The sequence below is a fragment of the Streptomyces sp. CNT360 genome, from assembly GCF_000424785.1.
In genome coordinates this window covers 74606-177355 of sequence record NZ_KE384247.1, presented here as the reverse complement: position 1 = coordinate 177355, position 102750 = coordinate 74606, and the positions used below count along the sequence as shown (strand labels likewise).

The window sequence follows — 102750 nt, the reverse complement described above, 5'->3', positions numbered from 1 at the left end:
CCGAGGTATCAACATATCTGGCGTTGACTTTTGGCACGCTGTTGAGTTCTCAAGAAACGGACGCTTCCATCGAAACCATCTCACCGGCTTCTCCGGACGTTTGCCCTTTCGGTGTTCCCGACTCTATCAGATCCGTTTTCCGGTCCGTTTCCGTACCGTCTTCCGCATCGGAATCCCCTGTCGGCGGGGCGCCTTCCGGCTGACCGCTACTTTAGAGCCTTTCCCCGCCGACTTCCAAATTGAGCCGACCGCAGAAGAAATTCGGCATGCCGAATGGACCCCTGCGAAGGGGAGACAGTGCTCTCGTAGTGATGCAGCCGAACCGGCTGAAGGGTTACCAGGAACCGTGACGGCTCCATGGCAACCCGATGAACCTTACGGATCACTCGTCGTACTGTCAACCGGACCTCGGCCGGGGCCGGGGCCCCGGTCAGTCGAGGTCGGTGAGGCGGCCGCCGGCGTCGGGCTGGGCGTGCTCGACGCGGCGGAGGAGGCGGGTGAGCAGCTCGCCGAGCTGGGTGCGCTCGCCCATGGACAGGTCCTGGAGGAGGTCCTCCTCGAAGACGGATGCCTTGCGCATGACCTCCAGCCACTTCTCCCGGCCGGTGTCGGTGAGGCCGATGATGACGCGGACCCGGTTGTCGGGGTCGCGCTCGCGGGTGACGAGCTCCTGGATGAGCATGCGGTCGATGCGGTGGGTCATGGCCGCGGGAGTGAGGCCGAGGCGCTTGGCGATGGTGCCGGGCCACAGCTGGTAGGGGCTGCCGGCCATCACGAGTTCCTTGAGCACCTCCCACTCGGGGCTGCTCAGGCCGAGCGTGGCCAGCTGGCGGCCGTAGGCGACGTTCATCCGGCGGTCCAGCCGACTCAGCGCGTTGACCACCTTCTCCACCTGGGGGTCGAGGTCGTGGAACTCGCGCTGGTAGATCGCGATCTGCTCGTCGAGGGTCGGCTGTCGCTCCGGCATGTGGCCAGTATCCCATGACGGCTCGTTCGCCCTAAACGGTTGCCCTGTGTATTCTTTAGTGTCGAACTTTAGCTTCGAAGTCTTCGCCTTCGAGGCGTCTTCTCCCCCTCCAGCTTCTCGATCAAGGCAGGTGAGTGTGACCACGGCGATGGCCGCCGCGCTGCGGCGGATCCAGCTCGGTAACGCGCTGGCAGCTTTCGGCAACGGCTTCACGGTGCCGTTCCTCTTCGTGTACGTCGCGCGGGTGCGGGAGCTCGGTGACGGCACCGCGGGTGCGGTGCTCGCCGTGTTCGCCGCCGCCGCGCTGATCGTGCTGCCCTTCACGGGGCGCGTGATCGACCGGAGTGGACCGCTCGTGATGGTCGTCGGCGGCGGGGTGTCGGCCGCGCTCGGTGCGCTCGGGTTCGGGCTGTCGACCACGGCGCCCGCCGTGCTGGCCGCTTCCGCCGTGATGGGCGCCGGTATCGCCGTACTCCAGCCGGCGCTCGCGACGATGATCGTGTGGTGTTCGACGCCGGGGACGCGGTCCCGGGCGTTCGCGACCCAGTTCTTCCTGAACAACCTGGGGCTCGGTGTCGGCGGCCTGCTGGGCGGCGTGCTCGTCGACGAGCACGACCCGGCCAGCTTCACCCTGCTGTTCGCCGTCGAGGCGACGATGTTCCTCGTGCTGCTCGCCGTGCTGGTGACGGTGCGGGTGGCCCGGCCCGCCGAGGACGCTCGTGCGGACGGTACAGACGAGGCGTCCCGGGCGGGCACCGCGCGGGGTTCCGGGTGGGGCGTGCTGCTGCGGGACCGTCCCATGGTGCTGCTCGGTGTGCTCGGGTTCGTGATCTTCTTCGCGTGCTACGGGCAGTTCGAGTCGGGGCTGTCCGCGTACGCCGTCGAGGTCACCCGGATCTCCACCGCGACGCTGGGGACCGCTCTGGCGGCGAACACGGCGATGATCGTGGTGGCGCAGTTCGTGGTGCTGCGGCTCGTGGACGGGCGGCGGCGCAGCCGGGTGGTCGCGCTCGTGGGCGTCATCTGGACCGTCGCATGGCTGGCCGCGGGGGCGTCCGGCCTGGTGCAGGGGGCGCAGGCGGTGGCCACCGCGCTGCTGATCGCCACCTACGCGCTGTTCGGGGTCGGCGAGACGATGCTCTCGCCGACGGTGGCGCCGATGGTCGCGGACCTGGCGCCCGCGCGGCTCGTGGGGCAGTACAACTCGGCTTTCGCCCTGGTCAAACAGCTCGCTCTGGCGGTGGGCCCCGCAGTGGGCGGCGCCATCGCCGCGGCCGGCGCGTGGTCGGCGTACGTCGTACTGCTGGTGCTGTGCTGCCTGGGGGTGACCGGTCTGGCGCTGCTGCTGGGGCGCCGGCTGCCCGAGAGGGTGGACCGGCCCGGTTCGGTCGTCGTGGCGCGCGGGGGTTCCGCTGCGGGCAGCCCGGTCCCGGCGCAGCCGGTCGGCTCCGCCGGAGGGGAGGGGCCGTCGCAGACCTCCCGGGACGCCGAGCTCGTCGGGCAGCGGGCTCCCAGCGCCGGTTGAGGTGTTCGCCGGCCTCCGTACGGGCGGGGGCCGGTTACTCCTTCGGCAGTGCGAACTCGCACCAGACCGACTTGCCGCCTCCCGGTGTCCGCCGGCAGCCCCAGGCGGAGGCGATCGTCGCGACGATGGAGATGCCCCGGCCCGACTCGTCCGCCGGTTCCGCGCGACGGCGGCGGGGCAGGTGGTCGTCGCCGTCGGTGACCTCGACGATCAGGCGGCGGTCGGTCCGGCGCAGCCGCAGCCGCATGGGCGCGGCGCCGTGCTGGAGGGAGTTGGCCACGAGCTCGCTGGCGGCCAGGACCGCCAGGTCGCGCAGGTCTGCGGGGAAACGCCAGGAGGCCAGCACCCCGGAGGCGAAGGCGCGTGCGCGCGGGGCCGCCTCGGTGCCGCCCAGCAGGTCGAGCGCCGCGTTGTGGAACAACTCGGCGTCGGCGCCGGTGCGTTCCGGGTGCTGGCAGACGAGCAGCGCCACGTCGTCGTCGTGGTCCTCGGCGATGCCCAGGGCGCGCAGCAGGCGGTCGCACACGATGTCGGGTGAGCCGGTGGCACCGGCGAAGGCGGCCTCCAGCGCGGCCACCCCCTCGTCGATGTCGGCGTCGCGGCGTTCGATCAGGCCGTCGGTGTAGAGGACGGCGGTCGCGCCCTCCGGCAGCGGCAGGCTGCCGGAGGTGTGCAGCCAGCCGCCGGTGCCCAGTGGCGGCCCGGTGTGGTCGGTGGCGCAGCGCACGGTGCCGTCCGGATCGCGTACGAGGACGGGCACGTGCCCGGCGGAGGCGTAGCTCAGCCGTCCCTCGCTGGGGTCGTGGACGGCGTAGACGCAGGTGGCGATCTGGTTGGCGTCGATCTCGGCGGCGAGGCCGTCGAGGAGTTGCAGCACCTCGTGCGGCGGCAGGTCCAGCCGCGCATAGGCCCGCACGGCCGTGCGCAGCTGCCCCATGACGGCAGCGGCACGGACACCGCGTCCCATGACGTCGCCGATGACCAGGGCGGTACGCCCGGCGCCCAGCGTGATGACGTCGTACCAGTCGCCGCCGACGGCCGCGTCCGTGCCGCCGGGGAGGTACGTGGCCGCGACCCGCAGGTCGTCCGGCTGCTCCAACTCCTGGGGCAGCAGGCTGCGCTGGAGGGTGACGGCCGCCTCGCGCTGGCGGCGCTCGCTGGCGCGCAGCTTCTCGACCGCCTCGACCTGGTCGGTGACCTCCGCGGCGAAGATCAGGACACCGCTGTCGTCCGGCAGGGTGATGGGCGTGCAGGTGAACGTGTAGTAGTGACCGGTACGGCGGGGCGGCCCCGTGGTGCCGCGGCGGGCGGCCGACACGGTGCTCCCGTGCTGCGCTGCCGGAGCGCGGCGGGACTTGACCGTACGGGGCCTGCCGCTGCGGCGTACCTGGTCCATCAGCGGCAGCAGACCGAGCTCGACCAGTTCGGGCAGCGCCTCGCGGGCCGCGACGCCGGTGGGGCGCGGGCCGAACACCGTCGTGTAGGCGTCGTTGACGAACGCGATGCGGTGCTCGGGTCCCTGGACGATCGCGGCCAGCGCGGGGACCTGGCCGAGCAGGTCCTGGACGGGCAGCGGGTCGATGCCGTCGCGCTGGTGGGGCGGACGGGGGCGTGCGGCGCCGGAGCTCCGGGCATCGGAACCCCGGGCTCCGCCGCCCGGATTCTCGGCGCTCCGGGTGTCGGCACTCCGGCCCTCCAAAAGCCGGCTCTTGACGCCACGGGACTCGAAGACGCCGGTGGCGGCGCCCGCGGCCTCGGCGGCCGCCGTCCCGGGGGCGGTCGCGGGGCCGACGCCGAGGGGCCGGTCCGTCTCGGAGCGCGGACGACCGCGCGCCCCCGGGACGGTGGGTCCCTTCGCGTCCGGGGTGGCCGAGCCTGCGCCGTCCGCTCCACCGCCCGAGGCCGCCTCGTCGCCCGGGTGCGTGCCGTCGTGCGGGACCGTGTCGCCGTCGTTCGGGGGCGCCTGTTGTGTCGCGTCGCCGTCCCGGGGCGGGGTGTCGTGCGACGGGTCGCCGGGTACCGCGGCGGTTGGGAGGGGGTCCGCGCCGTCGGTCGTGCCGCTGGTGGCGTCCGCCTGCTCGTCGTCGGCTCGCCCGCTCCCGTCGGCGGGGGCGGACGACTGCGCTCGCGCCCTTATCGCGGCTTGGGCGGCTGCGGTCCGCCGCTGTGTGCCGGGCAGTCGGGCGCTCCAGCGCGTGAAGTTCACGTCGTCCGATTCCTCGTGTGGTTCGCTGTGTTCGCTCGGTCGCTCAGAGGCCGCGAAATGGCCGCTCAGGGCCGTTCGGGCGGCCGGTCGAAGGCCGTTCGAGGCCGGTCGGGCCGCTCTCAGAGATCACTCTTCGCAGACACGGGCCCACCCATGGTCACACGCCCAGTGTGGCGCACCGTGCCGACATTCGTCAGGCGTCGTCAGACACCGCTGTTCCAGGGCCACTTCCCTGCCTGCCGGTGTGGCCGTGTCACCGTGCCGCTGCTGCCTCGGTGCCGCACCCGCGGCCGTGGCCGCAGCACCGATCGCTCCTCCGCGTGCACCGGCCCGCCTACGGCAGTCCCCGCACGCGGCTGCGTGCACGTCAGTCCCTGTACGTCATTCCTTGTCGGGACGCCGCACGGTGCCTGCCGCCATCTCGAACTCCGCACGGGGGTGTTCGAGCGAGCCCAGCGAGACGATCTCCCGTTTGAACAGCCCGGAGAGCGCCCATTCGGCCAGCACCCGGGCCTTCCTGTTGAAGGTCGGCACCCGGCTGAGGTGGTAGACGCGGTGCATGAACCAGGCAGGGTAGCCCTTCAGCTTCCGTCCGTACACGTGCGCGACCCCCTTGTGGAGGCCGAGGGAGGCGACGGAGCCGGCGTAGGCGTGCCGGTAGGGGGCGGGTTCCTGTCCGTTCAGGACGGCCACGAGGTTGTCGGCCAGACAGCGTGCCTGCCGGACGGCGTGCTGTGCGTTGGGGGCACAGGTGGTGTTGCTGTCCGGCGTTCCCGTTGCCCCGCCCGCGCCGGTTTCCGTCGCCGTCAGGTCGGGAACGGCCGCCGCGTCGCCCGCCGCCCAGGCGTGCTCCCTGCCCGCGACGCGGAGGGTGGCGTCGCAGGAGAGCCGGCCGCGCGAGGTGAGGGGCAGATCCGTGTGGGCGAGGAGCGGGTGCGGTTTGACACCCGCCGTCCACACCAGGGTGCGGGTGGGGTGACGGGAGCCGTCGCTGAGGGCGGCGACCCGGTTCTCGCAGGAGTCGAGACGGGTGTCGAGACGGACGTCGATGTTGCGGGCCCGTAGCTCGCGCAGCGCGTACCCGCCCATCTCCTCACCGACCTCGGGCAGGATCCGGTTGCTCGCCTCGACGAGCAGGAACCGCAGGTCGTCGGCCTCGATGTTGTGGTAGTAGCGGCAGGCGTAGCGGGCCATGTCCTCCAGTTCGGCCAGCGCCTCCACCCCGGCGTATCCCCCGCCGACGAAGACGAAGGTCAGTGCGGCGTCCCGGACGGCCGGGTCGCGGGTGGAGGAGGCGATGTCGAGCTGTTCGAGCACGTGGTTGCGCAGCCCGATGGCCTCCTCGACGGTCTTGAATCCGATGCCGTGCTCGGCCAGTCCTGGGACCGGGAGGGTACGGGAGACCGACCCCGGGGCCAGCACCAGCTCGGTGTAGGGGAGTTCGAGGGTCTGCGGCTCGCCTGCCGGGCGGCCCGCTCCGGCCTTGGCGGCCCGCGTCGCGTCGGCCTCGGCGGTGGCGAGGGTGGTGATGTGTGCGACGCGGCGCTCGTGGTCGATGCTGCGGGCCTCGCCCACGACGACCTGGCAGTGCGGCAGCACGCGGCGCAGGGGGACGACGACGTGGCGCGGGGAGATCGAACCGGCGGCGGCCTCCGGGAGGAACGGCTGGTAGGTCATGTACGGATCGGGGTCGAGGATCGTGATGGTGACCCCGGGCGGGAGGGCGAGGGCGGGCGAGGACCGGGCCGCGGCCGGGGCGGAGGAGGACGACGCGGCGGCCGGGGCGGGGAAGGGGCGCGGGGCGCGGCTGAGTCGCTGCTTCAGCTTCCGCTGGAGCCGCAGCGCGGTGTACATGCCGACGTAGCCGCCACCGACGACGAGGATGCGTGTGGGGTCCGCGGAGTGCTCAGGGTCCTTCGTGGCCTTCGTCACCCGTCCATGACGCACCCTCAGCCCCTCGTTTGTCCACAGGCCACACGATTCGTATGACCGGTGTGCGCCGGGCGCCCCCCGCGCCTCCGACGGCACTCCCGCACAAGTCGGTGCAGGTCACTCCGGGGAAGAGGGGGGCGCTCGGACCGCACGGGCAGGGGTGGGAGAGGTCGCGACGGGGGCCCACCCTGTGCCGTGCGGAGACGCCCTCTTCTCTCACGTCGTGGGCTCAACTATGTTCGTAACCACAGCGGGTGCGACATGTGACCTATGCGTCGCGCCCCGTCCCGCAGACGCGGGAGTCTCCGGGGGGAGACAGAGATGTACCGGGGGAACAAAGATGCACATTCAGGGTATGCACGGGTCTCATGCCACGAAGGCGGCCGTTTCCGCCATGCCTGAGCGCCCGATCGCCGAGAACACCACCGCCGCGAACACCGCCGCCACCGCAGGCGCGGCCGCGGTCGGAGCGGCCGCCACGAGCGGTACGGCCAGGGGGAACGCCGTCGCCGCGGCCGCCGCCCCGCGGACCACTCCGCTGCGGGTGGACGCCCAGCGCAACCTCGAACACGTGCTGCGCGCGGCCCGCGAGGTCTTCGGGGAGCTCGGTTACGGGGCACCCATGGAGGACGTGGCCCGCCGCGCCCGGGTCGGGGTGGGGACGGTCTACCGCCGCTTCCCCAGCAAGGACGTGCTGGTGCGGCGGATCGCCGAGGAGGAGACGGCACGGCTGACGGAGCAGGCACGGGCCGCGCTCGGACAGGAGGAGGAGCCCTGGTCGGCGCTCTCCCGCTTCCTGCGCACCTCCGTGGCCTCCGGCGCCGGCCGGCTGCTGCCGCCGCGGATACTGCGGGCCGAAAGCTGGACGGACGGCCCGGCACGCGTACCGCAGCAGCGCGCGCCCGCACACGCCGGGCACGGCGACGCCGCACCGCCCGACGGGAGCACACCGCCGGATCTGCGCCTGGTGGAGCACACGCCCGCCGCCGACCCGGTCGAGGCCGTCTCGTACGACGGACTGGAGGAGAACCCGGGCGCTGTCGAACTGCTCCAGGTGGTCGGTAAGCTGGTCGAGCGCGCCCGCAACTCGGGGGAGCTGCGCGCGGACGTGACGGTCGGCGATGTTCTGCTGGTGATAGCGACAGCCGCTCCCTCGCTGCCCGATGCGGCGCAGCAGGCCGCGGCGTCCACACGGCTCCTCGACATCCTGCTGGAGGGATTGCGGTCCCGCGACGCTCAGTGAGGCCCTACGGCGCCGGGCCGCCCACCGAAGCCCCCGCGGCGCCCGCCGAGGCCGCACCGGTGCTGCCGGGCGGTCCCGGTGGCGGGGCGCGTCCGCCTCGGTGCGGCGCGCGTCCCGCGGGGCGCCGCCCTGCGTCGGTACCCCGGCAGATCTACCCAGTCGTGCACCCGTACGAGAGGACCCCGGTCGGAGTGATTGGTCAGGTTGTCGGGTTCTCGGCCGACGGCACTGTGCCACGCTGTCGCGATGTTCCGCAGGCAGGGTGTGCAGGGAAGTTGCGGCCATGACCGGTGACGGGCGGCAGGAGCCGAGGGAGCCGGACGAGCGGGGCCCGCAGGAGCAGGGCCCGCAGGCAGAGGCCGGGGCGGTTCCGCACGCGCGGACGCCCGAGAAGCGTGAGCCCGCGGGTCCGGACCGGGTCGGGCCGGACCGGGCGGAGCCGGACGAGGCGGGCCCGAACCCAGCCGGTGGGACGCAGGAGATGAAGCGGGAGACGAGGGAGAAGGGGGCGCAGCGGCAGGAGCGGCCGACAGGGACCGCGGAGGCGTCGGCTTCGCCCGCGGCTTCGACTCCGGCTCCCGCCCCGGCTGCTGCTTCCGCCGCCCTCTCCGCCGAGGAGGAGGCCGCCCAGGCGCCCTCGCACCAGGTTCCCGAGCAACGCGGGCCGCATGACGTGCGCGTGGACCCGGCGCCGCGGGACGGACAGGGCGGGGCCCCCGTGTCCGACACCGAGCTCCTGGAGCGCATGCGCGACGGGGACGACGCTGCGTACGAGGAGCTGTACCGACGGCACGTGGAGCCGGTGCGCCGCTACGCCCGTACCTGCTGCCGGGACGCGGACACCGCAGAGGACCTCGCCGGAGAGGTCTTCGCCCGTACCTTGCAGGCGGTCCGCGGCGGCAAGGGGCCCCGCACGGCGGTGCGGACGTACCTGCTGACCTCGGTGCGGCATGTGGCGGCGGCGTGGACGCGCTCGCAGCGCCGGGAGCGTCTGGTGGACGACTTCGCCGTCTTCGTGCAGTCGGCGGCGGCCGCGTCGGCCGCACCCGATGCGGACACCCTCGACCTCGCCGCCGAGGTGCGGGCGATGCGGGAAGCGGAGCAGACGCTGGTCGTCCGCGCCTTCCGGAGCCTGTCGGAGCACGATCGGATGCTGCTGTGGCACACGGCGGTGGAGGGCGGAAAGCCGCAGGACGTGGCGCTGCTGCTGGGCACCTCCCGCGGCGCGGCGGCGACAGCGGCGCACCGGGCGCGTGAGCACCTGAAGCAGGCGTACTTGCAGGCCCACGTCAGCCAGGCCCGCACGCGGGACGAGGAGTGCGCGCGGTACGCGGACCGGTTGGGCGCGTACGCACGGGGTGGGCTGCGGATGCGGGCCGAGCGAGGGCTGACGCAGCACCTGGCGGAGTGCGCGGAGTGCAGTCAGGCGGCGTCCGAGGTGAAGGACCTCAACGAGCACATCAGGCTGCTGCTCCCCGTCGCGCTGATCGGCTGGTTCGGTACGGCGGGCGGTGCCAAGGCGTTCGCCGCGCTGCTGGGCGGCGGCGCCGCGGCCGGTGGTGCGGCCGCCGGTGGCGCGGGCGGCAGTGGGGCCGGGGCGGGTGCCGCCTCGGAGGGGCTCGGCACCCCGGCCAAGGTCGGCATCGGTCTCGGTGTCGCCGCGGCGGCGGGTGCGGCGCTCGCCTACGCGCTGACCGGCGGCGACGAGCCGCCGAAGAAGCCCGAGGCCCGTCACTCCGCTCCGCCCGCGGCGCCCGCACCGCCACGCCACACGCCGGACCCGGCGCCGCGTCCACCGGAGCCGCACAAGCCCCGGCCCCCGGCTCCGAAGCCCCGGCCCGAGCCGCCCCGCGCGGCGCCGGCGCAGCACGCCCCGAAGCCCGCGCCGCCGCGCCGTCCCGCCCCCGAGCCGTCCGCGCCCGCTCCGCCGAGCAAGCCGGCTCCGAAGCCGCCCGAGCCCTCCCGCCCCGCTCCGCCGCCACCGTCGCCGAAGCCGCCGGAGCCTCCGGTGGTCGATCAGCACCTCGTGCAGGTGACGGACCATTCCGTCACCGTGAGCACGACTGTCGGTGGCCGGCCCGTGCGCCTGGTGGTGGAGCGTAAGCCGTCCGGGGCGCCCTCTGTGGAGCTACGGCTCTCCTCGACCAGGCGTACGGGAGAGGGCGCGTCCGGGACGCGACCGGGCCCGCGGACGCCGGGTGCGCAGACACCCGGTTCGCGGACACCCGGGGTGCAGACACCCGGTTCGCAGAGGCCGGGACCGCGGACGCCGGGGTCGGCTTCCGACGTGCTGCCCTAGCTCTGCTGCTGAGCCGCGAGGCGGGCGCACAGGTCGTCGAGGCGGGTCACCGCTTCGGTGGGTGTGAGCGGCGGATCGGCGGGGCCGAGCGGGTCCAGCGCCCCGTTCGTGGAGCCGGTGTGGGCGCGGACGGCACCGTCCAGCCGTAGTTCGGGGACGCTGGCGGGGAGTGCGCCGCGGATGCTCCGGGCGGAGTCGGCGAATTGGACGGCGAGGACGGGGTGGCCCGACCGCTGGAGGACGAGGCCGGCGACCAGCAGTGCGTGGCCGGTCAGCGTTTCGGGGACCCCGAGTTCGAGACCGGCGCGGAGGGCCGCCCGGATCCTGCGGAGGGCCTCGGGGAGCAGTGCGTCGCCCTCCTCCGCGGTGATGCGGGCATCGAGTACGCGCAGCAGGACGTCGAACATGGCGGGCGGGGTGCCGACGGACGCGTGCTTGCGGGTTTCGAGGTAGAGGCTGCGGGCGCGGCCGATCCGGTTCTCCTCCATGGCGGCCACGGCGCGGACGTAGACGGCGAGGGTCTGGGCGTCGCCGATACCGAGGCGGTCGGCGTCGGCGACGGCACGTCGGGCGAGCCGGTCCGCCTGCCTGCTGTCGCCCTGCCGCAGCCAGATCTCGGCGATACGGGCCAGCAGCACGGGCACCTCGGTGTGGGCGCCGAGCTGTTGGGCGTAGCGCAGGGCCGTCTCGCACTCCCCGCGGGCGTCCTCGTAGCGGCCTTCCTGGGTGGCGACCTCGGCGCGGAGTCCGCACAGTTGGCTGAGCAGCCAGCGGTCGCCGGTGCTCTCGGCGAGTGCGCTGATCTCGGCGAGGTCGTCCTGGACGAGGGAGAGGCCGAGCGGGGTGTCGATCCGCACGTGTGCCCGGAACAGCAGGGTGACGGCCAGCTCCCACGGGCCGCTGTGGCGTCGGCAGTTGGCGACAGCCCGGTCCATGAGGTCCGCGACGCCCTGGCTGCCGCCGACGAGGTAGCCGGTGAACGGCCACAGCATGCCGGGGAACCGGGCGGAGGCGGGGCCGGGCCTGCGGAAGGTGGCGAGCAGTTCGCGGGCGACGGCGCGGTGCCCGGGGTCGGTGAGCAGCTTCTGCGTGTCGTGCTCGGACACCAGGAAGTAGGCCAGGAGCTGGAGTTCCCGGTAGAGGAGCTCTTCGTCCTCGTCGCGGTCCCCGGCGGCGGCGGGCAGCAGGGCGAGGGCTTCCTCGACCCACCGCGCGCCCTCGTCACGGTAGTTGCGCAGCCACCAGAACCAGCCGACCGCACGGACGAGGGCCGAGACGGTCTCGCGGTCCCGGTGGCGCAGGGAACGGTGCAGGGCGGCGCGGACGTTGTCCAGGTCGGCCTCGATCCGGGACAGCCAGGAGAACTGTTCCGCCGAGTGGAGGCGGGGTTCCGCGGCGGTGACGAAGCGGAGGGTCTGCGCGGTGTGCCGGTCCTCCGCGGCCTCCCGTTCGCGGGGGTGTTCGGCGGCGCGTTCGCGGGCGTAGTCGTGGATCGTCTCCAGCATGCGGTAGCGCACGCCGGTGCCGGTCAGGGCGGGAGGCTGGTCGGGTACGAGGAGGGATTTGTCGACGAGGGCGGAGAGCAGATCCAGTACGTCGTCGGGGCGGACGTGCCCCGCATCCCTGTGGGCCTCGCCGAGCCCCGCTCCCCCGTCGACCGCATCGACCCCGTCGGCCCCGTCGGCCGCGCCGGCCGCGCCGACCTCGTCGACTCCGCCGACCTCTTCGGCCACCTCTCCCCCGCCACCCCCGTCGAGCCCATCGCCCTCCTCGGGCTCGTCGGCCCCGGGCCGCGGGTCCGCGCACACGTGCTCGGCGGCGGAGAGGGTGCAGCCGCCTGCGAAGACGGACAGCCGGCGCACGACGGTGCGCTCGCGCTCGTCCAGCAGGCCCCAGGACCAGTCGACGACGGCCCGCAGTGTCTGCTGACGGGGCAGCACGGTGCGGCTGCCGCTGGTCAGCAGGCGGAAGCGGTCGTCGAGGCGGTCGGCGATCTGGCGCGGGGTGAGCGACCGGAGCCGGGCGGCCGCCAGTTCGATCGCGAGGGGCAGTCCGTCCAGGCGGCGGCAGATCTCGGCCACGGCTTCGGGGTCCTCGCTCGGGAGGCAGCCGGGCCGCGCCGCGGCGGCACGGTCGACGAAGAGGCGGTGCGCGGGAGCGGGTGGCAGCGGTTCGACGGGGCGTACGGTCTCGCCAGGTACTCCGAGCGGTTCCCGGCTGGTGGCCAGCACGGTCAGCCCGGGGCAGTGCGCCAGGAGCGTCTCGGCGAGGGTGGCGGCGGCGTCGATGACGTGCTCGCAGTTGTCCAGCACCAGCAACGGACTGCGCTGCTCCAGGTGTTCGACCAGCAGCGCGGTGGCACTCTGTTCGCCGCCCAGCGGGCGGGCGGCGTCGGTGGCGGCCGTCGACAGTGCCGTCGCCCGGCGTCCGAGTGCGCTGAGGACGGCGCCCGGCACGGCGCCGGGGTGGTCGAGGGAGGCCAGCTCCACCAGCCAGGTGCCGTCGGGGTACGGCGTCGGGGTGGCGGCGCCCAGGGTGGCGGCCACCTGTTCGGCGAGCCGGGTCTTGCCGGATCCGCCCGGCCCGGTCAGCGTCACGAGCCGGGAGGCGGCCAGGTCCGCGCCGAGGGCGTCGATGTCGCCCTCGCGGCCGACGAAGCTGGTGAGCCGGGCGCGCAGGTTGCCCGGGGCGCGCTGCGGCTGCTCCGGGCCGGATGCCGGTGGGCCCGCATCCGCCCCGTGCCCGGCCGACTCCTCCTGCCCGGGGTTCGCCGTGTCCGGCGTCCCGGTGCCCCGCGGGCGGACCGCCTCCTGGGTGCTCGCGGCGAGGAGTTCGGCGTGGAGGGCGCGCAACTCCGCGCCGGGGTCGGCACCCAGGCGGTCGGCGATGCCTCTGCGGACCCCCTCGTAACCGGCCAGCGCCTCGGCCGTGCGGCCGCTGGCGTGCAGGGCACGGAGGTGAAGGGCCTGGAGCGGCTCGTCGAGCGGGTGTGCGCGGGCCAGCTCGCGCAGTTCGGGCAGCACCCGTGCGGCGTCCCCCGACGCGAGGTCCGCGGCGAGCCGCCGCTGGTGGGCGGCTCGCCGGAGCGCCTCCGCGCGGGCCGCCTCCGCGGTGCGGTCGGGCAGGTCGGCCAGCGCGGGGCCGCGCCAGAGGGCGAGGGCTTCACGGAGCAGCCGGGCGGCCCGTGCGGCGTCGCCCTCGTCCAGGGCGCGCTCACCGTCGGCGGAGAGGCGTTCGAAGCGGAGCAGGTCGACCTCGTCGCGCTCCGGGTCGAGGCGGAGCCGGTACCCGCCGGGCAGCGACTCGACGACGTCCTTCCCGACGGCCCGGCGCAGTCTGCCCACCAGCGCCTGGAGCGCGGCCGACGCGTTGCCCGGCAGTGCATCGGGGCCGGTGTCGGCCCATACCTCGTCGATCAGCGTCTGGAGGGGAGCGGGTCCGCGGCTGTGGGCGCGCAGCGCGAGCGCGGCGAGCAGCGCGCGCAGCCGCTGTCCGCCCAGCGGAACGGGGCGGCCCGCGTCGTCACGGACCTCGCTCGTCCCCAGGATCAGATAGCGCACGGGCCTATTGTCCCTGTCGGTGTCGGCATGTCCGCGTCCTTTTCTCTCATGGTCCCGCTGCCGGCGCCCGACGGGCGGGACAGCGCAGTCCGTCCGCCGCCGGGACGGACAGGGGTGACGGGCAGGAGTGACGGGCAGGGGCGGAAGCCGGGCGCGGTCAGGCGCTGGTGGGCGGCAGGATCCGCTCGTAGCGGGCGTCCGGGTGGACACCCGCTGCCGCCGCCCGGTGGCGGGGCGCCGCCGCACCGGTCCAGCAGGTACCGCGACGGGTGAGCAGGCGGCCCAGCCACAGCTCCATCGACACCAGGTCGGCCAGACCTTCCGGGGGAAGGGGCTCGCCCTTGGCCACCCGTTGGACGGCCTGGCGTACGACGCGGGCCTCGACGAGGCCGGCTTCGGCGAGCAGCGGCGCTTCGAAGAGCTGGAGCAGTTGGTCGGTGGCGCGCTGTATGCCCGTACGGAGGGCGGCGCGGTACGTGGCGTGGGTGGGGGCGCCCCAGCCGGGTGGGAGGTCGTGGACGCCGGCCCCGGCGAGCGCGGCGCGCAGTATCGAGGCACGCGCCCCTGGCCGTACGCGGAGGGCTTCGGGGAGTTCGCGGGCGGCGCGTACGACCTGGTTGTCGAAGTAGGGGGCGTGCAGCCGCTGATTGCGGATCTCGGCGGCCTGTTCGAGGACACGGTGGTCGGCGGCGGACCGGGCGAGGGCGGCGCGGGCCCGCCGCTCGCCGGGTCTCTCGACGGACGGGCGGGACCGGGCGGCCGCCTCCAGCCGCAGCGAGACCTCGGCCAGTGCCTCGCCGGTGAGCCACCGTGCCGCCGGGCCGGGCCGGCACCAGGTGAGCGCGGCGACCGAGGCGTCGACGGCGCTCTCCCCGCCTTCCGGGTACGGCGCGAACGCGGAGCCCGTGAACGAGCCGTCCCGCAGCAGCTCCGCCGTCCGCTGCACACCGTCCCGGTAGGGCGTGCGGGCCAGCCTGCGCGCCGCCCGGTAGATGGTGACGGGGACCAGCAACGAGCGCCCCGCCACCTGTCCTTCGCCGCCCTCCGCGCGGGCCAGCGCGGCGACCGGGCGGACGAGGTGGCGGCGGCGCCGGTCCAGCAACAGGTCGGCGAGGCGCGCGGGGTGGGCGTCGAGGACCTGACGGGCGCCGGCCCCGACGAAGTGGTCGGCGCTGCCCGCCGCGAGCCGGTACCGATGGCGTTCGGCGGTCACCAGGGAGGGCGCGGGTTCGTCGGTGAGGGGGCCGGTGGTCAGGTCGGCGTACGGCAGTGTCTCCGGGCCGCCGGTGACGACGAGATGACGCAGCCGCGGGTTCTCCGCCATGGCACGCGCTCGCTCCAGTTCGGCGGTCAGCTCGGCGTCGGGGCCGGGCGCGGCACCGGGATCGCGGCCGTCGGCGGAGCCGTCGAAGCCGGCGACGCCGGCCGGGGCGGCGGCGCCGCGCGGCCCGGCGTCCCGGGCCAGGTCGTTGAAGGTGACGGCCAGCAGCCGCTCGCCCGCGCCGGCCGCGCGGGTGCCGAAGACGGTACCGGGGGCGCCGGGCAGCCCGGCGGCGAGCAGCGCCAGGGCACCGGACGCGGGCCCGCCGGACAGGTCGGCACCGACGCCGGGTGCGGGACCGCCGCGGGCCCGCTGCCGGTCGGCGGGCCCCATGCCGGGTACGGGGCCCGGATCGCGTACGTCGAAGTCGTGTTCGGCGGCGTGCCGCGGGGCGGTGAGCCGGGCGCGTACGGCGTCCACGAGCGCGTCCCGCACGTGCGCGACCGCCGTCTCCGGGTCGACCGGCGGCGAGCCGACGACGAGGGAGCCGGGCGACTCGTAACCGGCGATCTCCCGGCTGCCGCCGTCCCGCACGATCAACGCGTGGCCGGGCGGCACCCGGCTGACCCCGCGGTACGGCGTGCCGTCCCCCAGCGCCTCGGGCGCCTCGGGGCAGGCGAGCAGCGCCGCCAGGTGACCGAAGTCGAGCTCGGCCTCGGTCAGATCGGCGAGCGGCAGCGCGGCCGTGGCGTAGGCGGTGCCGCCCGCCCAGGGCGCGTGGAAGACGGGCCGGGCACCGGCCAGGTCCGCGGCGACGGTGATCCGGCGCCCCACACAGGCCACCGCCGTGTAGCTGCCGGGCCAGGCCGTCAGGTGGCGAAACGCTCCTCCTCGCGCGGCGACCAGCCCCAGACGCAGTTCCTCGTCACTGGCACCGCAGCAGCCGAACACGGCCAGGCGGTTGCCCGGTTGGGCCTCCACGACCCGGATCTCGTCGGGCCGCCAGTCCCCGACCGCCCACAGCGGGTCGGGGTCACCCCACACCACCTGTGCGCCGACGGGCTGGAGAACGCCGTCGCTTCCGTCGGGCACGTGGGCGGTGTGCGGGGCGTGCCCGTAGCGGCCGTAGGAGTCGTACAGGTCGTAGGAGTCGTACGAGTCGTACGGGTCAGGGGAGCCGGTACCGGCGCCGGTACCGCCGTAGGAGCCGTTGCCGTCCACTCCGTACAGGGAGGAATTACGGGCGGCGCGCGCGCCGTTGGTGGCGGCTCCGGCAGCGCCACGGCGGCCGTCCGTCGCTGCCGCGGCGCTGCTCCACCCCACCAACCAACGCATCGCCGCCTGCCTTCGCTCTACTGCCGTATGGACCGCTGTCGTTGCGGCCATGGTGCCACGTAAGTGGCGCACGGGAGGCGTGCAAGGGGCGCATCCGTCGATGGGATGCGCCGCTCCTTTCCACCCGTTTCCACCCGACAGCGCCCCCCTGCGCCGCACCCGGGTCGCCCCTCCCGCCTCCTTGGGTCGTCCCCGCGCCGTACTGCTTCCACACCCCTGCCGAACCGGTGCGGTGCGACCCCGGCGGTGCGGCACCGAGCGGCATATTCCGCTGGCGCCGTCCATTGGCACCGCACACCCGACCGATGTCATTCGGCCAAATTCGGCCGTGCGACAGCACATCACAACCCTCGGCTTGACGCTCCGCGACGCCCTCGTGACGCAACAGCGAACCGGTGGCGCGCGGAGGACCGCGACGGCGCCTCGAACCGTCCATCGTGGCGCAAGGCGGGCGTGCACGCTGGGCGCGCGGAACCGTCGCACGCGCGGCGCACCGGCGGAACGGTCCCCCGGCACGAGCGCTCGCCCGCAGTCCCCGCACGGCCGACACAGCAGAAGAGAACCCGCGGTGGACGGCCGACGGCGCCCGGCCGTCCTATCGGGGACGCCGCACCGGCGGGCGGGGCCAGGCGTGGAAGGGCGGAACGGACAGGCACAGAAGGGCGCTGAAGGGCGCTGAAGGGCGCGGCAGGGCGCGGCAGGGCAGGGAAAGCCGCGGACAGAGGCGGGCCGAACAGCCGCCCTCCGCGAGGGCCCCGGGGAGGCCGACGCCCCCGGCAACGAGGCAGTTCCCCCGCCGCACGGCGCGCTTCAGACGCCGCGTTCCCCGCACGTCCAGCGGTCCGCGCCCCACTTCCCAGCGTTCCCGGCGTTCTCGGTGTTCCCGGCGACCTTGGCATTCCTGGCGCCCTCGGCGTCCCGCTTCCGGGGCCTCACGCACACGGCCGGGCCGGGAGGTGCCTTCGCTCCTCCCGGCCCGGACCGCCGCCCGCGGGGAATGAGGCGGCGGCGTCCCCCAGCCCGCTGATCCTGAGCAGCGGGCCGACCCACGCGGCTCCCATCGAAGCGCCCCCGATACGGGCACGGCAGGCGCATAGGCAGGCGCACGGCCACACGGGCGGGGCACGGGAAAGGGGCGCGAAGCCACTCGGACCGGGGACAGCTCCGCACGATTCCGGCCGCGTGACAGGGGGCACGATGAGGGTGGCACGTGACTCCTGCACGTACACGCGTACGGACATGGATCCCGCCATCCCCCCTGCCACCCCTTAACGGTGGGCATGCGGCGAACTACGCTGTGTTCGCAGTGCCTTCCGCGCCGTGCAGCACGCACGGAACGGAAGGGGGCCCCGCGTCAGCCGCGGGGCGGTCGTCGGTGTGGTCAGGGGTGCGCATGTCCAGGGAGTCACGCGGGCCGAATGAGAAACTCGGCACCGTCCTCGCCCTCGCAGGGATCAGCAACGCCGGACTCGCCCGACGGGTCAACGACCTCGGTGCCCAACGGGGCCTCACGCTCCGGTACGACAAGACGTCGGTGGCCCGCTGGGTATCGAAGGGAATGGTGCCGCAGGGAGCGGCCCCCCACTTGATCGCCGCTGCCATCGGCAGCAAGCTCGGCCGGCCCGTGCCGCTGCACGAGATCGGCCTCGCGGACGCCGACCCGACCCCGGAGGTCGGCCTGGCCTTCCCCCGGGACGTGGGGGCCGCCGTCAGGTCCGCCACCGACCTCTACCGGCTCGACCTGGCCGGACGGCGCGGTGGCGGCAGCATCTGGCAGTCCCTCGCGGGCTCGTTCTCGGTCAGCGCCTACGCGACTCCGGCCTCCCGGTGGCTCATAACACCGGCGGACAGCTCAGTCGCCCGGCACATCGAGCTCATCGAGGGAGTGGCCCTGTCCGCCGACGGGGCCAGAACGCCCGGCAGGGGCAGAGCGGCCGACGGCCGCGACCCCGCCGACCGCACCGAGGGCGCGGGCCGTCCCGAGGCGACAGGCCGCACCGAGCCGGCCGACCCCGGCGAACAGGCGGGCCGCCTCGAACCGGCGGGCCGTACCGAGGCGGCGGTCCGGGCCGAGGCAGTGGCCCGTACCGACCCGGCCGGGGCGGCAGCCGACCAGGACGGGGGCGGCAACGGCGCCGCCGTTCCGCTGCGCGTCGGTCACACCGACGTCTCCAAACTCCGCGAGGCCGCCGACGAGGCGCGCCGCTGGGACTCCAAGTACGGCGGCGGCGACTGGCGTTCCTCCATGGTGCCCGAGTGCCTGCGGGTGGACGCCGCACCGCTGCTGCTGGGCGCCTACACCGACGAGGTCGGCCGTTCCCTCTTCGGCGCCACCGCCGAACTGACCCGGCTGGCCGGGTGGATGGCCTTCGACACCGGCCAGCAGGAGGCCGCGCAGCGCTACTACATCCAGGCGCTGCGGCTCGCCCGCGCCGCCGCCGACGTGCCGCTGGGCGGCTACGTCCTGGCCTCCATGTCGCTCCAGGCCACCTACCGGGGCTTCGCCGACGAGGGCGTGGACCTCGCGCAGGCCGCCCTGGAACGCAACCGCGGGCTGGCGACGGCGCGCACGATGAGCTTCTTCCAACTCGTCGAGGCCCGCGCACACGCCAAGGCGAACGACGCACAGGCATGCGCCGCCGCGCTGTCCGCAGCCGAGAGCTGGCTGGAGCGCTCCCGCGAGGGCGACCCGGACCCCTCCTGGCTGGACTTCTACTCCTACGACCGGCTCGCCGCCGACGCCGCCGAGTGCTACCGCGATCTGAAGGCGCCGCGCCAGGTACGCCGCTTCACGGAGAAGGCGCTCTCGCAGCCGAAGGAGGAGTTCGTGCGCTCGCACGGGCTGCGCCTGGTCGTCTCGGCCGTCGCCGAACTGGAGTCGGGCAACCTGGACGCCGCCTGCGCCGCCGGTGCGCGCGCCGTGGAGGTCGCGGGCCGCATCTCCTCGGCCCGTACGACGGAGTACGTCCGCGATCTGCTGCACCGTCTGGAGCCGTACGGGGACGAACCGCGGGTCGCCGAGTTGCGGGAGCGGGCGCGTCCGCTGCTGATGGCGCCGGCATGACGCCGGTCCGCATGTCCCGCCTGCCGTCGTGACCCGGCCCCGCGCGGCCCCGGCCGGTGTGCGCCGGGACGGACGGGAGAGCGTGGCCGCCGGGCGCGTCCAGGGACTGCCGGACGGGCTGCCGGGGCCGGTGTCCAAGCGGGTGTCCAGGCGGGGGTTTTCTTGATCGTCTGCGTGACGGGTACCGCAGCGGTCCGTCAGCGGCGGGGTCCATGATGGGGTGCGTGACCTCGACGTCCAGAAGACACGACCGCCCGGCCGCCGACGGAGGCACCGACGGGCACGTCGCCGCACCCGCCGGTGCGCAGGACGGCGAACGCGCCGGCAGACGCGCCGCCGGGCGTACCGCCCCTCGCTCCGGCCGACCGGACTGCGACGTGCTGGTGATCGGCGCGGGGATCGTCGGGCTGTCGACCGCCTATGCGCTCACCCGCCGGGACCCCGGCCTCCGGGTCACCGTCCTGGAGAAGGAACCGGGCCCGGCCCGGCACCAGACGGGGCGGAACAGCGGGGTGATCCACAGCGGCATCTATTATCCGCCCGGCTCCCTCAAGGCACGCTTCGCGGTGGGCGGGGCGGCCGAGATGGTCACGTTCTGCGCGGAGCACGGCATCGCGCACGAGGTGACCGGGAAACTGATCGTCGCCACCGAGCACGAGGAGCTGCCCCGGCTGCACGCCCTCATCCAGCGCGGCCGGCAGCACGGCATCCCGGTACGGGAGCTGGGGCCCGCCCAGATCGCCGCGTACGAGCCGCACGTGCGGGGCCTGGCGGCCATCCATGTCGGCACCACGGGGGTGTGCGACTTCACCGCCGTCGCCCGGCAGCTCGCGCTGCTCGCGCAGGACGCGGGGGCGCAGGTGCGGTACGGCGCCGCGGGCCACGTCACGGTGGTGGACCGCCGCCCGGGCCGGGGCGTCGCCGTGCGGACCGCGGACGGCGCGGTCCTCCGGGCGCGGGCCCTGGTCAACTGCGCGGGGCTGCACTGCGACAGCGTCGCCCGGCTCGCCGGGGACACCCCACCGGCCCGGATCATCCCGTTCCGCGGGGAGTACGCGGAGCTGGCCCCCGAGCGCGAGCACCTGGTGCGCGGACTGGTCTACCCCGTACCCGATCCGGCCTTCCCCTTCCTCGGCGTCCACCTCACGCGCGGCGTCCACGGCGGGGTCCACGTGGGCCCCAACGCCGTGCCCGCCCTCGCCCGCGAGGGCTACACCTGGCCCGTCGTACGCCCCTTCGAGCTGGCCGGGCTGGCGGCCCACCCCGGTGCCTGGCGGCTCGCCCGCCGCCACTGGCGCTACGGTGCCGGCGAGATACGCCGCTCCCTGTCACGGCCCGCCTTCACCGCCGCCGTGCGCCGCATGCTGCCCGACGTCACGGAGGCGGACCTGCGCCCCTCCCCCGCCGGGGTGCGGGCCCAGGCGGTGCTGCGCGACGGCACACTCGTCGACGACTTCCTCCTCGCGGAGGGCCCCCACACCGTGCACGTCCTCAACGCCCCCTCACCGGCCGCGACGGCCTCCCTGCCCATCGGGAGGGAGATCGCCCGACGGACGGCGACGGTGCTGGGGGAGGGCTGAGGGACCCGGCACGGGCGCGGTCCCTCGCGAGGCGCGGACGTCCCGGCGGTCGACGCCTGCGGGGTGCGGCGGTGGCCGACACGGTCGGGATGCCGTGGGCCGTAAAATCGAAACATCGTGTCCGAAAGCAAGAACTTCTCCCCGAACGACGAGCTCACCCGCAGCGAGCCCGCGCATGGTGAGCCCTCGCACACCGAGCCCCCTCGCGAAGCGACCGGCACGGGCCGGACGCCGCGCCAGATGGCGCGGATGTTCCCGCCGGGTGCCGGGCCCTCGCCCGACCCCGCCGGCTCGCACCACGAACGCCGCATCCGCAGCTTCCAGCCCCGCCGCAGCCGGGTCACGAAGGGGCAGCGGATCGCACTGGAGCGGCTCTGGCCCCGCTGGGGCTTCGACGTGGACGGGCTGAGCCGGCTCGACCTCGCGGACCTGTTCGACGACCCGGACCTGCCCGTCGTCCTGGAGATCGGCTTCGGCATGGGCGAGGCCACGGCCACCATGGCGGCCGCCGACCCGGCCACCGGCATCCTCGCCGTGGACGTCCACACCCCGGGCCAGGGCAACCTGCTGCGGCTCGCCGACGAGAAGGGGCTGGACAACGTACGGGTCGGCAACGGCGACGCCGTCATCCTGCTGCGCGAGATGCTCGCCCCCGACTCCCTCTCCGGCCTGCGCCTCTACTTCCCCGACCCGTGGCCCAAGGCGCGCCACCACAAGCGGCGGCTGCTCCAGCCCGAGTTCCTCGACCTGGCGGCCGGCCCGCTGCGCCCCGGCGCCCTCGTGCACTGCGCCACCGACTGGGAGAACTACGCCGAGCAGATGCTGGAGGTCCTCACCGCGCACCCGGACTACGAGAACACCCAGCCGGACGGCGGCTACGCCCCCCGCCCCGCACACCGCCCGCTGACCCGCTTCGAGGGACAGGGCCTCACCAAGGGGCACGCCGTACGGGACCTGGTCTTCCGCCGCCGCTGAGCCGCGGCCGCCGTGTGCTGGGCCGCGGCCACCGGGGTCCCGGGCCGCGGCCGTGACGGTTGTGGACCGCCACACCGTGGTGGCCCGCTGCCACGAAGGTGGGCGGACCACCACCGCGACCGGCCACTGCCACAAAGGCGGGCCGCCGCACCGTGACGGGCCACTGCCACGAAGCTGGGCGGGCCACCACCGCGACGGGCCACTGCCACGGTGCGGCGACAGGTGCGGGCGGTGGTGGGGACGATCTCGCGCACGTTGGGGACGATCTCGCGCACGTAAGGCATGGCCCGCTGGGACTGCCACGTTGCGGCGGCGCGCGGGCGGTGGTGGGCCGCGGATGGCGGCACGGTGCGGCGCTGGGACGCGGCCGTCGGCGGTGAGGTGCGGATGGTGGCACGGTGCGGCAGCGGAACGCGGCCGTCGGCAGTGGGACGCGGATGGTGGCACGGCGCGGCAGCGGGACGCAGGTGGCGGCACGGTGCGGCGGTGGGGTGCGGGTGGCGGTGGCTGGTCGCCGTGGCTTCGCGGGAGTGATCCGGCTCGGTGAATTCGCGGGAGGTGCGGTGCGGGCGGCCGGTACCGTGCGGCAGTGGGACGCGGATGGCGGCAGTGGGACGCGGATGGCGGCACGGCGCGGCAGCGGGACGCAGGTGGCGGCACGGTGCGGCGGTGGGGTGCGGGTGGCGGTGGCTGGTCGCCGTGGCTTCGCGGGAGTGATCCGGCTCGGTGGATTCGCGGGTGGTGCAGTGCAGGCGGCCGGTACCGTGCGGCGGCTGCGCCCGCGCCGCAGCGCGTGTCACCCACACTGGTTACTGTCGTCGGGTGCATGACGAGGCATCCGGCGCCCCCGGCGCGCCGCCGAACCCGATGACGTCCGGGCAGCCCACGGGCGGCCGCGCGGGCGACCCCACGCCCGCCCCGTCGGCGCACCCCGGAAGCGCCCCGTACGACGCCGCACCGGCGGACCACACCGGCGCCCCGGCCCCCGCACCGGAACCGGCGCCCGCACCGCCGTCGGCTGCCCCCGCACCGGGAAACCCGCCCTTCCGTGGCGAGGACCGCCCCGCCCAGCACCATCCCTGGAGCGGCCGGCAGCTCCCGCAGGACGGCCACCAGCCGCCGTTCCCGCCTGCCCCCGCACCCGCACCCGCGTACTCCCCCACCCCGGGGCCCGTCCCCCACACCCCGGGGTCCCTCCCGTACTCGGCGGTGCCGACGCACCCGGTGCCGTCCTGGTGGCAACGGCACCGGCAAGCGCTGCGCACCACCGCCCTGATCGCCCTGCTGGCGCTGTGCGGCCTGATGATCCTGGCGCTGGTACGGGAGCAGACGGGCACGACAGGCCTGCTCGTCGGCTTCGGCCTCGCGCTCTTCCCCGTACCGCTGCTGCTGGCCGCCTTCCGCTGGCTGAGCGCGCCACTGCCCGCGCCGTGGCGCACGCATGTGTTCGCCTTCGCCTGGGGGGCGTGCGCGGCGACGCTGGTCGCCATCCTGGCGAACGGCTTCGCCACCGACTGGCTGGCCTCGTCCGTCGTCGTCGACTCCCCGCACGAGGCGGACACCCTGGGCGCCACCGTGATCGCGCCCGTCGTCGAGGAGACCAGCAAGGCCGCGGCGGTCCTGCTGCTCTTCCTCTTCCGCCGCCGCCACCTGGACAGCGTCGTCTCCGGCATCGCGGCCGCCGGCATCACCGCCGCCGGGTTCGCCTTCACCGAGAACATCCTCTACCTCGGTACCGCCTACGACCAGGACTCCGCGCTGAGCCCCGACGGCTTCTCCGGCTCGGCGACCGCCGGCACGTTCCTCATCCGCGTCATCTTCGCGCCGTTCGCCCACCCCCTGTTCACGGCGATGACCGGCATAGCCTTCGGCATGGTCGCGGCCCTCCCGCGCCGCCGCCGGGTGCTGCGCACGGTGCTGCCCCTGCTGGGCTGGTTCACGGCGGTGCTGCTGCACGCGATATGGAACGGCTCGGCATCCTTTGCCAACTACACCTTCCTCGCCGTGTACGGGCTCTTCATGCTCCCCGTGTTCGGTGCGCTGACGTGGCTGGCGGTCTGGTCACGGCTGCACGAACTGCGGGTCGTACGGGAGACGCTGCCCGCGTACGCGGCGGCGGGCTGGTTCAGCGAGCCGGAACCTTGGTCCCTCTCCTCGATGCGGGCCCGCTCCATGGCCCGCGCGATGGCCCGCCGCAGCCACGGGCCCGCCGCGGCCCGCACCCTGGCCGCCTACCAGCACGACGCCACGGCCCTCGCCCTCCTCCGCTCCCGCGCCGACAACGGCGCCACGGCCCCGGACTTCGCCGCCCGCGAGCACCAGCTCCTCCAGGCCCTCCGCGCCAACCACCCCCTCTCCGGCCCCCCGACCACCAGCGCCGCCCTCACCCTGAGCCACCCCTACCCACCCCCACGGACCTGGGCCCCTCCCCAGGGATGGGCGCCCCCGCAGGGGTGGGCGGGGCCTCAGGGGTGGGCGCCCCCGCAGGCGTGGGACCCTCACCAGAAGTCCTCGGGGCCGCCAGGGTGACGGCCACCGGGGCAGTGAAATGTCGGGGCGCATCCGCCCCACCCCCGCGCCGCGAGGGACCGGCGCTGCCTTGAAAGGACGAGCAACGTCGCCATCAGCCCGGGATACGGAAGTACTCGGAGAAGTTGCCCGTCCCGGTGACGCGAGGCCGTCGCACGGCCCCAGCAGTCAGTGATCCTTACGCTGCACGGTTCTCCGCACTTCGGCGGCGATCTCCGCAGGGTTCTCGTGCTCCCAGAACCTCAGGACCGTCCAGCCCAGCGCTTCCAGGTGAGCAGTGGTCTGCTCGTCCCGTGCGACGTTCTTGTCGAGCTTCGCCCGCCACCATTCCGCGTTCGCCTTCGGACTGGTGGCGTGACGGGGACAGACGTGCCAGAAGCAGCCGTCGATGAAGACCGCGACGTGCCGACCGGGGAACGCGATGTCGACGGTGCGTCGTGACATACCGGGAATGCGCCATTGCAGTCGGTAACGCAGGCCGACGGCGTACAGAAGTTTGCGTACCGCCAGCTCGGGTGTCGTGTCCCGCCTGCCCTGCCGACTCATGCGGCCCGAGACATCGGCGGACGACGGCAATGGACTCGTCCCGGTCATGTCTTTCAGTATGGTTCACCCACGAGTTCGAGAGTTCGGTCGGTGTCCGCACCGATTGCTGCGGGCGACGGAGGCGTCCACTTCTCCAACCTCTCGAGGGCGTCCTGCGCGGGGATGCCGAGGTCGAGCGCCGCGCACAGGATGTGCATGCCGAGACGGGGCGGGACGGCGTTGCCGATCTGCTGTGCGATGGCCTGACCCCTCCACGGGTAGGCGACCGGGAAGGTCTGAAGGACGCCCGCTTCCGACTCGGTGAAGCGGGGGAGCTCCCGCTCGACCTCCCCGTCGAGCACGATGCGGTTCCGAGAGATCTTGCCCGTCACCGTCGCGGCCGGCTCGCAGGAACGTCGCCTGCCGCGTGCTTTGGGGTCGCCGCCGGTCCCGTAGTTGGAAACGACACGGAAGGGAGGGCGCTTGCGGTGCGGGAGCACATCCTCCATCGCCACCCACGACTGCCGCACCAAGTCGCCGGAAGGGCGCCCCGTGCCCTTCCGGTAACGGTGATGGGTCGGCGCCGGAAGCGCCACGTGTCTCTTCTGCCACCGAGCGATCAGGACGGCGCGCCTACGGGTCTGGGGGACACCGAACTCCTCGGTGTGCAGAATGCCGTGAGCGACGGCATAGCCCTCGGCCTTCAACGCTTCCGCGTAGGCCTCCCACACAGGGAGGACTGCGGGTACCTGTTCCAGGACGATCGCCTCGTAAGGGTCCAACTCCGGGAGGTCGATCGCCTTGAGCGCCCACCGGAGGGGCTCCAGTACCAGGCCGGTGCGTTGATCGAAGGACTGGAGGTCCGCCCTGATCGCCGCCGGATCCTCCCGGTTCACCAGACGCTGGACGAACTTCAGCACATGCTCCAGCGCTCGCCGTCCGACGCCGTTACCGGCGACGGTGAACGTCTGGCAAGGTGGCCCTCCCGCCAGAATCTGCCTGCCCAGTAGACGCGGGTGCTCCGGATCGCGCTCCCGGACGTCCGCTGCCTCCGTCTCCAGGCCCGCGGCCTCTCGTGTCCGGCAGGCCGAGGCATCGATCTCGACCCCGACGGACTCGATGCCGAGCACCTCGGCCGCGAGATCCAGCCCTCCTGGTCCCGCGAAAAGGTCCACCATGCGGAAATCCGCAGAGGACGTCGGTCGAGGCGGCACGGAGATCATGAGGTGAGAGTCTATCGGGTGGTCCGCACGGGGACGGTGAGCATCTCATCCCTCCTTCAGTGCCGCTCGGACGGCCCGGCCGAGGGCCTCACCGACCTGAGGAGGGCAGGCGTTGCCCACCTGCCGATAGCGAGCCGTCTTGCCGCCCTCGAACCGCCAGTCACGAGGAAATCCCTGAAGCTGCGCTGCCTGGTCGACGGTGAGACGCACGAGACCGTCCTTGCCGAGTTCAGGACTCCAGTGGAAATCCGGGCCCGGGACGTTGTCGGCGATCGTCCCTCCGTTCACACCCATCCGTTCCCATGTGCGTTTGGTACCGGTCGGCCCTAGATCAGGGCCTCCTCGGTCCCAGGAACCACCTACCAACGTCGGCGCCGGCCGGTCGGCCTGCTCGGCCCAGCGAGCGGCTTCCGACCAGCCACGCCCGGCCATCGATTCCAGCAACGCCTCTCCCACTGTGGGCACCGGCAAGCCCGACGGACTCGGCGGGCGGAAGGCGACCGCGGGGACACCGCGCAGCGCCACGAGCACGCCTTGCTCACGGTCCTGCGGAACACCGTGTTCCAACGCGTTCGTCACGAACCAGTGCATCCGGTACCCGAGCGGCCTCAGCCGCTCCGCGACGTACTGCCGCACGGGCTCGTACGCTTCGCTCCTGCTCAGTTCCGGGACGTTCTCCAGCAGAAGGGCACGGGGCTCCAGCCGGCAGGCGAACTCGACGACGGCCCGCAGGACCCCCAACTCGTGATTGTTGCCGCGATCGCGGTTGACGGCAGCAGCAGCTTTCAGACGGGGCAACCCGGCGGACAGCAGATCGGCTCCTTGCGACGCTTCCAGGGCGGCGAGGACTTCTGGTGCCGGATCGAGCAGATCGTCCTCGCGTACGTCCCATTCCGGCCGGTTCGCCCTCAGCGTGCGGCAGGCCACCGGACGGTTGTCGACCGCGAGCACGGGTCGGAATCCCGCGTTCTCCAGTCCCAGTGCCAGCCCTCCGGCTCCGGCACACAGCTCCACGACAAGGAGTCGGGCGACCGAGGAAGTACTGCTGACAGCCGGAGCAGGACGCGGTGTCGTTCCGTGATGGAAGGTCCGGTTCACTGCGACAGCGGGCGCCTCGGGTGTGTCGGTGGTCGCCTTCAGGGCGGTGACCGACTCCGAGGCGACGACGCGCAACTCCCTGTCCAACTCGTCGCGGCTCAGAGCCTCGAAGACCACGAAGGGAGCCAGCCGGAGCAGCCGCTTGAGGAAGTCACGCAGGACATCGCGTTCCCGAACGCCCTCGAACGACAGCGAGTTCCACACCCGAAGAATGGCGCTGACCAGGTGCGGACTGCCACCCAACGCCTTCCTTCGAGCATAGATCTGGTCGAAGGCCGCCTCCCCCAGGATCTCGAGCGCCTCGTAGGGCCGCTTCGCGGCGAGGTCGTGCACCAGTTGCGCCCGCCACCACAGCCGGCCGAACACGTGCCGCGTCAGGTCGCTTGCCAGGACCCGGTCCCGCGGCGGACGAGGAAACCGCCAATGCGCCACGTCGGGCAGAAGCACCAGGGACAGGAACGCCCACACGTCCCCGGCAGCGGCTTCAGCGGGGGCCAGGTTCATCCCGGTGTGCAGCGCGGGAGCGAGAGCGAGGTCGAAGCGCGCAAGGGCGGACCGGGAAGGCAGCTGGGGGAATCCGGCTTCACGTGCCAGCGCGACGACGCGCTCGCGCAGGTCGGACAGCCCGGCTTCGCTGACGCGGTCGCCTCCGGTGGCCACGTAGACGGCCGCATTGTGACGGGTGGCGGCGTGCCGGGTCAGCTCGGCGATCGGGCAGTTCCTGTACTCGTCGTGAAGCACCTTGGCCCGGTCCGCGAGAAGACGGGGATACAGCAGGGCCATCACGTCACTCCTCCTGGAAGATCCGGACGGCAGCTTGAAGCTCCGAACCGAACAGACTCGGGGACATCTCCAGTCGCAGACGGCGATCGCGGATCGACGAGTCCGGGAAGAGTCGGTGGAAGAGATCGAGGAGAGTGGCGCCCAACGAGTCCTCCGGGAAGTCGACGTCATCGCTGAAGCTCTCCTGGCGGAGGGCGTGTTCGAGCATGACCCTGGCGCAGTCGGCGTACACCGTCTCCAGCACCGCACGGTCCTGGGCCCGAGGCCTGGCTGCGTTGGCGAACGCAGTGGCCACGGCCTCCCGACGTTCGTTGATCAGCAGCAGCAACGACCCCATCGCAGCGCTCTCCAGATCCGGAGCGATCTGAAGGTGCCATGCGGCGTCGTCCGGGAACGACGTATGGGCGAAATCGATGATGGTCATGGGGAACTGGGGCGCATCGCCCTGGAGGCGCAGCGACGCCTGGTCGCTCCACAGCACGGATCCGGCGCGCCTGGGGGCGAACGGGGCAGGACCGCTCCCGGCCGAGGTGAGCACGAGCACCGTCTCCAGCGTCAGAGTGCCCCCGAGATCCGCCCCTGGTAGGACTGCGTGCAGATCGACCGTCTGCCTTCCATCGCCTGAGAAGGTCGTACGCCGCATGGCGCCCCGCAGGTTGGAACCTGTGGCCGTCCACACGGCGGCGAGAGCGAGACCGGCGTCCTCCTGCAGACCGGCCCCTGTCCGAGCGCCGCGTACGTCGACCGCGACCGAACGGCGCAGTTCCACGTCCGTCCGGTAGTCCCAGTCGTCGAGAGCCTCCGGGAGCGGAATCTCCTCCCCCTCGACGATCAGCAGCCAGTTGCCCGCCTCCACGGTCGAGGCCGGGGGTGTCCGATAGGGGAGGGCGAGCCTGCTCATGCAGCGGACACCGCCTCGGATCTGACCATGATTTCTGTGATGGTGTCGGGAGCCGGGAGGACGACCGCTCGCCACACGGCGTCGTCGCCACCTTCGATGACGTACGTCGGGGAGGCGTGCAGGGTCCCGCTCGGATCCTCCCACCCGACCAGCTCGGGCTTCCGACTCCCCAGCGGCGGGTCGCTCTCCCGGTTACCGGTTCCCGGCAGGGCGACGGCAAGTTCCACGGAGACTCGCTGCGGCATCGGCGCGGGGAGTCGGAAGGACTGGACGAGCACCGGCTGCCCCGAGCGCAACTCGTACGCCGTCTCCTCGACGTACTGGACCCGGGCTCGGGGACGGGCGCGACCGTTCCACCCTACGGTAGGGCTTCCCGCCTTCGCTCCGGCGTCTGCACGCCCTCGGCGGGTGGACGAACCGGCCGCTGGACGAGCGGCTTCGCCGTCCCTTCCGTCCTCCTGGGGCAGGGCCCTGGCACGCCCCGCCACAGCGCCCTGGTCGGTCGCGCCGCCGGTGCCCCGGGCTCCTCCGACGAGGACCGAGAACCTGTTGCTGGCGGCGCCGAGGGCGACGTGGGCCGAACCGGTCCGTGCAGAGCCGCTCAGCTCCAGCAACCGCTCGACCGACTCCTTGATGCGGACGAAGGTGATCCGTACGAAGGTACTGTTCGGCGGGTCCAGGGTCTGCGGATGCCAGGCGTCGTGCGTCGGAGGCTCGGACCTGGCGTAGACCTCGTCCAGCTCCTCGTCCGCCCGGAAGACGCCGGCGTAGGACACGTGCTCCGTTCCGGGTTCACGCCCCGGCCAATAGGTGACCACGAGTTCCGCGGGCCGCATCAGGCAGACATGGTGCACCGTGCCGGCGATGCCGACCGTCTCCATCGCTCGACGTGCGGCCGAGGACGGATCGACAGGAGGCATCAGGCGTTTCACCAGTCCCAACCGACCGAGGTGCTGTTGCGGCCGACCGCAGGCCAGGCGCTGCCCGTCGGGGGCATACATCTGTCTGTACGCCTCGACAAAGAGGTTGAGCGGTCGGGTGGTCGTGGGGTCGGGAACGGCCACGTCGACCCCGTCGCACGACACGGAGAAGCTCATGTCCACCGAACCGTCCGTGCGCTCGAGCATCTTGGGCCAGAGCTGCCATGCCAAGGTCTGCGCCAGGTACTCGGCGGCGAACCGCGGCTCGAGACCGTCCAGGTGCGGGTCGAGAACGAAAACGCTGGTTCCGGTCTCCTCCGCCCCGAAAGGCCGCAGCCCCAGGTGCCGGACGACCTCCTCCGCGGCAGCACCGACCAGCGGTTCGACGACCTCTCCCGACACGTCGCCCCACCAGTGCCGTCCTGTGTAACGGCGTCCGCCGCCTGCAACGTGCGCCTCGTAACTGCGCCACAGCGCACTGCCCATCAGGCGCGTCTCAAGAGCGCCGTCGGGCCTCCGGCAGCGGGTGTGCACCAGGACCGTGCCCGAAGCGGCGAGCAGGTAGAAGATGCCCTTGCCGAATCCGTACGTACCGCCGCCCAACTCCACGTCACGCGGTTCGCCGACGTTCCGTACGAACGCCACGAAGTCCTGGTCGCCCGGTTTGCTTTCGTCCGCGCGCGTCGGACCACCAAGCCCCACCGTGCCGCGGTCCGACACCTCCAGCAGGCGAATGGTCGAGGACGCCAGTGCAGCACGCAGCGGCAGGTGTTCTCCCAGCGGGGCGTGCTCACCCAGAAGCCGACGCCAGTAGGGGGCGTGGGCGGGGCCGACGGTCCGCAGATCGAGTGAGAAGTCCACGGTGGTACCCCGTCGGCGGTCGCGGGCGTCCCAACTGTTCTGTGCCGCCTCCCTGACCATGATCGTCAAGAGGTCCAGTTCCGGTCGGCCGAGTTGGTTGCGAATCCCCTCCGCGGCGCCGGCGCCCTCGGGCGGAAAGGGTTGTGAGTACCACCCGACCCTGGATGCGTCGCCGCTCATGCCTCGCCACCCTCGACGAGCAGGGACTCGAGAATCGTTTCCAGCCTGGTCCGGGGCAGCGGCCGCGGGGGCTCGGCGGTCAGGTCCACGGTGTACTCGACCTCCGACACCGTGACCGGCACGCCGGCGGCCGCCAGATCGGTGCCCGTCAGCCGGGGAAACCCCTTGTCGACGGGATACCACCGCTCCTCCGCCTCGTGGAAGAGGACCGATCGGTACCGCTCGGCATCCATCGAGTGGTAGCCCGCCGACGCGAGCAGAGAGAGCAGGGCTCCTTCGTCGTCGCAGAGCGAAAGAGCCTGTTCCACCAGGTCGACGACGCTCCTCGCGGTAGACCCCGTTGCGGAACGCTCCAACCGGAAGCACACGAGGTGCAGCCGCCCCTCCTCGGGTTCCTCGAGCTGACGAAGACCGTGGACACGGACACGCAGAGCACCGTCACCGACGGAGGACTTCACCTCGATCGCTTCCGTTCCCGAGACGTAGTCGTGCCGGTGACCGAGGGGGCCGGCCCACAGACGGTGGGCGCTGGGGTCGGCCCGCAACAAACGTACGAGGACAGCCAACTCACCGTACAGACCTGCCAACTGCTCAGGCCCCAACGGGGTGCGGGAGGCCTTGAACAGCGCCCGCCATCGGTCCAGCACCCGATACAACGCCTTCATGGCGCCGGCAGCGGATGTCTCGGCGTTCGTCTGCGGACCGGTGATCTCCCCCAGCACGTCGCCGCACAGACCCGTGAAGACGTCCTCCAGGTCGGGGCGTAGGCAGCCCAGGTCGGCATAGGTCTGGTAGGTGTCGGCGCCCTCGAGCGGCCGCCGTCGGAGAGTCAATGCGGGCCCGTCGACGTCGTTGCGCACCCGCTGGTTCGAGGCTATCGGCACGAGAAGATGTCTCCGGCCCTCGTGGTCCAGGGCTGCCAGCACCGGTCCGCGGTGAGTGGGGACAGGAAGAGGCGTCGTCCGCAGTCTCCGCGCCGATGACGCCGGCCGGCCCGCCAACTCCTTCCAGCAGTGTTCGACCTCGTCCCGCATTCCCCGCTTCACGCAACGACCTCGGAATCCACGAGGCTCAGGTCGTCCTCCTCCAGTTGGACACCGGACAGGTCGGCGGAGACGTACCGGCTGTCCCAACCCACCTGGCTGTCCCGGTCGCTCGGCAGCGGGAACACGATGCCGACGCCTATCACGTGTTCCTCGGCCGCCAGCGGCTCACGTCGTTCCTTGCGGTGCTCGGGTGCGGTCGAGTCCTTGTCGATCGGGTACAGAGTGATCAGGCCGGTGTCCGGCAGCTGCCTGCGACGTTTCGCCATGATCTGGTTCTCGGTCATGCCCTTGCCACCTTCCAGGAGATCGACGGCCGCGTCCTGGCGGGACATCAGTGTTTTGATGTCGGCGAAATCCGGTTCCTGTGGCCCCTTGAGTCGGGCACGTGTCGCCAGGCCGACCGTGACGTCCGGCGTGAAGGTGTAGTCGTGCCGTGTGCCCGTCACCGGTGTGCCGATCACGGCGACGTTCCACCGCCGCAGACTCCGCGCCGCGACCCTGCGGCGGATGTACTCGGAGATGAGCCCCGCGTCGCCCTCGTGGGACTTCGGATGGAACCGGTACTCGTTCAGGAAGTCCAGTACGAGATCGTGCGGAACATCGCGGAGTACATGGCGGCCTCGCTCGGGACGTGCCTCCACCTTGACGGTAGCGGCCACAGCGTTCGCCACGAGTTTGCCGGCCGCCTGCTGGTTGTCGAGGAGCCACTGGGCGTTCGTCCGGAAGTAATGGGTCTGCACCCGCCGACCGCCGTACGAGGCGTGTGCAGTCACGGCGGAGCCCATCTTCGCCGCTGCCGTCACTCGCAGGCTGGGATGCGTGCGCAGCCGGACGGCGAACGTGAGAGGTGTCTCGTCCTCGTGCATGTAGACGTCGATGTCGCGTCGCATCTCGGCCTCGACCGTGGCCACGTGCCGGAACCAACCACGCAGTTCGTCTGTCATCCAGATGCGGGGGAGGTCCTCGTAACCGTGTCGGAAACCGAACCATCGACCCATCTGGAGCAGGGTGTCGTAGGCGGAGGCGGCACGGACGAAGTAGCTGACCGCCAGGCCCTCCAGCGTCAGCCCCCGGGACAACGTGTTGCCCCCCACGGCGATGGCGACCACGGCTCCGTTCTCGTAGTCGAGGCGATCGTCGCTGGTGGAGTTGTCCATGATGATCCGACACTCGTCGAGCACGCCGGGCAGATGCGGAAGCAACGCGTCGAAGGACACCCGCGTCGCGCCGAACTCACCAGCGCTCACACGCGCGGTCTCGCGATCCCAGAGCCTGCGCAACTCCTCGACGACAGCGGGTGTGTCGAGACGACCGCGCATGCTGTCGCGGTAAGCCTCCAGCGGACGACGGAAGCTGTTGTGGACCTGTGTCTTCACACTGGTGTGGATCAGCATCGTCGAGTGCGGGTTGCCGCCACCCCGTACACGGCGAGCGGCGGTTGTCAACCAGAACCAACGGACAGCCTGCTCCAGTGTCTCCGTGATCACCGGTGTGAATCCGTCGACATCTGCGCGGGAGGCGGGGCGGACATCGGGTACGTCTGCGTCCGGCACGGTACGAATCATGTCGTAACCGTCGTCGAGATCCGCCGGATCCTCCCCGTCCAGCGCATACCGACCGAAGAGGACCTCCGTTCCGAAGTGCCCCTCGGGCTTGGGCAGGCTGACGACGAAATCCTTGGGGTACAGATCGTCCGCCGCCGGGTCGATGAGGACGTTGGCGAAGGGCGTGGCGGTGTATCCCACGTACGCGGACTTCGGCAGAGCATCGAGGATCCGGCGGATCAGGGGATTGATCGTCGGAGAGTTGACCGTGGCCTGGTCCGCCTCGTCGTCGATGATCAAGGCAGGTGCATCCCTGAGGTGGTCGGAAGCCGTCTCCAACCACTGGGCGAACTTCCGAAGCACTGAGGCATTCTTCTTCATCACGCACAGCACTCGCGTCCGATTGCTCCCGCCGAAGAAGGACTTGGCGTTCGCGACGGGGACGAAATCGCTGTCCAAACCCGTCAACTGCGACCAGTGGGTCGGGTTCGGCTGCACAAGCTGTCGAGCGAGGCGGGCCTGGGTCTGGCGTCGCAGCCCGTTGTGGACGCCCGAGAGCACGATGAAGAGCTTGTAGCCCCGATCGGCGGCCTTGGCCATGACGGAGGTGAAGTTGGTCGTCTTGCCCGACTGAACGTGCCCGACGACCAGACCACGCGTGGAGAATTCGCGTTCCTTCGGGTGACTGAGCAGGGAGACGATGCGCGTCGAGGCGTCGTCGAGATCGTCGACGGCCTTCGACGGCCATCCCTCTTCCTGGAGCCGCTTGAGTGCCGGCCAGGCCTCGTCTCCGTCGCGCGGGCCGGTGTACCAGGTGTACCGGTTCCCCTGGACAACCGCACGGGGCTCCTCCAGCTCCTTGACGCGCAGCGTCCGCTGCTCATGCAGTTCACGAAGCGCTTCGATCCTGTCGTCGCTCAGCCCCAGGATCTCGAGCTTCTTGACCGCCCCCGAGGGCGTGTTGGAATCCAGGAGATCCCTGAAGACCTCGTACTGCTCCTCCAGTTCGTCACTCACCGAGCCACCTGCCCCCTCCACCGTCTGGTCCTCTTTTGCTCAGATTATCCCGCCCGGCGCATCACCCTGACGGCACCTCCCGCCACGATCGGTGAAGGCATGGCCAGCTTTCCGGCCATGCTCACCCACGATGCCCGGGCAGTCGAAGACGTGCACTTCACGGAGGTCGTCGGCGGTTCGATCGGATGTCTCGACATCCGTGGAGGCCCTCCCCCGGGCCTGGCGGGATCCCCTGGTCACCGGCGATCCGAAGGCTGCAGCCGGACCAGGCCGAGGAGCGGCGGGTCCGTCCGGGAGGGCACGAAGAAGGTGCCTACGAGTCAGGCTGAGGCGTCTGTCTGGAGGCGGAGTTCGTCGGTGGTGAGATGGAGGTCGGCCGTGGCCATGAGGGCAGGGAGGCGGTCGGGAGTGCGGGCGCCGGCGATGGCGAGGTGATGGCGGGGCGAGCCTCCAGCCAGGCGAGGGCGACGGTGGCCTCGGAGACCTGGTGGGCGCCGGCGACCGTGGAGAGGGCCGCCAGGACGCGCCGGCCACGTTCGGTGGCCGGCAGTTGGGCGGCCCTGCCGGACCGGGCGCTTGCGGGGGCCCCGGCTGGTATTTGCTGGTTAGGAACCCGGAGGTCAGCGCGTAGTAGGGCACTACGGCAAGGGATGCACGCCGTGCCAGGTCCTCCAGCTCTCCCTCGCAGGTGTCGCGGAAGACCAGGTTGTAGTGGGACTGGGGCGACATAGCGGGCGCCTCCCTCGCGGTCGCTGAACGCGAGGGAGGCGGACAGCCGCTCGGAGGGGGATGTTCGAGGCGGCGACCTCACGGACCCTGCCGGCCTTCATCAGGTCGTCCAGCGCCCCGATGATCTTGGAGACCTCGACCGACTCGTCGACGAAGTGGGTGTAATAGAGGTCGATGTGGTCGGTCTACAGACGGGGCAGCGAATCCTTGCATGCCGCTTCGATGTTCTCTGCGGCCAGCCCCATGCGTTCCGGGTGGCGGGCGACCTTCGTGGCGACGACGACCTTGTCCCGGACGGCGGGGCCCCGCGCGGACAGCCACTGGCCGATCACCCTCTCGGACTCGCCGCCCGAGTTGCCCTCCACCCAGGCCGAGCACGCGTCCGCCGTGTCGATGTGGTGCCACCGCCGTCGGTGCAGGCGTCCAGCACGCGAACGACGTGTCCTTCTCGGCGGTCCAGCCGACTACATTCCCGCCGAGCGCGAGCGGCGAGACGGAGAGCTGACCGGTCTTCTTACCGGCGTTCATCTGCGTGCTGCGACGTCGGCGCGTGTCCGACCCGGGAAGAGCTCCGCTTCGACGGCAGGGCAGTGAGCCGTCCCGTCGACGGTGAGTCACTTCGGCGGCAGCAGCCAGCAGCGGCTCCCATCGAGAGCGGCCTGCTTCCAGTGGACCACTCCGCCGACGGTCTGCCGCCCTGCCGGCGGTGTGGTCGGCGGTACGCCGCCCGTCGGAGCGGCCCGTCAGGAGTGCCGACCCGATTCGGGTGCCGAGCCCGTCGGGGGTACCGATCCGGTGGAGGGTGCCGACCCCGGCGGAGGTGCCGAGCTCCCCGGGAGCACCCACCCGGTTGAGGAGTGCCGACCCCGCCGGGGGTACCGGCCTCGTCGGAGGTACCAACCCCGTCGGAGATGCCGAGCCCCTCGGGAGGCACCAGCCCCATCGCAGGTGCCGAACCCCTCGGGGGTGCCGGTCCCGTCGGGGCGGGAGCGCCCCCGTCGGGATACCGGCCTCGTCGGTGGGCGCCTCCGACGAGGGCACGTGGGAAGCCGGTGACGTCGGTTCAGACGTGTACGCCCTTGTCGCGGAGCCACGGCAGCGGGTCGACGGGGGTGCTGCCGTCGGGGCGGACCTCGACGTGCAGGTGCGGGCCCGTGGAGTTGCCGGTGGAGCCGACGCGGCCGATGACGTCGCCGGTGCTCACCTTGTCGCCCGCGGACTTGGTCATGGACGACAGGTGGCAGAACCACAGTTGCGTACCGTCGTCCAGCTTCAGCACGACGCGGTAGCCGTAGGAGCCGGCCCAGCCGGCCTGCTGGACGGTGCCGGTGTGGATCGCCTTGACGGGGGTGCCGTTGGGGGCGGCGAAGTCCTGGCCGGTGTGGTCGCTCTGCCACCGGCCGCCGGACTGGCCGAAGCCCGCGCTGAGCTGGTACGAGGCGAGCGGTGCCGTGTAGCCGCGGGCGCGCTCGGCGCGGCGTTCGGCCGCCTTGCGCTTCTCCGCCTCCGCGGCCTCGGCGGCCTCGCGCTGGCGTTCGGCGTGCGCCTCGGCCCGGGCCCTTTCCTCGGCCGCCGCCCGCTTCGCGGCCTGCGCGGCTGCGCTGCTCGCGGCCTCGCGGGCCGCCTCCTCGCGGGCCTGCGCGTCCGCCGCGGAGCGGTGCCGGTCGGCCTGCGCGAGGATGCGGGCCCGCAACGCCTCCCCCGCGTCGGCCGATCCGTCGGCGGCCGGGGAGGCGTCGGTTGCGGATGTGCCGTCCACCGAGTCGGAGCCGTCGGCGGTGTCGGAGCTGTCGGAGCCGTCGGCGAAGAAGCCGCCGACGCCGGGGAGGTCCTCGGCGTCGAGGTCGGGAAGGTCCGAAAGCTGGTCGGCCAGGCCGCGGGCGGTGTCGGTGGCGGAGTCCAGGTCCGGGACGGAGACGGCGCCGGGATCCTTGTCGTGTGCCGTCGCCATGCCGCCCGCGCCGACGGCGGCGATCATGCCGACGCCCAGTACGGCACCGCCGCGCGCCACGCCGCCGGTCCGCTGCCGGGCGACCCGGTGCTTGCCCCGCAGCGGGCGGGTGGCCTCGTCCTCGGAGGGGTTCCACTCCTCCCAGGGCGCTCCCTCATGGGCCGGCTCGCCCCCGGGGATGCGGGGCGGCACGTCCGTACGGACCGTCGCCGCGTTCACGGGGGCCACCGCACGCGCCGGGGCGGCGGGCGTGTGCGAGGGGGCCGGAGCTGGAGCGGGGGCGCCGGCGCCGGGGTGCGGGGAACCGACACCGGGGTACTGCGGGGAGCCGACGCTGGGGAACTGCGGGTCGTACCCGACGACCTCGGGGGCAGTGCCCTGGGACCTGGACGCCACGGCGGGGCGCTCTCCTTTCCTTCCTTCTCGCCTACCGGGTTAGCTGACGGGTTCGGAGCAGGAAGGTCTCCTACGGGCACCCTCGTGCGGGGGCGCCCGATTCACCCCGTCCTCCCCGTCATGCTGACGAGAAGGGGTGGTTCCCCGGTTCCCACGGTGCTGGGCCAGTGAGTCGGTGGTCTCGGCTGGTGCTCCGTATGCGGGATTCGGCGACGGTGCACGGTGCCGCCTTCCGTGGCGGCAGTGACGACCGTGCCCATCGTGCTGTGTTATCGGACGGTAATAGAACAGCACCCGTGTTTCCAAGCCGTTCCGCACAATTGCCCTGCCCCGGAGTCAAGGACGTCGGGGCAGCGACGGTGGCCGGACGGACTCGTGGGCGACGGCCAGCAGCGCCATGTCGTCGACCTGCTCGCCCCCGGTGTGGTCGGCGACGTCGATGAGGACCGTCTCCAACAGCTCCTCGGGGTGTGCGAAGTAGCTGCGGGACAGGCGTGCGGCCGGGTCGTAGAAGACCCTGTCGGCGTTGCGGGCCTCGGAGAGCCCGTCGGTGTACAGGAGGAGCTGTGCGCCGGGTGGGAAGGGCACCTCGTCGGTCTCGTCGGGCCACACCCCCAGCTCCGTCATGCCGAGCGGGAGCGCCGGTTCGGTCGGCTCCAGGAGGGTCGTGCGGCCCCGGTGGAGCAGGACGGGGCCGGGGTGGCCGCGGTTGACGATCCGCACCACGCAGTGGTCCTGACGCAGGGGGATCTCGGCCAGCACCGCTGTCGTGAAGCCCTCGAAGCGTGCTGTACCGAGTTGGCGGCGGCCCTCGCGCTGGAGGGCCCGGTCGAGGCGCCCGGCGACGCCGGAGAGGCTCTCCTCCTGCTCCGCGGCCTCACGGAAGGCGCCCACCACGATGACGACGGCCTCGACGGCGCCGAGACCTTTGCCGCGTACGTCACCGATGAGCAGCCGTACGCCGTACGGGGTCTCCTCCACGGCGTAGAAGTCCCCGCCGACGCGGGTGCCGGCCTGTGCCGCGCGGTACCGGGTCGCGATGGCGAAGTCGGCCACCCGGGTGGGCGGGGTGGGAAGGACCGCGAGCTGCACCGCCTCGGCGACGACCCGCGCCGAGGCCAGCTGTTCGTCGCTGCGCCGCAGCACGTAGTTGACGCCGACGGCGAGCACGGCGACGGTGCCGATGGTGACGGAGCGGGCCTGCGGTTCGATGTCGGGGCCGGTCGCGTCGTGCAGCCAGGTGATCAGCACGACGGCGCCGAAGGAGGCGATACCGGTGGCGACGGTCCCGCGGAGCGACAGCAGGGCGGCGGCGGCCAGCGGTGCGGCCGCGAACGGGGCGGAGACGGTGACGTTCGGCGGGGTCGCCAGTTCCAGGACCAGGCCGAGGACGAGCAGCGCGCCGGGGAGCGCCCTGGCCAGGCTCCGCAGCCGCCCCACGCTGTCCTCGTACCCGTCGGCCGGCTCCGTCCCGGCCACGTCCTCCCAGCTCTTGCGCACGCTTTCAATCTGACCCGTTCCGCGCCGCCGGGCACCCGGGGGTGGTCGGTCCGGGTGGCGGCGGCAGGAGCGCGCGCGAGGACGGCGCGGAGCGCGGGCGCGCAGGAGGCGGCGTCCGGCACCCTCCCGCGGAGCCGGACGCCGCCGATCGGGCCCGGGAACCCGCCGCTCCCTCCTCTCGCTCCTGGCCCGGGGAGCACGCGCTGTGGTCAGCAAGGCGTGCCTCCGCGGAGCGGGGGTGGGGCGGCGCCGGGTTCCCGGCCGCCCGTCAGGGGCCGCTCAGCCGCCGGTGCCCGGGGCGAGCGGACCGATCTTGGGGACGGAGGCCGTGCCCGTCCTGGTCACCTTGCCGCCCGACCACGGGGCGGTGAGAGAAGCCTTCTCGTCGGGCGGGGTGACCTTCGCCGCGGACGGCGTCACCGTCGGCACGTCGGTCATCTCCGGGTTGGTGAACGAGAGCGGGGCCCAGGCGCTCTTGCCCGGAGCCAGTGTGACCGTGCGCACCTCGTCGCCGGTCCGGTGCGGGTCGAAGGAGACCTGCTCCCCCGCTCCGTCGACGAACTCCATCCCCGGGTAGCCCCGCACCGTGCAGGTGGAGCCCGACTTGTTGGTGAACACGAGAGCGAAGTTCTCCTGCCCCGCGCCCGGGTGGTTCTTGCCGAACGAGGCCCGCAGGTCCCCGGTGTGGCAGCGGCTGCCGGAACCCGGACCGGAGGCGCTGCCCGCGCCGTCGTCCCCGTCGGACGCGGAGCCGGACGAGGGGGCGGAGGATTTCTTGGAGCCGGAGTCGCCGCCCTGCGAACCGTCCCCGTCGCTCTTGCCCTCGTCCCCCTTGTCGCTGCCCTTGGACGAGTCCGAGCCGCCGGTCGCCGGTGCCGCCTCGCCGCTGACCTTGTGGGGTGCCGAAGCGTCCGAGTCCTTGTCGCCGCAGCCCGTCACCATCGCCCCCGCGGCCAGCACCGCCGTCGCGGCCGCGGCGACACGCGCCACCCTCGTGCGGCCCGGACGGCGCCCGGCGGACCCCCTCACAAGGCCCGCGCCCGCCGTCCACCCCCGCGTCCTCCCGGTCGTCTGACAGGTCTTCCCGGTTGTCGCATCCTGGCGCTGTGTCATGGCTGCGGTCACTCCCGTCTTCCTGTCGCAGTGCTCCGGCACGCCTGCGGGGTGTCGCGTCCGGCCCTCACCAGCCCGCACCCCGCGATTCTGCGCCGTCACAGGGTTGGATGGCCGTCCCCGCGAAAAGGTTCACGCTCGCGGGGAACTTTTTTCCGGCCTGTCCGCGACGGGGCGCCCCGCCCCCGTGCTGCCCCCGTGGCGCGACCGCCGTGAGGCGCCGGTCCGCCACCGCGATGCGGGAGAACGCCGCAGGTCAGTGGCCCGAGGCCGCCGCCACCCGCAGGCTGCCCACCACCTGGTCCGTCCGTGACTTGCAGTCCTCGTCGCACCGGATCTGGACGTACACCGGCGGCAGCCCCTTCTGCTGGGGGGTCAGGCTGATCTCCTCCAGCGAGTACCCGCGCTGCTCGCACGACGACCACGTGCGGACGCGCCCCTTCCAGTCCCCCTGCTCGACGGTGCGGGCTTCCCCCGCCTGGCAGCCGCCCCGGTGCTCGACGGCACCGACCTTCTCCTCCAGCACGGCGCCGCGGGTGTCCTCACCTGCGAGGCCGACGAAGACGCCGCTGATCCGCGAGGTGAGATCGGGCCAGCGCTTGATGTCCCCGGCGACCAGCAGGGCGGGGGCCTTGTCGGCCGGCAGGCCCATGGACGACGGTTTCCAGCCGTTTCCGGTCTTCTCCTTCGCCCAGGAAGCCGGCACCCGCACGCTGATCCGGCCGCTGGCGTCGGACACCTGCGCGGTGCTCCGCCTCGGCTGTTTGACGTCGTCGGGCAGCAGCCGCAGCGTCCCCGCGGCGGCGCCCACGAGCACGAGCCCGACGACGAGAGCCAGCAGGCCCCGCTTGCGCCGCCGCGGAGGCGTCCCCGCCGGTTCCCCGCCGGACGGGGGCCCGACGACACCGGAGAGCTGACCGGCCCCGGCCGTATCCGTGGGCCGACCGGCCCCGGCGAAGGACTGCCCGGCGTCCGCGGAGTGCTCCGCGAACGCGGCCCGGTCGGCTGCCGAGGCCTGAGCGGGCACCCCGGGCGGGTTCGCGACCGTGGACGCCTCGCTCCCGGCCCGCGAGGGCGCCTGGGTGGCGAACTGCCCGGCCACGGACGCGGGCGCGCCTGTCGCGGAGGCGGGCGCTGCCGCCGTGCCCCCTGACGAGGGCGTACGGCCCAACGGCAGCGTGCTGCCGGAAGGCGCCGTCCCCTCCGCGGACGCCGCCCCGCCAGAGGGCGCGCCGACGTCCGGGGGCACCCCGGTGCCGGGGGGCACCCCGAGCCCGGACGACGAGGCCGACGAGGCCAGGGAGGACGGCCCGGCGGGGGAGCTCTCGGCCTCCGGCGGCCCGGCGGCACCCGGAACCGCCGGGGGCGCCCCGCTCGACGGCACAGCCGCCGACGGGGTGGCTGCCTCCCCGGGGGACCCCGCGGCGGAGGCGTCCGGCTGCCCGGCCGCGGAGCCCCTGCTCCGCGCCCACGAGGGGCCCCCGGGCATCCACGAGGTGTTGTCGGGCCACGCGGAGCCGCCGGCCGGGGGCTCCCAGGGCGGGGCCTCGGCCTCGTACGCGGGGGCGCTCTCCGCGAGGCGGTCCAGCTCCTCCGCGAAGGAGACGGCCGTGGGCCAGCGGCGGTCGCGGTCGGGCTCCATGGCACGGGCGACGGCCTCTTCCAGGCCGGGCGGCAGCCCGGGGCGCAGCCTGCCCAGCGGCGGCACCCGCCCCGGAGACCCGGGAACGGTGCCCGTCACCAGGTGGTGGAGGACGGCTCCCAGGCTGTAGACGTCGGCGCGGGCGTCGATGCCCTCGAACGGCTCGGCCTGCTCGGGCGCCATGTATCCGACGGACCCCGCGACCACCGTCAGCCCCGACGCCTGCGCGAGGTTCTTGGCCAGGCCCAGGTCGGCGACCAGCACCCGCTCCCGGTGGCCCTGCGAGCCGCCGCTGGCCAGCAGGACGTTGGAGGGCTTGATGTCGCGGTGCGCGATGCCGACCTCGTGCAGGGACCGCACGCCGCGGGCGGCCTCGGCGGTCAGGCGCAGCGCCTCGGTCACCGCCAGCGGTCCGGCGGCCAGCCGGTCGGCGACCGTACCGCGGTCCGCGTACTCCATGACGAAGTACGGGCGTTCGTCGTCGAGCTCCCCCACGTCGAAGACCTGCACCACGCCGCCGGAGGACGCCTTGCGCAGCAGCCGCGCCTCCGCGAGGAAGCGGTCGCGGATGTCCATGCGGGTGGCCCAGTTCTCGGACATCACCTTGACCGCGACAGGGGCCTCCAACCGGTCGTCGTGCGCGAGCCAGACGACGGCGAAGGCTCCGGCTCCCAGGCGCTTGTCGACCCGGTAGCGGCCGAACTGATCAGGTGAGGGCATGCTCTTATGATGCCTGGCCTTATGATGCGTGGGTGTATCGACCGGCTTCTGCAGACGCCGTGAACCAGCCCGGCGACCCCCGCGAACCGGCCACTGGGGCCGATTCCTCGGGGCTCGTAGCGCCACAGACCGACGCCCTCCCCGCCGAAGGGCCCGATGCGGACGTGCCAGAAGGTCACACCTCTCTCACACAATCTTCCCGATTCCCGCAGAAGCCCGGAAACCGCACAGAACGCGCGCCTCACTGTCCCTCGCGCGTTCGTCCGTCCCCTTCCCCTCACTCGGCGGCACGCCCGGAAACCGTCCACATACGAACACGATCGGTGCGGAAGCCATCAATACCGAACCCCTCAATACCGAAGCCTCTGACCCGGAAGCCCTCGCCGTCCGCGCGGCGAACGGCGACAGCGCGGCCCTCGACGCGCTGCTTCGCGCCATCCGTCCCGACGTCGTCCGCCGCTGCGGCCGCTTCCTCCTCTACCGGGAGGACGCCGAGGAGGCGGCGCAGGACGTACTGCTTCAGGTCGCACGGAACATCCAGCGTTTCGAGGGCCGCAGCCGTTTCAGCACCTGGCTGCACACCGTGGTCGCCAACTGCTCGCGGCAGAAGTACCGGGAGCTGAAGCGGCGCGCGGTCGAGCAGCCCGCGCACGCGGACGAGGCAGGTGCCCCCGAGCGCCGCCCGGACCCGCGCACCACCAGCGTGATCGCGGGCTCCAAGGTGGACGTCCTCGAAGCGCTCGAACGCCTGGAGCAGGAGAGCCCCCACCTGGTGGCGCCGCTGGTCTACCGGGACCTGTGCCAGATGGACTACAACGAGATCGTCGACCGCCTCGGCATCCCGCTGGGCACCGTCAAGTCCCGGCTGTACCACGCCCGCCGCCACATCCGCCCCTGGCTCGCCTCCCAGGAGCTGTGACCGCCCGGGAGGCGAGGGGGCGGCGCCTGCCCCCGTGGTCCACTGCCTGCCATGGCTGATGCGGCAGCGGCGCGGTGCGAGGCGCACAGACAGCGGATGTCCGGGATCGCGTACCGCATGCTCGGCTCGACCGACGCCGAGGACGCCGAGGACGCCGACAGGAGGCGTACCTGTGCTGGGAGTGGGCCGCCCCGGCGTCCGTGGTGACCCCGGCGGCCCGGCTGTCGACGGTCGTCGCCCGGCTGTGCCTCAACACACTGATGTCGGCGCGCGCCCGCCGCGAACAGTACGTCGGGCAGTGGCTGCCCGAGCCCGTGCTGACGGGCGTGGGACGGGGCGCCGGAGGGCACGCGGCGGGCGGGCACGCGCACCCGGCGGGCGACCGCACACACGCGGCGAGCCGGGGCCCGCATGCGGCGGGCGGGGGCGGCGCCGGGCCGCTCGGGCCGTTGGAGACCGTCGAACAGCGCGAGTCCGTCCCGCTGGCGCTGCTCGTCCTGCTGGAGCGGCTGACCCCGCCCGAGCGCGCCGTGTTCGTCCTCCGTGAGGCGTTCGGCTGCCCGCACCGCGAGATCGCACAGGTGCGGGAGCTCTCCGAGGCCGACTCCCGCCAGCTCTACCGCCGGGCCGGCCGCACGTGGCACCGCGCCCGGGAGGCCGAGGCCGCCCGGGAGGCGCGAGGCGGGCGTACGGGCGGCGCCGCGGCGGACCACCCGCACAGGCTCGTCGAGACGTTCGTCACGGCCGCCCGCGGCGGCCCGCGGCGGCGACCTGGCACGGCTGGAGGAACGGTCGGCCCGAGACGTCGTCCCGTACGCGGACGGCGGCGTAAAGACCAACACCGCGCGGCGTCCGATCCGGGGCCGGGAGCGGGTCGCCAGGTGTCTGGCCCGGGCCTGGCGCGCCTCGCGGCCGGGGTGGACCTGGTGCCGTACGAGGTCGACGGCGGCCCCGCGCCGCCCGGTCTGGCCGGGGGGCGCTTGGTGGGGGTGGTGGCGCTGGAGAGCGCCTGTGGCCGGATCGCGGCGCTGCGTGTCACCGCAAACCCGGACAAACTGGGGTACGCGGCGCGGCAACTCGCAGCGCGGCACCCCGACGACGCGGACCGCCTCCGCCTCTGACGGCCCCACCATCCCGGTCCCGTCGCCCGGCCGCGGCGCCCGCACCACCAGGGACGGCCCCCGGGGTGACCCGCGCCACCCGGGTGCCGTCTGTCACGTTCCGGGCCGCTGTCCGGTCCTTCCAGCGACAGCACACACCGATCCGGGAGGCACCCCATGGCACCCTCGCCCGGCCCCACCGATCCCACCGATCCCACCGATCCCACCGATCCCACCGGCTCCGATGGTCGTGCCGGTCCCACCGGCTCCGCCGACCCCCTCGGCCGCTCCGACCAGAACCCCGCCCGAACTCCTGGACCGGAGACCCCGGACACAGGTCCCGGTCCGGGCCCGGGTCCGGTTCTGGTGACCGGCGGGACGGGCACGCTCGGCCGTCCCCTCGTCGACCGCCTGCTGGCGGACGGCGTGCCCGTCCGCGTCATGAGCAGGCGGCGGCGCAAGGCCGAGGACGAGCGCCCCTACGAGTGGGCGGTGTGCGACCTCACCAAGGGGGTGGGGCCGGCCGGAGCCGTCTCGGGCGTCCACACGATCGTGCACTGCGCCACCGACCCGTGGCGCGAGGCACGGATCCTCGGCCGCCTCACGGAGGCGGCACGCCAGGCGGGCGTGCGCCATCTGCTCTACATCTCGATCGTCGGCGTCGACGAGGTGCCGTTTCCCTACTACAAGGGAAAGCACGCCGCCGAGCGGCTGCTGGAGCGGTCTCACGTGCCGTGGACCGTGCTGCGGGCCACCCAGTTCCACGACCTGGTGACGCTGATGACGACCGCGCAGCGGAAACTGCCCCGGGTGGTGGTCCCGGCCGGGTTCCGCTTCCAGCCGGTCGAGGTCACCGAGGTGGCCGGCCGGCTCGCGCAGCTCGCCCAGGGGCGACCGGCCGGCCGGGTGCCGGACATGGGCGGCCCGCACGTGGCAACGGCACGGGAACTGGCCGAGCAGGTGCTGAGGGCGTCCGGGCGGCCCCGCCGTGTGGTGGAGCTGCCGCTGCCCGGCCGGACCGCCCGCGCGTTCCGCCGCGGCGGCAACCTCGCCCCCGGGCGCGCGGTGGGGAAGGTGACCTTCGAGGCGTACCTGTCGGAGCGGTTCGGCCGCTAGCGCAGTCCGGCAGGGACCGGAGGCGAACCGGTGGGGCCCGGGACGAAGCCACCGTCCCGGAGCGAAGCCGCGGTCCCGGGGCGAGGGCCGAGGGGGTGGGGCGGGCCCGCGTCACGGGCACGCCCTTGCGCCCGGCCGCTGCCCGGGGGGGTTCTTACGGTGCGGTGACACAGCGGCCGGATGTGCCAGAGAGGCGGCCCCGCAGACCTAACGTGGCGATATGCGCGTTCTCGTCACCGGCGGAGCCGGGTTCATCGGTACCCATATCGTCGACGCCCTGACGGCGGCGGGCCACGAGGCAGTCGTCCTCGACGCCCTGCTGCCGTCGGCGCACGAGGAGGGCAGCACGCTGCCCTCCTCGGCCGTGCCGGACGTGCGCTACCTGGTCGGTGACGTACGTGACGCGGACACCGTCACCGACGCGCTGCGCGGCGTGGACGCGGTGTGCCACCAGGCCGCCATGGTCGGGCTGGGCAAGGACTTCGCCGACGCGCCCGCGTACGTCAGTTGCAACGAGCTCGGCACCGCGGTGCTGCTGGCCGCCATGGAGCGGGCCGGGGTGCGCGCCCTGGTGCTGGCCGGCTCCATGGTGGTCTACGGAGAGGGCCGCTACGCCTGCGAGCAGCACGGAGTGGTACGCCCGGGGCCGCGCGCCGTGGACCGGCTGCGTGCGGGGCAGTTCGAGCCGCCGTGCCCCGAGTGCGGGGCACCGCTGCGCCCCGGGCTGGTGGACGAGGACGCGCCGGTGGACCCGCGCAACACCTACGCCACCACCAAGCTGGCCCAGGAGCACCTGGCCGCGGCCTGGGCGCGGTCCGCCGACGGGCGCGCCGTCTCGCTGCGTTACCACAACGTCTACGGCCCCGGCATGCCGCGCGACACCCCGTACGCGGGCGTCGCCTCCTTCTTCCGCTCCGCCCTCGCCCGCGGGCAGGCCCCCACCGTGTACGAGGACGGGGGCCAGCGCCGGGACTTCGTCCACGTACGCGATGTGGCCGCCGCCAACGTCGCGGCCCTGGGGGCCGTCACGGGAGGCGGGGCCCGCGCGGGCACGGAGGCGGGGGCGCGGGAGGCGTCCCGGTCGGCGGGGGAGGCGTTGTTCGACGCCTACAACGTCGGCAGCGGCGAGCCGCACACCGTCGGGGAGATGGCCGCCGCGCTGGCCGAGGCATACGGGGGCCCGGACCCCGTGGTGACCGGCGACTTCCGTCTCGGCGACGTGCGCCACATCACCGCGTCCTCCCGGCGCGCGGCCGACCGGCTGGGGTGGCGGGCGCAGATCGGATTCGCCGAAGGGATGAAGGAGTTCGCGTCGGACGAGATGCGCGCCCCCTCCAACGGCCGCTGACGCCCGGGACGGACGGCCTGGTTCCCCTGGCCCGGGGGCGCGAGGAGCCGAGCCGGGAGCAACCGGTGTGCTCAGGTGGCGTGGGCGGCGGGGAGCGTCAGCTCGAAGCAGCAGCCCCCGGTGACGTTGCGGACGGCCGCCGTTCCGTTGTGCGCCTCCACGATGCCGCGGACGATGGCCAGCCCCAGTCCCCCGCCCGGCGGGGTACGGGCATGGGTGCCGCGCCAGCCGGTGTCGAACACGCGGGGCAGATCCTCCTCCGGGATGCCCCCGCACCCGTCGGTGACCGACAGGACGACCGTCTCGTCACCGCCGCGGGCGTGCACGGCCACGGTGCCGTCGGCCGGTGTGCGGCGGATGGCGTTGACGAGCAGGTTCCCCAGCACCCTGGTCATCTCCGAGGCGTCGACCTCGACGGGGACGGCGACGGAGTCGCCGACCAGCCGGACCCCGCTCTGCCGGGCGAGCGGATCGGCACCGGCCAGGGCCCCGTCGACGAGTTCGGCCAGGGACACCCGGTGGGTGGTCAGCGCGAGCGTGCCCGCGTGGATGCGGGAGAGCTCGAACAGGTCGCCGACCATCGAGTTGAGCCGCTCCACCTCGGCGCGGATCTGGCGCAGACAGCGTCCGGTGTCCTCCACCATGCCGTCCTCCAGCGCCTCGGACATGGCGCGCAGTCCGGCCAGCGGGGTGCGCAGGTCGTGCGAGATCCAGGCGACCAGCTCGCGGCGCGAGCTCTCCAGGGCGCGCTCACGGTCCCGGGAGGCGGCCAGCTTCTCGCTGGTGGCGGCGAGTTCCCGGGTGAGGGCGGCCAGTTCGGCCGGATCGTCGTCGGCGCCCTCCCGGGGTGCGGGGAAGCGGCCGCCCTCCCCGAAGGAGCGGGCCGCGGCCGTGAGTGCCTGGCTGCGGGCGGCCACCCAGCGGCCCAGCAGCAGCGCGGTCGCCAGCGAGACGACGGCTGCCATGGCGACGACGGTGGTGATGACGAACAGGTCGTGCCGGGAGAGCAGCATGGCCCAGGCGACAGCGAGCGTCCCGGAGAGCATGGCGGTCACGGTGACGGTGGAGACGACCGTCAGCGACACGACCAGCGAACGGTGCCGCAGCACACGCAGCGCGACCCATCCCAGCAGCCCCGCTGCGGCGGCGCCGAGGAAGGCGAACAGGGCGATCCACAGCATGTCGTGCACGTCTCAGTCCCCCCGGACGGCGCCGCCGCCCCCACGGCCCGGACGGGCACCGGCCGCGCCCGTCCCGCCGTCGGCATTCGCACTCCCGGCGGCACCCGCGTCCGTGCGGACGCCCGTGCCGGCGGGGGCGCCCGTCCCGGTTCCGGTGCTGCTGCCGGTGTCGCTGTCGGCGTCGGTGCCCGGGTCGAGCCGGTAGCCCACGCCCCATACCGTCTGGATGAACCGCGGCCGGGCAGGGTCGTCCTCGATCTTGGCGCGGAGCCGCCGCACGTGGACGGTGACCGTCGACAGGTCGCCGAAGTCCCAGCCCCACACCTGCCGCATCAGCTCCTCGCGGGTGAAGGCCTGCGCCGGGTGGCGCAGCAGATGGGCGAGCAGGTCGAACTCCCGCACGGTCAGATTGAGCTCGGCACCGTCCTTGGCGGCCAGCCGGGCACGGGGGTCCACGGTCAGTCCGGCGGCACGCAGCGGCCCCGCGGCAGGGGCCTGCTCCGGCTCCCGTACCCCCGCGCCCCCGCTGCGGCGCAGCACCGACTCGACGCGCAGCACCAGTTCGCGCGGGCTGAACGGCTTGGTCACGTAGTCGTCGGCACCCACCTCCAGGCCGAGCACCCGGTCCCCCTCGTCGCCCAGCGCGGTCAGCATGATGACGGGCACGGGCGCCCGCTCGCGCAGGCGGCGGCAGACGTCGAGACCGTCCATGCCGGGCAGCATCAGGTCGAGCACGACCAGGTCGGGCCACCGGGCCGCGGCCTTCTCCAGCGCCTCGGGCCCGGTCTCGGCGCGGTCCACGGTGTACCCGGCGCGGTCGAGGTACCCGGCCACGACCTCGGCGACGGTCGGATCGTCGTCCACGACCAGGACGCGTCCGGAAGGTGGTGTCTGCATGAGGTCAGGGTGGCACCGCGGGGCGGGGCGGGGCAGGCGGGCCGGTGACGGAGACGAGCGATGTCCGTGTTTCGTAAGGACACGAAGACCGGAATGTCGCTTTTCGCTCCGTAGGGTGTCCCGCGTGACCGAACCCCAGCCCGTTCCCCCGCCCGGTCCGGCGCGCGAGGCCACACCGCCGGCCGTGGAGCCGCGGACCCCGCCCGGAAACGCCCCTGACTCCTCGTCGGGAGCCGCCTCGAAACCCTCGCCGACCGGTCGGCTGCCGGACACCCCGGCAGCGGACCCGCCCGAGCCCACCCGTGCGAAGGAGACCGTGCCCGTGTCCGCTTCCGTTCCCGTACCCGCCGTCGACGTCGTCCTGCCCTGCCTCGACGAGGAAGCGGCACTGCCCTGGGTGCTGGAGAGGATTCCGGCCGGCTGGCGGGCCATCGTCGTCGACAACGGCTCGACGGACGGGTCCGCCGCTCTCGCCCGCGCGCTGGGGGCCACCGTCGTACGGGAGGACCGGCGCGGCTTCGGCGCGGCCTGCCACGCGGGGCTGACGGCGGCCGAGGCGGACATCGTCTGCTTCTGCGACTGCGACGCCTCCCTCGACCCGTCCCTCCTGGTGCCGTTCGTGGCGGCCGTCCGCGACGGACGCAGCGACCTGGTACTGGGGCGCAGACGCCCCCAGCAGCGCGGCGCGTGGCCCGCGCACGCCCGCGCGGGCAACCTGGCGCTGTCCCGCATGATGCTGCGCCGCCGCACCGGCGTCCGGCTGCACGATGTGGGCCCCCTGCGTGCCGCCCGCCGCACCGGTCTGCTGGCCCTCGGCCTGACCGACCGACGCAGCGGCTACCCCCTCCAGATGGTGGTGCGGGCGGCGGACGCGGGATGGCGCATCGAGGAACGCGACGTGCCCTACCGCCCCCGCACAGGCAAGTCGAAGGTCACCGGCACCTGGCGGGGCACCTGGCACGCGGTACGGGACATGCGGGCCGTCCTCAACGCACCGCCCGAGCCGCGCCCGCACACCGCGGCGGACCCGGCCACCGGCGCACCGCGACCGTCCGGCACCCCCGACCCGGTCGCCGGCGCACCGCGACCGTCAGACAGCGCGCCCCGCCGGACGCGTGCCGCGAAGGAGGCTTCCCGATGAGCACCGAGCACTGTCCCGGCGGGGGGAGCACAGCGGGGGCGGCGGCGCAGGGGGACACCGCGCTGCTCGTCATCGCCAAGGAACCGGTCCCCGGGCGGGTCAAGACGCGGCTGTGCCCGCCGTGCACCCCCCAGCAGGCGGCCGGACTCGCCGCCGCCGCGCTGCACGACACGCTGACGGCTGTCGCCGCCATGCCCGCGCGGCGCCGGATCCTCGTGCTGGCGGGGCGGCCCGGGGAGTGGCTGCCGCCCGGATTCGACGTCGTCCCGCAGTGCGCGGGCGGGCTGGACGAGCGGCTGGCCGCAGCGTTTGCCGGGGTCGACGGTATTGCCGGGGTCGCCGGGAAGGGGCCCGCGCTGCTCGTCGGCATGGACACCCCCCAGGTGACGCCCGCACTGCTGGCGCCCGCGCTGGGGCCCGACGGCTGGCGTGACTGCGACGCCTGGTTCGGCCCGGCCGACGACGGCGGCTTCTGGGCACTGGGGCTGGCCCACCCCGATCCCGCGCTGTTGCGCGGCGTCCCGATGTCGGCCCCGACGACCGGGCAGGCACAGCTCGACCGGCTCACCGAGGCCGGGCTGCGGGTCCGTCACCTGCCGCCGCTGCGCGACGTGGACACCGCCGAGGACGCCGTACAGGTGGCCGCCGACGCTCCCGACGGGCGGTTCGCCGCCGCCGTCGCCCGGCTCGGCCACCTCACGACGTCCGGGGCCACCCCCACGGTCCCGGCCCCCGCCCGCCCGCGCAGCACCCCCGGGACGGCCGCCCGATGACGACGACCACCCGCACGACGCCCCAGCACACCCCGCCGACCCCGCCGGTTCCGGCAGCCCCGGCAGCCCCGTCAGCTCCGTCAGCTCCGGCAGCCCCGTCAACACTGTCGAACGCGCCGGAGCCGACCTCGCCTCCACCTGAGCCCGCTCCGACGCCGTCGTCGGCTCTGCCCTCCCCGCCGTCCGCGGCAACCCCGCAACCGGGCATCCCCGCACCGGCCGGGGCCGAGACGACAGGCCGGGCGCCCTGGAGCGCCGACCCCTACACCGACGCGCTGCGCAGCGGCCAGGGGCCGCTCTTCCTGCGGCGTACCGACGGCTGGCTGCTCCCCCTCGACGTGGAACGCTGGTGCGCGAGCGCGGACACCGCCGACATGTCGGCGCTGCGCCACTGCGAAGGTGCCGTGCTGGACGTGGGCTGCGGGCCGGGGCGGCTGGTGGCCGCCCTGGCCGAACTCGGCAACAGGGCGCTGGGCATCGACGTCAGCCGGGAGGCCGTCGAGCGCACCGTCTCCCTGGGCGGCGCGGCCCTGTGCCGTTCGGTGTTCGAACCGCTGCCCGGCGAGGGCCGCTGGGGAAGCGTCCTGCTGCTGGACGGCAACATCGGCATCGGCGGCCGGCCCGGAGCCCTGCTCGAACGGTGCGCCGAACTGCTCACCCCCGGCGGGCTGCTGCTGGCCGAGACCGCGCCCCTGGACGTGGACGAGCGCGTGGAGGTCCGCATCGACAACGGGAGCGGCGCCGGGCCGCGAGGCGGTCAGCCGTCCTTCCCCTGGGCACGCCTGGGCACCGACGCCCTGCTGCGGTACTCCGCTTGCGCCGGGTGGTCCGACGTGGCCCGGTGGGAGTCCGCGGGGCGCTCCTTCGTGGCCCTCCGCAACACCACCTGACGGAACGGCACATCCGGCGCGGACGGCACACCAGTCCGTTCCGGACCCCCGTTGCTGCGCACCGCCACGGTTGTCGTCTACTCGCCCCCGGACGCTGGTTCCTGCGCCTCCCCGGCGCCTTCGCCGCCATCGGGGGGGGGCTTCCACTGGTGCCCCCTCCCACGCCCCTACGGTCCGCCCCGGGCGGGCCCTTGGGGCGGTCCGTCAGGTGATCCGTCGCTCCGCTCCTGGGACGGCCCGCCGGGTGATCCATCGGGCGGCTCCTGGGACGGTCCGCCGGGTGACCCCTGGGGCGGCTTTGCAGGCGGCCCCTGGGACGGTCCGCCGGGTGATGCGTCAGGCGGCTCCTGGGACGGTCCGCCGGGTGACCCCTGGGACCGTCCCCGGGATGGCTCCTCGGGCGACCCTCGGGACGGTCCCGCAGGCGCCGCGTCGGACGGTCCCGCGGACGTCTCTTGCGACGGCCCCTCGGGTGGCCCGTCGACCGGCCCCGCGTACCGCCCCTCCGCAGAGGCATCCGGCTGCGCCCATGACCCACGGGTGCCAGGCGCGGCACGCCTGGCGCCCCGCACCGTGCGGAGGGCCAGCCACAGTGCGGAGAGGGCGAACAGTGCGACCGTCACCCACAGCCAGTGCAGCGCGTACCCGTTGTTGCCCTCCGGCCGCCCGGTGGTCTCCGCGTACCTGTCGGGCGGGCCCCAGATCAGCGGCAGCCACACCAGGAAGAGCAGCAGCGACAGCAGGGCCGGGACGCGCAGGTGGTTGACGTACCGTCCGGTGAGCCGGGGCACCCGGTCGGCCAGCGAGTACAGCGGTACCAGCACCAGGTCGTGCAGGAGTGCCGCACCGACGAACCACACGGCCACGCCCACCCAGTCGTCCGCCAGCAGCCGCGCCCCCGCGTACCCGGCGAGCACGAAGGACGCGGCCGTCAGGAGGAGTTGCAGGGGGCTGCCGAGGCGGCGCCGCCACCGTCCCGCGCCCGGCACCCGACCGGCCTCCAGCCGGCCTCCTCCGGCCCCTCCTCGCCGGCTCACCGGTCCGCTCCGAACGACAGGCGGGTGACCCATTTGGTGTTGTGCACCCCGGGGGCGGCCGGGACGATGACGCGGGCCGGGTAGCCGTGGTCGAGGGAGAGGTCCTCGCCGCCCACGCGCAGTGCCAGCAGGGAGCGCGGGTCGCGCACCTGGTTGTCGCGCAGGGCCGCCCGCCGGAACGCGCCGGAGCGCTGGAGCGAGTCGACGAACACCCCGGGCAGTCCCGCTCGCGGGTCGTATCCGGCCAGCTCCGCCAGGTCGCGCAGCCGCACGCCGCTCCAGTGCTGGTCGGAGGTGGACCAGCCCTCCACGCAGGCGATCGGCAGTGCGGCGCCGTGCTGCGGCATCGCGAGCAGTGCCGCCCGGGTGAGCTGCCGCTTGTGCCCGTCGGCGCCTTCCACGGTCAGCCGCCATCTGTCGCCGGTCTCCCCGGCGGTGACACCGACCGCCGCGGCCGTCTTGTTGATCTGGAAGACGTTGGCCCCCTTCCCTCGTTCACCCGCTTCACCCGGTTCCGGCCCGCCGTGCGGGGCGAGCAGCGCGGTGCGCCGCAGCGGGCCGTCCGCGTTCTGGCCGACGGTCACCCCCAGCAGCAGGACCGAGCCGCCGCCCACCACGCCGAGGGCGCCGCGCCGGGAGAGAGTGGGCGGGGCGGGGCGGGGCGCGACGAGCCCGGTGCCCAGGTCGGGCTCCCTGATGTCGGTACGGGCGTCGGCTTCGGCCGCCGTTGCGCTTCTGCGGCCACCGGCGGCGAGGTCGCGGGGCGCTCCGGCGCGCAGGATCCGGACAGCCTGTGGCAGCCGCAGCGCGACGTGCACCACGAAGGCGGAGGCGAACACCCACGCCCCGTAGAGGTGCAGCGCGTAGAACGAGCCGGGGAACAGGTAGTCGAGCTGGATGTTGAGCAGGCCCGTCACGAACTCGAACAGCACGCCCCCGACGAGCAGCAGCAGGGAGATCCGCTCCAGCGCGTGCGCGAGGGAGCGGGCGGGCGGCAGGGTGAACAGCTTCGGGACGACCGACCACAGCTTCGCCAGCAGTACCGGAACGAGCACCACGCCGACCGTGACGTGCAGCCCCTGGGTGAGCCGGTAGAGCCAGTGCGGTTCGGTGGGCCAGGAGAACAGGTAGAAGCCGAGCAGGCCGTGGTCCGGGGTCCGGTCGTTGGCGGGCGCGAGGTCCGGGTTGTACGCGGCGTACGAGAGCAGCCCCGTGACGAGCAGCACCGTGATGCCCGCCAGCAGGACGACACCCAGCACCGCGGTCAGCCACGGTCCGCGCAGCGGACTGCGCCAGAAGCCGGGGTCGGTCGGAAGCCGTCGTCCCGTCCCCCGCCGGGACGACGGCGAGGACGCGCCCGCGCCCGTGCTCGTGGAAGCGCCCGGCGCGGGCGGCGCCGACGGGGACGCCGACGGGGGCGGTGACGAGGACGGTGACGGGCGGTCAGGCGGGGGGCCGGGCTCGGGGCGGTGCTCTCCCATGCAGTGACCGTAAGCGCCGCCGTGGCCCGCAGGGGTGCGGTGACGGATGACGAAACGCTGACGTCCTCCCCCGGTGCACCACAGCCTCTCCCGAGCGGCCTAGCGTGCCTCCTGTGGCACCAGATCCCTCCCCCGGCCGGCCTCCCGCCCGGTCCCGCGGCTCCGCGTCCCCGCCGCGGGAACGGGCGCCCCGTCAGCGCGGTGCGGGGCCCGCCGACCCGGAATCCTCCGTTCCGGAGTCCGCCGACCCGGAGTCCGCCGCTGCGGGCCGCGATGCCGGGCGCGGCCGCCGCCCCTGGCGCGTACCGCGCGGTCTCGTGCCCGACCTGCTCACCGTGTCGGCCGCCGTGGCCCTGGTGACCGCCGCCGTCGTCGTCGGCTCGGCCATCGAACGGGAGAGCGGCACGCTGCGGGTGCACTGGCCGCCCTACTACGCCGAGCTCGAACCCCATACCGGCCCCGGCACGCCCGTGGCGCTGCTCGTCGCGGCGGCCGTCGTGCTGTACGGGCCGACCGTCGCGCGCCGCCTGCCGTGGCGGTGGCTGCCCGGCGCCGCCTGGGTGGCCTCCATGGCGTGGATCTGGTCGCTCGCCCTGGTGGACGGCTGGCACCGCGGGGTGGAGAACCAGCTCACCTCCGCCTACGAGTACCTCCAGGAGATCGACCGCTTCGACGACGTCGGCGCCGCGCTCCGCACCTTCACCGACCACATCCTGCTGCACTCGTCCGACAACTGGGTGCCGCACGTCGCCGGGCATCCGCCCGGTGCCGTCCTCACCTTCGTCGGACTCGACCGGCTGGGCCTGGGCGGCGGCCCCTGGGCGTCCACGTTCGTGATCACCCTCGGCGCGTCCGCCGCGGCGGCCCTCCTGGTGGCGCTGCGCGCGCTGACCGACGAGGAGGTGGCCCGCAGGGCCGCCCCCTTCCTGGTGCTCGCGCCGACCGCCGTGTGGGTCGGGGTCTCCGCGGACGGCTACTTCACGGCGGTCGCCGCCTGGGCACTGGCCCTGCTCGCCCTGGCGGCCACCCGGACGGTACGGGCCCCCTGGGCCGCCGCCCTGGGAGCCGGGCTCCTGTTCGGCCTCACCTGCTACCTGTCCTACGGGCTCACCCTGTGCGCCCTGCTCGGCTTCACCGTCCTGGCCCTGACCCGCACCCTGCGCCCCCTGCCCCTCGTCCTCGCCGGGGTCGCCGTGGTCGCCGCCGCCTTCACCCTGGCGGGCTTCGACTGGTGGGAGGGCTACCGGTTGCTGACCGAGCGCTACTACCAGGGCGCGGCCGGAATCCGCCCCTACAGCTACTGGGTGTGGGGCAACCTGGCCTGCGCGGTCACCGTCACCGGGCCCGCCGTGCTCGCCGGGGTACGACGCGCCCTGGTGCGGTGCGCGGTGGCAGGGCGGGGCGCCGTCGGGCAGTTGCGGGAGCGCCGGCCCGTATCCGCCGGAGCGCCGACCGGACCCGTCCGCCTCCGAGTCGATGGCGCTGATGGCGTCGGTGGCCTACGCGACGGCAGGGCCCGGCTCGACAGCAGGGGCCGGCTGGCCGTGCTCGTCCTGGCCGCGCTGCTGACCGTCCTCGCCGCCGATCTGTCCGGCATGAGCAAGGCGGAGACGGAACGCATCTGGCTGCCCTTCCTCACCTGGCTGCTCCCCGCCGCCGCACTGCTGCCCCGCAGAGCCGTCCGCTGGGGGCTCGCCGGCCAGGCCGCCGTCGCGCTGCTGGTCAACCATGTGCTGCTGACGGGCTGGTGAGGGCGGGCGGGCACAGCCGAGGGCGACGGGTTGTCGGACCCTGCGCCTACGGTGGAACCCGGTCGTGGCCGGGAACCGATCGCGGGTGACAGCCCGTCGCGGGTGGATGCACGTCGCGGGTGGCAGCGGGCCGCTTCGGGAGGGGGACGTCCCGGCACCGCCGTACGCACGTACGCGGGCGCCCGGACGCCCCGGACGCATTCACCAGGAGGGCCGGGCGGTCACACCGCCGTCCAGCACCAGGTCGTGCCCGTTGATCCAGCGGGCCGCGGGAGAGGCGAGGAACACGCAGGCGTCACCCACCTCTGCGGGTGTCCCCAACCGCCCGTCCGGCGCCGCCGCACGCCACCGCCGTACGCCCTCGGGCCACTGCTCCTCGATGCCGTCCCGCCACACCAGGCCGGGCGAGACGGTGTTGACCCGCACTCCGAGCGGCCCGTACTCCAGTGCGGCCGCCCGCGCGTGGGCGACGATCGCGGCCTTGGACGCGGCGTAGTGGGCGTGGCCGGGCGCGGGCTGTGCGGCCTCGATGGAGGCGAGGTGGACGACACAGCCGCCCCCGCCCTCGGACAGCAGCGGGGCGGCGGCCTGAGTGCAGCCGAAGACGCTCGTCAGGTTGGTGTCGACGACGGCCCGCCACTCCCGTTCGGTCATCCCCCGCAGTTCCTCGACCGGCTGGACGCCCGCGTTGTTGACGACGGCCCCGAGTCCCGCGCCGCGCCAGTCCGCCGCCCGCCCGACCACCGCGCGGCAGCCGGCCTCGGTGGACAGGTCGCCGTGCACGGCCCGCGCGGTGCCGCCGGCCGCGTCGATCAGCGCCACGGTGTCGCGGGCACCCGCCTCGTCACCGCGGTAGTGCACCGCGACCGGACGGCCCGCCGCGGCGAAACGCAGCGCGATCCCCCGGCCGATGCCGCCGGAGGCGCCGGTCACCAGCACGGTCCGCGGAGCACGTGGGAAAGCGCCGCCCGACGCCGTCCGGGAGGCTTCCTGCGCACCGGCACCGGCTCCGGGAGCCGCTGCACCGGGAACGGCTGAACCGGGAGCGGCTGGACCGGAAGCGGAAGCGGCCGTGCCGGGAGGCTCGTGCGGCGCCGTCGCGGAGGTGGCGGCGGGGGCTGTCCCAGGGATGTCCGGTGGCGTGGTGCGACGTGTCATCGGCTCAGCTTCCGGATGGTGGCGGCGTGCGCGGGGTACTGCCGGGCGAGGGCGTCGGCGTCCCCGTGTTCGTAGGCGGCGTCCGTCCAGCCCGGCGCCATGGTGCAGCCGAAGAGCGTCCAGGAGCCGCCGTCCGCGACCCGCGCGCCCATCCACGTGCCCGCGTCCACGGTGAGCTGCACGTGGTGTCCGGCGCCGAGCACGTCGGGGCCGAGCACCTCCGTGCGGGCCGTACCGTCCGGGGGCAGGAGCAGCAGTTCGAGGGGGTCGCCGAGGTAGTGGTGCCAGACCTCGTCGGTGGGCAGCCGGTGCAGCGCGCTGTAGTCGTCCGGCGCGGCGGTCAGCAGCATCACGATGGCGGAGCCCTCCGGCCGCCCGTCGTCACGCCGGGGGCCCGCCCACAGCCGTCGGAAGCGGCCGCCCTCGCGGGGCAGCGGTTCCAGCCCGTAGTGCGCGGCGAGGGCCTCGGCCACCTCATGCGGTTCCTCTCGCCCGTCGTGTCGCATCCCTCACCCTTTGCCCCCGGGCGGCGGGGGACATGCGCGGGGCAGCATCCCGGATCGCCGTCCCGGTGTCGCCCCGGAACCCACCCGATCACTCGAAAGAGTGGTACGGGGTCACCGAAGGGTTCGATATCCGCACTCACGCCCCAACCCCCACAGGACATGCCTAGAGTGCACACGTCCGGCCCTGGACCCCGGCCGAACGAGGGAACCGCCACACGGTCGTAACGACCGCACCGTCGTCCGGCCACCGCCGGTAAAACCGAGCTGCCGCACCACCGTGCCATCCGCAGCGGAAGGGGTCTTCCATGGTCGCCGTCCCCCGCCCCGACGCACCGGCGTCCGCCGCGTCCCGGCTCGTACGCGCGCGGGGCGAACTGGACATCTCGACACTGCCCGAGCTGGAGACCTCCCTCGTACGGGCGTTCACCGCGCCGGGCCCGCCACATGTCGTGCTGGACATGCGGGAGGTCACGTTCCTGGACTGCACCGTGGTGCGCCTCCTGCTGCGGGTCCGCAACCGGGCGCTGGCGCGGGAGGGCTCGCTGGCGCTGGTGTGCGGGCAGGTGCCGGTCGGCCGGCTGCTGGGGCAGTTGGGGCTGACGCACCGGCTGCCCGCCTACGCCTCGGTGACCGACGCCCGCAGCGCGGTACAGACCACCGGGTAAGGGGCAGCGGCGCCCATTCCACCGCCGTGACCACAACGACCACAACGACCAATACTTTTCTTGCCGCCCGGGGGCAGACACCGCCGCACCCGCGGGGCAGCATGTGGGCTTCCCCCGCCCCCGTCGGCCCGTTTCCCCCGCAACGCGCGGGCCGACGGGGCACCCCTGTCCCCCCAACCGGCTCCGGAACGCCCCGGGGCCGCCCCCGAAACGGCCCGGACACGTCCCGACTGCCCCGGAAAGGCGGTGTCCGCGTGCGCACGCGCGCCCTGCTCTCCCCCTTGGCGGCCGCGGTGGTCGTGCTGCTCGTACCGCCGCTGATCACGACCGGCAGCGGCGCCTCGGGCGGTACGAACATCCCCGGCCTGCGGTTCATGGTGCCCAACACCCCCGGCGGCGGCTACGACATCACCGCGCGGACGGCCGCCAAGAACGCCGAGGAGGCCGGTCTCAACCGCAACATCGAGGTGTTCAACCTGCCCGGCGCGGGCGGCACCGTCGGCCTCTCCCGCCTCGTGAACGAGCGGGGCAACGGCAAGCTGGCGATGTCCATGGGACTCGGCGTCGTCGGCGCCGTCCACACCAACCACGCCCCCTCCACGCTGGCCGACGCCACGCCGATCGCCCGCCTGACGGAGGAGCCGGACATCGTGGTGGTCTCCAAGAACTCCAAGTACAAGACGTTCGACCAACTGCTCGCCGACTGGAAGAAGAACCCCGGCGCCCTCCCCGTCGGCGGCGGCTCCTCCGCGGGCGGCCCCGACCACCTGGCGCCGATGCTGATGGCCCGCGCCGCCGGCATCGAGTCCAGGTCCGTCAACTACGTGCCGTTCGACGGCGGCGGCGAACTGCTCGCCTCCGTCCTCGGCGGCAAGGTCACGTTCGGCGTCTCCGGCCTCGGCGAGTACCGCGACCAGATCGAGTCGGGCGAACTGCGGCTGCTCGCCGTCACCGGCTCCGAGCGGGTCAAGGGCTTCGATGCGCCCACCCTCCAGGAGTCCGGCCTGGACGTGGAGTTCACCAACTGGCGCGGCATCATGGCGCCGCCCGGCCTGAGCGGCACCCAGCGCGACAAACTGATCCGCTTCATGCGCGAGTTGCGCCACTCGAAGGAGTGGAAGACGTCACTGCGCACCAACGGCTGGGACGACGCCTGGCTGCCCGGCGACAAGTACGGCCGCTTCCTCAAGAACGAGGACGCACGCGTCGACACGGTACTGAAGGAGCTGGGCCGGTGAGCACACCCGAGACCCCACGCCCCGCGGACGCCCCCGCCCCGCCCGCTCCCTCCGAGGAACGCCCCGCCGGACTGCGCGCCTACTCCGAACTCGGCGTCTGCACGCTGCTCCTGGCCGTCGGGGTGCTCGTCCTGACCGACGCGCTCACCATGGACACCGTCGCCTCCGTACGCGGCCCCGTCGGCCCCCGCACCGTGCCGCTGATCGTCGGCACCGCGCTGCTGGCCGTCGCCGTCCTGCTGGCCGTGGACGTGCTGCGAGGCGGACGCGGCGAGGCCGAGGGCGGCGAGGACATCGACCTCGCCGAGCCCGGCGACTGGCGTACGGTCGCGCTGCTCGCGGGCGTGTTCCTGGCCTTCGCCGCCCTCATCGACCCGCTCGGCTTCCCGGTGTCGGGCGCCCTGCTGTTCTGGGGCTCGGCGTACGCGCTGGGCAGCCGTACCCACGCCCTCACCCGCGACCCGCTGATCGCGGCCGGTCTCTCGGTCGTCACCTACGCCGTCTTCCACATCCTGCTCGGCGTGCAACTGCCGGGCGGGCCGCTGATGGGGGTGGTGTGACCCATGGACTCCCTCAACTCCCTGATCGACGGCTTCGGCACCGCCCTCACGCCGCTCAACCTGCTGTGGGCCGCCACCGGCGTCCTGCTGGGCACCGCCATCGGCGTGCTGCCCGGCATCGGCCCGGCCATGGCCGTCGCCCTGCTGCTGCCCGTCACCTACGGGCTCGACCCGACGGCGGCCTTCATCATGTTCGCCGGGATCTACTACGGCGGCATGTTCGGCGGCTCCACCACGTCCATCCTGCTCAACACCCCGGGTGAGAGCGCCGCCGTGATCGCCGCCATCGAGGGCAACCCGATGGCCAAGTCCGGGCGCGGCTCGCAGGCGTTGGCCGCTGCCGCCGTCGGCCACTTCGCGGGCGGCATGATCGGGACGGTCCTGCTGGTCGTCCTCGCGCCGACCGTCGCCCACCTGGCCGTGGACATCGGAGCACCCGACTACTTCGCCATCATGGTGCTGGCCTTCATCGCCGTCACCTCCGTCCTCGGCTCCTCCCGCGTGCGCGGCTTCGCCTCCCTGCTGATCGGCCTGACCATCGGGCTGGTCGGCCTCGACCAGATGACCGGCCAGCAGCGGCTCACCTTCGGCAGCCTCCAACTGTCCGACGGCATCGACGTGGTGATCGTCGCCGTCGGTCTCTTCGCCATCGGTGAGGCCCTGTGGGTGGCCGCCCACCTGCGGCGCGGCACCGGCGAGTCCCTCCCCGTCGGCCGCCCCTGGCTGGGTCGCGAGGAGTTGCGGCGCACCTGGAAGCCGTGGCTGCGCGGACCGGTCATCGGCTTCCCCTTCGGCGCGATCCCCGCCGGCGGCGCCGAGATCCCCACCTTCCTCTCGTACATCACCGAGAAGCGGCTCTCGAAGAACCGGAAGGAGTTCGGCAAGGGCGCCATCGAGGGCGTGGCCGGACCGGAGTCCGCCTCCTCCGCCTCGGCCGCGGGCACGCTCGTGTCCATGCTGACGCTCGGGCTGCCGACCACCGCGGTCGCCGCGGTAATGCTCGCCGCCTTCCAGCAGTACGGCATCCAGCCGGGTCCGCTGCTGTTCGAACGCGAACCGGAGTTGGTGTGGGGCCTGATCGCCTCGCTGTTCGTCGGCATGGTGATGCTGCTGGTCCTCAACCTGCCGCTGGCCCCCGTCTGGTCCAAGCTGCTGCGCATCCCGCGGCCCTACCTGTACGCGGGCATCCTCTTCTTCGCGGCCGTCGGTGCCTACGCGGTGGGCGGCGAGGCGATCGACCTCGTCATCCTGCTGATCATCGGCCTGATCGGCCTGATGATGCGGCGGTACGGGCTCCCCGTGCTGCCCGCCATCATCGGCGTGATCCTCGGCCCCAACGCGGAGCAGCAGCTCCGCAGGGCGCTGCAGATCAGCGACGGCAGCGTCGTCGGGCTCGTCGACACGCCCTTCGCGGTCACCGTCTACACGGTCATCGTCGTACTGCTGGCGTGGCCCTGGCTCAGGCGGCTGCTGCTGCAGCACCGGCGCGCCCGCGCGGAGGACGGTGACTGAGCCTCCGCGCGCCTGGCTGGAAGAGCCGCCCTGATGCTCGGGCGTGGGCCTCCGTTCGCGGAGGCCCACGCCCTTTTCGTGCTCTCCGGGGGCCTCCGAATTGGTTTGGTAAAGTAACTATTAACGTTTTCTTGACTCCCTCTTTGCTCACGCATGGGCGAGAGGCCGGACGCCAGGAGGAGCCATCAGCTTGCCGACGCCCGACCGCCACCACTGCCCGCACAGTTCGCACAGTTCGCACAGTTCGCACAGTTCGCACTGCCGGCACTGCATGACTGCCGCACCGCCGGGGGCGTGACCCATGGGCCATGCCGACACCCTGCTCGCCATGGGCGGTGCCTTCGTCGCCGCCGCCGTCCTCGCCCGCCTCGGCAACCGCATCGGACTGCCGACCATCCCCCTGTTCATCCTGGCCGGGATCCTCCTCGGCCCGCACACCCCCGGCTATGTGCTCGTCGAGGACCCGCACGAGCTGGAGATGCTCTCCGCACTCGGCCTCGTCCTGCTGCTGTTCTACCTCGGCCTCGAATTCCACATGGACGACCTCAAGGCCGGCGGGAGGAAGATGGCCCTCGCGGGCGGCCTCTACCTCGCCCTCAACGTCGGCGCGGGCCTCGGATTCGGCTTCGCCGTCGGCTGGGGCACCTCGGAGGCGCTCGTCCTCGCCGGAGTGCTGGGCATCTCCTCCTCGGCGATCGTCACCAAGACGCTCGTCGACCTCGGCCGGCTCGGCAACCCCGAGACCAAACCCATCCTCGGCATCATCGTCGTCGAGGACATCTTCCTCGCCCTCTACCTGGCGGCGCTCCAGCCCGTGCTGACCGGCGCGGACGAGGCCGGCACCGCCCTCGCCGAGATCGCCAAGGCCTTCGCCTTCCTGCTGGTGCTGGGACTCGCGGCCCGCTTCGGCACCCGCGTCGTCGGCAGACTGTTCGCCACCCGGGACAACGAACTCCTCGTCATCTCCTTCCTGGGCGCCGCCGTCCTGGTCGCGGGTATCGCGGAGGAGTTCGGTGTCGCCGACGCCATCGGCGCCTTCATGGTCGGCCTCATGCTGGGCAACACGGCCTCGGGGGACCGCATCCGCGAACTGGTGCACCCGCTCCGGGACGCCTTCGGTGCCCTCTTCTTCTTCGGCTTCGGCCTGTCCATCGATCCCGGCGACCTGCCGCGGGTGCTGGCCCCGGTGCTTGCGGCGGTCGCCCTCACCCTGGTGACGAACGTGCTGGCCGGCATGGGTGCCGCCCGCATCTACGGTTTCGGGCCACGCCCCACGGCCAATGTGGCCACCACCCTGCTGGCCCGGGGGGAGTTCGCCCTCATCCTCGCCACGATGGCCGCCGCGGCCGGTCTCGACGACCGCCTCGCCCCCTTCATCGCGGGCTACGTCCTCATCCTCGCCGTCCTCTCCCCCCTCGTCACCGGTCAGACCCACCGCCTGGCCCTGCGAGGGCGGGACGCCGACCCGGCGGAGCAGTCCCCGCAAGAGGAACGCGAGACGTCACCGACCGCCCACTGACCCCCGCCGGGTGCCCCGCGGCCGAGGATGCCGCGGGGCACCCGTGCCGGTCGTTCACCAGCGGAACGCCGGGGCCGCTCCGCAGCACCGAGGACACTGCGCAGCGCGCGTGCCCGGCCCGCCCCGGAGTGCCTCGGCCCGCCCTGGAAGTGCTCAGCGGCGGGCGTGGCGGCCCCGACCCGGACGGTTCTGCGGGTCGGACGGATCCGGGGCTCCGGTCGAGGCGTCCTGCCCCGTGGGCCGACCCTCTTCATCGCCGTACGGCTCCTGGGCCCTGCCACCGGGGCCACCGGGGCCACCGGGGCCACCGGGGCCACCGGGAAAGCCTTGCGGACCGTGCGCGGCCGCACCGTCGCCGTACGGTGCCTGCGGGGCCGCACCGCCGTGCGGGCCCGAGGGCATCACCGGGGCGCCGTCACCGTAGGGCGAGCCGACGCTCCCATGGCCTGCCCCGCCTCCGGAAACCTGCGGGCCTCCATGGGCTTGCGGGCCTCCATGAGCTTGCGGACCTCCAGGGGCCTGCGGGGCTCCATGGGCCTGCGGACCCCCATGAGCCTGCGGGCCTCCATGGGCTTGCGGACCTCCATGGGCCTGCGGACCCCCATGAGCCTGCGGGGCTCCAGGGGCCGGATGGTGGGTCGCGCCGTGGCCGGGCCTGCCGTACGCGCCCGACGTGCTCGGGAAGCCGTAGCCGCCCGGCCCGCCCTGGGCACCCGTGGCACCGTGGGGACCGTAAGCCTCCGGAGCGTTCGGGCCGCCCCCATGAGCGCCCTGTGTGCCCCGTGCACCCTGGTCGGCCGGTCCCCCGGGACCCCCCTGCGGGGCGCCGTACTGAGGTGAGCCGTACTGCGGAGCCCCGTACTGCCGGCCGTGCCCGGGCCCGTAGCCACCCTGCGGAGCACCAGGCCCCGGGGGGTAGGCGCCATGCGGCGCGCCCGGCTCCGGAGCGGGACCGTGGTTCTGATGGGGGCCCTGGCCCTGATCAAGGCCGTGGCCGCCTCCGGCGGCGCCCGGCGGGGTCGGGGGGTGGGTCTCGTCGTGGGAGGGGGCCGCCGAGGAGTCGGCGTCCTGCGCGGAGCCCTTACGGCGGCTGCGCAGATACTCGATCACGATGGGCACGACCGAGAGCAGCACGATGCCGACGAGGATCAACTCGATGTGCTCGTGGACGAAGTCGACCTGACCGAGCGCCGCGCCCAGCAGCGTGACCCCGGCGCCCCACAGCGTGCCGCCGATGACGTTGAAAAGGACGAAGGACCGGTACCGCATCCCACTGACGCCCGCGATGATCGGCGTGAACGTACGGACGATCGGCACGAACCGGGCGAGCACCAGCGACTTGGGGCCGTGCTTCTCGAAGAACTCGTGCGCCTTCTCGACGTTCTCCTGCTTGAAGAGGCGGGAGTCCGGCCTCTTGAACAGCGCGGGGCCGACCTTCTTGCCGAACAGGTACCCCGCCTGGTCGCCGAGCACGGCGGCGAGCACGATCAGCAGGCACATCAGCCACAGCGGCATGTCCAACTGGCCCGTGACGATCAGCAGCCCCGTCGTGAACAGCAGCGAGTCGCCCGGCAGGAAGAAGCCGATCAGCAGGCCGGACTCGGCGAAGACGATGGCCAGGAGGCCGATGGGTCCGAAGGTGTTGATCAGGAAGTCCGGATCCAGCCAACTGGGTCCTAGGGCGAGGTTGGTCACGGGGGCTCCTGATCAGGGGCGCGAGTCGGGCCGCCTCCCGGCCGGAGACCGACGGAGGGCGCTACGGACGGCACACGGGCCGTATCGGACGCTACACGCTACCAACGTGCCCCTCCCGCCCACCGTTCCCGAGCCCCCTCCCAGGGCCCTGGAGGACGCCTGCCGCATCCCGTGTGCCCGTGGCCCCACCCAAGTCCGCCAGCTTCCGCCAGGCACCCGCCACGCGGCCGGTCGAGACCCGAGGTGCCCCGGCCCCCGTCCGGCGCCCCGGAGGGCCCCTCCGCGCGGCGCCGCCACAGCCCCACCTTGTGGCCCCACCGTGCCCCCGCGCCCCCGTGCCTCCGCGTCGAGCCGCCCCGCGCGGGGGCGTTCCCTCCTGACGGAGCGCCCGGAAGTGCCGTGTCAGCCGACGTTCACCCTGTAGTGCCTCGGATCGCGGACGGCACATGCCTCGACGAACGCCACGCCTGCAATGCGCCAGCATGCACACACGCAGACGATGAGGTCCTGCACATCGGCTGGCGCCGCATCGACACTGCGGAACCACCCGTGGGAGCGCCGGGCCGGGAGCTGGAGAAGCGCCAAGTCCGAGCCGACCGAGCACGGCCTGCCGTTCCCGACCTGCATCCCGGCCGAGTCGGCCGACGTCCTGGCCGCCGAGGGGTGGTCGAGGGCATCCGCCACGGAGTCACCAGCACGCGTGAGCCGGGCGCGCTGCGGAGCCGGGCAGAACCACTGAGGCGTGTGGCCCGTACAAGGGCGCGCGGCTGGTCCGTCAGTGCTGCGGGGCGGCGTCCCGCCGGGCGCGTCCCGCTCGTCCACAGGGTGTGGACAAGAAAGGCGCACGGCAGGGTCACCGACCCCCTGCGCCCTACTTGTCCCCCCTTTACAGGGCAATCATCCGGATTGCACCACGGTCGCGAGGCTGCGCCCGGTACCGGTGGCCCGGTAGGCTTTCCGTGTGATCTTCAAGCGAATCGGAAACGGGCGGCCCTACCCCGACCATGGCCGGGAGAGCACCCGCCAGTGGGCGGACGTGGCCCCGCGCCCGGTGCGCCTTGACCAGCTCGTCACCACCAAGGGCCAGCTCGACCTGGAAACCCTCCTCGCCGAGGACTCGACGTTCTACGGCGACCTGTTCGCCCACGTCGTCAAGTGGCAGGGCGACCTCTACCTGGAGGACGGCCTGCACCGCGCCGTCCGCGCCGCTCTCCAGCAGCGGCAGGTGCTGCACGCGCGCGTCCTCGAACTCGACTGACGTACGCGCTTGTCCCTCGATCGGGTGTGCGTGACGACGAGGCGCTGATCATCTAGTAGGCAGGTCTTCCTTTGGCCATTACCCTGCGCACATGAGCATGCTCACTCCCCCCGGCCTGGGTGGGAAGTACCGCATCAGGGGTGACCGCTACCCGCGTATGCGCCGGCCGCGACGGCGGGGCAGGACGCTGGTCGCCTCGGCGGCAGCCGTGCTGGCCGTCGCCGTCCTGGGGTGGGGCACTCTCCAGCTCGTCGACATCTTCACCGCCGACGCCCCCGCCCGCGCCGCCGGTCACCACGCCGGGAAGAGCGACTGCGCCTCCCGGCAACCGGACGCCGCCCGAGGAGTCCAGGGCGGCGCCAAGAAGGCCGGAAGCCGGGACGAGCACGGCTCGGCGGTCGACAGCCGCGCCCACTCCGCCCGCCTGCCCGACCCCGGCAGCATCACCGTCAACGTCCTCAACGCCACCTCGCGCAGCGGCCTCGCCGGGGACACCGCCGACGCGCTGAAGCAGCGCGGCTTCACGATCGGCAAGGTGGCCAACGCGCCGGCCGAGCTCGACCGGAAGGTCGACAAACCGGCCCTCCTCCTCGGCGCTCCCGGCTCCACGGGCGTGGCCCGGCTGAAGGCGCTGGGCACCCAGGTGAAGGGCGAGGAGATCCGCTACGACGAGCGGGACGGCAAGGACGTCGATCTCGTCCTCGGCAAGGAGTTCACGAAGCTGACGGCGAAGAAGGCCGCGACCGCGGCGCTCGCCGGACCGGCAGCCCCCGGGACGTCCCCCTCGCCCCCGTCCGCCACCTGCCGCTGACCCTGCCGAAGGCGACCCGCCCTCAGCGGGCCGCCGGGGCGGTTCGCCGCCGGGGCGGTTCGCCGCGCGGGGTTCAGCCCACGGTTCCGTACATGCGGTCGCCCGCGTCGCCGAGCCCCGGGACGATGAAGCCGTGCTCGTTGAGGCGCTCGTCCACCGAGGCGGTCACCACGGTCACCGGCGTACCGGCCAGGTCACGTTCCATGACGGCCACGCCCTCCGGGGCCGCCAGCAGGCAGAGCGCCGTCACGTCGTCGGCGCCGCGCCGGATGAGTTCCTTGATCGCGGCCACCAGCGTGCCGCCGGTGGCCAGCATCGGGTCCAGGACGTAGACCTGGCGGCCGGAGAGGTCGTCGGGCATGCGGTTGGCGTACGTCGAGGCCTGGAGGGTCTCCTCGTCGCGGATCATGCCGAGGAAGCCGACCTCGGCCGTCGGCAGCAGCCGCACCATCCCCTCCAGCATCCCGAGACCCGCGCGGATGATCGGGACGACCAGGGGGCGCGGGCGGGAGAGCTGCACGCCGGTGGTCTCGGTCACCGGCGTGGTGATCGCGACCTCCTCGACGCGCACGTCGCGGGTGGCCTCGTACGCGAGCAGCGTCACCAGCTCGTCCGCCAGCCGGCGGAAGGTGGGTGAGTCGGTGCGCGCGTCGCGCAGGGTGGAGAGCTTGTGCGCGACCAAGGGATGGTCGACGACGTGGGTCCGCATGCGTCGACAGTATCCGAGGCCGGTGCGCCCCCACCCGGCCGGTACCAGGACCGGCCCGCCCGCGCCCGCCGTAGGCACCGGCATCCGCCGGGGCGCACTGGCGTACACCCGGCGCACCGGGGAAGGTGGGCAAGTACACCGGAGGTGTGCGTATGACAGAGGCAGAAACCCAGACACCGGGACACACGCCGAGCCAGACACCGGGACACGCGCCGAAGCGGGCGCCGCTCCCCACCCCGGCACCCGGCCGCACCGACGCGGAACGGCTCCGCCGTCGCGCCCGTTTTCTCCGAGAGCTGAACGAGGCGAAAGAGCTGCGCGAACGCGTCCACCCGCGCCGCTCCCGCGCCGCCCGCAGGCGCCGCCAGGCGCTGCGGATGCGTACGTTCCGCTGGTGAAGCACCGCGTCGCAGGGGCCGTGCCCGCGTCGCGAGGGACCGTTCCCGCGTCGCGAGGTGCACGAGGGGTCACAGTGAGTCGCCGCAGGCGAGGGCCCGGGGAAACGTTCGGGCAACGGTCGGGCAAACAGCACGGCGACGCACTGCCGAAGACCCTTCGCGGGGCGCGGGTTTCTGCCACGATGCCCGATGGGGCGGGGCACGGTCCTCGTCAGCACTCGGGCACCTCTTGAATCAGTGGGAGAGTCACGGTGTATTTCGCCGCGCTGCTCGCGCGCACCGAAGACGGGTGGGAAGCGAGCGACACAGAGCTTGACGACGTGGAGACCCTGGCCGACCTGGCCGACCTGGCCCGGGAGGCCACAACGGACGACGAGACAGTGCTGGTCTGCATCGAGCAGGAGGGGGAATGGTTCGGCGTCGTCCGCATCGACGGTGAGGACGACCCCCGCGTGTTCGTCTCGAACGCGGCTGCGGCGATGCGCAGCTCGTACGGCGAAATACTGCTCTCGGACGAACTGCTGGGCCGCCAGCCGGAGGACCCTTCGGCCCTCGACCAACTCGTCGACCTCGACGGCACGGAAGAGGGCGAACCGGAGGGTGCCGAACACGACGACGAGGAGGCCGAACGCGCGGCCGCCACGGACGCCGACACGGCTCCCGCCGGGCCACTGGGCGACGCCGGGCTGCTGAGCGACCTCGGCATGGGGGGCAAGGCGCTGCTCTCCCTCGTCCCCGAGGACGCGCTGGCCGAGGTCGCCGACGCCCTCGGCTGCACGGAAGTCCTGGAGTCCGTCCGCTGAGCCCGCCGCCGCACCCCGGCTCGCGTCCCGTCCCGGCGCCGAGTACGGCACGGACGTCGAACGCGACAGGGGCACGGCAGGGGCGCCGCACGCGCGCGAAACGGCACCAGCAGCACGCCGGACCCGCGACGGGGAGTCGTCGCGGGTCCGGGGAGACACTGACTCCATGAGCCCCGTGCACGACGAGGACGGAGAGCCGGCCGGCGCCGCGTCCTCCCCCGCCCCCTCCCACGCCGACCCGGCGCACGGCCCGGCCCACGCGCCGGTGGACGACCCGGTACGCGACCCCTGGCGCGAGCCCATGCGCCTGGCGCTCGCGGAGGCCGAGCGCGCTCCCGCGACGGGCGACGTACCGGTCGGCGCCGTCGTACTCGGCCCGGACGGCACCGTGCTCGGCACCGGCCGCAACGCCCGCGAGGCAGACGGGGATCCCACCGCTCACGCCGAGGTCCTGGCCCTCCGCGAGGCGGCCCGGCACCGGGGCGACAACTGGCGCCTGACGGGCTGCACCCTGGTCGTCACCCTGGAGCCCTGCACGATGTGCGCGGGCGCGGCGGTGCTGTCGCGGGTGGAGCGGGTCGTCTACGGCGCCCTCGACCCGAAGGCGGGGGCCGCCGGCTCCGTCTGGGACGCCCTCCGCGACCGCCGCCTCAACCACCGTCCGGAGGTCGTGGGCGGCGTCCTCCCCCGCGAGTGCGCCGCCCTCCTCACCACCTTCTTCCGCACCTGACCTCCCCTTGCCCACCCGCCCCTGAACCGATTTCGACCCCGGGCCCTCCGTGGGCTAGAGTTCCTCTCGGTAGCGTGTCCGAGCGGCCGAAGGAGCTCGCCTCGAAAGCGAGTGAGGGGGCAACTCCTCCGTGGGTTCAAATCCCACCGCTACCGCTCTGAGCAGGATGCATGAAGGGCCGGACCCCGGTGGGGTCCGGCCCTTCGTCGTGGTCCGTCTCAGTTTCCGTCTCAGTTGTTGCTGTTGTCGGCGCAGCTCCTGGCTTGAGCCCATATCGGGCTGGAGCCCGGACCCAACCGCAGAGTGCTGCTACCTTGGTAGCGCTGGCCTTCAGACACAACCGCATAGAGAGACACCACCCGGGTCGAGGTTGAGCGGTCACAGAGACCACGAGGCTCCCTCCAAGGCGGTGTGAAGCTCGGCGCAGGGGTCGATAGCACTACCAAATCCCTCTGCGATCTTGAAGGTCGGTGCGACTTCCGAGGGAGGAGTGTGTCTCCTCCCAATCCCTATGCACGTCTCTTAAGCCCTTCGGCTCTCGCCGGAGGGCTTCTTTCCATGCCTCCGGAGGTGTCATGACGGAACTCCTGTCTCTCCCACCACTCGCCGTGGTGTACGTCCTGCTTACAATCCTCGTAGTAGTCGTGACGTTACTAGTTGTTGTAACCGTGATCGCGCATACGGTCGTGCGGCGGGCCCGCCCCGAGGACTTGCCTCAGGTGCTTCCCGGCTTGGGCCAGGTGTTGGACGCCTTCGCTCAGTTCCTTCCCTGGCGACGCGGGCGAGGAAGAATCCGCTGACAGGAAAGCCGTGCAACGACGGTGAGCATCTGAGCCGATGGCGAGGGGCTGGCCACCTTTAGCCAGCCCCCTTGGCCACCGACTCACCCAACCGGTACGAGAGCTCCAGCAGTGCCGTCGTCATCGTCGTCCGGCCCGTTCGGATTCTGCTCCCAGATCAGCCCATCGACCTGGGCGGCGATGTTGTTGCGCACCGTGTCGACCATGTGCTGATAGCGCGCGGCCATGGAGGTAGACGACCAGCCCATGAGGCCCATGACGGCTCGCTCCGGTACGCCGAGGATCAGCAGCACTGTCGCCGCGGTATGGCGGGCGTCATGCAGGCGACCGTCTCGAACCTTCGCGTCTCGTAGCAGCTTCTTCCATTCGTCGTAATCGACTCGGGTGGATGTGCCCCGACCGGTCGGCGTGGCGAACAGCCATCCCTCGTCGTGCCAGTCAGCTCCTGCCGAAGCCCGTTCGGCGTCTTGCTTCACCCGGTGGGTGCGTAGCAGCTCCACAAGCTGTGGAGGCAGCCCTATGGCGCGTCGACCGGCGCGCGACTTGGTGTCGGCCGTCTCCGGGTTGGTCCGGCGACGCTGGGGGCAGTAGCCGGCCTTTCGGCCGCACGTGTCGCCGCAGCCGTGCGCGTAGCGGGGGCGTCGCCGACTGCGGCGGACCCACAGGACACCGTTAGACAGGTCCACGTCCGTCCACTGGAGGCCCAGGGCCTCCCCCTGCCGTAGCCCCAGCGCCAGGGCGACGGCCCAGCGCGCTGAGTTCCGGCGCTGCTCTGCCGCACGGAGGATGCGGCGGACCTCCTCCACCGTGTACGGCTCGATCTCCTCCTCGTTGACCCGAGGAGCCTTGGCGAGGCTCACCGGATTCTTGCCGAGGTGGCCGCGTCGAACGGCCTCGTTCAGCGCAGTACGGAACGTTCGGTGCACCTGGTGGGCCGTGGCGGGCTTGCTGCCGTTGGCCTGCATCTTGGCGTAGAAGCGCTCGATGTGCTCCGGGCTGAGCTTGTCCAGGCGGTGCGCTCCGAGACCGGGCACGAGGTGAACGCGTACCGCCACGCCGTACCCGACCATGGTGTTCTCACCGACACCCAGCGGAGCGATGTTCTCCACCCAGTGCATGAGCCAGCTCTCGACGGTCCAGGACCTACCGGGCTTGCGCACGGTGTGGGAGTCCCGCTGCTTCTCCAGCGCCCGGACAGCCTGGGTGACCTCCGCTCGTGTCTTCCGCTCCACATGGCGGCGATCCGGCTTGCCGTCGTCGCGTACGCCAACAGTGACGCGGCCGTGCCACTTCCCGTCTTTCCCCCGGTAGATGGAAGAGCGGCCGTTGGGCTGGCGGGTGCGGCGCTTCTTCTCGTCTCCCATGGTGTTCTCCCCCTTCAGGCAGCGGTACGGGTGGTCGTGCGGAGCCGTGCGACGTACTCGGGCACAGCGTCGGCGGGAATGCGGCGGAGGCGGCCGACCGTGACCGACTCCAGCTCTCCAGAGCTGATGAGCCGGTAGCAGACGGTTCGGCCGATGCCGAGCCGACGAGCAGCCTCCTCGACCGAGAGCAACGCGAGAGTGGGGTCGGTGTCGCCGTGATCGCGAGCGCTCAAGATGTGCCGCACGGTGCTCCCTTCAGCCTTGGCGGTACGACGGTCCGTCGCAGAAACCGCAGAATTCGCAAAAACCTGTGAGCTTGCCTCCTGACCTGGGGTGTCGTGGCTGACCGGGTAGGTGCCGCAGAAAGAGCCGGAAGCGCCGCAGAAATAGGCGTCGGACGAGCCGCGCATCCTGGTGCCAGCGGCACACGGGCATTTGTGCGGCAGCTCCGCTGCTTTCTGCGGCGGCTGGCCCAACGCGGTGCCGAGGGTGCTGCGCTGCTGGTCAGCGCGCATGGCGTGGGGTTTCTGTTGTTTCTGCGGTTTGTGCGGCCAAGCGGCGGCGCGCGTGGGCGTGCGTGTGGTCATGCCAGCCCCTCCCGAACCTGGGGGTGGATGAGGTAGCGCGGAGCTGGCGGACGGCCACGCTTCCCGTTCCGGGGCGGTGTGTGGGTACGCAGGTAGCCGTGTTCCTCCAGCAGGGCGACGGCCGGCTCCATGTCGGCGACCGTGGGGAACTCCGAGCGGGAGAGCTTGGCGAACAGGTCGCGGCGGCTGACCGTCTCCCAGCCGTTCGCGGCCAGCACCTCCAGTAGCGTCCTGGCCCGCGACTGAGCTGCGTCGGCTCCCATGAGGTCGAAGACGTTCAGGGCGTGGTCGGCGAAGTATTCGCCGATCTCGATGGCAGCCAGCATGGTGGCGTCATCGATCGGCTTGCCGTACCCGTCGTGCAGGTGCGCGGCCAGGTGCAGCAGTCCGGCGATGCGAGCAATGGCGCCCACCAGCTTGCCCGCCCACTTCTGGAGATGGCCCAGCTTGCCGCCCTTGGGGCGGAGCTGGATCTCCAACTCTTCCTGGTAGCTCTTCAGCGCCTTGTCGGCCGCCGGGGTGAGCTGGAGGACGACCGGGTCCATCCAGTCCGCCAGGGAGAGCGTCAGCGCGACGATGTTGCGCTCGTATCGAGCAGCGACAGTGTCCGGCACCGGGTCGGGGTCGCTGTCCCGGTAGCCGACCAGGGATTCCGGCATGGAGTAGAGGAAGCGGGCCAATAGTCCGCGCCCGTCGAATCCGCGGTGCTTGCCGATGTCCTCCAGGACGGTCGGCTGTACGGCCAAGCCCATGGTGAGGGCGGGCGCTTCGATGGATTCCTCGCGGGAGCGGCGGTCGACGCGCAGCCGGTCGCCAGCGTGCCCCTTGAGGAAGACTTCCATGTTGGGGGTGCCGGAGTAGCGGCCGGCGATGATGTCGAAGATGCCGCCCTCGGCGGACATGACGGCCAGGCGCCCGCCCTGCTCGGCCATGAGGGAGGTGACCGTTTCCGGAGTGGAGTCGTCGGCCAGCAGTCGGGGCCGTGCGGGCACGGTGAGCTCTTCGGCTTGCTGAGCCAGGCCAATTGCCTCGGCGACGAGCGAGTCACGCTCAGGGCCCTCGGCCGTCGCCGCGCGAGCAGCAGCCTTGTCGGCTGCTTCCTGCGCCATCTTCCGCGTCAGCTCTGCCTCAACGATGCGTCCGGCCATCTCCTCGGCGAGCGACTTTTCCGCTTCGTAGAGCGGTCCGGTCATCGCAGAGAAGACGGCGCTCTTGCGGTTGGCAGGGGGAAGCGCGACGACCACGTACAGGTTGGTCGGCTCGCGCCACCGGCCACGCACCTGCACGACACAGCGACCACCGGCAGCAGTCGCCAGGACGGACAGAGCCAGGGAGCCGGCCATATCGACGGGTGTCTGCGTCTCCTCGGCGATGCCGGCAGCGAACTCGCCTAGCCAGCCGGGGAATGTGTGCAGCGGGAAGGGTGGGAGCGTCGGGCGGGTGTTGAGTGGGATGGGTTCCTGCCAGGTGTCCGGCCGTTTCTCGTCACTGAGGGCGAGTGCTTCCCGTACTTCGGCCGCTGAGGCGTCCGGAGTGGATGCGGCTTGCACGAGGCGCGTACCGGCCTCGATGAGGCGGCGTCGCTCGGCCAGTTCGTGAACGATCTCGGCGTAGTATCCGGCGTTCGCGGCTGTGGGCACCGCTTGGACGAGGGACTGGACGTAGCCGGGGCCACCGACACGGCGCAGCTCGCCGAGGCGGTCCAGGTGGTGAGTGAGGGTGATCGGGTCGACCGGCCGTCCCTCGTCGTGCTGGACGAGGATGGCGCGGTGGATCGTCTCGTGAGCGGGCCTGTAGTAGTCCTCCGGGCTCAGGATTTCGATCACGTCGGTTATGACCTCGGCGCGGAGCATCATCGCGCCGAGCACTGCGGCCTCGGCTTCCACATCGCTCGGCGGACCACTGTTTTCGGACTGATCGAACAATGCGCGCACATTGCTGTACGGCACGTCCACGGGCTCAGATGGCATGCTGGTGCCCTCCTGTTTCCTGGTTGGGATAGGGAGACCGGAGGCGGCGGGCGACCTTGGTCGGGAGTGCCGCCGCCTCCGGGCGTAGCTAGGAGTCGGTACGGGCCTTGAGCCAGGCCAGGTACTCCTGGCGGACGTACGGCCGGTAGGACCGGCCGGGCGGGTTCAGCAGCGGCTTGATGGGGCCGCGCGTCGTGTAGTGGGTGTGGTCGAAGTCGGCGAGCCGTCCGGCAGCCTCTTCGGCCGTCTCGATTGCTGCGGCAGCGACTTCGGGCGTGTACGTCTCGGCCTCGCTGAGAGCGATGCGGTCGAGCAGGGCGGCCTTACGGAGCCAGAATTCGCGTCCCATGGGTACGCCGAATTCCTTGTCGGCTGCTGCGCCTGCCACCCACGAGAGTTCGCGGATCACCCGGGGCGCGCTCGCGTAGGCGACCTCGGGCGACGGGCATGCGGCGACGTTGGGATCGGGTGTCACTTCTCTTCTCCCTCGCTTGCTCGGGTAGGGCTCACGACTCGATTTCGAGGGCGCTGAGCAGGTCGGTGACGCTTCCGCCGAGGGTGGCCAGCCGCCGCTCGATGGCCTGCCAGGACTCGGTGTCGATGGCCATGAGGCTGGCGACGGCAGTGCCACGGTCGCCGCGTTCGAGGGCCGTGAATGCGTCGCGCAGCTCGCCGACGGCCATGAGTGAGATGCGCTGCGGGCGGGGTGCTATTGCGTTCAAAGCGTTCTCCGTTCTGGTCAGTTGCCGATGTCCGCGACGGTGTCGCTGAGGGCGCCGATGAACTGGGTGATGGTGGGGGCCGCGTCGGTCTCGGAGAGGCTGAAGCCGAAGAGCGCGACGAGGATGAAGGCGCCGACGCCGATGGCACGGAACTTCAGCGCGACGGCGACCAGGACGCCGAGGACGAGCACAACTGAAACGGTCAGGGTCATGGCATGGGCCTTTCTGCGGGTTATCGGGTGCCTTGGTCGTGGAGTCGGGCGGCGCGGTTGTAGAGCCAGCGGCCGAGGCGGATGCGCTTGCCGTAGCCGTCGCAGCGGCGGCAGTCCTTGCCGCGCCGGAGCTGTCCGCGCCGGTTGGTCTTGAGGTGGAAGCCGAAGCCTCGGCACTTGCGGCAGGTGCCGAACGGGGAGATCGCGCACAGCGCGATGTAACAGAGAGTGAGGAAGAGGAGGCCGGGTATAGCGGCCAGGATGTCGGTCATGAAGCCCTCCACGGGCCGGTTTCAGGGCGTGCTGGGGTGAGGCCGCTAGAAGCTAGTGGCCTGATAAGAGGGGGTTTGGTGCGCTAGCGGGGCCGCTAGACCTAGCGGGGTGGTTGCTAGGTCTAGCGGCGTGATGGGCTAGGCAGCGTCGCTGTTTCCGTCACGGTGAGCGACTGCATTGAGGATGTCGGCGCGCTTGATGCCTCGCCGGTTGGCGCCCTTGCCGTCGTCGGTCGTGCCCCAGATCTGGCCGGTGCGGATGCCGTAGGGCTTGAGCGCGGCGGTCAACTGCTCGGCTCCCCACTCGCCGTACGCGTCCGGGCGCAGCTCTGCCAGCCGAGAGGCGATGACCTCGTTCCATGCCTTCGGTTCCTCGGCAGGCATGACGGCCAGGATGTCGGCCAGCAGGTCGAAGGAGGCGGCCGAGTCGGTTTGCGGCTCCTCGCCGAGGGCGTAGCCGGTCAACAGGCCGGCGTCCTGGCGCAGCTTGCGGGCACGTGCGCCGATGGCTTCGGCGAGGACGGCGTCGACCTCGATGGAGCGGACGACGCGGGCGTCGGCTCCTTCGCCGAGGAAGTAGCAGATGCCCTTCTCTCCCCACGCGAACGTGGTGGCGCGCACCCCGCGCTTGTAGGCGCCGGTACCCAGCACCATGTCGTTCTCGGTGTGGGACATGACCTTGAGGCACCAACGGGCCGAGGCGTTCGCGGAGATGCCCTTCGGCAGGCTGTCATCGTCGGGCCGCTGGGTGGCCAGCAGCAGCACGATGCCCACGGCGGGGCCGCGCTTGACGATGTCGGTGCAGATCTCCTCCAGCTCCTTGCCGTGCTTGGAGTGCTCGAACCACTTTTGGCACTCGTCCACCCCGATCACGATCGGATGCAGCCCAAGCGACTTCTTCGAGGCCAGCTCTGAGGTGACCTTGGACTCGGGGCAGATGTCTCGCGGCAGCTCCCGGATGACCTTCGCTCGACGCCGCAGCTCCGCCTGCACCTCGCGCATGCTGTGCAGGCCGTAGAGGATGTCCTCTTCTTCATCCCCCGCCCGGTGCCGGTGGGAGACGGCCTCGCCGACCGGGTCCAGGTCGCCGGTCCCCTTCAGGTCGTAGCTGTGCACCTCGGCGCGCGGGTCGAGGGCCGCGATGAGCAGCAGCAGCCGCAACAGGAAGGTCTTGCCCATCCGGGGGATCGCGCCGATGACGCCGGCGATGAACATCAGCGTGATCTCGACCCATCGGCCGCGCTGGTCGGTGCCCCAGGCGACGGGCTTGAACAGGTCGACGCTGCCGGACTTGGCCAGCGGCCAGGCCGGTTGCTTGGCCCTGGACATGTCCTGATCGCCCACCCACAGCCGCAGCCGCCCAGTGTGTTCGTCCGGGACTGGTTCGGGCCACACACAGCCGAGCGGACGGCGCAGGCCGGAGGCCAGCCGTTCGCGGCGGTCCATCACGTCGGCGACGGTCACGCCGTAGGGCAGGTCCCCCTCGGCGAGCCAACCGGGGCCATCCCGGGTGATGGGCGCCGTGAACGCCAGCGGGTCGCCGCCCTTGGCGAGGGTCTGGTTGATCTGGGAGATGCTGAGCGCGGCCAGTGCCCGGAGCACGATGTCGCTGGTGAGCTTCTGCCTCTTCGGCAGCTCCACCGCACGGTGGATGACCGGGTCATCAGCAGGCTGCCCCAGCCAGCCCAGCGCGAGCGTGACCGCCGCGCCGGAGAGAGCCAGCAGCCAGCCCGGAGCCAGCACGTACGAGGCCAGCGCCGACGACAGACCGATCACGGAGGCGACGACGCCGACGACCGTGCGCCAACGCACGCGGCGGTCACGCTGGCGGGAAAGCTTCAGATACTCGCCAACGTCTTCACGGCGGGCCGCAGCCGCGCGCAACGGGTCACCCTCACGGTCGGCCATCCATCGCAGCGAACCGCTGACGAACTTCGCCGCTCCGCTCGGTGCCTGCAAGGTCAGCCGCAGCGCGTACCAGGGCGTACGGATCCCGTGATACGCAACCGTGTGCCCCGCATATCCGGCTGCCCAGCCAGCCGACGCCATGAAGTCCGGCTTCGACTTCACCCACTGCGGCAGGACCGGGCGCCGCTTCGCGTCCCGTACGCGGTCGATGAAGCCGGGAGCCGAGGAGGCACCGGGCGAGTCGACCATCACACGGGCCGACGGGTCCTCCGCTTCGGACGCGGACTCCGCCGAGGCGGAGGCGTGCGGCGACTCCTTGCGGAAGTCGAGCACTGTGCCCGACTCCCCCTCTGCCATCTCCGATTCGAGCCGTTGGAACAGCTCGTTCTCGTCCTCGTGGTTCACTGACATTTCCTTCCATGAGTGGGAGGGAGCGGGGCCAGGACGCTGCTGTGGAAGGTGGGCGCCCTGGCCCCTGCTGGTCGGATCTCCGACTGCCGGTTGCAGGCCGGACAGATGAGAGACCGACGTGCAACGGTGACCAGCGAACACCGTGCGGTCAGCGTTGGGAATGACTTTCAGGTGACGTTGCCCCGTCAGTAGCGGCGATGGAGCGAGGCGGGGCGAACATTTCGACCTGCTGGTGGCCGTGCGGCTCCGTGTCAGGCTCTAAGCGCGTTGCAGCTCACGCATGCGCGCGCTGATCCAGCCGACGGACCAGCCGGTGCGCTCGGCGAGCTGTCGCACGGTGTGATCCGGGTCGGCGGTACGGATGGCCTCCAGGGCCTCCTCTTCGCTCAGCTTTGCGGGCGCAGCGCCGGGCTTCGGCGATGGCTGCTTGTCCGCTGGGCGGGGCTGTGGCTGGCGTTCACGGGTGGCGTGCCCTGCGTGTTCATGAACGGAGCGCTGTTGCTTGGGCTGTTCACGGCGCTCGCGGTCGGCCCGTTCGCGCGCCTCGCGGGCCCGCTCGAACTCTCGCTGTTCACGCCGCTCGCGCTCTTCGCGCTCCGCTTCCAAGCGGCGAAGCCGCTCTTCGTGCTCACGCTGCTCGCGACGCTCGGCAGCTTCCCGCTCGGCGCGCTGCTGTTCCAACTGGGCGGCGTGCTCACGGGCCTCCTGCTCACGGCGCTCGGCAGCTTCGCGCTGCTGTTCACGCTCCTCACGCGCCAGACGCGCCTGTTCATCGCGCTCGGCTCTTGCGCGCTCGGCCTGTTCACGCTGCTCACGCTCGATGCGTTCAAGCGCCGCAGCGATCGCGCGCCGGTAGGCCAGCCCTGCCTCGGCGGTGACGATCAGCAGGGTTGGCGCGACCGCGTGAACAACCACGCCGACCAGGTCGCCGTGAAGCGCCGAGTCGCCGATGTTGAGGGCGAGGGTCATGACGCCGGTCAGCCAGCGCAGCACGGTCGGCCAGGGTCCGGCGGAGCCGCCGAGGCGGGCAACGGTGGAGTCGAGACGTACGACGATCACGACCGCCGCGTCGACCACCAACGGCAGTACCGGCGCCGTCGGCTCCCACCCCTCCGGGGTCACGCTGCGAACGAGCGGCGTGACGGTCAGAACGGAGTAGAGGATCGCGCCGAAGGTGATGCTCCACGTGCCGGCCGACAGCGTTCGCTCGGCGGAACGGATCTGGCTCGCGCTCATGGTGGAGAGCCGAGACCCCGCTCCCGCCCGGTCCGGTTCAGGAGACGGGCTCAAGCTGCCTCACCGCCCAGCAGCGCACCGACAGAGCGGACGGTCGACGGACCCGAGACCATCGATGCCAGTCCCTCGGCGATGAGCGCCGTGACTCGGTCGTACAGCTCAGGCTCTTCGGCAAGGATGTCGCGCGCCGCGTCCAGGCGAGCCGCGCGCTCCTCGGCGCTCTCGTCTGCGACGCCGAGCCACAGCTCCAGCGGCGTGCCGAGCGCCAGCTCCAAGGCGTCGTTCTCGGTGACGACCTCATGGCCGGCGATGAAGGACTTCATGGTCATGATCCGGACTCCTGCTTCCTGGTTGGGATAGGGAGACAGCGACGGCGGGCGCTACTTGGTCGGGAGTGCCGCCGTCAGCTGCTGCAGAGCGCGTGCAGGTCAGACGCGCATGCGCCGAGGGCGCAGAAAAAAGCCGGTCAGCCCGGAGATCACGGTCACGGTGGAGGTGAAGGTGACCGACGCGATGAGGAACGTGCCTCCGCCGAGCTGAGCGACTGCGGTGCCCATCAGGACGCCGATGACCAGCCCGACCGCGATGAAGCAGAGGTTGGCGACGTCCAGCGTCGGCGTCCGTGGCTTGACCGCACGCGCCACCATCTCGACGTTCGCCGAGGGCACCGGGCGAACCGTGTCGTTGAGCCGCAACAGCACAACCCCGGAGGCCATGCCGGCGACCGTGCCCAGAGCGTCGTCCTGGCGGTCGCGGACGACGTCTCCAATGGCGAGCAACATGATCGTTCTCCTTCCGAGTCGGGGAGCCAGGAACCCCCTGGCCGCGAGCCGCTCGTCTCAGACGAGTGGTCATGACCCGCGACGCCGCAGCTCAGGCGGCATCGCGGACCAAAATCACTCGGCTTGAACACACTGTTGAGTTCTCAAAGAACGGCCGCTTCCTCCGGGCCCCTTTCACCGAGCCCTCCGGGCGGTCCAACACGTGACATCTTGTGCTGTCACGTTTCATTACGCAAGCCCCTTGGGGCGGTTTCTGTGCTGGTACGTGTTAGCGGTGGGTAGGCTCGGGGTGTGACGAGAGCTGAGAACGACCCCAGAGCACCCTTCGAGCAACTAGCCGATGACCTGCGGGAACGGATCAAGAGCGGTGCGATCGCGCCCGGGGAAAAATTGCCTTCCGTGCGGAAGCTGGCCGAAGAGTCCGGCTTCGTTCCGGTGACGGTTCAGAAGTCCCTCAGCCTCCTCCGCAGTGAAGGGTGGATCTTCACAACGGGGCGCGGGAGCTTCGCCTACGACCCCGAGTCGCCGTACAGCCCCACTGCTTCGCCGGTCACTGCTGAACAGTTCGCCGAACTCAAGGCACAGGTCTCGGAGTTGTTCAAACGGCTCCAGACCCTCGAAGAGCAACAGGCCGACCGCGCCGACTCGTAGCATCCTCACCTCCCCTCCTCCCGTCCTTGTCGCTGCGGTGAGCACTCAGCGTCGATAGGCTGTGTGCTGCTTGTGCATCTGTTGTACGGCTGCTGGCGGGCCGTCAAAAGACTGTCCATGTGGCCTCGATGGAGCTGCCACGAAGGACACAAGGGGGAGTCGCTGTGGGACAGAAGCCCAAAGCGCTGACGCCGGAGGCAGGGCCTCAGCACGAGTTGGGCGCGGAGATGCGCGAGTGGCGCAACCATCGGGGCCGCTCGCTCGGCAAACTGAGCGCCCGGATCAACTACAGCCCCAGCTACATGGCCCGAGTCGAGCGCGGGGACCAAGCCGCCTCGGCCGACCTGGTGACGGCCTACGACCATGAACTTCGCGCCGAAGGCGCACTGATTCGCAAGTACAGGCGCATTCAAGCCGCAGCTTCACCAAGCCATGAGACACGTGACCAGCCCCGTGACCATGTGTCCTATCAGGGCCCTGATGTGTCCAACCGCTCTGTCCTTCTGGAGGACAGCTCAGCGGGCGAGGCAACGTCGTCGGAGGGGATTTCCGTCCCTGCCCGCACCGACGACGGAAGGATCATCTTCGTGTCGATCTCGCGCCGTGCGCTGCTCGGCACCCTGGGGACGGCGGCTGCGGCATCGGCGTTCTCAGACCTTCCCGCCGTCGCAGCCCCGCCAACACCGGGGAAGTTGTCGGGCGCGAATGCGATCGAGCATTTGGAAGCCACTCATCGTGTCCTCATCGACAGCGACAAGCTGTTCGGGCCGTACCAAAGCATCCCCATCGTTGAGCGCCAGCTCGCTGCGATGAAGTCCCTACGGCGAGAATTGCGCGGCGAGGACCGCAGCCGCCTCCTCCAGCTCAACGCTCGATACGCGGAGCTCGCCGGCTGGCTCCATCAAGACACACGCGACTTCCGTGCCGCCCAGCATTGGATGCGCGAAGCGCTGGAAATATCCCACCTGACCGGTGATGCCCAACTGACCACGTTCATCCTCGCTCGCCGCAGTCAGCTCGCCGGCGACATGCACGATCCGATTGACGCGTTGGACGTGGCTGAAGCCGCTGAGCGGCACGCAGCCCCGGGCAGCCGACTCGCGGCAGTGTCTGCAACCTACGGTGCTCACGCGCATGCGCTGCAAGGCGATGCAGATGCCTGTAAGCGCGCATACGACCACGCCCACGATCTACGCGAAGCCATGGACCCGGACCCGGAATCGCCGTTGGGGATCTGGCTGGACGCGACGTACATCGAGGCCCAGCGCGCCCGGAGCCTCAACACGCTCGGCCAGTTCCGGGCTGCCGCCGAGAGCTTCGGTCGTGCCCTTAGCAACCTGCCTGCCGACTACCACCGGGAACGAGGCGTACATCTCGCCCGCCAGGCCGTGGCCCTCGCCGGAGCCGGCGAAGCCGAAGAAGCTGGGCGAGCGGGTATGCAAGCCCTCCGCATCGGCATAGAGACCGGCTCCGGCCGCATCACTCGCGAGCTCGCGCGTCTGGATGCTGATCTGGGGAAGTGGCATACCGTGACCACCGTGAACGAGTTCCGAGACGCCATGAGGGACGCCGTGCTCAAGCAGGCGTGACCTACTGCCGTCCTTCACACCGCAAGGCTCTTAGGAGATGCCAGTGCCCCGCCCCTATGTCGTGCTCAAGGTCGCAACCTCGATAGACGGTTACATTGACGACACCAGCCCGTCGCGCCTGCTGCTGAGTAACGCCGAGGACTTCGACCGCGTCGACCAGGTCCGCGCCGACTCCGATGCCATTCTCATCGGGGCCAGCACGATGCGGGCGGACAACCCGCGGCTACTGGTGAACAGCGAAGAACGCCGAGCGGCCCGCGAGGCGGCCGGAAAGCCCGCGTATCCCCTCAAGGCGACGGTGACCAAGACCGGTGACCTCAGCGAAGACCTGAAATTCTGGCACCACGGCGGGGACAAGGTCGCCTACACGACGGACGCCGCAGCGGAAGGGCTCCGCGCACGCCTCGGCAAGCTCGCGGACGTGGTCTCAACAGGAGAGGAACTGGACTTCGGCGCGCTGCTTGACGATCTCGGCAACCGCGGAATCGGTCGGCTGCTGGTCGAAGGCGGCAGCCAGGTCCACACCGCCTTCCTCTCCCAACACCTCGCGGATGAAATCCACCTCGTCATAGCCCCTCTCATCGTCGGCCAGGCCGACGCCCCCCGTTTTCTCAACCCGGCGAACTACCCGTGGGCCACCACTCGGCGCATGTCGCTCGCCGAGGTTCGGCAGGTTGGCGACGTGGTTTTCATGCGCTACCTGCCGAAGCAGGAGAGCCAAGCATGACCGGTGAGTCGTAACACCTCTGAGTATCGGCTCCGCCAGGGCGTCGGTCGCGTACCGGCTCGTTTCCACCGGTTCACATCCGCTGACCTCGCTCGCTGGCTTAAATCGCATGATGGCCATCGCAGCCGCAGGAGGGAAGTTCGTGGAATTCGCGGTAGGAACCGTTCTCGCCCTAGCGGCGCTCGCCGTGTCCTGGGTTGCTCTGATATGGCAAAAACGAGGGGGTACGTTCAAGAGAATCCACTATACAGCTTACTATGAACTACTAACACTTGAGCGTGGCGAAGAAGCGATAGATAACCTGATCAGCGGGCCAATCAGCGTCAACTTAGAGCCAACCGGCCAGCGCCTGGTAATGCCTATGGTATTCGAACTCAGGCTTGCCAATACAGGCCGGGCTCCTATAGCCGAGAGCGACTTTTCGAGTCCTCTAACAATCCGCTTCGGGAGTCACTGCAACTTCATGGGCGGCTCGATGAAGGTCAACCGAGGGTCGATCTCTGAATTCTTTGGGGATAATCCTTTTGAACTCGGAGATGGCCGTTTGCGCATAAAGCCGTTTCTCATGAATCCGGGAGATGAAGTCACTCTTTCCGGGATTCTCAATGGGCCCGTCGACGAGCGTGGAATTGAGGTAAGCGGGCGCATTGCCGGGGTGGAAACCTTCGGTCGCTTGAAACCGAAGGGCGATGGAATCCGCCTGAATGCACACTTCCGATCGATGATCTTCGAGAGGGTCGAGGACTGGCCTACGCCGGGCCGCGTCGAGGCCCAAGTGTTGGTGATCAGGAAATTTCTGCCGCTAGATGACATCGCTCCTGGCGCCTCGGAGGGTCACATAACGACGAGGCTCAATGGCGTGCCCGTGCAAGAACCGCACCTCGTGGCCTTTGCATTTAATGCCCACTCCGAGATAGCGGATGATACTGGCGAGGGCTCAATAACATTCGAAACCGCCGATTCAACATTTCTCCATTGCGATGTGGAGCTAGATGGAGCGGAGCTTCCGCGGCAACGCGCTCGCCATCTGGCCACCTGGAGCGGAAAGAAAATCGCCGTCCGTTCGGGCAGAATCGGGGAGAATCAAAAATTGACCCTGCGATTCATCACCGAAGGAGGCGTAGAAGATCTGAGGGTGACAAGAATGCCCGCTTCCGTTACAGACGTTCAGATTATCAGAACCGAAGTCCTTGAGGACCCTCTAGGGAGAAATCTTCTCGACATGCAGCCGACATTTTTGCTGTTCAGTCAACGAGTCCATCGAAAATTCCACGTAAGCACGCCTCGACTGAAAAGGATTTCGGAGCGGAGTCGCGAAATATCTAGGAGAATTCTGCACGGCGACTAAAAACTGAGGGTGACAGCCCCGGATGCAAGTCCATATGCCGTCCCCCATCGGCGCTAGCCAGGTACGCCCGGGAAGACCCCATCGAGGGCGCGAGAGGCACGGTAGGAGCCGCACACCAGTTAGCAGGCGGGTAGGGCGGGAGCTGCTATGCAGCTGTTCGATTGGGTAAACTCTCGCACGGTAAGCTACCTACCCGGGCCAGCCGTAAGCCTTGGCCTTGCTCACCGCCGCATCACTCCTCAGAACTGATCTGCACCTCATAGACGATCTCGGCATGGGCCGCTGGGACGATGATGTCGGCGGTCTCGACCGGGCGGCCGTCGTCTTTGTAATAGGTGCGCTGAATACGGGTGACCAGTGATCCGCGCTGCAGGCCGAGGAGTTGAGCCTCTTCGGCTGTGGCGTGGCCGGGCTCGGGCTGTTCGACCGCGTGGCTGATCTGGACATCGATGGCGGCCATGCGCTCGACGACGCCACGACCGGCGTAAGGGCCTCCCTCAGGGAGGACGACGATCGTGCCACCCGTCAGGGCAAACGGCTCCCAACTGGTCGACAGCTGAACCGGCTTGCTGTCCGACAGGAACTCGTACCGCGTGCGGACACACAAGTCACCCACAGCGATGCCGAGTCGGGCTGCGATGTCCAGCGGAGCTGGCACCTTCGCATCCGTCTGGTGCTCCCACGTCCCGTTCCGGCCGAGAGCCGCCATGTCCGCGCGGAACGGTGAGCCGCCCCGACGTTCGCGGCTGAGGGAGCGGACCATACGCATACGCCGGCGAGGCTCCGCAACATACGTACCCGAGCCCGCACGGCCCTCCAGCAAGCCCTGGGAGATCAACAGTTCCTGAGCTCTGCGGATGACGTTCTCGCCGACGCCGTATTCAGCGCCCAAGGCGGAGCGGGAGGGAAGCCGGTCGCCGGATGTCCAGTCGCCGTCAGCGATGCGCTGCCGGAACAGGTCGGCGATGCGGAGGTAGGGCGGCTGCTCAGGCATGTGGAAAATCTAGTCCACTAGGTCTAATCTAGTTAACTAGCTTTACTCCACGTGACCGGCTCGTGGCGGAGGATCGCCATGCCTCAATCCATCGTTCGAGCGCGTTCGATCGCAGCGCGACTCTCCGCTCTCGGCCTGGAACCACACCTCAAGTGCGATCGCGAGTACGTCCGAGTCGAGGTGACGCCACCCAGCTCGCCAACGCCGACCGTCTGGCTGGCCCTGCTGGCTGCGCTGGAGCAAGGCGACCAGTTCGGGCTCCACACCGACGGTCAAGCCACCGTCGCGTGGACCCTCGTCTTCAACGAGGGTCCCCCTGCGCCTCCTGTGCAGAGAGCGGACCCGCAGCCATAGGGAGCTGCAACCATGCGCTACTACCTTCGCGAAGCGTTCGACCAGCTTCTGCGGTGGCTCATCAGCCCAGCGGGATTGTCCAGGCAGAAGGACAGTTCCGCAGCTTCTCCGATGCCGACCCGGAGCTGGTGCCCACCGTCCCGCTGGCGACCGCCAGCCGTCCCGATCGTCAACGACATCGCGCTCGTGCGTCCGTACTTCCTGGCGTACGAAGCCCGCTGTCAGCGGGCAACCGGGTGTCCGCTCGGCGGTGAGCGCTCATGAGCTACCGCTCCCCCGCATGCGGGCTCGGCCGGCACCTCGAATGCCGCCACGGGAACCCCACGCAGCCGTCACCGAGTCGGGGCGTGTTCTTCGAGCCCTGCGACTGCCCATGCCACCGGCCGCAGCTCAGCTCCCCACCGAAGGAGAGGACAGGGAATGGCGCGCAGTGAGCGACAGGTCGCCATCGAGGTCGGCGGTGGATCGCTCCGCCGAGGAGACGTCATCCAGGTAGGTGGTCAGTCGATGGCCGTGGTCGACATCCGCCATCTCACCGGCGGAGCGAAGCTCATCGCGTTCAGGACTGGCGACATCCTGACCATCACGCCCAGGACGACGCTGGTCGTTCTGCGCACCGTAGCGGGCTGGGAGGGCCCAGTATGTTGATCTACGACCGAGCCGAGACCCCTATGCCCGCTCCCGAGCTCCGGCTACTGCCATGGGCCTCGGACAGTGGGAACCCCTGCTACCTCAACGGCGACGCTGACTCCGCGATGGCCACGTACGCCGACGAGGTCGAAGAGGCCCAGTTGGAGGACGGCGACGATGCTCTCAAGCGGGCTGTGCAGGTCATCGACAAGGCAGCAGCAGAGACGAAGGGCGAGGACACCGAGCAGACGAAGGCCCTCAAGGTGGCCGCCGCCGCCTTGAGTAACTGTCTGCGGGTCGCCGACAGCAGGGGCGCGAGGCTGCCGGGCTACGAGCGCGCCGAGATCACGTGCGACGACCGAGGGCGCGACGATGACGACGGCAACGGCCCCCGACTCCCCGCGGAATCCTTTGGCTGAGCTGCACCGATGTCAGCCGAGTCCGTCTCAGTTTCCGTCTCATTCACCCCTGTCCAGGCTCGTTCATCAGCGACCGGCACCAACCCAGCAACGCCCCCGATCAGCACCAGCGAACGGCGCTGAACGACCCCGCACAACCCCCTCACCAGCCCGAACAGACCTCGAAAGCGAGTGAGGGGGCAACTCCTCCGTGGGTTCAAATCCCACCGCTACCGCTCGTGAGCAGGATGTACGAAGGGCCGGACCCGGCGAGGGTCCGGCCCTTCGTCGTGGGGGCGTGCCGTGCGCGGACTGCGGGGTGGGGCGGGCTGTCGTACGTTGAGAGGGCGACCGCTGGTCCCAAGGGGGGAGCAGGGAGGCGCGGGCGGATGCGAGCTGTCGGTGTGCGGGAGCGGAAGGGGCGGCCGGAGGTCCTGCAGGCGCGGCGACCGGATCCGGGCGGGGGCGAGGTGCTGGTGCGGATCGTGGCGGCCGGCCTCAACCCGCTGGACTGGAAGATCGCCGACGGCATGCTCGAGGACGCGGTGCCGTACGACTTCCCGCTCGTCATGGGTGTGGACTTCGCCGGTGTCGTCGAGGAGAGCGGCCCGCAGGCGCGGCGGTTCGCGACGGGTGAGCAGGTGTTCGGGCACGTGGTGAGCGAGCCCGTGGGGGGCGGCACGTACGCCGAGTACGTCGTCGTGAACGAGACGGGCAGCATCGCGCCGGCTCCCCTGACGGTGCCGCTGACCGCCGCCGCGGGCGCGCCCACCGCGGGGATGACGGCCCTCGGGATCATGGATGCGGCGGCGTTGCGCTCGTACGAGAGTCTGCTGATCATCGGTGCGGCGGGCGGCGTCGGCACCTTCCTCACGCAGCTCGCCGCGGCGGACGGGCTCCGCGTCGTGGCCGCCACGCACGGACACGACCAGGCGCGGATGGCCGGCTTCGGCGCGGCGCTGACCTCGGACCTCCGGGAGCGCCCGCCGGCGGAGGCGGTGCGCGAGGAGTACCCGGCGGGCGTGGACGCGCTCGTGGACCTGTGTTCCGTCGACCGCGCGGACTTCGCGGCGCACGCGGAAGCGGTACGGGACGCAGGCGTGGCCGTCTCGTCGCTGGACGCGGCGTCGCTCGACGCGCTGTACGGCCGCGGCATCGAGGGCATCAACTTCCACATCGACCCGTCGGCGGAGCTCCTGGAGCGGCTCGGCCACGAGATCGACAGCGGCCGGGTGGCCGTACCCGTCGAGGCGGAGGTGCCGCTGGAGGAGGCGCCGGGGGCGGTGGCCCGCAACCGGGCGGGCGGAGCTCGCGGAAAGACGGTCCTGCTGCCCTGAGACCACTCCGTCCGGCCCCTTCCGTCGCCCTCTTCCCGCTACACTCGCACCGCCGCACAGATGTACGGATCCACTGGCGGTGTACCGGCGTTGTACCGGCGCACGGAGTGCCGACGACCGCGGGCGCACACGGTGCCGGTGGGGGACCACCCGTGGGAGGGGCGCGCTCGATGGCGCAGACGAAGAAGCTCGTGGGCTACGTGCTGGTCGTCTTCGTGCTGTACACGATCATCACGTCTCCCGAACGCGCCGCGGACCTGGTCCTGGTCGGTTTCGAGGGGATCTCCAGCGCGGCGCAGGGCGTCGGCCGGTTCATGACCTCCCTGGTGAACTGAGCGTCGGCTCAGCACTGTCCCAGCGCTCTTTTTGCGCCTCCAGGCGCCCGTTCCGCCGCTCCACGCGCCCCCTCACACGGCCCCTGCCTGCGTTTTCGGTGTGCCGCTGACAAGCAACACGGAGTTGTACGGTGCTTGCACACGGTGCACCTGTCTTGTGATGCTATGACCGCTTTTTGGCGGAGAAATCGCGACCGAGCCCGGGGCGTGATCCGCAACGCGATCGATCACGACGGATCGGCACCGATCTGCACCGTAAAGGGGTGGTGGCTGAGTGGACGGGACCCGGACGCCCACCCAGACTCCCTCCGGCGACGCCCGGACGCCCGCCCAGGCTCCGCACGGCGAGACGCCCTCCGGGGACGCGGGGACGCCGCCGGAACCGCCCCCCGAGCCGCTCGGCGGGGTGTCACCGGAGCCGCAGTCCGCACCACAGCCCGAGCCCCGGCCCGAGACGGCCCGCGAGGCGCCGACGGGGTCTCCGTCCCCCGAGCCGTCCGGGGCGGCCTCCCAGGACGCCTCGAAGGCCTCGCACCGGGGCTCCTCCCGGACGACGTCAACCGGCACGACGTCACCTCGCACGACGCCACCCCGCACAGCGTCCCCCCGGAACGCGTCGCCCCGCACGACATCGCCGCGCACGTCGTCACCGGGCACGGGGTCCCCTCGCACGCCCTCGCAGACCTCGGCAGGGGCGCCGGCCCGCCACTCGTCCTCCGCGCCGTCCGGAACGGCGCCCCAGGCGCCCTCCGCGGCCTCGTCCGGGGGAGCGTCGGGGGGAGCGTCCGGGCAGCCCTCCAGGAGCCCTCTGGGAGCGTCCAAGTCGTCGTCGCCGGCTGCCGAGGCGCAGCGGGAGAGGGCCGCGCGGACGCGGGCGCTGACGCAGTCCCTGTTCGAGCAGCTCTCCCGGCAGGAGAACGGCTCGGCCGAGTACGAGCGCATCCGGGCCGCACTCATCGAGGCGAACCTGCCGCTCGTCCGGTACGTGGCGGCCCGCTTCCGCAGCCGGAACGAGCCGATGGAGGACGTCGTCCAGGTCGGCACGATCGGACTGATCAACGCCATCGACCGGTTCGACGCCGGCCGCGGCGTGCAGTTCCCGACCTTCGCGATGCCGACGATCGTCGGCGAGATCCGCCGCTACTTCCGCGACAACGTCCGCACCGTCCACGTCCCGCGCCGGCTGCACGAGATGTGGGTGCAGGTCAGCGGGGCCACCGAGGATCTGACGACGTTGCACGGCCGCTCCCCCACCACCGCGGAGATCGCCGAACGGCTGAAGATCTCCGAGGAGGAGGTACTGGCCTGCATCGAGGCCGGACGGGCCTACCGGGCCACGTCGTTGGAGGCCGCGCAGGAGCGGGAGGACGGGATGCCGGGGCTTTTGGACCGGCTCGGTTACGAGGACCCGGAGCTCGACGGGGTCGAACACCGCGACCTCGTCCGCCATCTCCTCGTACAACTGCCCGAGCGCGAGCAGCGGATCCTGTTGCTGCGGTACTACCGGAACCTGACGCAGTCCCAGATCAGCGCGGAGCTCGGCGTCTCGCAGATGCACGTCTCGCGCCTGCTCTCGCGCAGCTTCGCCCGGCTGCGGGCCGCAAATCGAATCGACGCGTAACCGGATCGAGCGACCCAACTCCCGCCCCACCGCTCTCAGCTCTGCAGTTTTGTCGACATGAGGCTACGTCGCGTTGCCTACTTGTGACATTCTGCAAGAGCTGCGTTTGCCGCAGCGGCGCGCCCGGTATGGAGGGGGAGGTGCTTCCCTCAGCCGAGGGCGCCGCAGCGACCCGTCCGCGACCTCAAGGGGGTGGCATGTCCGTAGAACTGGGCAGCTCCAAGGTGCTCACCGAGAACACGTCCCCGGCCCCGGGGGCACCTGACGGACCAGGGGGTTACCACCTGGCCCAGGCCCTCGTCGAGGAGCCCGTCCACGAGCCGGAAGCCGGGCTGGTGGACGGGGCCGAACTCGTCGGTGGGCCACCGTCGGCCGACGGTGAGACCGGCGACGCGTCGGTGCCGGCCGCCGACGGCGACACGGACGCCGCGGGGCTGTCGGACGTCGCCGCGTCCGCCGGTGGCGACTCGCTCGACACGCGCACCCTCTCCCGCTCCCTCTTCCTGCGGCTGGCCACGCTGGACAGGGCGGCGGCCGAGTCCCCCGGTTCGGACGCGACCGCCGAGCGGATGTACGTACGGGACACGCTCATCGAACTGAACCTGCCGCTCGTGCGCTACGCGGCAGCCCGCTTCCGCAGCCGGAACGAGCCGATGGAGGACATCGTCCAGGTCGGCACGATCGGGCTGATCAAGGCGATCGACCGGTTCGACTGCGAACGCGGCGTGGAATTCCCGACGTTCGCGATGCCGACCGTCGTCGGTGAGATCAAGCGGTTCTTCCGGGACACCTCCTGGTCGGTACGGGTGCCGCGCCGCCTCCAGGAGCTGCGCCTCGCGCTGACGAAGGCGAGCGACGAGCTGTCGCAGAGCCTGGACCGCTCCCCGACGGTCACCGAACTCGCCACGTGCCTGGGCGTGTCGGAGGAGGACGTGGTCGACGGGCTGGCCGTCGGCAACGCCTACACGGCCTCCTCGCTCGACACCCCCGCGCTGGAGGAGGACGGCGGCGAGGGCTCACTGGCGGACCGGCTCGGCTACGAGGACACCGCGCTGGAGGGCGTGGAGTACCGCGAGTCCCTCAAGCCGCTGCTGGCCAAACTCCCGCCGCGCGAGCGCCAGATCATCATGCTCCGCTTCTTCGCGAACATGACGCAGTCGCAGATCGGCGAGGAGGTCGGCATCTCCCAGATGCACGTCTCCCGGCTGCTGACCCGCACGCTCGCACAGTTGCGCGAAGGTCTGATCGCTGAGGACTGACGGCATCGAGGCGATCGGGGGGCCGAGTGCAGCGGGGGAAGCAGAAGCGAGCACGAGCCGGCATACGGAGACGGACAGGCATCCGGGAAGGAGCGGCCGAAGGCTTCACAACTGACGGGTCGTCAGTGACACTGGCGCCATGCGAAAGCAGGGGAGCCGGCGGAGCCAGGGACACCGGAGCAGCCGCGGAAGTCAGGGACGACTCGGAGGCGGCAGCAGGGTACGGAGCCGTCGGGGCGGTCGGATAGCCGCCTCGGCGGCTCTCGTCTGTCTGGGGGCACCACTGCTCGGCGGCTGCGGCGGCAGCGACGACGAGGGGTACGTGGCGGTCGGCGCCGACGACCCGTCCGGCAGGCCCGGCGACAGCTCCGCAACCGTACGGCCGGACGGCAAGGTGCGCATGGTGCCGCTGCCGGGCCAGGGGAGGGGCGACGGCGGCGAGCGCGGCTCCGGCGCGGACGGCGGGGCCCGCGAAGGCGGCGACGGGAGCGGTGACGGCGGCGGAGGCCGGGGCGGCGGCACCGGAGACGGCGACGACGGCCAGGGCGCGGCGGGCTCCGGCGACGCGAGCGCGGGAACCGGCGCGGAAAGCAGCAGTGACGGCGCAGGCGGCGAAGGCCCCGGTCAGGGCTCCTCCGGTTCCGCGTCGCCCGGCACGGGTACGGGCACGGACGGCGGGAGCGGCACCCCCTCCTCCGGTGCGCCGGGGAAGGGCGAGGGCACGGACGGGCCCGCGCTGCTCACCGTGAGCGAGCCGGAGCGGGCGAAGGCGGGGAAGAGGTGGTGCGAGAAGGTGACCGTCCACCTCGTCAACGCGGGCGGCCGACCGGTGACCGGCGGCAGTATCACCTTCGCCACCCACATCATCGGCGGCCTCGGCGTCGACTGGGCCACCCGCGAGAGCACACACGCGCTCCCCGTGCCGATCGACGCCGGGGAGAAGAAGGAGAAGAGCTGGACGGTGTGCGTGGATGCGTGGCGGGTGCCGCTGGGCATGCACGTCGAGACCCGCGAGGTGAAGCTCTCCGGCTGGAAGTGAGCAGCTTCCCCGGGCCTCCGTCAGAAAAACGGCTTTCGCGTCCCCACGCCTCCCGCCGGGAAACCGCTGGCGGCACCATCAAGATCCCGCCGGTTCCGGCCAGGTTCACCCCCCCCCCCCCCGTCAGGTCCGGCCCCAGGACAGGGGCGGCCCCACAGGAGAAACGGCTTCCTCCCGGGGAACCGGCCCCGACGGGGATCCGCTTACGAGAACGCCAGCCAGCCCACCGCGGCGAGGACCACGACGGCGACCACGACGCCGACGATCAGACCGACCCGCGGTCCGGCGGAGGCCGGTGCGGGGGCCGCCTGCCGCCGGCCCGGCTGCGGGCCGCCCTCGTCGACGAAGGCGCGGAACATCTGGGTGCTGCCTGCCGGGTCGGGGTGTCCCTGTGCGTCCGGACCCTGGGGCGCGTGCGGGTTGTGAGCCATGTCCCAGGACCCTAGCGAACCGCCGCTCGGATGGCACAGCCTGGTCCGTACCGTCGGTGTGCGGTCCCTCACATGCGGAGCGCGTGCCGAGTCCGCCCCTGGTCACCCCGGTCACCAGGGCTTTCGCCGGTACGCCGCTCCGCGCTTTATTGGGGAGACACCAAGATTTGAGGATGTGTTTGCCTCGCTTGACCGGAATCAACTTGCCTACAGCAACCAACCACTTCTATGGTTGCCCTAAGCAACAAGTTCATGGGGTGCAGATGGCCGAACGCAGTCAGTACGAGGAGCTGGCCCGGCAGATCAGCGCTATAGGTGCCGTCAAGCGCGAGATGGCCCGTCTTCTTCCACCGGAGTGTCCGCCCGCGTCAGCGGCCGTACTGATGCTCCTGAACAAGCACGGGGAGATGCGCATCAGTCAGTTGGCCGAACTGATGGCGATCGACATGTCGGTGACCAGCCGGCACGTCGCCCACGTCGCGGACCACGGCTGGATCGAACGTCACCCCGACCCGCAGGACGGCCGCTCCCGGCTGCTGCGGATCAGCGAGCGGGGCGAGCGGTTTCTGACGGACCTCTCGGCGCAGACGACCGAGTCGATCGCCGCTCACCTGCGCGACTGGAGCGACGAGGACGTCGCCCAGCTCAACGACCTGCTCAGCCGGCTCCGTACGAGCTTCGGGGACTGCCGCGCCCGCGGCGGGCTACCCCACGAGACGCAAACCACCGCAACACACTGAGTGAGAAGGACGCCGAATGGCAACAACCCGACCCCAGCCGCCGGTTGGGGGGCCCCGCGACGCCGTGCAAGGGGCCAGCGGCGGGGCCCGACACGCGGCTCACGGACACGCCGCCGGCGGCCAGGCCCAGAACCCGGCGCCGGGCGCAGGCGCTGCCGCTCCGGCACCCGGGGCGGCACCGAAGATGTCCCACCGGCAGATCATGGAGGCGCTCTCCGGGCTGCTGCTCGGCATGTTCGTCGCCATCCTGTCGTCGACGATCGTCTCCACGGCACTTCCCAAGATCATTGCCGATCTGAACGGCAGCCAGAGCTCCTACACCTGGGTCGTGACGGCGTCGCTGCTGGCGATGACCGCGTCCACCCCGCTGTGGGGCAAGCTGGCCGACCTCACCAGCAAGAAGCTGCTGGTGCAGATCGCCCTGATCGTCTTCGTCCTGGCCTCCGCGGGTGCCGGTCTCTCGCAGAACCCCGGCATGCTGATCACCTTCCGTGTGGTCCAGGGGATAGGCATGGGCGGTCTGTCCGCCCTGGCCCAGATCATCATGGCCGCCATGATCTCCCCGCGGGAGCGCGGGCGGTACAGCGGCTACCTCGGCGCCACGTTCGCCGTCGCCACCGTCGGTGGCCCGCTGCTCGGCGGTGTGATCACCGACACGAGCTGGCTCGGCTGGCGCTGGTGCTTCTACGTGGGCGTCCCGTTCGCGATCATCGCGCTGATCGTCCTCCAGAAGACGCTGAAGCTGCCGGTCGTCAAGCGGGACGACGTCAAGGTCGACTGGCTCGGCGCGTTCCTCGTCGCCGCCTCGGCCTGCACCCTGCTGCTGTGGGTCACCTTCGCGGGTGACAAGTACGACTGGCTCTCCTGGCAGACCTACGCCATGGTCGCCGGTGCGATCGTCCTGGCGCTGCTGTTCGTGCTCGTCGAGTCGAAGGCCAAGGAACCGATCATCCCGCTGCGGCTGTTCCGCAACGGCACGATCTCGCTGGCCGCGGTCGGCTCGCTGTTCGTCGGTATCGCGATGTTCGGCGCGACGGTCTTCCTCAGCCAGTACTTCCAGCTCGCCCGCGGCAAGTCGCCGACGATGGCCGGTGTCATGACGATCCCGATGATCGGCGGGCTCTTCGTCTCCACGACCGTCTCGGGCCAGGTCATCAGCCGCACCGGCAAGTGGAAGCGGTTCCTGGTCGCCGGCGGTGTGCTGATGACGGCGGGCATGGGCCTGCTGGGCACGCTGCGCTACGACACCGAGTACTGGCACATGGCCATCTTCATGGCCCTGCTCGGCCTCGGCGTCGGCATGATGATGCAGAACCTGGTCCTCGCCACGCAGAACCAGGTCAAGGCCAACGACCTGGGTGCGGCCAGCTCCACGGTGAACTTCTTCCGTTCGCTGGGCGGTGCGGTCGGTGTCTCGGCGCTCGGCGCCGTGCTCTCCACCCGGATCACCCACTACATGGAGGACGGCTTCGCCAAGCTGGGCATGAAGCCCGGCACGACCGGCGGCTCCACCGGTGGCGGAGGCAGCGCGCTGCCCGACGTGGACAAGCTGCCCGCACCGGTGCGCACCGTCGTGGAGAGCGCGTACGGGCACGGCATCGGCGACATCTACCTGTACGCCGCTCCGGTCGCGCTGCTGGCGCTGGTGTGCGTGCTGTTCATCCGCGAGGTCCCGCTCCGTACCACCTCGGCCAACGAGGCGAGCGAGGCCGACGAGCAGGCCGCCGCCATGGCGGCGGCACCGGCGGGGGAGAGCGCGTACGCGGCCGAGGCACCCGCTGTCGAGCGCACCGCGCCGCAGCCGCTGGTCGACCAGCAGTCCATGGCCTACCAGGGCGCTCCGTACCAGGGCGCGCCGATCGGCGGCGGACAGGCCGCCCAGGCGCAGCCCGCACAACCGGGGGGCGACACTCAGCAGTACAGGGAGTACGCATCCATGGCCACAGCCCAGTCCCCGGCTCCGATCCCGACCAGTGGTTACGGGGTCCACGGAACCGTCCGCAACGCCGACGGCATCGGTGTCGCCCGCGCGGCGGTCACCCTGATCTCGCTCAGCGGGCGGCAGCTCGGCCGCTCCGTGGCCCACGCGGACGGCTCCTACGGGCTCGATGCTCCCGGGCCGGGTTCGTACGTGCTGATCGCGGCCGCCGACGGTCACCAGCCGCAGGCGTCCACGATCGTGATCGGCGAGGGCCCCCTCAGCCACGACCTGCTGCTCTCGGGCACCAGCGGCCTCGCGGGCCAGGTCCGCGGGCGGGCCGACGGGACGCCGGTCAGCGGAGCGATGGTCGTCGTCACGGACGTGCGCGGCGAGGTGCTCGCCACCGGCGTCACCGGCGGCAACGGCGACTACAGCTTCGACGAGCTGGTCACCGGCACCTTCACTGTCGCCGTGAACGCCGCCGGCTACCGGCCCACCGCGGTCCCGGTCGAGGTGCAGGGCCAGGGCGTGACCCGGCTCGACGTCGACCTGGCCGCCGGAGCCCGGGTAACCGGCACCGTGCGGGCGGGAGCGGGGCGCGCCCCCCTGCCGGACGCGCGGGTCACGCTGGTGGACGCCGCCGGCAACGTCATCGCCACGTCCACCACCGGTGAGGACGGCGCCTACGCCTTCACCGACCTGGACGCCGGCGACTACTCGGTCATCGCCAGCGGGTACCCGCCCCAGGCGAACGCGCTGCGTGTGGCCGGGCCCGGAGTGGACGCGTACGACATCGAGCTGCACCACCCGGACGAGTGACCCCCCGGCCCGGGCGGCGTGCGAATCGAGCGGAGCGCGCGCCGTCCGGTCCGGCCCGGGGAAGGGCCCCGGCCGCCCGGTCGACCGCACCCCGTTGCGGGCGCGGGCAAGGGACGGCCCGCCACCGAGGCGCCGGGGCCCGTATGCGAGAAGGAGCAAGAAGGACATGACAGTCGGGGCAAGCGGAACAGACGGCGGCTACGGCGCCGGTGTTCCGGGGACGAGCGCCGGCGCCGCCGGCGCGACAGATGGAGCCGGACCCGCGGGTCCGGCAGGTCCGGCAGGTCCGGCAGGGGGTGCCGGTGTCGCTGCCGGAGCCGCAGCCGGCGGTGGCGCCCCGGCCAGGGGCGGGGTCCGGGCGCGGGTACGGACCCGGGACGGCTGGGCGGTGCAGCACGCCGTGCTGACCGTCACGGACATGACCGGCAACCAGGTCCTGCGCGCCGAGGCCGACGACGAGGGCATGGTGCGCAGCGCCGACCCGCTGCCCGCCGGCGCGTACACGGTGATCGCCACGGCCGTCGGTTACGCACCGGCCGCCTCCACGGCCATGGTCACCGCCTCCGGACGCGCCGACCTGGGCACCCTGGTGCTCGCCCGGCAGGGCGGCGTCGAACTGCCGCCGCCCGGCACCTGGACCATCGACCCGATGCACTCCACCGTCGCCGCCACCGCCCAGCACCTGGGCATGACCAGCGTGCACGGCCGGTTCACGGACTTCGGCGGCCGCATCGAGATCGCCCAGGACCCGGACAAGTCGTCGGTGGAGGCCGTCATCAAGGCGGAATCCATCAACACCGGCAACGACATGCGCGACCAGCACCTGCGCTCGGGCGACTTCCTCAACATCGAGACGTACCCGGATCTCACCTACCGGAGCACCGGCATCGACGTGGCGGGCCCCGACCGGTGGACGGTCCACGGTCAGCTCGGCATGCACGGTGTCGTCCGCGACGTGGACCTGGACCTCACCTACCTCGGTACGGGTCCCGACCCGTGGGGCGGCGTGCGCGCCTCCTTCCGGGCCACCGCCGAACTGCGGCGCTCGGACTTCGCGATGAACTACAACCAGGTCGTCCAGGCCGGTATCGCGGCCATCGGCACGACCCTCAGGGTCGACCTGGACATCCAGGCCGTCCAGGGGGAATCGCTCCCCTTCTGAGCCCCTCCCGCGTCCTGCCACGGCCGGTCCGCCGAACCGGGACGCGGGCCCGGCCCACGGCGGACCCTCCGCCCTCGGGCCCGGCTACCGGTCCTCGGGGGCCGGGGGCTGCGGCGGAATCACGGGCGCGGCCCGGTCCTGCGGGGCCGGACCGCGCCCGCCGCGTGCCATGGCCTCGATACCGGCGACGACGCAGTCCAGCGCGACGCCGAAGTCCCGCTCCGGCACCGGACGCACGGCATCCGCGCCCTCGGCGTACTCCGGACGCGTACCGATCGTGCTGCGCAGTGCGTCGAAACAGTCCTGCGAACTGACGCCCGCCTCGCTGCACCGCCGCGACCAGCTCGCCTCCACCGCTGCGTGCCCGTACACGAACGAGAACAGGGCGGCCAGCGCCCCGTCCGCCTGCTGCTCGGGCAGCCCGGAGCGCAGCAGGACACGGCGCACGCCCAATTGGAAGGACATCGCGCTGGGTCCGACGTTCAGAAAGCTGCCGAGCGTGCCCGACGCCCACGGGTGACGGCGCAGCAGCCCGCGCAGCGCGTACGCCGCCTGCCGCAACTGCCGCCGCCAGTCGGCACCTTCGGCGTCCGCGTCCGGCACCTCCAGCTCGCCCTCCACCGCGTCCAGGGCCAGTTCGAGCAGGTCGTCCTTGCGGTCCACGTACCAGTACACGGACATCGCCGTGACCCCCAGATCGGTGGCCAGCCGGCGCATGGAGAACTTCGCCAGGCCCTCGGTGTCCAGCAGCCGCACGGCCGCCGCCGTGATCTTCGCCCGGTCCAGCCCCTCCGTCTGCGACGCCCCCGCCGCCTTACGACGCGCCTCGGGCCTCTCCTCCAGCCACACGCTGGTCCTGCGCATCCGGCTCGTGCGGCTGCCGTCGCTCATGGCACGCGCTCCTTCTTCGGGCCGGCCCGGCTCGGATCAGCCGGTCTCCAGGGGCGGAACGAGGCGGCAACAGCCGGAGGAACTCCGCACCGCCACCCCACGATGCTAATCCGTTTCGGCCCCTTCATCCGCCTACGGCGACCCGAATACGCGTATTCCGGACTTCACGGCACCCGCGGGACGACTAACCCCGCTCGGCCGCCTTGAGGACGTAACCCGCCCCGCGCCGCGTGTGGATCATCCGCTCGCGCCCCGCGTCGATCTTGCGCCGCAGATACGAGATGTAGAGCTCGACCAGGTTGCCGCGGTCGGCGCCCGTGCCGATCCCGTGATCCCACACCCGGTCGAGGATCTGGGCCTTGCTCAGCACCCGGCGCGGATTGCGCATCAGGAACCGCAACAGTTCGAACTCCGTCGCGGTCAGCCGGATCGCGTCACCGCCGCGCCACACCTCGCGGCTGTCCTCGTCCAGCGACAGGTCGCCGACGACCAGCAACGCGTCGCGCCCGCCCGAGCGTTCCCACGTCGCACGCGCCCCCCGCACACGCCGCTCCGCCGCCGGCGCACCCCCACGCACGGCCCCGTGCCCCCCGGCTGTGTACTCGCCGTACTCGCCGTACCCGCCGTACTGACTGCACCCTCCGCGCTCGCGACCCTCGCCGTACTGGCTGAACTCGCTCCGCTGTACGCGCGGCGGCCCGGCCGCGCTGCTCCCGCTCCGGCTCATCTCACCAGCATCGGCCAGCACCGTGAGAGGACTCTTTGCGGAATATGTGATTCCGCTGAGAACCACCCACCGCGGCACACCTTCCGCCGTGACGAACCACTCTTCCCACTCGGCAGCCGCCCGATGCGGCGCGGAGTGACGCTATCGACAACTGCCGACAACTGCCGCTTTCGCCGTACCATCCCGCCCGACGACATGAAAAAGCCCCGCTCCGATGAACCGGAGCGGGGCTTTCCCTTTCTGCGCGCTCGGCAGGATTCGAACCTGCAACCTTCTGATCCGTAGTCAGATGCTCTATCCGTTAAGCTACGAGCGCTTGCTGTCCGGCGTTTTGTTGCCGGGCGGCGTTGCGGGAACAACATTACATGACCTGCGTCCGGAGGCGAAATCCGTTTCGGTTACCCCCTCTGACCTGGGGAAACGACGAAAGCCCCGGCCAGGGGCCGGGGCTTCGGTGATCCGGGGATCGGAAGCGGAGGCTCCGGGATTTGAACCCGGGATGGGGGATCACCCCAAACCGCATTAGCAGTGCGGCGCCATAGACCAGACTAGGCGAAGCCTCCAGACACGCGTTTCCGCCCGCGGGGGCGGACGACGTGTGTGCTGATGATGGCACAGCCTCGGGGGCTGTCTCCAATCGGCCCCTACCGTACTCGGTCCGCGGACCGCTGGGCAAAGCCTCAGCCCGCGGAGCCTACACCGGCCCCTGGAGCCGACACCGTCCGTACCGCCCCACGTACGGCGCGCACCCGGACGGGTCCCGGGCCGCAACGGGGCGGGGCTCGGCGGCGTTGAGCGAGAGGGGGCGTACTCGCGGCGCCCCCTTCCTTCTGGCCCCTTTCTCACCCTGAAGAAGGCGTACCCCCGTCAACAGGAGGGGTCGCCCCTCACTCGTCGGAGTCGCCCCATGCCGCGCCGTGTCTCAGCCTCCTCCCCTCTCTCCCCTTTTCCGTCCCTCCCTCCCTTCTCTCCTTTCTTCTCCCTCTCTGCCGTTGCCGCCGGGCCGGTTTCGACCGGTGCGACCCTGCTCCTTCTCGGCGGGCTCGTTCCTGCGGTTCTCGGAGGGATGACGGCGAGTGCCCCGGAGGCGTCCGCCGCCGTCTCCCGGCCGGCGGAGGGCTCCTCCCGCACGGCCGGGGCTCCCCGCCCGGCGGACGAGCTCACCTTCTCCGTGTCGGACAGCGGCGCGGGGCGCGACGGGACGTACACGCTGCGCTGCCACCCCGCGGGTGGTGAGCACGCGGCCCCGGGGAAGGCGTGTGCCGCGCTGGACCGGGCCACCTCCCAGGGCAGGGACCCGTTCGCGCCGGTGCCCTCCGGCGCGACGTGCACGATGGTCTACGGCGGCCCGGCAACCGCCCGCGTGACGGGGACCTGGCACGGCCGGAAGGTCGAGGCCCGGTTCGCGCGGTCCAACGGGTGCGAGGTCGAGCGCTGGAACAGTCTGGTGCCCGCTCTTCCCCGCACCGCCTGATCCGCGGCCAAGCAGCCCTCGACCCGGCGTCGGGTGGTGGGCCACCAGTGCCCGGTCCTCCCCCCCAGCCCCCCAGGCCCCCGAGGCCGCCAGGGGTGCCCGCGAGCGGCCGGGGGCGCCTGACAGGGAGGCCGGGGCGCCCGGGTGCGAGCGGGCGCCCCGCGAAGAGACGCGCGCGTTTCTCGTGGCTGCTGTGCGCCCGATTCCGCGGGATGCTCCTGGTGCGGCCTCCACCTGGCAGCCGTGGGCCGGGAGTTGTGCGGGACGCGGGTGGGTCCCGCACATCCGCCGCCGCGTCCGCCACCGCGGCCCGTAGACTCCCCTCTAGTGACATGCCCGAGGCGACCGGCAGACTGGCAGCCGGGACCTGACCGGACCAAAGGGGAAGAATCGGGCGGAAGGTCACGAGCACGTGAGGTCAGCAGGAGGGAATTGTCGCCGTGAGCAGCAGGCCATCCCGAGGCGCTGCTCGCCTCGCCGCCATACTCGACGCCCTGCCCGACGCGCTGCTCCTGGTGAACTGCAACGGCACGGTGGTGAACGCGAACGCCATCGCCCTGGAGGCCTTCGAGACGCCCGGTACGGCGCTCGTCGGACGCGGACTGCTCGACCTGCTTCCCGAGTTCGACTCGAAGCGCATCCCAGGGTCGATGCGGCGCCCCGAGGAGGCCGCCGCTGCCGCTCAGGGCCGCCAGAAGCCGACCCGGATGGTCGCGCGGCGCACGGACGGCACCGAGTTCCCGGTCGAGGTGACCAGCGCGAATCTTGAGGACGGGCGGACGCCCTACGCGTCCGCGATCGACGCGGCGTTCGCCGACCACCCGGGCGGCGCAGGGTACACGGGCGACGAGTTGCTCATGCTCGTCGTGCGCGACCTGACGGGGACCCTGGACACCGAGGCGGAACTGGCGCGCCAGCAGCGGCAGACCGAGATGATCCTGCGGGCCGCCTCCGAGGGCGTGGTCGGGGTGGACACCGAGGGCCGGGTGGTCCTCGTCAACCCGGCGGCCGCACACATACTCGGCTACCGCGCCAGCGACCTCGGCGGCCAGGAGTTGCACCCGCTGGTGCACCACTCCCGTCCGGACGGGGCGCCGCTGCCGTACGAGGAGACCCCGCTGGCCGACACCCTGCGTTCGGGCCGCAAGCACCGGGTGCGGGCAGGTCAGGTGCTGTGGGCCAAGAACGGCCGCGCGGTGCCCGTGGACATGACGACGGCCCCGGTACGGGACGGCGACCAGTTGGTGGGCGCCGTGCTGACGTTCGCCGACCGCCGCCCCTTCGACGCCGTGACCGCACGCCAGGACCAGCTCCGTGCCGTCCTGGAGGAGTCGCTGCGCGGCCCGCTGGAACGATTGCGCGAAGAGCTGTCCGCGCTGGCGTCCGACCCGGCGGGACAGCTGTGGCCCGAGGCGAACCAGATCCTGCACCACCTGTCCGCCGGCTACGCCCGGATGACCACGCTCGTCGACAACGTCCTCGGCTACCAGCGGCTGGACGCCGGCAAGGAGCGGCTGCGCACCGAGCCGGTCCCGATGGACGCCGTCGTGTCGGCCGGTGTCGAGGGCGCCGTCGAACTGATCGGCCCCGGGCGGGCCCAGTTCGCGGTGCACGCCCCGCCGATCGAGGCCGAGGTCGACCCGGAACGGCTGGCCGTGGCGCTGGCGCACCTGGTCGCCGACGTGGCCGGGGTGGACGCGACGGGCGCCGCGGCGTCGGCGCCGCCGCCGGGGGTCGACCCGACGATCGTGGTCGCGGCGGCCCAGCGCGGGGAGGTCGTGAGGATCGAGGTGCGCGGTCCGTACGGCGGCGGCAGCCCGGTCCACGAACCGCTGGTGCGCGGCATCGTCGACCAGCACGGCGGGGTGCTCCAGACGCACGAGGTCCCCGGTTCGGCGGGCGGCAGCGCGTACGTGCTCGAAGTCCCGGTCAAGGCCGTCGGCAACACGGCACGCCCCTCCGGCACCCGCGCCCGCCGCGCCGGTACGAACGGCACGGACGGGACGGGCGGCGCGAACAGTACGAGCGGTACGCACCGTACGGACGGGGCGAACGGCACGGACGGCACCGGCGGTTCCGGTTCGTCCGGCGGGGGCCGCAGCGGCAGCCACGCCGGGGGCCGCGGCCACGCCCGGCGTGCGGCCTCCGACACCGGTGGCGGCACCGGTGGCACCGGCGGCACCGGTGTCGGAGCCTTCGGGGTGCCGGGGGTCGTGCA

The 102750-nt window shown here is 72.1% G+C and carries 79 protein-coding genes, 3 tRNA genes, 2 pseudogenes and 1 riboswitch (1 of these 85 running past the window's edge); of the genes and pseudogenes, 42 read left to right on the top strand and 42 right to left on the bottom strand.

Annotated features, from left to right (window positions below; all coding sequences use genetic code 11):
• Nucleotides 1-430 precede the first annotated feature (430 nt).
• On the bottom strand, nucleotides 431-967 hold the full coding sequence (locus H297_RS0132595) for a MarR family transcriptional regulator (RefSeq protein ID WP_027740453.1): 537 nt from the start codon (nucleotides 965-967) through the stop codon (nucleotides 431-433).
• A gap of 148 nt (nucleotides 968-1115) precedes the next feature.
• On the opposite strand from H297_RS0132595, the gene H297_RS39825 reads away from it, so the two are divergent.
• A complete protein-coding gene (locus H297_RS39825) occupies nucleotides 1116-2492 on the top strand; it encodes an MFS transporter (protein ID WP_051352384.1) in 1377 nt (458 codons plus the stop codon).
• A 34-nt stretch (nucleotides 2493-2526) separates the two neighbouring features.
• Here H297_RS39825 and H297_RS39820 read toward each other — a convergent pair whose 3' ends face one another.
• Both H297_RS39820 and H297_RS0132580 read right to left on the bottom strand, forming a co-directional pair.
• Nucleotides 2527-4191, bottom strand: coding sequence for an ATP-binding SpoIIE family protein phosphatase (locus H297_RS39820; protein WP_078514991.1), 1665 nt, complete (start codon nucleotides 4189-4191; stop codon nucleotides 2527-2529).
• Nucleotides 4192-5079: 888 nt separating this feature from the next.
• A complete protein-coding gene (locus tag H297_RS0132580; protein WP_051352383.1) occupies nucleotides 5080-6552 on the bottom strand; it encodes an FAD-dependent oxidoreductase in 1473 nt (490 codons plus the stop codon).
• Between the two features lie 472 nt (nucleotides 6553-7024).
• Here H297_RS0132580 and H297_RS0132575 point away from each other — a divergent pair, with 472 nt between their 5' ends.
• Together H297_RS0132575 and H297_RS39815 are read left to right on the top strand one after the other, a co-directional pair.
• Nucleotides 7025-7873, top strand: a complete 849-nt coding sequence (locus H297_RS0132575) for a TetR/AcrR family transcriptional regulator (protein ID WP_051352373.1) — start codon at nucleotides 7025-7027, stop codon at nucleotides 7871-7873.
• Nucleotides 7874-8156: 283 nt separating this feature from the next.
• Nucleotides 8157-10172, top strand: coding sequence for a sigma-70 family RNA polymerase sigma factor (locus H297_RS39815; protein WP_051352372.1), 2016 nt, complete (start codon nucleotides 8157-8159; stop codon nucleotides 10170-10172).
• Here the strand turns inward: H297_RS39815 and H297_RS39810 are convergent.
• Both H297_RS39810 and H297_RS0132560 read right to left on the bottom strand, forming a co-directional pair.
• Nucleotides 10169-13732, bottom strand: a complete 3564-nt coding sequence (locus H297_RS39810) for a BTAD domain-containing putative transcriptional regulator (protein ID WP_037795874.1) — start codon at nucleotides 13730-13732, stop codon at nucleotides 10169-10171. The two genes, H297_RS39815 and H297_RS39810, sit on opposite strands and share 4 nt — an antisense overlap.
• 157 nt (nucleotides 13733-13889) lie before the next feature.
• Entirely contained in the window at nucleotides 13890-16328 is a 2439-nt protein-coding gene (locus tag H297_RS0132560) for a hypothetical protein (RefSeq protein ID WP_027740450.1), read from the bottom strand.
• Between the two features lie 1393 nt (nucleotides 16329-17721).
• Between H297_RS0132560 and H297_RS0132555 the strand changes: the two genes are divergently transcribed.
• From H297_RS0132555 to H297_RS39805, 4 genes are all read left to right on the top strand, one after another.
• Entirely contained in the window at nucleotides 17722-19392 is a 1671-nt protein-coding gene (locus H297_RS0132555) for an NsdA family TPR-like regulatory protein (protein ID WP_027740449.1), read from the top strand.
• Between the two features lie 215 nt (nucleotides 19393-19607).
• Nucleotides 19608-20972 carry an L-2-hydroxyglutarate oxidase gene (gene lhgO, locus H297_RS0132550; RefSeq protein ID WP_078514985.1) on the top strand — a complete coding sequence of 455 codons (1365 nt, stop codon included), beginning with the start codon at nucleotides 19608-19610 and terminating at the stop codon, nucleotides 20970-20972.
• Between the two features lie 117 nt (nucleotides 20973-21089).
• The gene (gene trmB / locus H297_RS0132545; protein WP_027740447.1) at nucleotides 21090-21947 is read left to right on the top strand and encodes a tRNA (guanosine(46)-N7)-methyltransferase TrmB; all 858 of its coding nucleotides are present in this window, start codon (nucleotides 21090-21092) and stop codon (nucleotides 21945-21947) included.
• Nucleotides 21948-22769: 822 nt separating this feature from the next.
• Nucleotides 22770-24476 (top strand): PrsW family intramembrane metalloprotease, encoded by a 1707-nt coding sequence (locus tag H297_RS39805; protein WP_486589770.1) that lies wholly within the window; start codon nucleotides 22770-22772, stop codon nucleotides 24474-24476.
• A 168-nt stretch (nucleotides 24477-24644) separates the two neighbouring features.
• On the opposite strand, the gene H297_RS0132535 is transcribed toward H297_RS39805, so the two are convergent.
• The 12 genes and pseudogenes from H297_RS0132535 to H297_RS44780 all read right to left on the bottom strand — a co-directional run bounded on the left by H297_RS0132535 (nucleotide 24645) and on the right by H297_RS44780 (nucleotide 42625).
• Nucleotides 24645-25070 carry a very short patch repair endonuclease gene (locus H297_RS0132535; protein WP_027740446.1) on the bottom strand — a complete coding sequence of 142 codons (426 nt, stop codon included), beginning with the start codon at nucleotides 25068-25070 and terminating at the stop codon, nucleotides 24645-24647.
• Nucleotides 25071-25075: 5 nt separating this feature from the next.
• A complete protein-coding gene (locus tag H297_RS39800) occupies nucleotides 25076-26179 on the bottom strand; it encodes a DNA cytosine methyltransferase (RefSeq protein WP_064744908.1) in 1104 nt (367 codons plus the stop codon).
• Nucleotides 26180-26269: 90 nt separating this feature from the next.
• Nucleotides 26270-28105 carry a DNA cytosine methyltransferase gene (locus H297_RS43090; protein WP_486589772.1) on the bottom strand — a complete coding sequence of 612 codons (1836 nt, stop codon included), beginning with the start codon at nucleotides 28103-28105 and terminating at the stop codon, nucleotides 26270-26272.
• A gap of 4 nt (nucleotides 28106-28109) precedes the next feature.
• A complete protein-coding gene (locus tag H297_RS43905; RefSeq protein WP_199787302.1) occupies nucleotides 28110-29006 on the bottom strand; it encodes a hypothetical protein in 897 nt (298 codons plus the stop codon).
• On the bottom strand, nucleotides 29003-30967 hold the full coding sequence (locus H297_RS0132515) for a hypothetical protein (protein WP_027740443.1): 1965 nt from the start codon (nucleotides 30965-30967) through the stop codon (nucleotides 29003-29005). The genes H297_RS43905 and H297_RS0132515 overlap by 4 nt, the downstream gene beginning before the upstream one ends.
• Nucleotides 30964-32001 (bottom strand): PD-(D/E)XK motif protein, encoded by a 1038-nt coding sequence (locus H297_RS0132510; RefSeq protein WP_037795873.1) that lies wholly within the window; start codon nucleotides 31999-32001, stop codon nucleotides 30964-30966. The genes H297_RS0132515 and H297_RS0132510 overlap by 4 nt, the downstream gene beginning before the upstream one ends.
• A gap of 8 nt (nucleotides 32002-32009) precedes the next feature.
• Nucleotides 32010-34574 (bottom strand): Z1 domain-containing protein, encoded by a 2565-nt coding sequence (locus H297_RS0132505; protein ID WP_027740441.1) that lies wholly within the window; start codon nucleotides 34572-34574, stop codon nucleotides 32010-32012.
• A gap of 320 nt (nucleotides 34575-34894) precedes the next feature.
• A pseudogene (locus tag H297_RS39795) lies at nucleotides 34895-35831 on the bottom strand (aldo/keto reductase).
• Nucleotides 35832-36366: 535 nt separating this feature from the next.
• Nucleotides 36367-37650: a M23 family metallopeptidase gene (locus H297_RS0132490; protein WP_078514962.1), complete on the bottom strand. Its 1284-nt coding sequence runs from the start codon at nucleotides 37648-37650 to the stop codon at nucleotides 36367-36369.
• A 14-nt stretch (nucleotides 37651-37664) separates the two neighbouring features.
• Nucleotides 37665-37826: riboswitch (cyclic di-AMP (ydaO/yuaA leader) on the bottom strand.
• 160 nt (nucleotides 37827-37986) lie between these two features.
• Nucleotides 37987-39150 carry a PP2C family protein-serine/threonine phosphatase gene (locus H297_RS39790; RefSeq protein WP_486589769.1) on the bottom strand — a complete coding sequence of 388 codons (1164 nt, stop codon included), beginning with the start codon at nucleotides 39148-39150 and terminating at the stop codon, nucleotides 37987-37989.
• A 279-nt stretch (nucleotides 39151-39429) separates the two neighbouring features.
• Nucleotides 39430-40140 (bottom strand): DUF4232 domain-containing protein, encoded by a 711-nt coding sequence (locus H297_RS0132480; RefSeq protein ID WP_486589768.1) that lies wholly within the window; start codon nucleotides 40138-40140, stop codon nucleotides 39430-39432.
• 379 nt (nucleotides 40141-40519) lie between these two features.
• Entirely contained in the window at nucleotides 40520-42625 is a 2106-nt protein-coding gene (locus H297_RS44780; RefSeq protein ID WP_078514961.1) for a serine/threonine protein kinase, read from the bottom strand.
• A 334-nt stretch (nucleotides 42626-42959) separates the two neighbouring features.
• On the opposite strand from H297_RS44780, the gene H297_RS0132465 reads away from it, so the two are divergent.
• From H297_RS0132465 to H297_RS0132450, 4 genes are all read left to right on the top strand, one after another.
• Nucleotides 42960-43544 carry an RNA polymerase sigma factor gene (locus H297_RS0132465; RefSeq protein ID WP_027740437.1) on the top strand — a complete coding sequence of 195 codons (585 nt, stop codon included), beginning with the start codon at nucleotides 42960-42962 and terminating at the stop codon, nucleotides 43542-43544.
• 203 nt (nucleotides 43545-43747) lie between these two features.
• Nucleotides 43748-44665: a sigma factor-like helix-turn-helix DNA-binding protein gene (locus H297_RS39780; protein ID WP_486589767.1), complete on the top strand. Its 918-nt coding sequence runs from the start codon at nucleotides 43748-43750 to the stop codon at nucleotides 44663-44665.
• Between the two features lie 156 nt (nucleotides 44666-44821).
• The gene (locus H297_RS0132455) at nucleotides 44822-45760 is read left to right on the top strand and encodes an NAD(P)H-binding protein (protein WP_199787301.1); all 939 of its coding nucleotides are present in this window, start codon (nucleotides 44822-44824) and stop codon (nucleotides 45758-45760) included.
• Nucleotides 45761-45980: 220 nt separating this feature from the next.
• Nucleotides 45981-47108: an NAD-dependent epimerase/dehydratase family protein gene (locus tag H297_RS0132450; RefSeq protein ID WP_027740435.1), complete on the top strand. Its 1128-nt coding sequence runs from the start codon at nucleotides 45981-45983 to the stop codon at nucleotides 47106-47108.
• A gap of 71 nt (nucleotides 47109-47179) precedes the next feature.
• Here the strand turns inward: H297_RS0132450 and H297_RS0132445 are convergent, their stop codons facing one another.
• The gene (locus H297_RS0132445) at nucleotides 47180-48298 is read right to left on the bottom strand and encodes a sensor histidine kinase (protein WP_027740434.1); all 1119 of its coding nucleotides are present in this window, start codon (nucleotides 48296-48298) and stop codon (nucleotides 47180-47182) included.
• A gap of 3 nt (nucleotides 48299-48301) precedes the next feature.
• Nucleotides 48302-49186, bottom strand: coding sequence for a response regulator transcription factor (locus tag H297_RS39775; RefSeq protein ID WP_078514960.1), 885 nt, complete (start codon nucleotides 49184-49186; stop codon nucleotides 48302-48304).
• A 316-nt stretch (nucleotides 49187-49502) separates the two neighbouring features.
• On the opposite strand from H297_RS39775, the gene H297_RS39770 reads away from it, so the two are divergent.
• Genes H297_RS39770 through H297_RS39760 form a run of 3 tightly spaced genes read left to right on the top strand, consistent with a single transcriptional unit; the run spans nucleotide 49503 to nucleotide 51990 of the window.
• Complete coding sequence (locus H297_RS39770; RefSeq protein WP_486589771.1) at nucleotides 49503-50327, top strand: glycosyltransferase family 2 protein; 825 nt, start codon at nucleotides 49503-49505, stop codon at nucleotides 50325-50327.
• Complete coding sequence (locus H297_RS39765; protein ID WP_051352371.1) at nucleotides 50324-51100, top strand: DUF2064 domain-containing protein; 777 nt, start codon at nucleotides 50324-50326, stop codon at nucleotides 51098-51100. The genes H297_RS39770 and H297_RS39765 overlap by 4 nt, the downstream gene beginning before the upstream one ends.
• Entirely contained in the window at nucleotides 51097-51990 is an 894-nt protein-coding gene (locus H297_RS39760) for a class I SAM-dependent methyltransferase (protein ID WP_106959745.1), read from the top strand. The genes H297_RS39765 and H297_RS39760 overlap by 4 nt, the downstream gene beginning before the upstream one ends.
• A 167-nt stretch (nucleotides 51991-52157) precedes the next feature.
• Here H297_RS39760 and H297_RS44775 read toward each other — a convergent pair whose 3' ends face one another.
• Together H297_RS44775 and H297_RS39750 are read right to left on the bottom strand one after the other, a co-directional pair.
• Entirely contained in the window at nucleotides 52158-52979 is an 822-nt protein-coding gene (locus tag H297_RS44775) for a hypothetical protein (protein ID WP_064744906.1), read from the bottom strand.
• A 44-nt stretch (nucleotides 52980-53023) separates the two neighbouring features.
• Nucleotides 53024-54508: a molybdopterin-dependent oxidoreductase gene (locus H297_RS39750; protein ID WP_078514958.1), complete on the bottom strand. Its 1485-nt coding sequence runs from the start codon at nucleotides 54506-54508 to the stop codon at nucleotides 53024-53026.
• A 113-nt stretch (nucleotides 54509-54621) separates the two neighbouring features.
• Between H297_RS39750 and H297_RS0132410 the strand changes: the two genes are divergently transcribed.
• Entirely contained in the window at nucleotides 54622-56259 is a 1638-nt protein-coding gene (locus H297_RS0132410; protein ID WP_078514956.1) for a hypothetical protein, read from the top strand.
• A 201-nt stretch (nucleotides 56260-56460) separates the two neighbouring features.
• Here the strand turns inward: H297_RS0132410 and H297_RS0132405 are convergent, their stop codons facing one another.
• Both H297_RS0132405 and H297_RS0132400 read right to left on the bottom strand, forming a co-directional pair.
• A complete protein-coding gene (locus H297_RS0132405) occupies nucleotides 56461-57192 on the bottom strand; it encodes an SDR family NAD(P)-dependent oxidoreductase (RefSeq protein ID WP_486589766.1) in 732 nt (243 codons plus the stop codon).
• 221 nt (nucleotides 57193-57413) lie between these two features.
• Nucleotides 57414-57923 (bottom strand): cupin domain-containing protein, encoded by a 510-nt coding sequence (locus H297_RS0132400; RefSeq protein WP_051352370.1) that lies wholly within the window; start codon nucleotides 57921-57923, stop codon nucleotides 57414-57416.
• Between the two features lie 305 nt (nucleotides 57924-58228).
• Between H297_RS0132400 and H297_RS39740 the strand changes: the two genes are divergently transcribed.
• The 5 genes from H297_RS39740 (at nucleotide 58229) to H297_RS0132375 (ending at nucleotide 63417) form a co-directional block, all read left to right on the top strand.
• Nucleotides 58229-58588, top strand: coding sequence for an anti-sigma factor antagonist (locus H297_RS39740; RefSeq protein WP_051352369.1), 360 nt, complete (start codon nucleotides 58229-58231; stop codon nucleotides 58586-58588).
• Between the two features lie 254 nt (nucleotides 58589-58842).
• Entirely contained in the window at nucleotides 58843-59826 is a 984-nt protein-coding gene (locus tag H297_RS0132390; RefSeq protein ID WP_027740430.1) for a tripartite tricarboxylate transporter substrate binding protein, read from the top strand.
• The gene (locus tag H297_RS0132385; RefSeq protein ID WP_027740429.1) at nucleotides 59823-60386 is read left to right on the top strand and encodes a tripartite tricarboxylate transporter TctB family protein; all 564 of its coding nucleotides are present in this window, start codon (nucleotides 59823-59825) and stop codon (nucleotides 60384-60386) included. Before H297_RS0132390 ends, H297_RS0132385 begins: the two co-directional genes overlap by 4 nt.
• 3 nt (nucleotides 60387-60389) lie before the next feature.
• A complete protein-coding gene (locus tag H297_RS0132380) occupies nucleotides 60390-61898 on the top strand; it encodes a tripartite tricarboxylate transporter permease (protein WP_027740428.1) in 1509 nt (502 codons plus the stop codon).
• A gap of 328 nt (nucleotides 61899-62226) precedes the next feature.
• A complete protein-coding gene (locus H297_RS0132375) occupies nucleotides 62227-63417 on the top strand; it encodes a cation:proton antiporter (RefSeq protein ID WP_027740427.1) in 1191 nt (396 codons plus the stop codon).
• A 153-nt stretch (nucleotides 63418-63570) separates the two neighbouring features.
• On the opposite strand, the gene H297_RS44770 is transcribed toward H297_RS0132375, so the two are convergent.
• Nucleotides 63571-65112, bottom strand: a complete 1542-nt coding sequence (locus tag H297_RS44770) for a VTT domain-containing protein (RefSeq protein ID WP_027740426.1) — start codon at nucleotides 65110-65112, stop codon at nucleotides 63571-63573.
• Between the two features lie 961 nt (nucleotides 65113-66073).
• Between H297_RS44770 and H297_RS0132360 the strand changes: the two genes are divergently transcribed.
• Nucleotides 66074-66370 (top strand): type II toxin-antitoxin system VapB family antitoxin, encoded by a 297-nt coding sequence (locus tag H297_RS0132360; protein ID WP_003999914.1) that lies wholly within the window; start codon nucleotides 66074-66076, stop codon nucleotides 66368-66370.
• A 91-nt stretch (nucleotides 66371-66461) separates the two neighbouring features.
• Nucleotides 66462-67181 (top strand): LytR C-terminal domain-containing protein, encoded by a 720-nt coding sequence (locus H297_RS0132355; RefSeq protein ID WP_027740424.1) that lies wholly within the window; start codon nucleotides 66462-66464, stop codon nucleotides 67179-67181.
• Nucleotides 67182-67254: 73 nt separating this feature from the next.
• On the opposite strand, the gene upp is transcribed toward H297_RS0132355, so the two are convergent.
• A complete protein-coding gene (upp, locus tag H297_RS0132350) occupies nucleotides 67255-67890 on the bottom strand; it encodes a uracil phosphoribosyltransferase (RefSeq protein ID WP_027740423.1) in 636 nt (211 codons plus the stop codon).
• A gap of 152 nt (nucleotides 67891-68042) precedes the next feature.
• Between upp and H297_RS42390 the strand changes: the two genes are divergently transcribed.
• The 4 genes from H297_RS42390 to H297_RS0132335 all read left to right on the top strand — a co-directional run bounded on the left by H297_RS42390 (nucleotide 68043) and on the right by H297_RS0132335 (nucleotide 69976).
• Nucleotides 68043-68288, top strand: coding sequence for a hypothetical protein (locus H297_RS42390; RefSeq protein WP_078514954.1), 246 nt, complete (start codon nucleotides 68043-68045; stop codon nucleotides 68286-68288).
• Between the two features lie 251 nt (nucleotides 68289-68539).
• The gene (locus tag H297_RS0132345; protein ID WP_027740422.1) at nucleotides 68540-69091 is read left to right on the top strand and encodes a tRNA adenosine deaminase-associated protein; all 552 of its coding nucleotides are present in this window, start codon (nucleotides 68540-68542) and stop codon (nucleotides 69089-69091) included.
• 166 nt (nucleotides 69092-69257) lie between these two features.
• A complete protein-coding gene (tadA, locus tag H297_RS39735) occupies nucleotides 69258-69821 on the top strand; it encodes a tRNA adenosine(34) deaminase TadA (RefSeq protein WP_078514952.1) in 564 nt (187 codons plus the stop codon).
• Nucleotides 69822-69889: 68 nt separating this feature from the next.
• Nucleotides 69890-69976, top strand: a tRNA-Ser gene (locus tag H297_RS0132335).
• A 728-nt stretch (nucleotides 69977-70704) separates the two neighbouring features.
• Here the strand turns inward: H297_RS0132335 and H297_RS0132325 are convergent.
• The 11 genes from H297_RS0132325 to H297_RS0132280 all read right to left on the bottom strand — a co-directional run bounded on the left by H297_RS0132325 (nucleotide 70705) and on the right by H297_RS0132280 (nucleotide 80085).
• Nucleotides 70705-71985: a site-specific integrase gene (locus H297_RS0132325; protein WP_027740420.1), complete on the bottom strand. Its 1281-nt coding sequence runs from the start codon at nucleotides 71983-71985 to the stop codon at nucleotides 70705-70707.
• Nucleotides 71986-71999: 14 nt separating this feature from the next.
• Complete coding sequence (locus H297_RS42385; RefSeq protein ID WP_486589765.1) at nucleotides 72000-72572, bottom strand: helix-turn-helix domain-containing protein; 573 nt, start codon at nucleotides 72570-72572, stop codon at nucleotides 72000-72002.
• Nucleotides 72569-74542: a DUF3987 domain-containing protein gene (locus H297_RS0132315; protein WP_027740418.1), complete on the bottom strand. Its 1974-nt coding sequence runs from the start codon at nucleotides 74540-74542 to the stop codon at nucleotides 72569-72571. Before H297_RS0132315 ends, H297_RS42385 begins: the two co-directional genes overlap by 4 nt.
• An 88-nt stretch (nucleotides 74543-74630) precedes the next feature.
• Nucleotides 74631-75017 (bottom strand): hypothetical protein, encoded by a 387-nt coding sequence (locus H297_RS39730; protein ID WP_051352368.1) that lies wholly within the window; start codon nucleotides 75015-75017, stop codon nucleotides 74631-74633.
• Between the two features lie 31 nt (nucleotides 75018-75048).
• Entirely contained in the window at nucleotides 75049-75264 is a 216-nt protein-coding gene (locus tag H297_RS43510) for a hypothetical protein (RefSeq protein WP_158693788.1), read from the bottom strand.
• Between the two features lie 17 nt (nucleotides 75265-75281).
• Nucleotides 75282-75476: a hypothetical protein gene (locus tag H297_RS0132305; RefSeq protein ID WP_027740417.1), complete on the bottom strand. Its 195-nt coding sequence runs from the start codon at nucleotides 75474-75476 to the stop codon at nucleotides 75282-75284.
• 20 nt (nucleotides 75477-75496) lie between these two features.
• Nucleotides 75497-75748: a hypothetical protein gene (locus H297_RS0132300; RefSeq protein WP_027740416.1), complete on the bottom strand. Its 252-nt coding sequence runs from the start codon at nucleotides 75746-75748 to the stop codon at nucleotides 75497-75499.
• Between the two features lie 138 nt (nucleotides 75749-75886).
• Nucleotides 75887-78061: a cell division protein FtsK gene (locus H297_RS0132295; RefSeq protein WP_027740415.1), complete on the bottom strand. Its 2175-nt coding sequence runs from the start codon at nucleotides 78059-78061 to the stop codon at nucleotides 75887-75889.
• A gap of 264 nt (nucleotides 78062-78325) precedes the next feature.
• Complete coding sequence (locus tag H297_RS39725; RefSeq protein WP_037795870.1) at nucleotides 78326-79303, bottom strand: hypothetical protein; 978 nt, start codon at nucleotides 79301-79303, stop codon at nucleotides 78326-78328.
• Between the two features lie 50 nt (nucleotides 79304-79353).
• The gene (locus H297_RS39720; RefSeq protein WP_051352367.1) at nucleotides 79354-79632 is read right to left on the bottom strand and encodes a hypothetical protein; all 279 of its coding nucleotides are present in this window, start codon (nucleotides 79630-79632) and stop codon (nucleotides 79354-79356) included.
• Nucleotides 79633-79731: 99 nt separating this feature from the next.
• Nucleotides 79732-80085, bottom strand: coding sequence for a hypothetical protein (locus tag H297_RS0132280; RefSeq protein ID WP_027740414.1), 354 nt, complete (start codon nucleotides 80083-80085; stop codon nucleotides 79732-79734).
• Nucleotides 80086-80376: 291 nt separating this feature from the next.
• Here H297_RS0132280 and H297_RS0132275 point away from each other — a divergent pair, with 291 nt between their 5' ends.
• The 4 genes from H297_RS0132275 (at nucleotide 80377) to H297_RS43505 (ending at nucleotide 84400) form a co-directional block, all read left to right on the top strand.
• Complete coding sequence (locus H297_RS0132275; RefSeq protein WP_078514950.1) at nucleotides 80377-80736, top strand: winged helix-turn-helix domain-containing protein; 360 nt, start codon at nucleotides 80377-80379, stop codon at nucleotides 80734-80736.
• Nucleotides 80737-80900: 164 nt separating this feature from the next.
• Nucleotides 80901-82325 carry a helix-turn-helix domain-containing protein gene (locus H297_RS42380; RefSeq protein ID WP_027740412.1) on the top strand — a complete coding sequence of 475 codons (1425 nt, stop codon included), beginning with the start codon at nucleotides 80901-80903 and terminating at the stop codon, nucleotides 82323-82325.
• Nucleotides 82326-82368: 43 nt separating this feature from the next.
• Nucleotides 82369-83052, top strand: a complete 684-nt coding sequence (locus H297_RS0132265) for a RibD family protein (protein ID WP_027740411.1) — start codon at nucleotides 82369-82371, stop codon at nucleotides 83050-83052.
• Between the two features lie 112 nt (nucleotides 83053-83164).
• Nucleotides 83165-84400 (top strand): hypothetical protein, encoded by a 1236-nt coding sequence (locus H297_RS43505; protein ID WP_158693787.1) that lies wholly within the window; start codon nucleotides 83165-83167, stop codon nucleotides 84398-84400.
• 232 nt (nucleotides 84401-84632) lie between these two features.
• Here H297_RS43505 and H297_RS0132260 read toward each other — a convergent pair whose 3' ends face one another.
• Nucleotides 84633-85394: a GntR family transcriptional regulator gene (locus H297_RS0132260; protein ID WP_027740410.1), complete on the bottom strand. Its 762-nt coding sequence runs from the start codon at nucleotides 85392-85394 to the stop codon at nucleotides 84633-84635.
• 774 nt (nucleotides 85395-86168) lie between these two features.
• On the opposite strand from H297_RS0132260, the gene H297_RS0132255 reads away from it, so the two are divergent.
• The 7 genes from H297_RS0132255 (at nucleotide 86169) to H297_RS0132225 (ending at nucleotide 92367) form a co-directional block, all read left to right on the top strand.
• A complete protein-coding gene (locus H297_RS0132255) occupies nucleotides 86169-86396 on the top strand; it encodes a hypothetical protein (protein ID WP_027740409.1) in 228 nt (75 codons plus the stop codon).
• Nucleotides 86390-86797, top strand: a complete 408-nt coding sequence (locus H297_RS0132250; RefSeq protein WP_051352366.1) for a hypothetical protein — start codon at nucleotides 86390-86392, stop codon at nucleotides 86795-86797. Before H297_RS0132255 ends, H297_RS0132250 begins: the two co-directional genes overlap by 7 nt.
• A 368-nt stretch (nucleotides 86798-87165) precedes the next feature.
• The gene (locus H297_RS0132245) at nucleotides 87166-88113 is read left to right on the top strand and encodes an NADP-dependent oxidoreductase (protein WP_027740407.1); all 948 of its coding nucleotides are present in this window, start codon (nucleotides 87166-87168) and stop codon (nucleotides 88111-88113) included.
• A 170-nt stretch (nucleotides 88114-88283) separates the two neighbouring features.
• Nucleotides 88284-88448: a hypothetical protein gene (locus H297_RS43900; protein WP_199787300.1), complete on the top strand. Its 165-nt coding sequence runs from the start codon at nucleotides 88284-88286 to the stop codon at nucleotides 88446-88448.
• Nucleotides 88449-89256: 808 nt separating this feature from the next.
• Nucleotides 89257-90069: an RNA polymerase sigma factor SigF gene (locus tag H297_RS0132235; protein WP_027740406.1), complete on the top strand. Its 813-nt coding sequence runs from the start codon at nucleotides 89257-89259 to the stop codon at nucleotides 90067-90069.
• 197 nt (nucleotides 90070-90266) lie between these two features.
• Nucleotides 90267-91328 carry an RNA polymerase sigma factor SigF gene (locus H297_RS0132230; RefSeq protein WP_027740405.1) on the top strand — a complete coding sequence of 354 codons (1062 nt, stop codon included), beginning with the start codon at nucleotides 90267-90269 and terminating at the stop codon, nucleotides 91326-91328.
• A 139-nt stretch (nucleotides 91329-91467) separates the two neighbouring features.
• Nucleotides 91468-92367, top strand: coding sequence for a hypothetical protein (locus H297_RS0132225; RefSeq protein ID WP_486589764.1), 900 nt, complete (start codon nucleotides 91468-91470; stop codon nucleotides 92365-92367).
• A gap of 203 nt (nucleotides 92368-92570) precedes the next feature.
• Here H297_RS0132225 and H297_RS0132220 read toward each other — a convergent pair whose 3' ends face one another.
• Nucleotides 92571-92798 carry a hypothetical protein gene (locus tag H297_RS0132220; protein ID WP_027740403.1) on the bottom strand — a complete coding sequence of 76 codons (228 nt, stop codon included), beginning with the start codon at nucleotides 92796-92798 and terminating at the stop codon, nucleotides 92571-92573.
• 263 nt (nucleotides 92799-93061) lie between these two features.
• Here H297_RS0132220 and H297_RS0132215 point away from each other — a divergent pair, with 263 nt between their 5' ends.
• The 3 genes from H297_RS0132215 to H297_RS39715 all read left to right on the top strand — a co-directional run bounded on the left by H297_RS0132215 (nucleotide 93062) and on the right by H297_RS39715 (nucleotide 97440).
• The gene (locus H297_RS0132215) at nucleotides 93062-93538 is read left to right on the top strand and encodes a MarR family transcriptional regulator (RefSeq protein WP_027740402.1); all 477 of its coding nucleotides are present in this window, start codon (nucleotides 93062-93064) and stop codon (nucleotides 93536-93538) included.
• Between the two features lie 184 nt (nucleotides 93539-93722).
• The gene (locus tag H297_RS0132210) at nucleotides 93723-96278 is read left to right on the top strand and encodes an MFS transporter (protein ID WP_486589763.1); all 2556 of its coding nucleotides are present in this window, start codon (nucleotides 93723-93725) and stop codon (nucleotides 96276-96278) included.
• Nucleotides 96279-96696: 418 nt separating this feature from the next.
• The gene (locus H297_RS39715) at nucleotides 96697-97440 is read left to right on the top strand and encodes a YceI family protein (protein WP_486589762.1); all 744 of its coding nucleotides are present in this window, start codon (nucleotides 96697-96699) and stop codon (nucleotides 97438-97440) included.
• A gap of 84 nt (nucleotides 97441-97524) precedes the next feature.
• Here H297_RS39715 and H297_RS0132200 read toward each other — a convergent pair whose 3' ends face one another.
• The 4 genes and pseudogenes from H297_RS0132200 to H297_RS0132185 form a co-directional block, all read right to left on the bottom strand.
• Nucleotides 97525-98331, bottom strand: coding sequence for a TetR/AcrR family transcriptional regulator C-terminal domain-containing protein (locus H297_RS0132200; protein ID WP_027740399.1), 807 nt, complete (start codon nucleotides 98329-98331; stop codon nucleotides 97525-97527).
• 184 nt (nucleotides 98332-98515) lie between these two features.
• Nucleotides 98516-98929 (bottom strand): annotated as a pseudogene (locus H297_RS39710) (winged helix-turn-helix domain-containing protein); the annotation flags it as partial.
• A 372-nt stretch (nucleotides 98930-99301) separates the two neighbouring features.
• Nucleotides 99302-99374, bottom strand: a tRNA-Arg gene (locus H297_RS0132190).
• Between the two features lie 157 nt (nucleotides 99375-99531).
• Nucleotides 99532-99621, bottom strand: a tRNA-Ser gene (locus tag H297_RS0132185).
• 503 nt (nucleotides 99622-100124) lie between these two features.
• On the opposite strand from H297_RS0132185, the gene H297_RS0132180 reads away from it, so the two are divergent.
• Nucleotides 100125-100532: an SSI family serine proteinase inhibitor gene (locus H297_RS0132180; protein ID WP_078514942.1), complete on the top strand. Its 408-nt coding sequence runs from the start codon at nucleotides 100125-100127 to the stop codon at nucleotides 100530-100532.
• A 440-nt stretch (nucleotides 100533-100972) separates the two neighbouring features.
• Nucleotides 100973-102750 carry the 5' portion of a PAS domain-containing protein gene (locus tag H297_RS0132175; RefSeq protein WP_027740396.1) on the top strand. The gene runs 2785 nt beyond the window's last position, so only the first 1778 of its 4563 coding nucleotides appear in the window; its start codon is at nucleotides 100973-100975; its stop codon lies beyond the right edge, outside the window.

What these genes read in the sequence shown, in the direction of transcription:
- H297_RS0132595 (WP_027740453.1), bottom strand. Translation starts at nt 967, where the DNA reads ATGCCGGAGCGACAGCCGACCCTCGACGAGCAGATCGCGATCTACCAG.
- H297_RS39825 (WP_051352384.1), top strand. Translation starts at nt 1,116, where the DNA reads ATGGCCGCCGCGCTGCGGCGGATCCAGCTCGGTAACGCGCTGGCAGCT.
- H297_RS0132580 (WP_051352383.1), bottom strand. Translation starts at nt 6,552, where the DNA reads ATGTACACCGCGCTGCGGCTCCAGCGGAAGCTGAAGCAGCGACTCAGC.
- H297_RS0132575 (WP_051352373.1), top strand. Translation starts at nt 7,025, where the DNA reads ATGCCTGAGCGCCCGATCGCCGAGAACACCACCGCCGCGAACACCGCC.
- H297_RS39815 (WP_051352372.1), top strand. Translation starts at nt 8,157, where the DNA reads ATGACCGGTGACGGGCGGCAGGAGCCGAGGGAGCCGGACGAGCGGGGC.
- H297_RS0132560 (WP_027740450.1), bottom strand. Translation starts at nt 16,328, where the DNA reads ATGCGTTGGTTGGTGGGGTGGAGCAGCGCCGCGGCAGCGACGGACGGC.
- H297_RS0132555 (WP_027740449.1), top strand. Translation starts at nt 17,722, where the DNA reads ATGTCCAGGGAGTCACGCGGGCCGAATGAGAAACTCGGCACCGTCCTC.
- lhgO (WP_078514985.1), top strand. Translation starts at nt 19,608, where the DNA reads ATGGGGTGCGTGACCTCGACGTCCAGAAGACACGACCGCCCGGCCGCC.
- H297_RS0132535 (WP_027740446.1), bottom strand. Translation starts at nt 25,070, where the DNA reads ATGACCGGGACGAGTCCATTGCCGTCGTCCGCCGATGTCTCGGGCCGC.
- H297_RS39800 (WP_064744908.1), bottom strand. Translation starts at nt 26,179, where the DNA reads ATGGTGGACCTTTTCGCGGGACCAGGAGGGCTGGATCTCGCGGCCGAG.
- H297_RS43090 (WP_486589772.1), bottom strand. Translation starts at nt 28,105, where the DNA reads ATGGCCCTGCTGTATCCCCGTCTTCTCGCGGACCGGGCCAAGGTGCTT.
- H297_RS43905 (WP_199787302.1), bottom strand. Translation starts at nt 29,006, where the DNA reads ATGAGCAGGCTCGCCCTCCCCTATCGGACACCCCCGGCCTCGACCGTG.
- H297_RS0132515 (WP_027740443.1), bottom strand. Translation starts at nt 30,967, where the DNA reads ATGAGCGGCGACGCATCCAGGGTCGGGTGGTACTCACAACCCTTTCCG.
- H297_RS0132510 (WP_037795873.1), bottom strand. Translation starts at nt 32,001, where the DNA reads ATGCGGGACGAGGTCGAACACTGCTGGAAGGAGTTGGCGGGCCGGCCG.
- H297_RS44780 (WP_078514961.1), bottom strand. Translation starts at nt 42,625, where the DNA reads ATGCCCTCACCTGATCAGTTCGGCCGCTACCGGGTCGACAAGCGCCTG.
- H297_RS0132455 (WP_199787301.1), top strand. Translation starts at nt 44,822, where the DNA reads ATGGCACCCTCGCCCGGCCCCACCGATCCCACCGATCCCACCGATCCC.
- H297_RS0132450 (WP_027740435.1), top strand. Translation starts at nt 45,981, where the DNA reads ATGCGCGTTCTCGTCACCGGCGGAGCCGGGTTCATCGGTACCCATATC.
- H297_RS39775 (WP_078514960.1), bottom strand. Translation starts at nt 49,186, where the DNA reads ATGCAGACACCACCTTCCGGACGCGTCCTGGTCGTGGACGACGATCCG.
- H297_RS39765 (WP_051352371.1), top strand. Translation starts at nt 50,324, where the DNA reads ATGAGCACCGAGCACTGTCCCGGCGGGGGGAGCACAGCGGGGGCGGCG.
- H297_RS39760 (WP_106959745.1), top strand. Translation starts at nt 51,097, where the DNA reads ATGACGACGACCACCCGCACGACGCCCCAGCACACCCCGCCGACCCCG.
- H297_RS39750 (WP_078514958.1), bottom strand. Translation starts at nt 54,508, where the DNA reads ATGGGAGAGCACCGCCCCGAGCCCGGCCCCCCGCCTGACCGCCCGTCA.
- H297_RS0132400 (WP_051352370.1), bottom strand. Translation starts at nt 57,923, where the DNA reads ATGCGACACGACGGGCGAGAGGAACCGCATGAGGTGGCCGAGGCCCTC.
- H297_RS39740 (WP_051352369.1), top strand. Translation starts at nt 58,229, where the DNA reads ATGGTCGCCGTCCCCCGCCCCGACGCACCGGCGTCCGCCGCGTCCCGG.
- H297_RS0132380 (WP_027740428.1), top strand. Translation starts at nt 60,390, where the DNA reads ATGGACTCCCTCAACTCCCTGATCGACGGCTTCGGCACCGCCCTCACG.
- H297_RS0132375 (WP_027740427.1), top strand. Translation starts at nt 62,227, where the DNA reads ATGGGCGGTGCCTTCGTCGCCGCCGCCGTCCTCGCCCGCCTCGGCAAC.
- H297_RS0132355 (WP_027740424.1), top strand. Translation starts at nt 66,462, where the DNA reads ATGAGCATGCTCACTCCCCCCGGCCTGGGTGGGAAGTACCGCATCAGG.
- upp (WP_027740423.1), bottom strand. Translation starts at nt 67,890, where the DNA reads ATGCGGACCCACGTCGTCGACCATCCCTTGGTCGCGCACAAGCTCTCC.
- H297_RS42390 (WP_078514954.1), top strand. Translation starts at nt 68,043, where the DNA reads ATGACAGAGGCAGAAACCCAGACACCGGGACACACGCCGAGCCAGACA.
- tadA (WP_078514952.1), top strand. Translation starts at nt 69,258, where the DNA reads ATGAGCCCCGTGCACGACGAGGACGGAGAGCCGGCCGGCGCCGCGTCC.
- H297_RS0132325 (WP_027740420.1), bottom strand. Translation starts at nt 71,985, where the DNA reads ATGGGAGACGAGAAGAAGCGCCGCACCCGCCAGCCCAACGGCCGCTCT.
- H297_RS42385 (WP_486589765.1), bottom strand. Translation starts at nt 72,572, where the DNA reads ATGACCACACGCACGCCCACGCGCGCCGCCGCTTGGCCGCACAAACCG.
- H297_RS0132315 (WP_027740418.1), bottom strand. Translation starts at nt 74,542, where the DNA reads ATGCCATCTGAGCCCGTGGACGTGCCGTACAGCAATGTGCGCGCATTG.
- H297_RS0132305 (WP_027740417.1), bottom strand. Translation starts at nt 75,476, where the DNA reads ATGACCCTGACCGTTTCAGTTGTGCTCGTCCTCGGCGTCCTGGTCGCC.
- H297_RS0132300 (WP_027740416.1), bottom strand. Translation starts at nt 75,748, where the DNA reads ATGACCGACATCCTGGCCGCTATACCCGGCCTCCTCTTCCTCACTCTC.
- H297_RS39725 (WP_037795870.1), bottom strand. Translation starts at nt 79,303, where the DNA reads ATGAGCGCGAGCCAGATCCGTTCCGCCGAGCGAACGCTGTCGGCCGGC.
- H297_RS39720 (WP_051352367.1), bottom strand. Translation starts at nt 79,632, where the DNA reads ATGACCATGAAGTCCTTCATCGCCGGCCATGAGGTCGTCACCGAGAAC.
- H297_RS0132280 (WP_027740414.1), bottom strand. Translation starts at nt 80,085, where the DNA reads ATGTTGCTCGCCATTGGAGACGTCGTCCGCGACCGCCAGGACGACGCT.
- H297_RS43505 (WP_158693787.1), top strand. Translation starts at nt 83,165, where the DNA reads ATGGCCATCGCAGCCGCAGGAGGGAAGTTCGTGGAATTCGCGGTAGGA.
- H297_RS0132260 (WP_027740410.1), bottom strand. Translation starts at nt 85,394, where the DNA reads ATGCCTGAGCAGCCGCCCTACCTCCGCATCGCCGACCTGTTCCGGCAG.
- H297_RS0132255 (WP_027740409.1), top strand. Translation starts at nt 86,169, where the DNA reads ATGGCGCGCAGTGAGCGACAGGTCGCCATCGAGGTCGGCGGTGGATCG.
- H297_RS0132250 (WP_051352366.1), top strand. Translation starts at nt 86,390, where the DNA reads ATGTTGATCTACGACCGAGCCGAGACCCCTATGCCCGCTCCCGAGCTC.
- H297_RS0132245 (WP_027740407.1), top strand. Translation starts at nt 87,166, where the DNA reads ATGCGAGCTGTCGGTGTGCGGGAGCGGAAGGGGCGGCCGGAGGTCCTG.
- H297_RS43900 (WP_199787300.1), top strand. Translation starts at nt 88,284, where the DNA reads ATGGCGCAGACGAAGAAGCTCGTGGGCTACGTGCTGGTCGTCTTCGTG.
- H297_RS0132230 (WP_027740405.1), top strand. Translation starts at nt 90,267, where the DNA reads ATGTCCGTAGAACTGGGCAGCTCCAAGGTGCTCACCGAGAACACGTCC.
- H297_RS0132225 (WP_486589764.1), top strand. Translation starts at nt 91,468, where the DNA reads ATGCGAAAGCAGGGGAGCCGGCGGAGCCAGGGACACCGGAGCAGCCGC.
- H297_RS0132220 (WP_027740403.1), bottom strand. Translation starts at nt 92,798, where the DNA reads ATGGCTCACAACCCGCACGCGCCCCAGGGTCCGGACGCACAGGGACAC.
- H297_RS0132215 (WP_027740402.1), top strand. Translation starts at nt 93,062, where the DNA reads ATGGCCGAACGCAGTCAGTACGAGGAGCTGGCCCGGCAGATCAGCGCT.
- H297_RS0132210 (WP_486589763.1), top strand. Translation starts at nt 93,723, where the DNA reads ATGTCCCACCGGCAGATCATGGAGGCGCTCTCCGGGCTGCTGCTCGGC.
- H297_RS39715 (WP_486589762.1), top strand. Translation starts at nt 96,697, where the DNA reads ATGACCGGCAACCAGGTCCTGCGCGCCGAGGCCGACGACGAGGGCATG.
- H297_RS0132200 (WP_027740399.1), bottom strand. Translation starts at nt 98,331, where the DNA reads ATGAGCGACGGCAGCCGCACGAGCCGGATGCGCAGGACCAGCGTGTGG.
- H297_RS0132180 (WP_078514942.1), top strand. Translation starts at nt 100,125, where the DNA reads ATGACGGCGAGTGCCCCGGAGGCGTCCGCCGCCGTCTCCCGGCCGGCG.